At 65.6% G+C, this 114,799-nt stretch carries 99 protein-coding genes and 1 tRNA gene (1 of these 100 cut by a window edge); 51 read left to right on the top strand and 49 right to left on the bottom strand.

Annotated features, from left to right (window positions below; genetic code table 11):
• Positions 1 to 581, bottom strand: the 5' portion of a protein-coding gene (locus ACQR2C_RS15405; protein WP_434872817.1) for a DNA-3-methyladenine glycosylase. It extends 58 nt beyond the left edge of the window; 581 of the gene's 639 nt are visible here — the first part of the coding sequence; it begins with the start codon at positions 579 to 581; its stop codon lies off the left edge, out of view.
• Positions 582 to 716: 135 nt separating this feature from the next.
• On the opposite strand from ACQR2C_RS15405, the gene lipA reads away from it, so the two are divergent.
• On the top strand, positions 717 to 1,676 hold the full coding sequence (gene lipA / locus ACQR2C_RS15400; RefSeq protein ID WP_434872816.1) for a lipoyl synthase: 960 nt from the start codon (positions 717 to 719) through the stop codon (positions 1,674 to 1,676).
• A 10-nt stretch (positions 1,677 to 1,686) separates the two neighbouring features.
• The gene (locus ACQR2C_RS15395; RefSeq protein ID WP_316215834.1) at positions 1,687 to 2,160 is read left to right on the top strand and encodes a type II toxin-antitoxin system RatA family toxin; all 474 of its coding nucleotides are present in this window, start codon (positions 1,687 to 1,689) and stop codon (positions 2,158 to 2,160) included.
• A gap of 351 nt (positions 2,161 to 2,511) precedes the next feature.
• Here the strand turns inward: ACQR2C_RS15395 and ACQR2C_RS15390 are convergent, their stop codons facing one another.
• Positions 2,512 to 3,774, bottom strand: coding sequence for a methyl-accepting chemotaxis protein (locus ACQR2C_RS15390; RefSeq protein WP_315799938.1), 1,263 nt, complete (start codon positions 3,772 to 3,774; stop codon positions 2,512 to 2,514).
• An 800-nt stretch (positions 3,775 to 4,574) separates the two neighbouring features.
• Between ACQR2C_RS15390 and ACQR2C_RS15385 the strand changes: the two genes are divergently transcribed.
• Entirely contained in the window at positions 4,575 to 5,132 is a 558-nt protein-coding gene (locus tag ACQR2C_RS15385; RefSeq protein ID WP_434881546.1) for an HD domain-containing protein, read from the top strand.
• Between the two features lie 247 nt (positions 5,133 to 5,379).
• Positions 5,380 to 5,727 (top strand): DUF1127 domain-containing protein, encoded by a 348-nt coding sequence (locus tag ACQR2C_RS15380; RefSeq protein WP_316178700.1) that lies wholly within the window; start codon positions 5,380 to 5,382, stop codon positions 5,725 to 5,727.
• A gap of 765 nt (positions 5,728 to 6,492) precedes the next feature.
• Here the strand turns inward: ACQR2C_RS15380 and ACQR2C_RS15375 are convergent.
• Together ACQR2C_RS15375 and ACQR2C_RS15370 are read right to left on the bottom strand one after the other, a co-directional pair.
• Positions 6,493 to 7,107: a CinA family protein gene (locus tag ACQR2C_RS15375; RefSeq protein WP_434881545.1), complete on the bottom strand. Its 615-nt coding sequence runs from the start codon at positions 7,105 to 7,107 to the stop codon at positions 6,493 to 6,495.
• Between the two features lie 66 nt (positions 7,108 to 7,173).
• Entirely contained in the window at positions 7,174 to 8,355 is a 1,182-nt protein-coding gene (locus ACQR2C_RS15370; protein WP_434881544.1) for a bifunctional 2-C-methyl-D-erythritol 4-phosphate cytidylyltransferase/2-C-methyl-D-erythritol 2,4-cyclodiphosphate synthase, read from the bottom strand.
• Between the two features lie 449 nt (positions 8,356 to 8,804).
• Between ACQR2C_RS15370 and dusB the strand changes: the two genes are divergently transcribed.
• The 8 genes from dusB (at position 8,805) to ACQR2C_RS15330 (ending at position 20,358) form a co-directional block, all read left to right on the top strand.
• Positions 8,805 to 9,758, top strand: coding sequence for a tRNA dihydrouridine synthase DusB (gene dusB, locus ACQR2C_RS15365; protein WP_434881594.1), 954 nt, complete (start codon positions 8,805 to 8,807; stop codon positions 9,756 to 9,758).
• Positions 9,755 to 10,930 (top strand): two-component system sensor histidine kinase NtrB, encoded by a 1,176-nt coding sequence (locus ACQR2C_RS15360; RefSeq protein ID WP_434846850.1) that lies wholly within the window; start codon positions 9,755 to 9,757, stop codon positions 10,928 to 10,930. The genes dusB and ACQR2C_RS15360 overlap by 4 nt, the downstream gene beginning before the upstream one ends.
• Positions 10,931 to 10,938: 8 nt before the next feature.
• Positions 10,939 to 12,381 carry a nitrogen regulation protein NR(I) gene (ntrC, locus tag ACQR2C_RS15355; RefSeq protein ID WP_315799944.1) on the top strand — a complete coding sequence of 481 codons (1,443 nt, stop codon included), beginning with the start codon at positions 10,939 to 10,941 and terminating at the stop codon, positions 12,379 to 12,381.
• 175 nt (positions 12,382 to 12,556) lie between these two features.
• Positions 12,557 to 14,902: a sensor histidine kinase NtrY-like gene (locus tag ACQR2C_RS15350; RefSeq protein ID WP_316236467.1), complete on the top strand. Its 2,346-nt coding sequence runs from the start codon at positions 12,557 to 12,559 to the stop codon at positions 14,900 to 14,902.
• Positions 14,903 to 14,919: 17 nt separating this feature from the next.
• Positions 14,920 to 16,290, top strand: coding sequence for a sigma-54-dependent transcriptional regulator (locus tag ACQR2C_RS15345; RefSeq protein WP_315799946.1), 1,371 nt, complete (start codon positions 14,920 to 14,922; stop codon positions 16,288 to 16,290).
• A gap of 270 nt (positions 16,291 to 16,560) precedes the next feature.
• Complete coding sequence (hfq, locus tag ACQR2C_RS15340; RefSeq protein ID WP_006613906.1) at positions 16,561 to 16,809, top strand: RNA chaperone Hfq; 249 nt, start codon at positions 16,561 to 16,563, stop codon at positions 16,807 to 16,809.
• A 27-nt stretch (positions 16,810 to 16,836) separates the two neighbouring features.
• Positions 16,837 to 18,216: a GTPase HflX gene (hflX, locus tag ACQR2C_RS15335; RefSeq protein WP_315799947.1), complete on the top strand. Its 1,380-nt coding sequence runs from the start codon at positions 16,837 to 16,839 to the stop codon at positions 18,214 to 18,216.
• Positions 18,217 to 18,690: 474 nt separating this feature from the next.
• Complete coding sequence (locus tag ACQR2C_RS15330) at positions 18,691 to 20,358, top strand: HNH endonuclease signature motif containing protein (protein WP_316178708.1); 1,668 nt, start codon at positions 18,691 to 18,693, stop codon at positions 20,356 to 20,358.
• 176 nt (positions 20,359 to 20,534) lie between these two features.
• On the opposite strand, the gene ACQR2C_RS15325 is transcribed toward ACQR2C_RS15330, so the two are convergent.
• Genes ACQR2C_RS15325 through ACQR2C_RS15315 form a run of 3 tightly spaced genes read right to left on the bottom strand, consistent with a single transcriptional unit; the run spans position 20,535 to position 25,368 of the window.
• Positions 20,535 to 22,268 (bottom strand): thiamine pyrophosphate-requiring protein, encoded by a 1,734-nt coding sequence (locus ACQR2C_RS15325; RefSeq protein WP_434881543.1) that lies wholly within the window; start codon positions 22,266 to 22,268, stop codon positions 20,535 to 20,537.
• A 16-nt stretch (positions 22,269 to 22,284) separates the two neighbouring features.
• Complete coding sequence (locus ACQR2C_RS15320) at positions 22,285 to 23,970, bottom strand: FAD-dependent oxidoreductase (RefSeq protein WP_434848636.1); 1,686 nt, start codon at positions 23,968 to 23,970, stop codon at positions 22,285 to 22,287.
• A gap of 24 nt (positions 23,971 to 23,994) precedes the next feature.
• A complete protein-coding gene (locus ACQR2C_RS15315) occupies positions 23,995 to 25,368 on the bottom strand; it encodes an MFS transporter (protein WP_434881542.1) in 1,374 nt (457 codons plus the stop codon).
• A gap of 124 nt (positions 25,369 to 25,492) precedes the next feature.
• Here ACQR2C_RS15315 and ACQR2C_RS15310 point away from each other — a divergent pair, with 124 nt between their 5' ends.
• Entirely contained in the window at positions 25,493 to 26,395 is a 903-nt protein-coding gene (locus tag ACQR2C_RS15310; protein ID WP_315799952.1) for a LysR family transcriptional regulator, read from the top strand.
• On the opposite strand, the gene mazG is transcribed toward ACQR2C_RS15310, so the two are convergent.
• The gene (mazG, locus tag ACQR2C_RS15305) at positions 26,396 to 27,238 is read right to left on the bottom strand and encodes a nucleoside triphosphate pyrophosphohydrolase (protein WP_434881541.1); all 843 of its coding nucleotides are present in this window, start codon (positions 27,236 to 27,238) and stop codon (positions 26,396 to 26,398) included.
• A 132-nt stretch (positions 27,239 to 27,370) separates the two neighbouring features.
• Here mazG and queC point away from each other — a divergent pair, with 132 nt between their 5' ends.
• The gene (gene queC / locus ACQR2C_RS15300; RefSeq protein ID WP_434846856.1) at positions 27,371 to 28,087 is read left to right on the top strand and encodes a 7-cyano-7-deazaguanine synthase QueC; all 717 of its coding nucleotides are present in this window, start codon (positions 27,371 to 27,373) and stop codon (positions 28,085 to 28,087) included.
• A gap of 52 nt (positions 28,088 to 28,139) precedes the next feature.
• Here the strand turns inward: queC and ACQR2C_RS15295 are convergent, their stop codons facing one another.
• The 4 genes from ACQR2C_RS15295 to nthA all read right to left on the bottom strand — a co-directional run bounded on the left by ACQR2C_RS15295 (position 28,140) and on the right by nthA (position 30,780).
• Positions 28,140 to 28,916 carry a hypothetical protein gene (locus tag ACQR2C_RS15295; RefSeq protein ID WP_434881540.1) on the bottom strand — a complete coding sequence of 259 codons (777 nt, stop codon included), beginning with the start codon at positions 28,914 to 28,916 and terminating at the stop codon, positions 28,140 to 28,142.
• A gap of 183 nt (positions 28,917 to 29,099) precedes the next feature.
• Complete coding sequence (locus tag ACQR2C_RS15290) at positions 29,100 to 29,486, bottom strand: nitrile hydratase accessory protein (RefSeq protein WP_434881539.1); 387 nt, start codon at positions 29,484 to 29,486, stop codon at positions 29,100 to 29,102.
• Positions 29,483 to 30,145: a nitrile hydratase subunit beta gene (nthB, locus tag ACQR2C_RS15285; protein WP_434881538.1), complete on the bottom strand. Its 663-nt coding sequence runs from the start codon at positions 30,143 to 30,145 to the stop codon at positions 29,483 to 29,485. The genes ACQR2C_RS15290 and nthB overlap by 4 nt, the downstream gene beginning before the upstream one ends.
• The gene (gene nthA, locus ACQR2C_RS15280; protein ID WP_315799958.1) at positions 30,145 to 30,780 is read right to left on the bottom strand and encodes a nitrile hydratase subunit alpha; all 636 of its coding nucleotides are present in this window, start codon (positions 30,778 to 30,780) and stop codon (positions 30,145 to 30,147) included. The genes nthB and nthA overlap by 1 nt, the downstream gene beginning before the upstream one ends.
• Before the next feature lie 273 nt (positions 30,781 to 31,053).
• Between nthA and ACQR2C_RS15275 the strand changes: the two genes are divergently transcribed.
• Positions 31,054 to 32,514: a GH1 family beta-glucosidase gene (locus ACQR2C_RS15275; protein ID WP_315799959.1), complete on the top strand. Its 1,461-nt coding sequence runs from the start codon at positions 31,054 to 31,056 to the stop codon at positions 32,512 to 32,514.
• Positions 32,515 to 32,757: 243 nt separating this feature from the next.
• Positions 32,758 to 33,660, top strand: a complete 903-nt coding sequence (locus tag ACQR2C_RS15270) for a hypothetical protein (RefSeq protein ID WP_434881537.1) — start codon at positions 32,758 to 32,760, stop codon at positions 33,658 to 33,660.
• A gap of 69 nt (positions 33,661 to 33,729) precedes the next feature.
• Here ACQR2C_RS15270 and ACQR2C_RS15265 read toward each other — a convergent pair whose 3' ends face one another.
• Positions 33,730 to 34,551 carry a hypothetical protein gene (locus ACQR2C_RS15265; RefSeq protein WP_434881536.1) on the bottom strand — a complete coding sequence of 274 codons (822 nt, stop codon included), beginning with the start codon at positions 34,549 to 34,551 and terminating at the stop codon, positions 33,730 to 33,732.
• A 357-nt stretch (positions 34,552 to 34,908) separates the two neighbouring features.
• Here ACQR2C_RS15265 and ACQR2C_RS15260 point away from each other — a divergent pair, with 357 nt between their 5' ends.
• From ACQR2C_RS15260 to ACQR2C_RS15235, 6 genes are all read left to right on the top strand, one after another.
• On the top strand, positions 34,909 to 35,727 hold the full coding sequence (locus ACQR2C_RS15260) for a DUF2167 domain-containing protein (RefSeq protein ID WP_434881535.1): 819 nt from the start codon (positions 34,909 to 34,911) through the stop codon (positions 35,725 to 35,727).
• A complete protein-coding gene (locus ACQR2C_RS15255) occupies positions 35,724 to 36,449 on the top strand; it encodes a site-2 protease family protein (protein ID WP_315799962.1) in 726 nt (241 codons plus the stop codon). Before ACQR2C_RS15260 ends, ACQR2C_RS15255 begins: the two co-directional genes overlap by 4 nt.
• Before the next feature lie 298 nt (positions 36,450 to 36,747).
• Positions 36,748 to 37,980: an ABC transporter substrate-binding protein gene (locus ACQR2C_RS15250; RefSeq protein ID WP_434881534.1), complete on the top strand. Its 1,233-nt coding sequence runs from the start codon at positions 36,748 to 36,750 to the stop codon at positions 37,978 to 37,980.
• Positions 37,981 to 38,056: 76 nt separating this feature from the next.
• Positions 38,057 to 38,932: a branched-chain amino acid ABC transporter permease gene (locus ACQR2C_RS15245; RefSeq protein ID WP_434881533.1), complete on the top strand. Its 876-nt coding sequence runs from the start codon at positions 38,057 to 38,059 to the stop codon at positions 38,930 to 38,932.
• Between the two features lie 2 nt (positions 38,933 to 38,934).
• The gene (locus ACQR2C_RS15240) at positions 38,935 to 39,864 is read left to right on the top strand and encodes a branched-chain amino acid ABC transporter permease (RefSeq protein ID WP_434881532.1); all 930 of its coding nucleotides are present in this window, start codon (positions 38,935 to 38,937) and stop codon (positions 39,862 to 39,864) included.
• Positions 39,861 to 41,330 carry an ATP-binding cassette domain-containing protein gene (locus ACQR2C_RS15235; RefSeq protein WP_434881531.1) on the top strand — a complete coding sequence of 490 codons (1,470 nt, stop codon included), beginning with the start codon at positions 39,861 to 39,863 and terminating at the stop codon, positions 41,328 to 41,330. Before ACQR2C_RS15240 ends, ACQR2C_RS15235 begins: the two co-directional genes overlap by 4 nt.
• Positions 41,331 to 41,390: 60 nt before the next feature.
• Here the strand turns inward: ACQR2C_RS15235 and ACQR2C_RS15230 are convergent, their stop codons facing one another.
• Entirely contained in the window at positions 41,391 to 42,233 is an 843-nt protein-coding gene (locus tag ACQR2C_RS15230; RefSeq protein ID WP_434881530.1) for a hypothetical protein, read from the bottom strand.
• Between the two features lie 465 nt (positions 42,234 to 42,698).
• Between ACQR2C_RS15230 and ACQR2C_RS15225 the strand changes: the two genes are divergently transcribed.
• The 3 genes from ACQR2C_RS15225 to ACQR2C_RS15215 all read left to right on the top strand — a co-directional run bounded on the left by ACQR2C_RS15225 (position 42,699) and on the right by ACQR2C_RS15215 (position 47,376).
• Complete coding sequence (locus ACQR2C_RS15225; protein ID WP_316236482.1) at positions 42,699 to 43,727, top strand: TRAP transporter substrate-binding protein; 1,029 nt, start codon at positions 42,699 to 42,701, stop codon at positions 43,725 to 43,727.
• 90 nt (positions 43,728 to 43,817) lie between these two features.
• Positions 43,818 to 45,704, top strand: coding sequence for a TRAP transporter large permease (locus tag ACQR2C_RS15220; protein ID WP_434881529.1), 1,887 nt, complete (start codon positions 43,818 to 43,820; stop codon positions 45,702 to 45,704).
• 28 nt (positions 45,705 to 45,732) lie between these two features.
• Positions 45,733 to 47,376: an acyl-CoA synthetase gene (locus ACQR2C_RS15215; protein WP_434881528.1), complete on the top strand. Its 1,644-nt coding sequence runs from the start codon at positions 45,733 to 45,735 to the stop codon at positions 47,374 to 47,376.
• A gap of 345 nt (positions 47,377 to 47,721) precedes the next feature.
• On the opposite strand, the gene ACQR2C_RS15210 is transcribed toward ACQR2C_RS15215, so the two are convergent.
• From ACQR2C_RS15210 to ACQR2C_RS15180, 7 genes are all read right to left on the bottom strand, one after another.
• Positions 47,722 to 48,363 (bottom strand): antibiotic biosynthesis monooxygenase family protein, encoded by a 642-nt coding sequence (locus tag ACQR2C_RS15210; RefSeq protein WP_434881527.1) that lies wholly within the window; start codon positions 48,361 to 48,363, stop codon positions 47,722 to 47,724.
• A gap of 163 nt (positions 48,364 to 48,526) precedes the next feature.
• The gene (locus ACQR2C_RS15205) at positions 48,527 to 49,324 is read right to left on the bottom strand and encodes an MBL fold metallo-hydrolase (protein WP_434881526.1); all 798 of its coding nucleotides are present in this window, start codon (positions 49,322 to 49,324) and stop codon (positions 48,527 to 48,529) included.
• Positions 49,321 to 50,112: a TatD family hydrolase gene (locus tag ACQR2C_RS15200; RefSeq protein ID WP_434881525.1), complete on the bottom strand. Its 792-nt coding sequence runs from the start codon at positions 50,110 to 50,112 to the stop codon at positions 49,321 to 49,323. The genes ACQR2C_RS15205 and ACQR2C_RS15200 overlap by 4 nt, the downstream gene beginning before the upstream one ends.
• Entirely contained in the window at positions 50,112 to 52,190 is a 2,079-nt protein-coding gene (metG, locus tag ACQR2C_RS15195; RefSeq protein WP_434881524.1) for a methionine--tRNA ligase, read from the bottom strand. Before metG ends, ACQR2C_RS15200 begins: the two co-directional genes overlap by 1 nt.
• A 69-nt stretch (positions 52,191 to 52,259) precedes the next feature.
• Entirely contained in the window at positions 52,260 to 53,300 is a 1,041-nt protein-coding gene (locus ACQR2C_RS15190) for a DNA polymerase III subunit delta' (protein WP_434881523.1), read from the bottom strand.
• Positions 53,297 to 53,977, bottom strand: coding sequence for a dTMP kinase (gene tmk, locus ACQR2C_RS15185; protein WP_315799977.1), 681 nt, complete (start codon positions 53,975 to 53,977; stop codon positions 53,297 to 53,299). Before tmk ends, ACQR2C_RS15190 begins: the two co-directional genes overlap by 4 nt.
• A 4-nt stretch (positions 53,978 to 53,981) precedes the next feature.
• Positions 53,982 to 55,241 carry a D-alanyl-D-alanine carboxypeptidase family protein gene (locus ACQR2C_RS15180; protein ID WP_316178747.1) on the bottom strand — a complete coding sequence of 420 codons (1,260 nt, stop codon included), beginning with the start codon at positions 55,239 to 55,241 and terminating at the stop codon, positions 53,982 to 53,984.
• A 164-nt stretch (positions 55,242 to 55,405) separates the two neighbouring features.
• Between ACQR2C_RS15180 and ACQR2C_RS15175 the strand changes: the two genes are divergently transcribed.
• Positions 55,406 to 56,359: an alpha/beta fold hydrolase gene (locus tag ACQR2C_RS15175; protein ID WP_434881522.1), complete on the top strand. Its 954-nt coding sequence runs from the start codon at positions 55,406 to 55,408 to the stop codon at positions 56,357 to 56,359.
• Here the strand turns inward: ACQR2C_RS15175 and ACQR2C_RS15170 are convergent.
• The 4 genes from ACQR2C_RS15170 to ACQR2C_RS15155 all read right to left on the bottom strand — a co-directional run bounded on the left by ACQR2C_RS15170 (position 56,356) and on the right by ACQR2C_RS15155 (position 58,647).
• Entirely contained in the window at positions 56,356 to 56,871 is a 516-nt protein-coding gene (locus tag ACQR2C_RS15170) for a GNAT family N-acetyltransferase (RefSeq protein ID WP_316215807.1), read from the bottom strand. The two genes, ACQR2C_RS15175 and ACQR2C_RS15170, sit on opposite strands and share 4 nt — an antisense overlap.
• Before the next feature lie 16 nt (positions 56,872 to 56,887).
• Positions 56,888 to 57,436 (bottom strand): phage tail protein, encoded by a 549-nt coding sequence (locus ACQR2C_RS15165; RefSeq protein WP_434881521.1) that lies wholly within the window; start codon positions 57,434 to 57,436, stop codon positions 56,888 to 56,890.
• A gap of 49 nt (positions 57,437 to 57,485) precedes the next feature.
• Positions 57,486 to 58,013, bottom strand: coding sequence for a phage tail protein (locus ACQR2C_RS15160; RefSeq protein ID WP_316178755.1), 528 nt, complete (start codon positions 58,011 to 58,013; stop codon positions 57,486 to 57,488).
• Positions 58,014 to 58,104: 91 nt separating this feature from the next.
• Complete coding sequence (locus ACQR2C_RS15155) at positions 58,105 to 58,647, bottom strand: phage tail protein (protein ID WP_316236490.1); 543 nt, start codon at positions 58,645 to 58,647, stop codon at positions 58,105 to 58,107.
• A gap of 491 nt (positions 58,648 to 59,138) precedes the next feature.
• On the opposite strand from ACQR2C_RS15155, the gene ACQR2C_RS15150 reads away from it, so the two are divergent.
• Complete coding sequence (locus ACQR2C_RS15150; protein WP_434881520.1) at positions 59,139 to 63,800, top strand: putative Ig domain-containing protein; 4,662 nt, start codon at positions 59,139 to 59,141, stop codon at positions 63,798 to 63,800.
• A gap of 148 nt (positions 63,801 to 63,948) precedes the next feature.
• Here the strand turns inward: ACQR2C_RS15150 and ACQR2C_RS15145 are convergent, their stop codons facing one another.
• A complete protein-coding gene (locus tag ACQR2C_RS15145; RefSeq protein WP_315799985.1) occupies positions 63,949 to 64,863 on the bottom strand; it encodes a septal ring lytic transglycosylase RlpA family protein in 915 nt (304 codons plus the stop codon).
• A 926-nt stretch (positions 64,864 to 65,789) separates the two neighbouring features.
• Here ACQR2C_RS15145 and ACQR2C_RS15140 point away from each other — a divergent pair.
• A tRNA-Ser gene (locus ACQR2C_RS15140) sits at positions 65,790 to 65,879 on the top strand.
• A gap of 147 nt (positions 65,880 to 66,026) precedes the next feature.
• On the opposite strand, the gene ACQR2C_RS15135 is transcribed toward ACQR2C_RS15140, so the two are convergent.
• On the bottom strand, positions 66,027 to 67,301 hold the full coding sequence (locus ACQR2C_RS15135) for a hypothetical protein (protein ID WP_434881519.1): 1,275 nt from the start codon (positions 67,299 to 67,301) through the stop codon (positions 66,027 to 66,029).
• A gap of 432 nt (positions 67,302 to 67,733) precedes the next feature.
• Positions 67,734 to 68,465: a Spy/CpxP family protein refolding chaperone gene (locus tag ACQR2C_RS15130; RefSeq protein ID WP_410051398.1), complete on the bottom strand. Its 732-nt coding sequence runs from the start codon at positions 68,463 to 68,465 to the stop codon at positions 67,734 to 67,736.
• A 390-nt stretch (positions 68,466 to 68,855) separates the two neighbouring features.
• Between ACQR2C_RS15130 and ACQR2C_RS15125 the strand changes: the two genes are divergently transcribed.
• The 9 genes from ACQR2C_RS15125 (at position 68,856) to ACQR2C_RS15085 (ending at position 77,136) form a co-directional block, all read left to right on the top strand.
• Positions 68,856 to 70,196 (top strand): ABC transporter substrate-binding protein, encoded by a 1,341-nt coding sequence (locus ACQR2C_RS15125; RefSeq protein WP_315799987.1) that lies wholly within the window; start codon positions 68,856 to 68,858, stop codon positions 70,194 to 70,196.
• A gap of 124 nt (positions 70,197 to 70,320) precedes the next feature.
• Positions 70,321 to 71,256, top strand: coding sequence for a carbohydrate ABC transporter permease (locus ACQR2C_RS15120; protein ID WP_315799988.1), 936 nt, complete (start codon positions 70,321 to 70,323; stop codon positions 71,254 to 71,256).
• On the top strand, positions 71,256 to 72,167 hold the full coding sequence (locus ACQR2C_RS15115; protein ID WP_315799989.1) for a carbohydrate ABC transporter permease: 912 nt from the start codon (positions 71,256 to 71,258) through the stop codon (positions 72,165 to 72,167). Before ACQR2C_RS15120 ends, ACQR2C_RS15115 begins: the two co-directional genes overlap by 1 nt.
• A gap of 19 nt (positions 72,168 to 72,186) precedes the next feature.
• Positions 72,187 to 73,287, top strand: a complete 1,101-nt coding sequence (locus ACQR2C_RS15110) for an ABC transporter ATP-binding protein (RefSeq protein ID WP_315799990.1) — start codon at positions 72,187 to 72,189, stop codon at positions 73,285 to 73,287.
• 29 nt (positions 73,288 to 73,316) lie between these two features.
• Positions 73,317 to 74,315, top strand: coding sequence for a hydroxyacid dehydrogenase (locus ACQR2C_RS15105; RefSeq protein WP_316236493.1), 999 nt, complete (start codon positions 73,317 to 73,319; stop codon positions 74,313 to 74,315).
• A gap of 244 nt (positions 74,316 to 74,559) precedes the next feature.
• Positions 74,560 to 74,970 (top strand): hypothetical protein, encoded by a 411-nt coding sequence (locus tag ACQR2C_RS15100; protein WP_316178771.1) that lies wholly within the window; start codon positions 74,560 to 74,562, stop codon positions 74,968 to 74,970.
• Positions 74,971 to 75,148: 178 nt separating this feature from the next.
• Positions 75,149 to 75,940, top strand: coding sequence for a transporter substrate-binding domain-containing protein (locus ACQR2C_RS15095; protein WP_434872789.1), 792 nt, complete (start codon positions 75,149 to 75,151; stop codon positions 75,938 to 75,940).
• A gap of 223 nt (positions 75,941 to 76,163) precedes the next feature.
• On the top strand, positions 76,164 to 76,604 hold the full coding sequence (locus ACQR2C_RS15090) for a hypothetical protein (protein WP_434881518.1): 441 nt from the start codon (positions 76,164 to 76,166) through the stop codon (positions 76,602 to 76,604).
• On the top strand, positions 76,567 to 77,136 hold the full coding sequence (locus tag ACQR2C_RS15085) for a hypothetical protein (RefSeq protein WP_434881517.1): 570 nt from the start codon (positions 76,567 to 76,569) through the stop codon (positions 77,134 to 77,136). The genes ACQR2C_RS15090 and ACQR2C_RS15085 overlap by 38 nt, the downstream gene beginning before the upstream one ends.
• A 793-nt stretch (positions 77,137 to 77,929) precedes the next feature.
• Here the strand turns inward: ACQR2C_RS15085 and ACQR2C_RS15080 are convergent.
• A complete protein-coding gene (locus ACQR2C_RS15080; protein WP_172108925.1) occupies positions 77,930 to 78,949 on the bottom strand; it encodes a 1-aminocyclopropane-1-carboxylate deaminase in 1,020 nt (339 codons plus the stop codon).
• A gap of 147 nt (positions 78,950 to 79,096) precedes the next feature.
• Between ACQR2C_RS15080 and ACQR2C_RS15075 the strand changes: the two genes are divergently transcribed.
• Positions 79,097 to 79,573 (top strand): Lrp/AsnC family transcriptional regulator, encoded by a 477-nt coding sequence (locus tag ACQR2C_RS15075; RefSeq protein ID WP_315799995.1) that lies wholly within the window; start codon positions 79,097 to 79,099, stop codon positions 79,571 to 79,573.
• Between the two features lie 91 nt (positions 79,574 to 79,664).
• On the top strand, positions 79,665 to 80,543 hold the full coding sequence (locus tag ACQR2C_RS15070; RefSeq protein ID WP_434881516.1) for a DUF2147 domain-containing protein: 879 nt from the start codon (positions 79,665 to 79,667) through the stop codon (positions 80,541 to 80,543).
• Between the two features lie 83 nt (positions 80,544 to 80,626).
• Here the strand turns inward: ACQR2C_RS15070 and ACQR2C_RS15065 are convergent, their stop codons facing one another.
• Positions 80,627 to 81,034 (bottom strand): (R)-mandelonitrile lyase, encoded by a 408-nt coding sequence (locus ACQR2C_RS15065; RefSeq protein WP_008965351.1) that lies wholly within the window; start codon positions 81,032 to 81,034, stop codon positions 80,627 to 80,629.
• A gap of 54 nt (positions 81,035 to 81,088) precedes the next feature.
• Positions 81,089 to 81,787 (bottom strand): ribonuclease activity regulator RraA, encoded by a 699-nt coding sequence (locus tag ACQR2C_RS15060; protein ID WP_006613956.1) that lies wholly within the window; start codon positions 81,785 to 81,787, stop codon positions 81,089 to 81,091.
• Positions 81,788 to 82,034: 247 nt separating this feature from the next.
• Here ACQR2C_RS15060 and pxpB point away from each other — a divergent pair, with 247 nt between their 5' ends.
• The 3 genes from pxpB to ACQR2C_RS15045 are packed head-to-tail and all read left to right on the top strand — an operon-like array spanning position 82,035 to position 84,615.
• Positions 82,035 to 82,766 carry a 5-oxoprolinase subunit PxpB gene (gene pxpB / locus ACQR2C_RS15055; protein WP_316178775.1) on the top strand — a complete coding sequence of 244 codons (732 nt, stop codon included), beginning with the start codon at positions 82,035 to 82,037 and terminating at the stop codon, positions 82,764 to 82,766.
• Positions 82,763 to 83,797: a biotin-dependent carboxyltransferase family protein gene (locus ACQR2C_RS15050; protein WP_434881515.1), complete on the top strand. Its 1,035-nt coding sequence runs from the start codon at positions 82,763 to 82,765 to the stop codon at positions 83,795 to 83,797. The genes pxpB and ACQR2C_RS15050 overlap by 4 nt, the downstream gene beginning before the upstream one ends.
• A 50-nt stretch (positions 83,798 to 83,847) precedes the next feature.
• Positions 83,848 to 84,615, top strand: a complete 768-nt coding sequence (locus tag ACQR2C_RS15045; RefSeq protein ID WP_434881514.1) for a LamB/YcsF family protein — start codon at positions 83,848 to 83,850, stop codon at positions 84,613 to 84,615.
• Positions 84,616 to 84,621: 6 nt separating this feature from the next.
• On the opposite strand, the gene ACQR2C_RS15040 is transcribed toward ACQR2C_RS15045, so the two are convergent.
• From ACQR2C_RS15040 to ACQR2C_RS15020, 5 genes are all read right to left on the bottom strand, one after another.
• Entirely contained in the window at positions 84,622 to 84,771 is a 150-nt protein-coding gene (locus ACQR2C_RS15040) for a hypothetical protein (RefSeq protein WP_315711980.1), read from the bottom strand.
• 159 nt (positions 84,772 to 84,930) lie between these two features.
• Positions 84,931 to 86,532, bottom strand: a complete 1,602-nt coding sequence (locus ACQR2C_RS15035; protein WP_434881513.1) for a sulfite reductase subunit alpha — start codon at positions 86,530 to 86,532, stop codon at positions 84,931 to 84,933.
• Positions 86,529 to 88,319, bottom strand: a complete 1,791-nt coding sequence (locus ACQR2C_RS15030) for a NirA family protein (protein WP_434881512.1) — start codon at positions 88,317 to 88,319, stop codon at positions 86,529 to 86,531. The genes ACQR2C_RS15035 and ACQR2C_RS15030 overlap by 4 nt, the downstream gene beginning before the upstream one ends.
• 343 nt (positions 88,320 to 88,662) lie before the next feature.
• Positions 88,663 to 89,817 carry a CmpA/NrtA family ABC transporter substrate-binding protein gene (locus tag ACQR2C_RS15025; RefSeq protein ID WP_315800003.1) on the bottom strand — a complete coding sequence of 385 codons (1,155 nt, stop codon included), beginning with the start codon at positions 89,815 to 89,817 and terminating at the stop codon, positions 88,663 to 88,665.
• Positions 89,814 to 90,404: an ANTAR domain-containing response regulator gene (locus ACQR2C_RS15020; protein WP_315800004.1), complete on the bottom strand. Its 591-nt coding sequence runs from the start codon at positions 90,402 to 90,404 to the stop codon at positions 89,814 to 89,816. The genes ACQR2C_RS15025 and ACQR2C_RS15020 overlap by 4 nt, the downstream gene beginning before the upstream one ends.
• A gap of 113 nt (positions 90,405 to 90,517) precedes the next feature.
• Between ACQR2C_RS15020 and rimO the strand changes: the two genes are divergently transcribed.
• Entirely contained in the window at positions 90,518 to 91,843 is a 1,326-nt protein-coding gene (gene rimO, locus ACQR2C_RS15015; RefSeq protein WP_315800005.1) for a 30S ribosomal protein S12 methylthiotransferase RimO, read from the top strand.
• Between the two features lie 17 nt (positions 91,844 to 91,860).
• On the opposite strand, the gene ACQR2C_RS15010 is transcribed toward rimO, so the two are convergent.
• The 8 genes from ACQR2C_RS15010 to ACQR2C_RS14975 form a co-directional block, all read right to left on the bottom strand.
• The gene (locus tag ACQR2C_RS15010; protein WP_434881511.1) at positions 91,861 to 92,442 is read right to left on the bottom strand and encodes a hypothetical protein; all 582 of its coding nucleotides are present in this window, start codon (positions 92,440 to 92,442) and stop codon (positions 91,861 to 91,863) included.
• Positions 92,443 to 92,452: 10 nt separating this feature from the next.
• Complete coding sequence (locus ACQR2C_RS15005) at positions 92,453 to 93,298, bottom strand: aKG-HExxH-type peptide beta-hydroxylase (RefSeq protein WP_434839544.1); 846 nt, start codon at positions 93,296 to 93,298, stop codon at positions 92,453 to 92,455.
• Positions 93,299 to 93,324: 26 nt separating this feature from the next.
• The gene (locus ACQR2C_RS15000; protein ID WP_316236501.1) at positions 93,325 to 95,244 is read right to left on the bottom strand and encodes a RiPP maturation radical SAM C-methyltransferase; all 1,920 of its coding nucleotides are present in this window, start codon (positions 95,242 to 95,244) and stop codon (positions 93,325 to 93,327) included.
• A gap of 26 nt (positions 95,245 to 95,270) precedes the next feature.
• Complete coding sequence (locus ACQR2C_RS14995; RefSeq protein WP_434872781.1) at positions 95,271 to 96,335, bottom strand: radical SAM/SPASM domain-containing protein; 1,065 nt, start codon at positions 96,333 to 96,335, stop codon at positions 95,271 to 95,273.
• 105 nt (positions 96,336 to 96,440) lie between these two features.
• Entirely contained in the window at positions 96,441 to 96,677 is a 237-nt protein-coding gene (locus ACQR2C_RS14990) for a hypothetical protein (RefSeq protein ID WP_315800010.1), read from the bottom strand.
• Between the two features lie 140 nt (positions 96,678 to 96,817).
• A complete protein-coding gene (locus ACQR2C_RS14985) occupies positions 96,818 to 97,738 on the bottom strand; it encodes a hypothetical protein (RefSeq protein ID WP_316215788.1) in 921 nt (306 codons plus the stop codon).
• Positions 97,739 to 97,776: 38 nt separating this feature from the next.
• Entirely contained in the window at positions 97,777 to 98,979 is a 1,203-nt protein-coding gene (locus ACQR2C_RS14980; RefSeq protein ID WP_434881510.1) for a radical SAM protein, read from the bottom strand.
• A 168-nt stretch (positions 98,980 to 99,147) separates the two neighbouring features.
• Entirely contained in the window at positions 99,148 to 100,269 is a 1,122-nt protein-coding gene (locus ACQR2C_RS14975; RefSeq protein WP_434881509.1) for a DUF2336 domain-containing protein, read from the bottom strand.
• A 416-nt stretch (positions 100,270 to 100,685) separates the two neighbouring features.
• Between ACQR2C_RS14975 and ACQR2C_RS14970 the strand changes: the two genes are divergently transcribed.
• From ACQR2C_RS14970 to ACQR2C_RS14960, 3 genes are all read left to right on the top strand, one after another.
• On the top strand, positions 100,686 to 101,882 hold the full coding sequence (locus tag ACQR2C_RS14970) for an acetylornithine transaminase (RefSeq protein WP_434881508.1): 1,197 nt from the start codon (positions 100,686 to 100,688) through the stop codon (positions 101,880 to 101,882).
• A gap of 301 nt (positions 101,883 to 102,183) precedes the next feature.
• Positions 102,184 to 102,459: a hypothetical protein gene (locus ACQR2C_RS14965; protein WP_315800015.1), complete on the top strand. Its 276-nt coding sequence runs from the start codon at positions 102,184 to 102,186 to the stop codon at positions 102,457 to 102,459.
• Positions 102,460 to 102,597: 138 nt separating this feature from the next.
• A complete protein-coding gene (locus ACQR2C_RS14960) occupies positions 102,598 to 103,350 on the top strand; it encodes a YkgJ family cysteine cluster protein (RefSeq protein WP_434881507.1) in 753 nt (250 codons plus the stop codon).
• 37 nt (positions 103,351 to 103,387) lie between these two features.
• On the opposite strand, the gene ACQR2C_RS14955 is transcribed toward ACQR2C_RS14960, so the two are convergent.
• The 3 genes from ACQR2C_RS14955 to pcsA form a co-directional block, all read right to left on the bottom strand.
• Positions 103,388 to 104,362, bottom strand: coding sequence for a quinone oxidoreductase family protein (locus ACQR2C_RS14955; RefSeq protein ID WP_315800017.1), 975 nt, complete (start codon positions 104,360 to 104,362; stop codon positions 103,388 to 103,390).
• A 185-nt stretch (positions 104,363 to 104,547) separates the two neighbouring features.
• Positions 104,548 to 105,276 carry a TerC family protein gene (locus tag ACQR2C_RS14950; protein WP_315800018.1) on the bottom strand — a complete coding sequence of 243 codons (729 nt, stop codon included), beginning with the start codon at positions 105,274 to 105,276 and terminating at the stop codon, positions 104,548 to 104,550.
• On the bottom strand, positions 105,273 to 106,007 hold the full coding sequence (pcsA, locus tag ACQR2C_RS14945; RefSeq protein ID WP_434881506.1) for a phosphatidylcholine synthase: 735 nt from the start codon (positions 106,005 to 106,007) through the stop codon (positions 105,273 to 105,275). Before pcsA ends, ACQR2C_RS14950 begins: the two co-directional genes overlap by 4 nt.
• A gap of 118 nt (positions 106,008 to 106,125) precedes the next feature.
• On the opposite strand from pcsA, the gene ACQR2C_RS14940 reads away from it, so the two are divergent.
• Positions 106,126 to 107,325, top strand: coding sequence for a UbiH/UbiF family hydroxylase (locus ACQR2C_RS14940; RefSeq protein WP_434881505.1), 1,200 nt, complete (start codon positions 106,126 to 106,128; stop codon positions 107,323 to 107,325).
• A gap of 6 nt (positions 107,326 to 107,331) precedes the next feature.
• Here the strand turns inward: ACQR2C_RS14940 and ACQR2C_RS14935 are convergent, their stop codons facing one another.
• Positions 107,332 to 108,285 (bottom strand): AEC family transporter, encoded by a 954-nt coding sequence (locus ACQR2C_RS14935; RefSeq protein WP_434881504.1) that lies wholly within the window; start codon positions 108,283 to 108,285, stop codon positions 107,332 to 107,334.
• A gap of 142 nt (positions 108,286 to 108,427) precedes the next feature.
• Here ACQR2C_RS14935 and hspQ point away from each other — a divergent pair, with 142 nt between their 5' ends.
• Positions 108,428 to 108,760 carry a heat shock protein HspQ gene (gene hspQ / locus ACQR2C_RS14930; RefSeq protein WP_315711998.1) on the top strand — a complete coding sequence of 111 codons (333 nt, stop codon included), beginning with the start codon at positions 108,428 to 108,430 and terminating at the stop codon, positions 108,758 to 108,760.
• A gap of 154 nt (positions 108,761 to 108,914) precedes the next feature.
• Here hspQ and ACQR2C_RS14925 read toward each other — a convergent pair whose 3' ends face one another.
• Positions 108,915 to 109,691 carry an invasion associated locus B family protein gene (locus tag ACQR2C_RS14925; RefSeq protein WP_315800022.1) on the bottom strand — a complete coding sequence of 259 codons (777 nt, stop codon included), beginning with the start codon at positions 109,689 to 109,691 and terminating at the stop codon, positions 108,915 to 108,917.
• Positions 109,692 to 109,952: 261 nt separating this feature from the next.
• Between ACQR2C_RS14925 and ACQR2C_RS14920 the strand changes: the two genes are divergently transcribed.
• From ACQR2C_RS14920 to ACQR2C_RS14910, 3 genes are all read left to right on the top strand, one after another.
• A complete protein-coding gene (locus ACQR2C_RS14920; protein WP_434881503.1) occupies positions 109,953 to 111,779 on the top strand; it encodes an extracellular solute-binding protein in 1,827 nt (608 codons plus the stop codon).
• A 51-nt stretch (positions 111,780 to 111,830) separates the two neighbouring features.
• On the top strand, positions 111,831 to 113,339 hold the full coding sequence (locus tag ACQR2C_RS14915; protein WP_434839535.1) for an AMP-binding protein: 1,509 nt from the start codon (positions 111,831 to 111,833) through the stop codon (positions 113,337 to 113,339).
• 113 nt (positions 113,340 to 113,452) lie between these two features.
• Positions 113,453 to 114,685 carry a GGDEF domain-containing protein gene (locus tag ACQR2C_RS14910; RefSeq protein ID WP_434881502.1) on the top strand — a complete coding sequence of 411 codons (1,233 nt, stop codon included), beginning with the start codon at positions 113,453 to 113,455 and terminating at the stop codon, positions 114,683 to 114,685.
• Positions 114,686 to 114,799: the final 114 nt, after the last annotated feature.

Below are 114,799 nucleotides of genomic sequence, written 5' to 3'. Positions count from 1 at the left end.
CCGAAACGCCACGGCAGCTCGACGGCCTTGGTGATGCCGATGCGGATGCCTGTGACGACCTCGACATCGCCTGTCCGCTCGAACAGCTCGATCGGCGGAGCATCGAGCGGCAGTGCGTTATGCGCGATCGTGATGCCCATCGCCTGGGTCAGCTTGCCCGGTCCGGAGCACAGCATCCGGACATCCTCCAGCCCGCGCCGCCGCTGCATCTCGCCAATCCCCAGCGTCGGCTCCATCGCCCGGATCAGCACAGCGCTCGCCGAGCCCTCGGCCTCGCAGACGAAGTTCACGCACCAGTGAATGCCGTAGGAGCGGTAGACATAGGCGAAGCCGGGCGGGCCGAACATCACCTGGTTGCGCGGTGTCGGTCCCCGGAAGGAATGTGCCGCCGGATCGGTGTGGTGATACGCCTCGACCTCGACGATGATCCCGCCGACGCCGTCGACCAGAAACGTCGCCCCGATCAGCTCCGGCGCCACGGCAAGCACCTCGCGGGCGAAGAACGCCCGCGTCAGCCGCTTGGCCGCCGCATTGCGCCGGAGCCGTGAAACCCCGGGGATTTTTGCCGGTTTTTGCGCCATTCTCAAGGAAATCCGCCGTGGTGCGCGCTGTTCCGCGCTGCCCATATCTGCCATGCCCTGGTATCCTCGGCCAGCCGGTTGCGGTGCGCCGCGCCACGGAATAGCTAGGGCGCAACAGAGGTTTGTGCGAATCCCATGGTCACCATCGTCGACATCAACGCGAACACGCCGCTGCGCCCCCGCCACCCCGAGAAGGTGAACCGTCCGGACTCTGTCTCGCCGGCCAAGCCGGCCTGGATCCGGGTCAAGGCGCCGACCACCCGCGGCTATGCCGACACCCGCAACATCGTGCGCGAGAACGGCCTCGTCACCGTATGCGAGGAGGCCGGCTGCCCGAACATCGGCGAGTGCTGGGACAAGAAGCACGCCACCTTCATGATCATGGGCGACACCTGCACGCGGGCCTGCGCCTTCTGCAACGTCAAGACCGGCCTTCCCGCCGCCCTCGACGCCGGCGAGCCCGAGCACGTGGCGGAGGCGACCTTCAAGCTCGGCCTGACCCATGTCGTGGTCACCTCGGTCGATCGCGACGATCTCGCCGACGGCGGCGCCGCCCATATCGCCGCGACCATCCGCGCCATCCGCGCGAAATGCCCGACCACCACGATCGAGGTGCTGACGCCCGACTTCCTGCGCAAGGACGGCGCGCTGGAGCAGGTCGTCGCGGCCAAGCCCGACGTCTTCAACCACAATCTCGAGACCGTGCCGTCGCGCTACCTCTCGGTCCGCCCCGGCGCGCGCTACTTCCACTCGATCCGGCTGCTGCAGCGGGTCAAGGAGATCGATCCCACCATCTTCACCAAGTCCGGCATCATGGTCGGCCTCGGCGAGGAGCGCCACGAGGTGCTGCAGGTGATGGACGACCTGCGTTCGGCCGAGGTCGATTTCCTCACCATCGGCCAGTATCTGCAGCCGACCAGGAAGCATCACGCCGTGATGCGCTTCGTCACGCCGGAGGAATTCTCCGGCTATGAGACCGTCGCCTACACCAAGGGCTTCCTGATGGTGTCGGCGAGCCCGCTCACGCGCTCCTCGCACCATGCCGGCGAGGATTTCGCCAGACTGAAGGCCGCGCGCGACGCGCTCGCGCGCTGATCGAGACCAGATGCCGAGATTTTCCAACAAGCGCCGCGTCGCGCACACGGCCGACCAGATGTTCGACCTCGTCGCCGATGTCGAGCGCTATCCGGAGTTCGTGCCGCTGTGCGAGAAGCTGGTGGTGCGCCAGCGCAATCCGAAGCCTGACGGCACCGAGGTCGTCGTCGCCGACATGACGGTCTCGTTCAAGCTGGTCAAGGAGACCTTCACCAGCCGCGTCACGCTCGATCGCGCCAACCGCAAGATCCTGGTCGAATATGTGAGCGGGCCGTTCTCAAGCCTGGAGAACCGCTGGAGCTTCGAGCCAACAGAGCAGGGCGCCTGCGAGGTGACGTTCTTCATCGCCTACGAGTTCAAGAGCCGCATGCTGGCGATGCTGATGGGCTCGATGTTCGACACGATCTTCGCGCGCATGTCGGCGGCGTTCGAGAAGCGCGCCGACGCGATCTACGGCCGCAAGCCAGCGGTGTCGTCGACATAGCGCTTTTTTGATCACGCCAATGATCAACCACTGACGGCGCTCCACTCTCCGCTGTCGTCCCCGCGAACGCGGGGACCCATAGCCACAGAGGGCCGTGTGGCCGCACGCGCGCCACTCCGATCTCGTTTCACCACATCTGCTGCGGGGTATGGGTCCCGGGTCGGCGCCTCCACGGCGCTCCGCGCCGCTCCGGCTTGCCCGGGACGACAGCGGAGGGCGCGGTTGGCCGCGTGCCTCTCACCGCAGAGACGGCAGCGTGCAAGTTCCTTCCTATCCACGTCTTCAAACAGCTGCTCCGCGACATGGTCGCGGAGCCGTCCTGATCGCCGGCGTCAACTGCTGCGATCGAACCTACGCCGCCTGCACGGCGGTCAAAAAGTCCTTCACCTTGCCGCGCAGCTCGTCGGCATGCTTGGCGAGCTGGCCGGCTGCACCCAGCATCTGCCGCGCGGCGCCGCCGGCCGATTCCACCGTCTGGCTGACGGAGCCGATGTTGGTGGCGACCTCGCGGGTGCCGCTGGCGGCCTGGCTGACCGAGCGCGCGATTTCCTGCGTGGCGTGGCCCTGCTGGTCGACCGCGGTCGCGATGGTCTTGGCGATCTCGCTGATCTGGCCGATGGTGCCGCCGATGCCCTGGATCGCCGCCACCGTATCGCTGGTGGCGCGCTGCATCGCGCTGATGTGGGCGCTGATCTCGTCGGTCGCTTTCGCGGTCTGGCTCGACAGGCTCTTCACCTCCGAGGCGACCACGGCGAAGCCGCGGCCGGCATCGCCGGCGCGGGCGGCCTCGATGGTGGCGTTCAGCGCCAGCAGGTTGGTCTGGCTCGCGATCGCGTTGATCATGTCGGTGACGGCGCCGATCTTGGCCGCAGCGTCCGCGAGGCTGTTGACGAGGTCGTTGGTGCGCGAGGACGCCTCGACGGCCTCGGCGGCGATGGTCGAGGAGGTCGCAACCTGGCGGTTGATCTCGCTGACCGAGGTCGAGAGCTCCTCGGTGGCGCCGGCCACCGACTGCACGTTGGAGGAGGCGGAGTTGGACGCCGACGCCACCAGCGCCACGCGCTGCGCGGCCTGATCCGCGGTCGTGGTCAGCGAGGCGGCCGTGGTCTCGACCTCGCGCGAGGCGCCGGAGATCGCATTGGCGATGGCGCCGACCGAGGTCTCGAAATCCTTGGCGATCCGGTCGAGCGCGCGCTTCTTCTCCTCGCGCGCGGCAATGAGGTCGGAGAGATCGCGGCGGAAGCTGATGACATAGGTCTGGCCCTCGACCTGGGTCGGCACCAGCGTGATCTGCACCAGCGCCGGGCTGCCGTCGGCGCGCTTGGTGGTCCACTCGAACGTCGCGTGGCCCTCGCGTCTGGCTTTGGCATCCATCTCCTTCACGACGTCGGCGGAGCGCTTGCCACTGGGCTGGAACTCCGGCGCCATGGTCGCCGGCGAGCGCGACAGCAGGTCCTGCTTGCTGCGGAAGCCGCCGAAGCGGACCGCGGTCTCGTTGCAGGCGATGATCTTGCCGTCGGACATCACCAGGATGGCGTCGCGATGGCGTTCGAACAGCTCCGTCATCAACAGGTTATGCGTGCGATCAGCCGACTTGCCGGAGAAGAAAGCCATGGGGTCCCGAATCCACTGTCAGAGAAGAATGCGCGAGACGTAGCAGGACAAAATTAACCAAAACCTTTAGGCCGTGGCGGCGCGTGCGATAATCGTCGGCGATCGCGATCCGGACGGTGAGGGACGGCATCGAGCGGACGAGCAGCCGCATCCTCAGCGGCGCAATCGCGCCCGGGCTGTGCCTGTCGATGGCCCCTCTGAAATCACGAGGGCGCAGGGAATGCCGGGAGCTCGCCGCCCCCATGGCCCGCCTGCGGAAAAAAATGCAGGCGGCAGGTACCACAGGTGCAGCCGAGACATCCCGGCATTCCCCGCGCGACGGTCTTCACGCTTATACGCAGTCTCCCCGGGGACCGGCTGTCTTGCCCCCGTGACCGGCGGATCATCATCTCCACCGGCGTGACACCAGCTTCGGGGTGTCAGGACGCTGCGACTTCACGTCCGCCAGGAGCCGTTCGTCCGCACGTCCAAGACGCGCTGCGGCAATCAGCGGCCATCGCCTCCCCACCTCGCGTGTCGTGACGATCGCGAAACGCCCCTCGTGTCGAGGCGGGATGAGCGGAGGGAAACACGGATTCCGGAAAAGCGAAAGAAGATTATTTTCACGGTGAGGACTGGACAGTGAGTCGGACGTTGAAAGCCCTCAAGAAATTCGTCGCGTGGCGCATGGCTTGGATGCGCCTTCGGCGGTTGGAAGGGACTAGGCAACCCGCCGGGCGCAAACCCGCAAGAGGGCTGATTTGCCCGACGGGTCAGCTATCATGATGCTCAAGGGACAATCTGAAGAAGAAAGCAGGCTGATGTCACTCTCTCATCTCTACGACGACGCGCTGGTCTATGCGGCGGAGTTGCACCGGACCCAATTGCGCAAGGGCAGCATGGTGCCCTACATCGCGCATCTGCTGAGTGTCTCCAGTCGCGTGCTGTCGGCGGGCGGCAGCGAGGTCCAGGCCATTGCCGGCCTGCTGCATGACGCCGCCGAGGACCAGGGCGGTCAGGCCACGCTGGACGAGATCCAGCGGCGGTTCGGCGATGGCGTCGCCGAGATCGTCGCGGACTGCACGGACTCCTGGAGCGATCCGAAGCCTGCATGGCGCCCGCGGAAGGAAGCCTATCTCGCCAAGCTGCCGCTCAAGCCGGCGTCATCGCTGCTGGTGTCGCTCGCCGACAAGGTCGACAATGCCGAGGCGATCGCGCGCGATCTTGATGAGGTCGGCGACGCGGTGTGGCAGCGCTTCACCGGCGGAAAGGATGGGACGATCTGGTACTACCGCACGCTGAGCAGCATCTTCGATCAGGCGTTGCCGGGATCGTTGGCGCGGCAGCTAGCGCAGACGGTGGGCGCTTTTCCGTCCTGACACTTTGGACAGCGCGGGCGCTGATCTTTCACCGGATTGGCAGATGACAACTTCAGATCTATCAGCTATAGACCAGCCATGATCACCGTCGCCACCCATCGTTTTGGTCGTTGGACGCACCGTAGCTTGCGGGCGGCGGGAGGATCACGCGCAATCTGATGATGTGCAGTCTTTGATCCGAACAGCCGCCAGGAACCTGGCGGCTTTTTTATTGCCGGCAGGTTCTTTCTTTTCAAGGGAGCCCGCCATGCCGAGCACGACCGACGAGCAGAGTGTCAGCGCCATCGGGGCGCGTGGATTGCGTGGTGTCGCGCATGCGCCGCGGATCTTCGAGCGCGGTCGCGATCACTCGGCGCGACGTCCTGCTCCGCCGAAGCCTGGGGCAAACGTCTACTACTTGCCGCAGTCAATTACCGAGCGCGGCGGCGTTGCGCCCGAATCAAAATCGCTGCTTCGGCTCTGGTGGGCGCGCTGGCGCGAGCGGCGCAGCTTCGCCAGGGAGCTGCCCTGGCTCGCCGACGAAGTGCTGGAGGACTACGGCCTCACGCGCGACGAAGCGCGACGGTCGTGCCGTCGGCCGTTCTGGCGGGCATGAAGACTATTGGGACCGAGGCGTCGGCCCACCCACAACTGTCATCCCGGGCAAGCCGGAACGGCGCAAGGCGCCGTGGAGGCGCCGACCCGGGATCCATACTCCGCAGCAGGTGTGGTGGAATGAGATCTGAGCCACCGACGTGCCGCTACACGACGTGCTGTGGTTATGGATCCCCGCTTTCGCGGGGATGACGACTGAGGGTGAGGCGGCGAGGGAGCTTGAAAATGCTCTCGACTATATCCGCCGCTCAGTCTCAAAGTGGCGCTCGGAGGGGTGACGTTCGGATCAGATCCGTTCTTGGATTTGCCGCGTAGTATTGTCTGGCGTTGAGCAGTGCCCGCCGCTCGTCAGCCGTCAACCGACCCGCCTCAGAATCCGCGGACGTGCGGCAGCGTCGATCGTAGCTGAGCAACGTGTCGCAAATGCTCTCCGGAAGCGGTGCGACCGAGTCGATCGTGCAGACGGCGCCATCGGCTTCAGGAGGGATGCTCACACCGCTGCTCCGGTCGAAGCGGAATACTTCCTGGGTCGTCAGCGCTCGTGCCGTCAGGCTGCTGTCATCCAGCGATGTCACGATGCAAATGCGGACAGCGTCGTTCGGAAACGCTGCGTGGAATAAATCGTTGACCACCAGGTCGGAGACAGATGTCCTGCGCTCTTTCATTATGATTAGGCCGGGACGTTCATTTGAATGAGATCTATCACTTTATCTCAGACTGCATCCATTCGCTCGCGGTGTGGTGAGAGCAGAAGCATCGAGATCAATTACGTCGGCGGCCGGCGTGGCGGCCTTTTCACCGGATGCAGCCTTGGCGCCCGTACCGCGCGCGGGCGCAATCGCGTCGCCGCCGCGCGCTTCGGCTTGGCCGGCACTTGCGGCCTTGCCAGCTCCATCAGCATTCGCAACGCCTCCAGCACCGACCGTGTCCGCACCGTGCTGCGGCCGATGGCGCCGAAGCGGTGTTCGCGATGGGTGATGCGGCCGTCGCGGGCGGCGACGGCGAAATGGACCAGGCCGACCGGCTTGCCGGGGGTGGCGCCGCCGGGGCCGGCGATGCCGGTGATGGCCACCGCGAGATCGACGTCGGCGCGTTCGAGTGCGCCGACCGCCATCTGGATCGCGGTCTCCTTGGAGACGGCGCCGAAGGTCTGAAGCGTCGAAGCCTCGACGCCGAGCATCGCGCGCTTGGCCTCGTTGGAGTAGGTGACGAAGCCGCGGTCGATGACATCAGAGGAGCCGGGGATGTCGGTCAGGGCCGCGGCGACCAGGCCGCCGGTGCAGGACTCGGCGGTCGCGATCATCAGCTTGCGCGACCGGCAGAGATCGAGCAGCGAGCGGGCCAGCGCACTGGTAGAGCCGATTTGACGTTCGCTCGCCATGGCTGCGTTGTCCTCATCCGATCGTCAGATCGAAAGCTCCATGAGCGGTGACAGGGTGGTGCGCCTCTAGGCGTTCCACGGCAGGCGGATCGTCGCGCTCGCCGTCGCGGCGATGCCTTCCTCGCGGCCGGTGAAGCCGAGCCGCTCGCTGGTGGTGGCCTTCACGGCGATGCGCGAGATGTCGACGCCGGTGATCTCGGCGATGCGGGCGCGCATCTGGTCACGCAGCGGGCCGATCTTCGGCCGCTCGCAGATCATCGTGACCTCGAGATTGGCGACGCGGCCGCCTCGCGCCGTGACGCGCTCGATGGCGTATTTGAGAAACTGGTCGGAGGAGGCGCCCTTCCACTTCATGTCGGAGGGCGGGAAGTGCGAGCCGATGTCGCCATCGGCCAGGGCGCCCAAAATTGCATCAACCAGAGCGTGCAAACCGACGTCGCCGTCGGAGTGGGCCAGGAAGCCCTTGCTATGCGGCACACGCAGGCCGCACAGCCAGACATGGTCGCCTTCGCCGAAGGCGTGCACGTCGTAGCCGGTGCCGGTCCGGATGTCGCCGAGCTGCGCGGCAAGGCGCGCTTCCTCGCGCACGAAATCTTCCGGTGTGGTGAGCTTCATGTTGGCAACATCGCCCTCAAAGGTCGCGACGGTCAATCCCGCCCATTCCGCAATCGCCGCATCATCTGTGAACTCGGTGAGGCCCTCGCGCGCGGCGCGGCGATGCGCCTCGAGGATCGTCTCGAACTTGAAGGTCTGTGGCGTCTGCGCGATGCGCAGCTTCGCGCGCTCCGGCGTCGCGGTGATGTCGCCGCCCGTTCCGACCTCCTTGATGGTGTCGGTCACCGGCACGACGGGAATCGCCGCACCGGTCTTGCCGGCCGCGACAATCGCGCGCGAGATCACGGCCGGCGTGACGAACGGACGCGCGGCATCGTGGATCAGCACGATGTCGGGCTCGTGCGGCGCCAGCGCTTCCAGGCCTGCCAGCACCGAGGCCTGGCGCGTTGCGCCACCATGTGCGGGGACCTCGTGGCGCAGGCCTGATACGGCAGCATTGAAGATGTCGATGTCATCGGGATTCACCACCGGCTGGACCACCGCCACCTCGGGATGATCGGCGAAGGCGGCGAGCGCGCGATGGATGACGGTACGGCCGCCAATCGTGCGGTATTGCTTCGGACCACCGGCGCCGGCGCGCAGGCCGCGTCCAGCCGCGACGAGGATGGCTGCAGTCCGCTGAGAAGTCGTCATGGGAACAGGATATCGATGCTGATGAAAGACCAGGGTGAGGAGATTTGCCGGCTTCTTACATCTGCAGAGGATGTTAAGCGAGCAGGATCACACATGACTTGAGCGGCGACTGCGACTGCGACGCGTTCGTAAGGCGCCGTGAGGCACTTGAAGGCCGATCCGCTGCTGCGAACCGCCGTGGAGCCATGCAAAAATCCGGCGGCTCAAGGGTTTACCATGACTGCCGAACAAGCATATTTTGCTGCACTGCACTTGAAATACTGATCGTTTTGGCTAAAGTGTAGGCATGACGCTTGACTGCCCAAGATTTGTGCTTGAGAGTGCAGCGCAGACGCGATGATGCGTCCAAAGAGCTTTAAGAGTCGTTCGTGACCGGTCCGGCCAAACCACCAGCCAAAGCCTTGAAGATAGGCGACGTTTCGCTCGCCAACCGGGCCATTCTGGCGCCGATGTCGGGCATCACCGACGCGCCGTTCCGCCGACTCGCGGCCGAGCTCGGCGCAGGTCTGGTGGTGTCCGAGATGACCGCGAGCGACGATCTCGTGCGCGGGCGGTGGATATCCCGGTTGCGCTGCGAGGCCAGCGGCATCGGGCCACATGTCGTGCAGCTCGCCGGCTGCCAGGCGCATTGGATGGCGGAGGGCGCCAGGGTCGCCGAGGACGGCGGCGCCGATATCATCGACATCAACATGGGCTGCCCGGCGCGGCATGTCACCGGCGGCCAGTCCGGCTCGGCCCTGATGCGCGATCTCGATCATGCGCTGACCTTGATCGAGGCGACGGTCGAGGCCGTCGATGTGCCCGTGACCCTGAAGATGCGGCTCGGCTGGGACGAGCGCAGCCTGAACGCGCCGGAGCTGGCGCGCCGCGCGCAGGCCGCGGGCGTGCAGCTGATCACGGTCCATGGCCGCACCCGGCAGCAGTTCTACAAGGGCGAGGCCGACTGGAGCGCGGTGCGCGCGGTGAAGGACGCCGTCGATCTGCCGGTCGTCGTCAACGGCGACATCACCACCTACGAAGACGCGCGCGAGGCGCTCGACGCCTCCGGCGCGGATGCCGTGATGATCGGGCGCGGCGCGCAAGGCGCCCCCTGGCTGCCCGGTCAGATCGGCCGCCAGCTCAATGGCGGGGCGGAGGAGGGCGCGCCGGAGCTGGCGCAGCAGCTCGCACTGCTCACGGCGCTCTATGACGAGATCTGCCGCCATTACGGCGAGCGTGTCGGCCTGCGCCACGCCCGCAAGCATCTCAGCTGGGGGCTCGACGTCGCCGCCGAGCACGCCCGCGCGCCGGCCGAAAAACTGAAGGCCTGGCGCGACCGTGTCCTCACGTCCGAGCAGCCGTCTTTGGTGCATCGGGCGCTGCGTGACGCTTTCGACGATTTTGCCTGGAGTGCAGCCGCATGAGCTCAGCCGCAGAACAGCGCAAGCGACTTCCGTCGGATGGCGATGCCATCCTCAACGCGTTGCCCAATCCGGTTCTCGTCATCGGCCCGGACGGCATGATCATGGACGCCAACATGGCGGCGGAATCGTTCTTCGATTCCTCGACGCAGTTTTTGCAGCGGCAATCGCTGAAGAAGCTGGTGCCGTTCGGCAGCCCCTTGCTGGCGCTGATCGACCAGGTCCGAACCACGAGCGCGCCGGTCAACGAGTACAAGGTCGATCTGGGCACGCCGCGCACCGGCGCCGATCGCCTCGTCGACCTCCACGTCGCGCCGCTGCCGGAGCGGCCCGGTCACATCGTGGTGATGCTGCAGGAGCGCACCATCGCCGACAAGATGGACCGCCAGCTTACCCATCGCAGCGCCGCGCGCTCGGTGATCGCGCTGGCCGCGATGCTGGCGCACGAGATCAAGAATCCGCTGTCGGGCATCCGCGGCGCCGCGCAGCTCCTGGAGCAGCAGGCCTCCTCGGAGGACCGCATGCTGACCCGGCTGATCTGCGACGAGGCCGACCGCATCGTGACTTTGGTCGACCGCATGGAGGTGTTCGGCGACGACCGCCCGGTGGCGCGCGGGCCGGTGAACATCCACTCCGTGCTCGACCACGTGAAGCGGCTGGCGCAATCCGGCTTTGCCCGCAACATCCGCTTCGTCGAGGATTACGATCCGTCGCTGCCGCCGGTGCTCGCCAACCAGGACCAGTTGATCCAGGTCTTTCTCAACCTGGTCAAGAATGCCGCCGAGGCGGTCGTCGACCTCGGTGCTGACGCCGAGATCCAGCTCACCACCGCGTTCCGCCCGGGCGTGCGGCTGTCGGTGCCCGGCAAGAAATCGCGGGTCTCGCTGCCGCTCGAGTTCTGCGTCAGGGACAACGGCCCCGGTGTGCCGGAAGACCTGATGCCCAATCTGTTCGATCCGTTCGTGACCACCAAGCCGACCGGAAGCGGCCTCGGACTTGCATTGGTCGCGAAGATCGTCGGCGACCATGGCGGGATCATCGAGTGCGAGTCGCAGCCGCGCAAGACGACCTTCCGGGTGCTGATGCCGATGTACAGCGCAACCAAACAACCAGACCAAAGCAATCGCGATGACGTTTCGGGGACGCCGTTGCATGCCTCACAGGGATCAAATTGAGGACCACCATGCCTGCAGGTAGCATTCTCGTTGCCGATGACGATACGGCCATCCGCACGGTCCTGAACCAGGCGCTGTCACGCGCCGGCTATGAGGTGCGGCTGACCGGCAACGCCGCCACCTTGTGGCGCTGGGTGAGCCAGGGCGAGGGCGATCTCGTCATCACCGACGTGGTGATGCCGGACGAGAACGCGTTCGACCTCTTGCCGCGCATCAAGAAGATGCGGCCGAACCTGCCGGTCATCGTGATGAGCGCGCAGAACACCTTCATGACCGCGATCAAGGCCTCGGAGCGCGGCGCCTATGAGTATCTGCCGAAGCCGTTCGACCTGAAGGAGCTGATCGCGATCGTCGGCCGCGCCCTGGCCGAGCCGAAGGAGCGGGCGGCGAGCCAGCCCGACGACGGCGAGTTCGAATCGATCCCGCTGGTCGGCCGCTCGCCGGCAATGCAGGACATCTACCGCGTGCTGGCGCGGCTGATGCAGACCGATCTGACCGTGATGATCTCTGGCGAGAGCGGCACCGGCAAGGAGCTGGTGGCGCGCGCGCTGCACGACTACGGCAAGCGCCGCAACGGCCCGTTCGTCGCGGTCAACATGGCGGCGATCCCGCGCGACCTCATCGAGTCCGAGTTGTTCGGCCATGAGCGCGGCGCCTTCACCGGCGCCAACACCCGCGCCTCGGGCCGCTTCGAGCAGGCCGAGGGCGGCACCTTGTTCCTCGACGAAATCGGCGACATGCCGATGGAGGCCCAGACGCGGCTTTTGCGCGTGCTGCAGCAGGGCGAGTACACCACCGTCGGCGGCCGCACCCCGATCAAGACCGACGTGCGCATCGTCGCAGCCTCCAACAAGGACCTGCGCATCCTGATCCAGCAGGGGCTGTTCCGGGAAGACCTGTTCTTCCGCCTCAACGTCGTGCCGCTGCGGCTGCCGCCATTGCGCGAGCGCATTGAGGACCTGCCGGATCTGGTCCGGCACTTCTTCGCGCTGGCCGAGAAGGACGGGCTGCCGCCGAAGAAGCTCGATGCCGCCGCGTTGGAGCGGCTCAAGCAGCACCGCTGGCCGGGCAACGTCCGCGAGCTGGAGAACCTCGCGCGGCGCCTGGCGGCGCTGTATCCGCAGGACGTCATCACCGCCTCGGTCATCGACGGCGAGCTGGCCCCGCCCGCGGTGACCACCGGCTCCAACGCGCCCACCTCGATCGACAATCTGGGTGGTGCCGTGGAGGCCTATCTGTCCTCGCACTTCCAGGGATTTCCGAACGGCGTGCCGCCGCCGGGGCTGTACCACCGCATTCTCAAGGAGATCGAGATTCCGCTGCTGACGGCAGCGCTCGCAGCGACGCGCGGCAACCAGATCCGCGCCGCCGATCTGCTCGGTCTCAACCGCAACACGCTGCGGAAGAAGATTCGCGACCTCGACATCCAAGTGTACCGCAGCGGCGGGTGACGGTGATTTGATACCTTCGCGGCTGGCTCAAGCCCGCCTCAGGTGAGAATTATTGTAGACAAATCCGCGTCGCGCTTCCGCGCCGCGGATTTGTCGCAATTTGGCAACAGCGTGGTAGGAATGCATCAGTCCGATTCCCGGACGTGCCGCGTTCAGCATCACCCACCTTGCCGGAATGACCAGCGCAGAGACCTCGGCCACCCCCTTCGATTCCTCGTCCGCCGACCGCCGACGCTGGACTTGGCGCACCTGGCTCGCGCCGGTCGCGGTCGCGCTCGCGCTGCTGTCGGCCTTCCTCACCTTCATCGTGCTGGTCGGGCTGACCCCGGTCGAGCCGACGACGGACGTGGTCAAGACCTTCTATCTGATCGACGCCGGAACGATCCTGGTCCTGGTCGGGATCATCATCCGCGAGGTCTGGCAGGTGGTGCAGGCCCGCCGGCGCGGCCGGGCGGCGGCGCGGCTGCACGTCCAGATCGTCAGCCTGTTCTCGGTGATCGCGGTGCTGCCGGCGGTGCTGGTCGCGGTGGCCGCCAACGTCACCATCGATCGCGGCCTCGACCGGCTGTTCTCCGGACCGGCCAAGGTCGCGATCCAGAACTCGCTGACCATCGCGCGCGCCTACATGCAGGAGCACGCGCAGTTCATCCGCGGCGACATCATCGGCATGGCCAATGACATCGCCCGTGCGCGGCCGCTGTTCGATCAGGATCGCGCCAGCTTCCGCGATCTGCTGACCACCAGCGCCGCCTCGCGCAATCTGCCGGGCGCGATGATCATCGACAAGAACACCAATCCGATCGTCTGGGCCGAGTCCGGCGGGGTGCAACTGGCCTATTCGCCGCCGGCACCCGACTTCCTGAACAATGTCCGGGAGGAGGAACCCGAGATCGCGGTGCTGCCGGAGTCGAACTACGTCGCTGCGGTGATCCGGCTGCGCGCGTTCAACGACACCTTCCTCTACGTCGCGCGTCCGCTCGATCCGCAGGTCGTCGAGCAGCTCAAGCAGACCGAGCTGTCGGTCGCCGAATATGCCCAGGTCGAGGCGCGGCGCTTCGGCATCCAGATCGCCTTCGCGCTGATGTTCGCGGTGATCGCGCTGACCATCCTGATGGCCTCGGTGCTGATCGGGCTGAACTTCGCCAACTGGCTGGTGGCGCCGATCCGGCAACTGATGAATGCCGCCAACACCGTGTCGACCGGTGATCTCAACGTCCAGGTCCCGGTGCATCGCTCGGAGGGCGATCTCGCGCAGCTCGGCCAGACCTTCAACAAGATGACGCAGGAGCTGCGCACGCAGCGCGACGAGCTGGTCAGCGCCAGCGATTTGATCGACAGCCGGCGCCGCTTCATCGAGGCGGTGCTGTCGTCGGCCTCCGCCGGCATCATCGGCGTCGATGCCTCCGGCAGCGTCGGCATCCTCAACCGCTCGGCCGAGAAGCTGATCGGACATGCCGAACAGGAGGTGCTCGATCATCCGCTCTCCGACGTGCTGCCCGAGCTCGACGACATGATGAAGACCGCGCGCGAGGGCAAGCAGCGGCTGGTGCAGGGCCAGATCACGATCCAGCGCGACGGCCATGAGCGCAATCTGTCGGTGCGCGTCACCGCCGAGCAGACCAACCAGGCGCGCGACAGCTACATCATCACGCTCGACGACATCACCGAGCTGGTGTCGGCGCAGCGCACCTCGGCGTGGGGCGACGTCGCGCGCCGCATCGCACACGAGATCAAGAATCCGCTGACGCCGATTCAACTCTCGGCTGAACGCATCCGCCGCAAATTCGGCAAGGTCATCACCGAGGACAAGGCGGTATTTGAGCAATGTACCGAGACGATCGTGCGGCAGGTCGACGACATCAGGCGAATGGTCGACGAGTTCTCGCGGTTCGCGCGGATGCCGAAGCCGGTGATGGAAGGCGAGGACGTCGCCGACACCGTGCGGCAGGCCGTGTTCCTGATGAAGGTCGCGCATCCCGAGATCGACATCGAGACCGAGATCAAGCAGGACCCCTTGCGCGCGCAGTTCGATCGCCGCCTGATCTCGCAGGCGCTGACCAACATCATCAAGAACGCCACCGAGGCGATCGAGGTGGTGCCGGAGGCGGAGCTCGGCAAGGGCCGAATCGATGTCGTCGCCTCGCGCGAGGGTGAGGACGTGCTGATCGACGTCATCGACAACGGCATCGGCCTGCCGAAGGTGGCGCGGCAGCGGCTGCTCGAGCCCTACGTCACGACGCGCGCCAAGGGCACCGGCCTCGGGCTCGCGATCGTCGGCCGCGTGCTGGAAGACCATGGCGGCAAGCTCGAGCTGAAGGACGCATCCGATTTTCGTCCCGGCCAGCGTGGCGCCTGGATGCGGCTGCGCTTTGCCGTCTCCGGCCAGGCCGCCAAGACGGGCGCGAAGGAGCAGGCGGCGGCGTCTGACAATGCGCAGAAGACCGAGGCCGGCGGCGAAACCGCCGACACGGTTCAAACGACCAATGATGAACCAAAAATCCAAGCCGCAACCGGCAGCTGACGAGACAGGCGTGACCCATGGCGAGTGATATTCTGATTGTCGACGATGAAGCCGATATCCGGGAGCTGGTCGCCGGCATCCTGGACGACGAAGGCTTCACGACGCGAACCGCGCGCGACAGCGATTCGGCGCTCGCGGAGATCACGAGCCGCCGTCCCAACCTGGTGTTCCTGGACATCTGGCTGCAAGGCTCCAAGCTGGACGGTCTGCAGCTGCTCGAGCAGATCAAGAAGGACCATCCCGACCTGCCGGTGGTGATGATCTCCGGCCACGGCAACATCGAAACGGCGGTCGCCGCGATCAAGCGCGGCGCCTATGACTTCATCGAGAAGCCGTTCAAGTCCGACCGCCTGATTCTGGTCGCGACGCGTGCGTTGGAGAATTCGCGGCTCAAGCGCGAGGTGCGCGAGCTGAAGCAGCTGGCGCCGACCGCGAGCACCATGACCGGTCGCTCGCCATCGATGAACCAGCTGCGCCAGACCATCGAGCGCGCCGCCAAGGCCAACAGCCGGATCCTGATCGTCGGCCCTCCCGGCTCGGGCAAGGAGCTCGCCGCGCGGTCGCTGCACGCGCAGTCGCCGCGCTCCGAAGGCCCGTTCGTCGTCATCAACGCCGCCGCGATCACGCCGGAGCGGATGGAGGAGGAGCTGTTCGGCATCGAGCAGTCCAATGGCGAGCAGGCGCGCAAGACCGGCGCGCTCGAGGAGGCCCACGGTGGCACGCTGTTCGTCGACGAGATCGCCGACATGCCACGCGAAACGCAGAACAAGATCCTGCGCGTGCTGGTCGACCAGACGTTTCAGCGCGCCGGCGGCACCACCAAGGTGCACGTCGACGTGCGCATCATCTCCTCGACCGCTCGGAATCTCGAGGAGGAGATTGCCGCCGGCCGTTTCCGCGAGGATCTGTATCACCGTCTGTCGGTGGTGCCGATCCGGGTTCCGCCGCTGTCGGAGCGCCGCGAGGACATTCCCGAGCTGATCGACTATTTCATGGACCAGATCTCGGTCACGACCGGCCTGCCGAAGCGGCAGATCGGGCAGGACGCCATGGCCGTGCTGCAGTCGCATGTGTGGCCCGGCAACGTCCGTCAGCTCCGCAACAATGTCGAGCGCGTGATGATTCTGGCCGCCGGTGGACCGGAGGTGATCATCACCGCGGACATGCTGCCGCCGGATGTGGGATCGATGGTGCCGGCGATGCCGACCAGCAACAATGGCGAGCACATCATGGGACTGCCGCTGCGCGAGGCGCGCGAGGTGTTCGAGCGCGACTATCTGATCGCCCAGATCAGCCGCTTCTCCGGCAACATCTCGCGCACCGCCGAGTTCGTGGGCATGGAGCGGTCCGCCCTGCATCGCAAGCTGAAGGCGCTCGGCGTCGGCTGAGGCCTTCGGCTCGGCCAAACTTGCCGACTGGACGAATTTACATTGGAAAATTCGGTCAGTTCCGGAATTTTACGGATGAATCCGGGTCTTTTGGAACCGGCTTCCCTGCAAGCGGCTTGCCTAATATGCTCGCCTGTCTTCTAATCCGGCATCCCGTGGTCCCTCGAGGGGGATCTCAATGGACCATGGGTCACCTCGATGAATCCGGGGCCTGCGATCGGGTCATCGAAGGTTCAATAAGAAAAAGCACAAGACTGCGAGATAACAACAATGGCGGCCGACCGCGCACAAAACCTACAAGACACCTTTCTCAACCATGTCCGCAAAACCAAGACGCCGCTCACGATCTTCCTGGTCAATGGCGTGAAACTGCAGGGGATTGTCACATGGTTCGACAATTTCTGCCTGCTGCTCCGGCGCGACGGTCACTCGCAGCTCGTCTACAAGCATGCGATCTCCACCATCATGCCGGGAGCGCCGATCCAGCTGTTCGAGGGTGGCGAGGACGCGTCTGCGTAAGTCTGACCTGACGTGAGAGTGACCTGATTGGAACCCCGCGATCGCGAAGGGACCATCGGCCTGTCGAGGCCGGATGACAACAAGGGGACCGGGCTCGTCATCGTGGTCGGCCCCTACTTGCGAGCGCGCCGCGGCGACGATGGCGCGCAAGCAGGCCAATCCGACATGCGTGATTTCGAGGCGCGGATCGACGAGGCCGCCGGCCTCGCGCGGGCCATCGAGCTGACCGTGGCCGAGGCCATTCTCGCGCCGATCGGGCAGATTCGCCCCGCGACCTATCTCGGCAAGGGCAAGGTCGAAGAGATTGCCGGCGTGATCGCCGGCCATGGCGTCGAGCTGGTGGTGATGGATTGCGCGCTCTCGCCGATCCAGCAGCGCAACCTGGAGAAGGCCTGGAACACCAAGGTGCTCGATCGCACCGGCTTGATCCTCGAGATCTTCGGCCGCCGCGCCAAGACCAAGGAGGGCGCGCTGCAGGTCGAGCTCGCGCATCTCAACTATCAGCGCAGCCGTCTGGTGCGGTCCTGGACTCATCTCGAACGCCAGCGCGGCGGCTTCGGCTTCATGGGCGGTCCCGGCGAGACCCAGATCGAGGCCGACCGCCGGTTGATCGGCGACCGCATCACGCGGCTCGAGAACGAGCTGAAGAAGGTCCAGGCGACGCGGCGGCTGCATCGCGCCGGACGCCAGCGTGTGCCGTATCGCGTCGTGGCTCTGGTCGGCTACACCAATGCCGGCAAGTCGACGCTGTTCAATCGCCTGACGCGCGCCGACGTCCAGGCCGCCGACATGCTGTTCGCGACGCTCGATCCGACCTTGCGCGCGATCACGCTGCCGCATGGCGGCAAGGCGATGCTGTCGGACACCGTGGGCTTCATCTCCAACCTGCCGACGCAGCTCGTCGCCGCCTTCCGCGCCACGCTCGAGGAGGTGCTGGAGGCCGACGTGATCCTGCACGTCCGCGACATGTCGCACGAGGATGCCGAGGCGCAGCAGCACGATGTCGAACTGGTGCTGAGCCAGCTCGGCATCGATCCCGAAGCCACCGACACCATCATCGAGGTCTGGAACAAGATCGACCGGCTCGACGCGGCTGCGCGCGAGAACCTCGCCAACATCGCCGCGCGGCGTCCGCCGGAGCGGCCCTGCCTGCTGGTCTCGGCCGAAACCGGGGAGGGCGTCGACGCGCTGCTGCAGACTATCGAGGACCGGCTCGCGGCGGCGCGCACCACGTTGGACCTCACCATCGACGCCGCCGACGGCGCCGGCATCTCCTGGCTGCACCGCAATGCCGAGGTGCTGGCCAAGGAGCTGCACGAGGGCCATTACGACATGACCGTGCGCGTCGACGCTACCAAGCGCGACATCGTGGTGGAGCGCTATCACGGCGTGCCCCGGGTCGCGTAGAATAGTAAAGGTATCCAACCACTATCGATTGCCACTCGATCGAGTGCGCAACCATCCAAATCAACTGATTTGAGCGCTTGTTCGCTATATTCTTTGAGCGTCTCCGGCGGCCACTTAGTGGGCCACCATCAGCTTCATCGCGCAGCAAAATCAAACAGATGCAGCCGATTCAACGGCTCTAACAGCCATCTCGGCTCACCGACGCGGATGACTTTACAGACAAAAAACTTACAACTAAAACGTGTCAATCATAATATTGATTTGTATCAATAGCGGCCGACGGCCACGCCGTTCAGAAGTGCCTTTCGTTCAAATGAGATTATTTTGTCGAGCGACATGCGGGTTGCGCGTATGGCCTCAAGAGAAAAAATCCGACAGAGTGTCCGAACCTCGATCTTTATGAGATCGATTGGTCACTGTGAATACGGTGCTTGTGGGGAAATCGCTGCAAGATGGTCCAATGGGCACATCGAGATGATCGGCGAACTCTGCCACATCCTGCCGGTGAATGATGGCAGTCGATCCGAATTCAAAGCATCGTTTCCGCACGTCGATCTCGATTCTGAAAACAACTTGATGCTGCTTTGCCGAAAGCACCATCACCTGATCGATCAGGAAAAACCGAGCGAATACCCGCCGGCGATCCTCTTCCAGATGGTCATGAACAAAGCTCGTCACGTCGCTAGATTCGTAGATGACTTGTTTCAGAGCAGTCCATTCAGGTTCGACCACCACGAGTTGGCGCAAGATGTCAGGGTCGGTCGAATCTATGACCTGATGAATGAGGCGACCCTGAGCGGACCAAAAGAGGGGCGCAGTCTTCTCCGGGAGGCAGAGCGTGTTCTAGGCGATATTGCGCTCAACCCGTTGGTCGAAACTGCCGTGCAATGGGTGGAGTTGGCGCGACTTGAACTCAAGACGACGTCGTTGGAGAACGACTATTCTTCGTCTCGATGGGAGAAGGGTCTGCAGGCGAGCACCGCTCTACTGAGAAAGATAGCAGACGCGCGAAAGGTGCCCGTCGCGGTTTCGCTTATGCTGCTTTTCTTAAGGGATGAGTACAGCGTATTCGATACGCAGAAGAAGCTCACATTGGCAAAGGCTCTGAACGACAAGCTCGATTCAGTTAGTGCTTCAGCTGAGGATCAGGACGCCTTGGCCTATATCTTAATAGTGAAGTCTGCCGTCGTCAGGTGGCGAGGCCGCTTGCAGCGACTTCAATCACACCAAGAGAGTTCGTTCAGCGAAGCTGAGCGCTGCGCGAAACGTAGCCTGTCTCTCGTCAGATCCTCGTCGGCGTTGCTGCAGTCTTTGCTCGTGGAATACTCGAAGGCAAGATTGCTCCCGCTGAGGTCCGTTGCGGAGTATGATGAACGGATAGCCGCTATAGGCCAGAGTTTGGAAGGCCCCGAACTTCTAGAATACGGCGCGTCCGCAAAATATCGTCCAATCTTCTATCGGCAGACATTTCAATATACCAAGTCGATAGACGCATTTTGGAAGGGCATCGATTTCGGATTTCGTCCTGCGTTGAGCCGAGTGGCGTACATCATAGGCGAGGCGTCGACTGCTGCATATTCGCAAGATCGAAGCAGAGGATTGACCATTGTGAATGACGCGCTCTCGTTTCTTTCGGAGTCATTGCGTCAGGGCTTCGACCATGCCCACAATTTCAAGGCTTGGATTGCTTGCAGATCCATCGTGGATGAAGAGTGGTTCGATGTTAACCTGTTATCTAAGTTTGAGACTGACCTCGAAGCTCCAAACCAACTCGCAAACATCTTGACTGATGCGCGACGGCGTTTTTTCGGGCAAGACGCATTCGGCCACGACGTGCTCTTCGGTGTTGATGAAGCGGAGTTCTGGACGATGCTAGGTACCTTAACTGCTCGTTGTAGATCTGATCTGGATCTCGCAATGCGGTTTTTCGAACGCGCCAATCGCTATGGAGGGCATAAGTTTCCGATACATGCTGCACGTGTGCGGGCCTGCTTGCATGTAAAGCGTCTGGAGGAAGCACGGGCGCACCTAGTTAGGGCACGGAGCGTGGCAGGCGCGCGATATGGGAGCGCGATCGCTGATCTGGAAGCGTCCCTCGCCAGATTGGAAGATTTACCGGGTCTGTCCCGAAGCTCGGCATGATTCATTTCATACCTCATGTTCGACTGGCCTTCTCCGTGTCGTTCCATAGTTGTCGACATCTTCAGGCAAGGACCACTTGCAGAGTGGCCCCGTCAGCAGGGACGAGCTCGATGTAGGCAAAGAGAACTGACCGCCGCGCCGGGTCAGACCGCGCCGTTTGGTCGCGCCCGATCGAACTAAAGCGGCGTGATGTCCACATGCAGCACCGCGGCGCGACCGCCATCGACGGCTGCGACGCAGCGCTCGATCGCCGCATCGAGGGCATCGGGATCGTCGACCCGCTCGCCATGGGCCCCAAATGCGCTGGAGATGTCGGCGAGACGGCGCTGCTCGTCCTGACGGCCGGTGCAGAGCCGGGACAGAAACGAGTCCGTCCGCTGGGCCGTGCCATCGGGATAGACGCGCTGAACCGACGCCTTCACCGCCTGCCATCCGTTGTTGTCGAGGATCACGGTCAGGATCGGGAGCTGGTATTGCTGCGCTACGGCGTAGACGGAATCCGGTGCGGCGAAATGGTAGGCGCCGTCGCCGACGATCTGCACCACGCGCGTCGAGGGATTGGCGAGCTTGAGCCCGAGCGCCATGCCGCCGCTGAAGCCGAGGCCGCCGCCAGCGAGGCCCACATAGGTCATCGGCCTGGTGCGGCGAAGCTGCTGCTGCAGGAGCGGCGCATTGCGGACCGCCTCGTTGACGACGATGTCGTCCTCCGACAGATGCGCCTGCAGCCGCGCGAACAGATAGGCCGGGTTGATCGCGCCGGTCCGGCCCTTCTGGCCCGCCGCGGCGGTGCGTTTCGCCTGTGCCGCCTCGCGGGCCGGCTGCCAGCTCGCGATCCGATCGCGCACTTTTCTCAGATACGCATCGTCGGCACGGGCGACGACGATCTCCAGGACCTGGCGGAGAATGACGGCCGAATCGCCCTGAATGCGAAGGTCGGTGGCAAATCCCCACATCGGGATGTCCGCCTTCAGGGCGTCGATGTCGATCTGGATCCAGCGCAGCCGATCGGCCGCCTTCAGCATCTGTGGAATGAAGGGCACGTCGATGTCGATGAGCAGTCCGAGGTCGGCGCCTGCGATGAGCGCGGCGGGGTCGGCGCCCGCAAAGCAGGGGGAGTCCTGGCAGATGTTCATCGTGACGGGATTGAACTCGGCGACGCGGATGCCGCACACCAGCGCCAGCCGCTCCATGACGGAAACCGCCTCGGCGCTGCGGCCGAGATAGGCGGTCAGCGCGATCGGATTGTCCGCCTTCATCAGCGCGTCCGCGATCGCCTGCGCCCGTTCCGGCTCGATGCCTCCCGCTTTGACGCTGCCATAGCGCGCGGCCGGGTAGGCCGGCATCGCCTGCTCGTCCCAGGTCTCGGCCAGGGTTTCCCGCGGCAGCATCATGTAGACCGGGCCGGGCGGATCACTGTGCATGAATGCGGCGGCGCGGGCCACCGCCTCCTTGACGACGACGCCCGACGGCAGCGTGTATTCCCATTTGACATAGGGCCTGATGACGCTGCCCTGATCGAAACTCTCCTGCACGAAGTGGACGTAGGTGTCACGTCCTCCCGGCAGCTCGCCATGCAGCGCGAACGGAGCCCGCCCCGCGAACAGCAGCACCGGAAGCCGGTAGCGAAAGGCATTCTGAATGGCCATGCACGCGTTCGCCGTGCCGGCATCGACGTGGACGAACACGGCCTGTCCGCGGCCGGTCGCACTCGCATAGCCCATCGCCATGTGCACCGCGACCACCTCGTGGGGGCACAGGATCACCTCTGGGTGCCGTCGGCCTTCGCTGTCCCAGCGCGCAAGTTCCTCGATCAGCGAGACATGATCGGTGCCGAGATTGGCAAAGATGTAGTCGACGCCCATCTCGACGAGCGCCTCGAGGAAGTAGTGCGCGGTGGTGTGGCGGGTCATGGCGCGGTGGCAAGGATCAGGCGACGACGGCATTGTCACGGCGCACGGCCTCAGGCTGGGTTGTGAGGCCGCGCAGGCGGCCCAAGAGGTTGTCGGGCTCTTTCGGTGCGGCCATGCCACGCCAGGCGATGTGGGAATCCGGCCGCACCAGCAGCAGGCTTTCGGCAAAGCCATAGCCGGCCGCGGCCCGGTCGACGTCGACCACAGTCAGGGGAACGCCATGCCGAGCTGCGGCCTCGACGAGCGCCGTGACATCGACGGCCGGATCGAACCGGACCAGCGTGTAGGCCGGGCCGAGCGCATCCAGCAGCGATCGGCCATCGGCGAGCCACACATGAGGGGCGCGTGCGCCCGGCACCGTGGACGCAGTGAAATGGCCCATGCCGTAGGGCGGCGGCGTCTCGCCATCGTACGAAATGGCCGGTGACCGGTCATAGTAGTAGCCGAAGTTCAAGCCGGCGCAGCAATATTGCTGCACGTTGAGATCGTAGGCGGCCTTGCCGACCTTGCTACGCGCCGCGTCGCCGACGGGGCCCTCCATTTCGACCTCGGCAGGCACGGCGCGCCGCTGGCTCATCACGGCGAGCGCATGGTTCATCGCGAAGTGCGACACCTGCTCGGTAATCGGCTGACGCTCCGCCTCATAGGCGTCCAGCAGGGCGGGGGCAGCCCAGCCGTGCAGCACGCCGGCGAGCATCCAACACAGGTCGACCGCATCGGCGATCCCCGCATTCATGCCGTAGCCGGCATAGGGAATCCACAGATGCGCGGCATCGCCACAGATGAAGGTGCGGCGATCGCGGAAGCGGTCCGCCACCAGGCGGCGTCCGATCCAGTCCTCCTTGCTGATGATCTCATACTGGAAACGGTCGTCGACGCCGAGAATGGTGCGCAGCGCCCAGTCGCGATCGACACTGTCGAATTCGACTTCCTCGGCCGCGAGGTGGTTGTGGATCAGCCAGTTGTCGCGGCCGTCGATGGAGACGGTGGTGCCGCAGCGCCGCGGGTTGAGCGACATCGTCATCCAGGCCGGCTTCTGGGTGATCAGGTCCTTCAGCGCGGGGGCACGGATGTAGGTCGACTGCACCCGCTGTACGACATCGGTGCCGCCGAGCCGTGCGCCGATCAGCTTGCGCACCGCGGAGCGGCCGCCATCGCAGCCGATCAGATAATCGGCCGAAATGGTGATGTCCTGGCCGGTGTCGAGATCGCGCGCCCGCGCGATCACGCCGTCTTCATCCTGGTCGAAGCGATCGACCTCGACGCGGTTGAGAATCGTGATGCCGCGTTGCGCCTCGGCGCAAGCGAACAGGATGGGCTCGAGATAGATCTGGTTGATGCGATGGGGCGGCTCGGGCGTCGGCCAATCGGTGTCGGGTCCACCGGTCGCCGTATAGCGATCCTGGCGGGACGGAATCGGAATGCGGGTCAGCTCGCGGCCGACGACCGCGGTGCGATAGGCGCAGTCGTTGGGAAAGTCGGCCGGCAGGCCGCCTTCGCGCACGTGTTGGACGATACCAAGGCGGCGGAACACCTCCATGGACCGCGCGGAAACGTGGTTGCACTTCACGTTGGGCGGCTCTCCGGCGCGCCTGATCTCGGCGACGACGACGTCGATGCCGCGCGAGGCAAGGTCCATGGCGGCGGTCAGCCCGACCGGGCCGGCACCCACGATGAGCACCTGGGTTTGAATCGTCTTCATGTCAGTTCTCTTTTTAATTTGAACCTAGGCACGCTCGGCTGTCGAAAGCGTGTCCCGCTGCGCGTCGCCGGCGCTCGGAAGACTGCCGCGCATGCCAAGGACGGCAAGGCCGAGGATCACCAGTGCCGAGAACAGCTGCGGCACCGCGCTCGCCTGAAACAGCGAGGACACGTCCCATTTCGCCGCGAGCATCAGCCCGCCGAGCGTGACGCCGAGGATCGAGCCGAAGCGGCCGATGCCGAGCGCCCAGCCGATGCCGGTGCCACGGATGTAGGTCGGATAGATCCGCGCCGCGTAGGCGTTGCAGCCGATCTGTCCGCCGATCACGGCGACGCCGGCGATGAAGACCGCAGGCACCAGGATCGGCAACGAGGCGCCGGCGATGCCGATGGTGACGATCGAGAGGAAGCCGGCGACGTAGGTCACGAACAGGACGCGATCGAAGCCGAACTTTTCGATCAGCAGGCCGAGCCCGACGGTGCCAAGCATGCCGCCGAGCTGGAAGGCGATGCCGACCGCGATCGCCGCCTGGACGTCGAGGCCGACACCATGCGTCAGCGTCGGCAGCCAGCTGTTGAGGAAATAGATGTCCATCATGTTCATGAAGAACATCACCCACAGCAGCAGGGTCGGGAGCAGGCGCCGCTTGGTGAACAACTGCGGCAGCAGGAAGCCCTTGCCGCTCTCCTCGACGATCGTGAACCGCGCATCGGCCGGAAGCTGGGCCGTGGGATCGATGCGCGCCAGCAACGTGCGCACGCGTTCGCTCCTGCGCGGATCGAGCGCCATCAGCGAGAGCGATTCCGGCAGCCAGACGATCAGGACCGGACAGAGGATGAGCGGCAGAGCGCCGCCAATGAGAAAGATGATCTGCCAGCCATAGGCGGTGATGAGCTTGGCCGCGACCGCTCCGCCGATCGCCGACCCCAGCGACACGGTCATGAACATCAGCATGATCAGCAAGGTTCGGCGACGCTGCGGGGAATATTCGCCGGTCAGCGCGATGGTGTTGGGCAGGACGCCGCCGAGCCCGATTCCGGTCGCGAAGCGGAGGACGACGAGGTCGGATATGCTGGTGGCCTGCGTCGTCGCCAGCGAGCCGAGCGCGAATACGAGAACGCCGGCCACCACCAGCCATTTGCGTCCGAGATAGTCGGCCAGCGCGCCGAACACCAGCGAGCCGATCATCACGCCGAACAGGGACGCACCGAACACGGGCCCCAACGCGCCCGGCGCCAGATGCAAATCCTTGCTGAGGGCAGGGGCGACGAAGCCGAGCGCCTGGGCATCGAAGCCGTCGAGCCCGACGACCAGCGCGCACAGGCAGATCACCCGGATCTGGAATCCCGACAGCGGCCGCTCGTCGACGTAGCGCGTGAGATTGATCGCCTGCGTCAAATGTCCCTCCCCATGTGCTTGTTGTTGCCGGGCCGCTTCGCCGCTCCGGCTGTTTGCAAATATGTTGCATGATCAAACTCTTTCGATTAGCCACAAAATTCTCATTCATTCATAAGGAAAGCTAATGCCCCCGACCCTGCGGCAACTGGAGGCCCTGGTCCTGGTGTATCGGCTCGGCAGCATCACCAGGGCGGCCGCCGAGCTGCGCGTCACGCAGTCGGCGATCAGCCTCTTGATCCGGCAGATCGAGGAGAACTTTCAGCTCAAGCTGTTCGAGCGCACGACGCGGGCGCTGCATCCGACGGCGGCCTGCCGCGAGGCGATCACCGCCGCCGAGCGCATCCTGGCGGGAGCGCAGGGGCTGTCGCAGCGGATGCGCGACCTTGCCGAGATCAAGGCCGGCCGGATTTCCATCGCGGTCTCAGCGGGCGTGGCGTCGGCGCTGCTGCCACGCGTGTTCGCGACCTTCCGGTCGCGCCATCCCGAGGTGAGGATCGACCTGCGTGATGTCGCGCCTGACGAGCTGCTCGCGATCGTGATGGCCGGGCAGGCGGAGTTCGGCCTCGGCAGCGTCGAGGACGAGGGCGTGCCGGAGGTCCGGATCGACACACTGATGCAGAGTCCGCTGTCGGCCATCGGCATCAAGGACGGCCGGTTCGAGAAGCACCGCCGCCTGACGTGGGACGGCATCATGAGCTCCGAGCTGATCACGATGCGTCACGGCACGCGGATCCGCAGTCAGATCGACGAGGCGCTGGCGCAGACGGGGCGGGCGCTGAAGCCGGCCTGGGAGGTGTCGCTGATCACCACCGCGCTGGCGCTCACGGCGGAGGGCGCAGGCCTGAGCATCCTGCCCGCGCACATGCTGCCGAAGGCACAATTTCCGACGCTCGTTGCCATCCCCCTGTCGCAGCCGACGATCCATCGGCACGTCTCGCTCTTGAGCCGCGCCGATTTCGGATTGTCGCCCGCCGCGCAGCGCTTCGTCGAGATCGCGAAGGCCGTGCTGTCGCGCAAGGGCGGCTGATCACGGCTTCGGAGCCGGGGGACGCTCCTTCTCCAATCGCTTCGCCTCGTTCCACAATTCGTCCATCTCGTCGAGCGAGGCTTCTTCGAGGCTGCGGCCCTTGGCCGTCAGCGCCTGTTCGATGTGCGCGAAGCGGCGCTCGAACTTGGCGTTGGTGCCGCGCAACGCGGTCTCCGGATCGACATCGGCATGGCGGGCGAGATTGACCAGCGCGAACAGGAGATCGCCGGTCTCTTCGGTCAGCTCGGTCGCATCTCTGTTGTCGAGGGCGGCCTCGATCTCGTCGGCCTCCTCGCGGATCTTCTGCAACACGGCACGCGGATCGTTCCAGTCGAAGCCGACGGTCGCGGCCTTGCGCTGCAGCTCCATCGCGCGCACCAGCGCCGGCTGTCCGGCCTTGATCCCTGCCAGCAGCGAGGACTTGCTCGTCCGCTCCTCGGGCGGGCGGCGCGCGGCGCGCTCGGCCTTCTCCTCGGCCTTGATGCGGTCCCAGGTGCCCTTGGTGGGCTGGGTGACGTTGCCGTCCTTGTCCGGGAACACATGCGGATGGCGGCGGATCATCTTCTTCGTGATGCCCTCGACGACGTCGCCGAACGCGAACGCGCCTTGCTCCTCGGCGATGCGGGCGTGATAGACCACCTGCAGCAGGAGATCGCCGAGCTCCTCGCGCAGATCGTCGATGTCGTCGCGCGTGATCGCGTCGGCCACCTCATAGGCTTCCTCGATGGTGTAGGGCGCGATCGTCTGGAAGGTCTGCTCGACGTCCCACGGACAGCCGGTGACCGGCGTGCGCAGCGCCGCCATGATCTCGATCAGGCGGGAGATGTCGCGGGAAGGGATCATGGGCAGGTCCTGACAGCATCGTTCGATCCTGTCCTGTATGCCCCAAGCGGCGCGCGGCTCCCAGCAAAAAGGCCATGACGCGGGATCGCTCCGCAGGTTGGCCCGACCCGTCGATGATGCTAAGCGGGAGCCATGAATGAGCAGGACACGACGGCCCTGGTGCTGTTCTCGGGCGGGCAGGATTCCACGACGTGCCTGGCCTGGGCGCTCGACCGCTTCGCGCGCGTTGAGACGATCGGATTCGCCTACGGCCAGCGCCATGCGATCGAGCTCGCCTGTCGCGACCGGCTGGTCGAGGGCATCGCGCGCCTGCGTCCCGACTGGGCGGTCAAGCTCGGTGACAGCCACACGCTGGACATTCCGACGCTGGCTGCGATCTCGGAGACGGCGCTGACGCGCGACGTCGCGATCGAGATGGGCGCCGACGGCCTGCCCAACACCTTCGTGCCGGGCCGCAACCTGGTGTTCCTGACCTTCGCGGCGGCGCTCGCCTATCGCCGCGGCATCCGCCACATCGTCGGCGGCATGTGCGAGACGGACTATTCGGGCTATCCGGACTGCCGCGACGAAACCATCAAGGCGCTGCAGAACGCGCTGAGCCTGGGCATGGCGCGCGCGTTCGAGCTGCACACGCCGCTGATGTGGCTGTCGAAGGCCGCGACCTGGCAATTGGCGCACGATCTCGGCGGCACCGGCCTCGTCGACCTGATCCGCGACCAGTCGCACACCTGCTATCTCGGCGAGCGCGGCGCGCGGCACGATTGGGGCCATGGCTGCGGGCAGTGTCCCGCCTGCGAGCTCCGCGCCAAGGGATGGCGCGAATACATCGCGGCGAGCGGGCCATCCTGAATCGGAAGCGGGGCCCTCGGGCCCCGCGGAGAGTTGCGCGACAGACGAGCGCTCAGGCGGCTTCGGTGTCCGACGGCTCGCGCTGGCTGACGATGACGAGATCGGCATCGGCGACGTCGTGGCCGTCATCGGCCTGGTTGGCGGCAGCGGAGGCCGCCTGCGCAACGAGACGCGCAGTGATCTCGTCCTTGGCGTCCTTGGCGTCCTTGCCGCTCTTCTCCCAGGCGGGTGCGTTCAGCACCACGATGTCGTCGTCCTCCGCGGCATCATCCTGATCGGCGGGCACGATCGATGGCGACTTCGCCGGAGTATCGACGACACGCAGGGTCGGGGCCCCGGCTTCGACCGGCTCGTCCTCGGCTGAAGCCGTTTCGTCTTCGGCCATTTCGGGCTGGGCCGGCTCGACGGGCGCGGCCTCTTCGGCGGAGGCGTCGGCTTCGGTGCTCGCCATTGCCTCAGCAGCTTCGGCGGGCTGCTCGGCGGCCGCGGCGGGGCTCTCTGCGGCAGGCGCCTCATCAGCCGGCGTGAGGCCGAGATGCTGCGAGATCTCCTTGATCACGCGGTCGATCGCCACCAGCACGCGATATTCCGGGATCGAGGCCATGTGCTGCTCGAACCGGTTGCGCGCATATTGCAGCGAGTCGATCACGTCGGTGGCGATGGAGGAGCCCGACGCCTCGGTGCCGTGCAGGGCGCCCGCGGCCTTCTCGGTCGAGCTTTCGATCAGCAGGAAGGCCTCGTATTGCGGAATCGATTTGAGCTTCTCGTGATAGTCCTGGCGCACGCCGGCGAGCGTGTCGACGATGGTGGCGAACTCTGGCGCGAGCATTTCGACGTCCCCCTCAACTTCAGCAAAGAAGATGCGGGACGCTACGGACGCACTGATGAATGTTCAATTTCGAACGAATACGGCTGTTCGCGGCATGAATAGCCGGCCGTTAAGACCGGCCCACCAAAAGCAGGATCGCCCGCTCACCGGGCATTAAGCATTCTTACGACGCGCACGAAGGGCTCAACCGACGAAATCCTCGGGCTTGAGCTCGATCGGCCTGCCATGCGGGGTGCGATCGGCAGCGTGATCCCAGGCATTGCGGTAACGCGTCAGCGCGTCCGCGGAGGTGACGCCCTTCTCGGCGACGAGCCGCTCGAGCGTCGCCAGCCAGTGCCGGTAATAGGTATCGCCGCAATCGGGATCACCAGACGCTTGCGCGCGCGAAATCTCCTCGGCGAGCGCAGCCGCCCATTCGGGCCAGGTGAAGAGGCCGCGGGCGTGCAGCGTGACGGCCATCGCGAAGGCGTGCGCTTCCCACGGCTCGCGAAACACGGGCCCACTGTCATCGACGGGAATGCCGGGCAGGGCGCGCGTCGCCGCGACCGCCGCCTCACGGTCCGGCGTCATCGGGCTGGCTCCAGATAGGGCTCGAAGGCGTCGACCGTCACCTCCAGCAGCGGATCGGGCGCGTCGGCCCACAGCTCGGCGCCGCTGAACGACACCGTGTAGAGCCATTGCGGGTCTTCGCCGCCGCCATGGGCGTTGCTGTCGGGAAACACGTGCACGCCCTGGATCGCCTCGATACGGCCGAGATGGCCGCGCACATAGCGCGGCAGCCGCGTATGCGTCGCCGGATGGATGTCCTTGGCGCGCACGCGGTCGCCGACGGCGAACCGCGCCGGCTTGGTTTCCGCGCGTTCGGTCGGACCGCCGCGACGCAGGGTCGCCGCGACGGCATCTGCAGTGAGGATCCTGGCGACGGGCCTGGCCGGATGCAGCGCCTCGCCGGCGGCGATCTCATCGGCGTCGACCAGATGCCGCTCCTGCATCAGCCGTTCGATGCCCGCGAGCCAGATCTGGTAGTAGCTCATGCCGAGGTAATCGTCCGGCGGACGGTTCTCGCGCGCGAAGCGCGACATGTCGATGTTCCAGCCGCCGGGCGTCGCCATGGCCAGCGTCATGGCGAACGCACGACGCTCCCATTCGGCGTGAAACACCGGCTCGTTCGGCTCGGGGCGGACCGGACCGAAGCCGGCGACGCCGCCCATGTCATGCGCGCCATCCATCAGCTACCGACCTCATGCGGTTGCTTCGGCAGCCCGGTGCCGATCATGCTGTCGCGCGTGACGAGTTCGGCGAGCTGCTCCGCGCTCCAGCCGTCGGTCCCCGCGGGACGCATCGGCAGCACGAAATAGCGGACCTCGGCGGTCGAATCCCACACCCGGATCTTCGTCGTCGGCGGCAGCTCGAAGCCGAAATCCTTCAGGACGCCGCGCGGATCCTTCACCGCCTTGGCGCGATAGGGCGCCGATTTGTACCAGACCGGCGGCAGGCCGAGCACGGGCCACGGGTAGCAGGAGCACAGCGTGCACACGACCATGTTGTGCAGATCCGGCGTGTTCTCGACCGCCACGATGTGCTCGCCCTGGCGGCCGGCATAGCCGAGCTCACCGATCGCCGGCGTGGCCTCGGCAAGAAGGCGCGCCCGATAGGCGGGATCGGTCCAGGCCCGCGCCACGACCTGGGCGCCGTTGCGGGGACCGACCTTGCTCTCATAGGTCTCGATGAGCACGTCGAGCGCAGCAGGATCGATATACCCCTTCTCGGTCAGGATGCTTTCGAGCGCGCGAACGCGCAGATCGGTCTCGGACAGGTCCGAGTGATCGTGCGGATGGTCGTGATGGTGATCGTGATCCGTCATGACTCAACCATAGGCGTAATCGGGCACCGCTGTCGAGCCGAGGTGGCTCCCTCGGTGCGTGCCGCCGTGTTCAACGGCCGCCGCAGCCGTGCGGCGGTCAAAATGCCGAGCGTTGCGTCCTCGGCCGTTGACGCGACGGCGCGGGACGCAGATGTGATCGGGGTCGCTCCATTGCCGCCATCCCGGGCTGTTCAAATCAGGGCCCAGATATGGTTCGTAGGGCCTTCGTTGTCCCGATCGGGCGCGAAAGCGACAGAGGTTTGAGGTTCATCAATGCCGAACGACGTCTCCCGCCGTGATCTTGCAAAGCTGGCCGGGCTGGCGGCCCTTGGGGCGGCCAATGGCCCGGCGCAGGCGGAGGAGAGCGCAGTGAAGGAGGATGCCGGGCGGCGGTTTCCCGCCGATTTCGTGTGGGGGACGGCGACGTCGTCGTATCAGATCGAGGGCGGGGCCACGGCCGATGGCCGCGGACCGTCGATCTGGGATGTGTTCACGCATCTGCAGGGCAACATCGAGGACGGCAGCACCGGCGACGTCGCCTGTGATCACTACAACCGCTACAAGGGCGACGTGCGGCTGATCAAGGAGCTCGGCTGCCGGGCCTATCGGTTCTCGATCGCCTGGCCCCGGCTGTTTCCCGACGGCGGGCTGACGCCCAATCTGAAGGGCCTCGACTTCTACAACCGCCTCGTCGACGAGCTCCTGGCCAACGGCATCACGCCGTACGCAACGCTGTATCATTGGGATCTGCCGCAGGCGCTGCAGGATCGGGTCGGCGGCTGGCTCTCGGCCGACACGGCCAGGGCCTTTGCGCATTATGCGGGCTACGTCGCGCAGCATCTCGGCGACCGTGTGAAGACCATCTTCACGATCAACGAATGCGGCCGCTTCATCCCGTTCGGCTATGGCCTCGGCGTCGACGCGCCCGGGCTGAAGCTGCCGCAGCAGCAGGTCAACCAGGCGCGCCATCACGTGGCGCTGGCGCACGGTCTCGCCGTCCAGGCCATCCGCGCCAGCGGGCAAACCGGCATGCGCGTCGGCATGGCCGAGAACATCACGGCCTGCCTGCCGGCGATCGACACGCCGGAGAACATCCGCGCCGCCGAGATCGCGACGCGCGAATTGAATGCGGGCTTCCTCAACGTCATCCTCGAGGGGCGCTACACGGACGGTTTCCTGGCGTGGTCCGGCAAGGATGCGCCGAAATTCACCGCCGACGAACTGAAGATCATTTCGGCGCCGGTCGATTTCGTCGGCCTCAACATCTACGCGCCGCAAGCCTATGTCGTCGCGTCGGACCGCGCGGCCGGCTTCGACGTGCTGCCGATGCCGTCCTCGTTCCCGCATATGAGCTCCCCCTGGCTGCAGGTCGGTCCGGAGACGGCCTATTGGGTGCCGAAGCTCGCCGCCAAGATCTGGAATCTCCAGACCATCTACATCACCGAGAACGGCACCTCATCGGACGACAAGCTGACCGCCGACGGCAAGGTCCACGACCTCGACCGCGTGATGTATCTGCGCAATTATCTCGCCCAGCTCCAGCGCGCAACGTCCGAGGGCGTGCCCGTGAAGGGCTACTTCCTGTGGAGCCTGCTGGACAATTTCGAGTGGGTGTTCGGCTACAAGCAGCGTTTCGGCATCTATTACGTCGACTTCGACACCCAGGTGCGCACGCCCAAGCTCAGCGCGTCGTACTACCATCACGTGATCAGCCGCAACGCCGTGAGCGCGTGAAGCGCCGCGACGTCACCCGGGGGTCCAGCCGGACCCAGTCCACGCCATTCAGGCGGCCAATGTGCCCTCGGCACCCGACGCATTGAGTGTCGGCGCGCCGGACTTCACGCCGCGATTGCAAATCCATGATGCGGAAAGCACACCTTGTGCGACTCTTTTGCGCGCACGCAGTTTTCGTGGCGAAAGCTGGCTGCAGATGACTTAAACCGGCAATCTGCCGGCCCCTCAAGCGAGTTTTCCAGCATGCAAGTTTCCGTTGTCTGTCCGCCAGCCGTCCGCGCGGGCGTTCTGTTGTGCGTCCTCGGAGTGATCGCTGGCTCCAGCGCCTGGGCCCAGGGAGCCGCGAACGATGCGGCCAAGCCCGCCACGGAGCAGTCTGCCGCGCCGACGGCCGACAAGCCCGCAGAGCAGCCCTCGGACGCCGCCGGCAAGCCGGCGGCTGCGGCCGAGCCTGAGAAGACGGCCGAGAAGCCCGCCGAGCCGGCCGCTGTGGACACCAAGCCCGTTCAGTCCACTGACAGCGCCAGCCCGCAGCCGGCGGACAAAGTATCGACCGAAAAAACCGCGACGGATGTTGCGGCCGAGAGCAAGCCGGCCGAGGCCAAATCCGAGACCAAGGTCGAACCGAACTCCGCCACCGACGTCGGCCAGAAGCCGGCCGTGACCGAGTCGAAACCGGCAGAGCCCGCTCCGGCCGTTCAGCCCGCCGCCGTCGCCAAGGACGCGCCCGTACCGGAGAAGCTCGAAGGGAAGGCCGAGGAGAAGGCGGCGGAGAGCAAGCCGGCGGCCGCTGCGCCGGCGGAACAGCCGGCCACCGCTGCCGAGGCGAAGCCTGCGGTAGCGCCGGCCGAGCCCAAGACATCCGAGCCGCCGGCCACGGCGCCTTCAGCGGCGGTACCGCAGAAGGCGGCTGTGAAGCAGGATACCGCAGCCCCGTCAGCCAAGCCCGAACGGCACGGCAAAGCGAACGCGCATGCTCATCACGCCGAGGACGACGCCAAGCCGGCCAAGCGGAAGCTCCGCGCCCGCAGCAAGCCCGAGAGCGAAGCGAAGAGGGGTGGTGTCAATTGCAAGAGCTTCCGTACCTACGATGCGGAGAAGGGCACCTATCGCGGCTACGACGGGCGCGTTCACACCTGCTCGTAAGGACCGGTCGGCAAATGGGCGCATCGGCAGCGCAAAGGCCGCTACCGATGGCCGCTGCCGATCACACCATCAACGCGGCATCGGCGGCTGAATGCCCGAGGTGTTGCGGGTAAAGAGTGTCCCGAACGTCGAACCCTGCGGCTGCGCCGGCTGCGGCCGGGCCATTCCCGTCGTGGTCCGCTGCTGCGGCGTGACGATGATCTGCTGGGGCGGGCCTGGGGGGACCGTGCCGCGTGCCTGCACCGCCTGGTTGGACATTCGTGACACCAGTCGCATCAGCTGATCCTGGCCGGCCTGTAGCTGCTCGATGGCGCGGGTGTGATCGCGGCTGGCCTGATCCTGTGTGGACTTGATCTGTTCGATGCCCTGCTGCAGATCGGCGATGTCGCGCGCCATCCTCTGCATCAACGTCGCGGGCTCGCGGGAGCCGGTGGTGTCTTCCGCTCCCCTCAGCGAGGCATTCGACATCATGGCATCCTCGCTGCCCTGCTGAGCCGTCGCCTCGTCCTGCGTCGCTTCGCTGGCGCCCGGCATCCAGCGGTCCATCAGTGACGTGCCGACGTCGCGCTGCGACCAGGCGACCGAGCCGCCGACCAGCACGACCAGCAGCGCGAGACCCACGGCGTTGCGCCCGCGCAGCCTGCCGAGGGGGGCCTTCACCCGCGCCCAGCGGCTGGCCCCGGCGTTTGCCGCCCCGCTCGTGCTCGCTGCCGCCGCGGCATCCGCCGCCATGCCGGGTTTCTCGATCGCCGCAAGCCGCGTATCGATCCGGGTCAGCACCTCGCGCAGGACCCGCCGGTACAGTTGATCGTAGCCTGCCTTCTCGGGCTTCTCAGGGGCGAGGCCGATCTCGCTCTGATCAATCTGTTGCACGTTCTGTGTGGACTGCATTGCTGATCCCCAAACCCTTGGCCCGCCGCCGACGCCGATGTTCTCTTTGAATTTTCAAACGTGACTCGACCCGCCGCTTTGGCCGAAAGCAAGACAGCGTCGTGACGAGGAGGGGGCCTTTTCGGACCATCTCTCCCTCGCTGCAGCGCCAGTCGATCGCTTCGAGAGGCCTCAATCGGCCTTTGGTTGCGCGCTGCCGAGCCTTCGAGGTACTATCCGACCGATGTTTTTGGGGGATTGGGGCCGGTGCAAAGCTTGATTGTCATTGCGCGCGCAGTGTTGTGCGCAGCGTTCGTCGTCCTGTCTGCTCACGCGCAGGCCGTGCCCTTGGATGAGGCCACGCGCAAGGCTGAACTGATGGCCGCCTGGCAGGCAGCGAGCCAAGCGGGCACCGACGGACCAAGCGACATCGTGCTGATCGACCAGGGCAAGCTGAAGCTTCCGGCCGACTACTTCTACGTCCCGAAGAACGAAGGCCTGCGGGTCCTTCGCGCGCTCGGCAACGTCGTCAACGACGCGACCTTCGTCGGGCTGGTCGTCGGCAGGCGCCAGAACGACGACTGGATGGTGGTCATCAAGCACATCAAGGAAGGCTACATCAAAGACGACGACGCCAAGAGCTGGAACGCGGACGATCTCCTGAGCAACCTCCGCGCCGGCGCCGAAGAGGCGAACAAGGACCGTGCGGCGCGCGGATTTCCGGAAATGGCCGTGGTCGGCTGGGTCGAGCCGCCGGCCTACGATGCCACGACGCATCGTCTCGTCTGGTCGCTGCTCGCCAAGGAGAAGGGTCAGCCCGACGACGCGCCGAAGAACGTCAACTACAACACCTACGCGCTCGGGCGTGACGGCTATTTCAGCCTGAACCTGCTGTCCGGCTCGGAGCGGATCGCGGGCGACAAGGCTGTCGCGCACGAGCTGCTGTCCGATCTCTCCTACAATGCCGGCAAGCGCTATGAGGATTTCAGCGCCGGCACGGATCGGATCGCCGAATATGGCTTGCTGGCGCTGGTCGGCGGCGTTGCCGCGAAGAAGCTCGGGCTGCTGGCGCTGGCCGGTGCGTTCGTCCTGAAGTTCGCCAAGATCATCATCTTCGCCGTCGTCGGCGCCGGGGCCGCGGTCATGAACTTCCTGCGCCGCAAGCCGCGCGGCGACAACGCGGGCGGGCCCGCGTGAAGGCACTCCTGCTGATCCTGTTCTCCGGCTTGAAATGGGGGAAGCTCGCCATGAGCGGCGGCACGATGCTGCTGTCGCTGGTCGTGTATGCGGGCATCTGGGGCTGGCGCTACGCGGCGGGTTTCATCGCGCTGCTGTTTGCTCATGAGATGGGGCACTACGTCGCCGCGCGCCAGCGCGGTCTCGACGTCGGCGCTCCCGCCTTCATCCCGTTCGTCGGCGCCTGGATCGCGCTCAAGGAGCAGCCGGTCGACGTCGAGACGGAGGCCTATGTGGCACTCGCCGGTCCGCTGGTCGGGACCGCCGCGGCGCTCGCGGTCTATTTGTTGGCAAGATCGGAAGACAGCAATCTGCTGCTCGCGATCGCCTATTCCGGCCTGTTCCTGAACCTGTTCAACCTGCTGCCGATCTCGCCGCTGGACGGCGGCCGCATCACCAGCGTGCTGAGCCCGCGCATCTGGCTGCTCGGCGTTCCCTTGCTGCTGGCCTTGATGCTCTATCGGCCGAGCCCGATGCTGTTCATTATCGCCATCCTCGCAGCCCCGCAACTGATGAAGGCCTGGCGCTACGATCCCGGCGCGCCCGAGAACGTTGCTTATTATGGCACGACACTGCAGACGAAGCTCGAATATGCCGGGACGTATCTCGCGCTCGCGGCGCTGCTCGCCGTCATGACCTACGACGTGCACGAGATGCTTGGACACTTGCGCCAGTTTGGCTGAGTTGAGGTCGCCGCTTCAGACGAGAAGCTTCATGTAGATCGAGGGCACCGGCACCGGCTGGTCGTAAGGACGTGGGCCTTCTGCGACTCGGAATATCCGTTGCTGCAATGCAGCGGATGTGTCTGGGCGGCGCGCAGGAACGAGGCAGTCTTGTAAGATGTTCCATGAGCCATGAGCGCGGCGCGCTATCACAATGCGCTGAGCGCAGAGCACGTTGCCGGATGTTCCCTTGCCCACTGGCATATCGGAGACCAAAGTTGGGCCTGCCCGTCAGAGGCATAAGGATTCGGGAGGTTTCATGATTTCGCTCAAGTCCATCTTGCTTGCGAGCTGCGCAACTGCGCTCGTCTCCTCGGCCGCCATGGCCGCCGATCCCATCAAGATCGGCGTCATCGCCGAAGCCCAGGCCGTCGCAGGCTCGTCGATCGCTCCCGCGGCGCAATTGGCCGCCGAGGAGATCAATGCTAAGGGCGGCGTCGACGGGCGCAAGATCGAGATCGTCGTCTACGACAATCACTCCTCCTCGGCGGAATCGGTGCGTGCCTTCCAGCGCGCCGTCAGCGAGGACAAGGTCAACGCCGTCATTGCGAGCTACATCTCCGAGGTCGTGCTGGCGCTGGAGCCGTGGGCAGGGCGCCTCAAGACGCTGATGATCACGCCCGGCGCCGCTTCCGACGTCATCACCCAGAACATCGCCAAGAACTACGACCAGCTCAAATACACCTTCCATGGCTATCTGACCTCGACCTCGCTGGCCGGCCTCGTCTGCGACGCCGCCAAGGACCTGCTGGTCGAGCCCTACAAGATGAAGACCGCGGTGATCATGAGCGAGGATGCGGCGTGGACGACGCCGCTCGACGCCGGCTACGAGAAGTGCCTGCCGGAGATCGGGCTGAAGGTCGTCGACCATATCCGCATGTCGCCTGATACCACCGACTTCACTCCGATCTTCAACAAGATCGAGGGCCTGAAGCCGGACGTCATGATCACCGGCATCTCGCATGTCGGCACCCAGCCGACCGTGCAGTGGAAGAGCCAGCAGGTGCCGATCCCGATGTTCGGCATTTCCTCGCAGGCGACCAACTCGACCTTCTGGAAAGACACCAACGGCGCCGTCGAGGGCGTCATGTACAATGCCGTGTCGGGACCGGGCGTCGCGGTGACGCCGAAGACGCTGCCGTTCGTGGAGGCCTATCAGAAGAAGTTCGGAAACTTCCCGTCCTATGCCGGCTACACCTCCTATGACGACGTCTACATGATCGCGGATGCGATCCATCGGGCCGGCGGCACCGATCCCGACAAGATGGTCGAGGCGATGGAAGCGACCGACTATGTCGGGACGATCGGCCGCATCGCCTTCAAGCCGAAGGGCGACCCGAACCCGCACGCGCTGCGGACCGGAAAGGGCTACATCACCGGCCTGATGCTGCAATGGCAGAACGGCAAGCAGGTCAACGTCTGGCCCAAGGAGCTCGCCGCCGGCACCGCCACCTGGCCGTCCTTCATCAAGCTCAAGGCGGCCAGCAACTGACGCATCGCGGGGCCGCTCCTTCAAGGAGCGGCCCATTTTCTTGGTGCCTCAGTCTGACGTTGCGGATCGATTTTCAATGCTTTTCTGGCAGATCTTGATCGATGGCTTTGCCATCAGCGCGCTGTATGCCCTCGGCGCGACCGGCTTCACGCTCATCTTCGGTGTCTCCGGTGTTCTCAACCTGTCTCACGGCGCCATCATGGTCGGCGCCGCGGTCGCCGCCTGGGCCGCCGCCAGCGAGCTCGGCGTCGGGCCCTACACGGGGGCGCTGATCGGCGTCCTCGCCGGCTTCATCCTGGCGTTCGCCACCTACTTCATCGCCGTCAGGCCGATCCAGCGATCGAAGATCATCGCCGAATCCGAGAAGGAGATCTTCATCCTGACCGCGACGCTGCTGTGGGGCATCATCATCCAGGAGGCGATCGCGTATCTGTTCACCAACAACGCCAAGACCGTGCTGCCGATCGTCGAGGGCGTGACCACGGTTTTCGGCGTGCGTACGCCGAAGAACGAGTATTTCACCGCCGTGATCTGCTGGGTCGCGATCGGGCTGCTGTGGTTCCTGGTCAACCGCACCAGGCGCGGCAAGGCCGTGATGGCGGCGTCGATGAACCCGCGCGGCGTCACCTTGCTCGGCATCGAGCTGTCGTCGATCTATCTCACCGTCTGGGCGATCTACGGCTTGCTGGCGGGAGTGGCCGGGATCCTGCTCGGCATGTTCCTGGGCGTCAGCTCCTACAGCGTCGGACCGCTGACGGCGAGCGCGTTCTCGATCGTCGTGCTCGGCGGCCTCGGCAGCGTGTCGGGCTCGCTGATCGCGGCCTATGTCGTCGGCTATCTCGAGACCGGAACGGCCTATCTGATCTCGCCGGCCTACCGGACGATCCCGGCGCTGCTGCTGCTCGTCATCGTCATGTATCTGCGCCCGCAAGGGCTGTTCGGACGGAGGTGAGCATGCCTGCATTCGTTATGTCGCGGCTGTTCTGGATCGCGCTCCTGACGGTGATCGTGGCTCTGGTCCTGCCGACCTACGTCTCAGGCTACGTCCTCGGGCTGCTGACGGTCGCGTACTACACGGCCGTGTTCGCGATGTCCTGGGACCTGCTGTTCGGCTTCGCCGGCGAGGTCAATTTCGGGCCGACCTTCCTGATCGGCGTCGGCGCCTATACGGCCGGCATTCTCGATGCGCACTTCTCGCCGGGCCTGTCGATCTGGCTGTGTATCGCCGCCGGCGCGCTGGCGGCGGTCGTCGGCGGCGTCGTGCTGGCGCTGCCGGCGCTGCGCGTCAGCGGGCCGTATTTCGGCCTGACGACGCTGGTGGCCGTGCTGATGCTGCAGAACTTCATCGTCGTCGCCGCGGGGCTGACCGGCGGCGAGATCGGCCTCGCCGTGCCGGACGTGATCTCGATCGATGCCAGGACCAACTACTGGATCGCGCTCGGCTTCATGCTGGTGAGCGGTGCGATCCTGTTCGGCTTGTCGCGCAGCGCCATCGGGCTGATCCTGCAGGCGAGCGGGCAGGACAAGATCCAGGCCGGCGCGCTCGGCTTCAATGTCACCAAGCACAAGCTCGCCGCCTTCGTCGTCAGCGCGTTCTTCTCCGGGCTCGCCGGCGCGCTGATGGTGTTCTACATGGGCACGGCCTCGGTCTCGACCTTTGTCGATGTCGGCGTCGGCGTGCAGATCATCATCGCCGCGGTGCTCGGCGGCCGGCGCACCGTCATTGGCGCCGCGATCGGCGCGATCTTCCTGATCGGCATGGGCGAGCTGCTGCGGCCGCTCGGCGAGCTCGCGACCCTGATCGTCTCCGTGATTGCGCTCGTGGTCATCCTGTTCTTCCCCGACGGCTTCCTCGGCATGATCAGGGGAGGGGCCAAGGCATGAGTGGCGCTCCGATGCTGGAGGTCAACGGCCTCACCAAACGGTTCGGTGGCCTCGTCGCCGTCAAGAATTTGAGCTTCTCGATCCGGCCCGGTGAGATCCTCGGCCTGATCGGGCCGAACGGCTCGGGCAAGTCGACCGCGATGAAGAGCGTCATGGGCGTCGAGCGGCCGACCGCGGGCTCGGTCAAGCTCGACGGCGTCGAGCTCGCGGGCCTGCCGTCGCACCGCATCGCGCGCATGGGCGTCGGGCTGGTGTTCCAGCATTCGCGGCCGCTGGCGCGCCAGACCGTGCTGGAGAACATCAAGGTCGCGCTGCTGCCGGACAAGCTGACGCGGCTGTTCGCCGACAAGGACGTCGATGCGCGCGCCCGGGCCATTGCGGAGCGCGTCGGCCTCGGCGGCGTCATCGATCGCCGTCCGCCGACGCTGGCGTTTGCCGATCTGCGCCGGCTCGAGCTCGCCAAGGCTGTCGCGCGCAGCCCGAAGCTGGTGCTGGTCGACGAGCCCTTCGCCGGCCTCACGGCGTCCGAAGTCGCCGACTTCTCCGAGCTCATCCGCGAATTCCGCGACGACGGCCATGCGGTGCTGCTGGTCGACCACAACGTCAAGAGCGTGTCGGCGCTGGTCGACCGCGTGCTCGCGATGTATCTCGGCGAGAAGATCGCCGAGGGCAGGGCGACCGAGGTCATGCAGGACGAGACCGTGCGTCGTGTCTATCTCGGCGGCGCGCTGGTTTCGACCGCGCGCCCCGAAGCGAGCTTCAAGGACGTCACGCCGGCGCTGCAGGTCGACAAGGTCGGCGTGCTCTATGGCAAGGCGCAGGCGCTGCAGGACGTGTCGCTGCACGTCCATGAGGGCGAGTTCGTCTCGGTCGTCGGCCTCAACGGCGCCGGCAAGACGACGCTGTTCAACGCCATCTCGGGCCTGGTGCCGTATTCGGGCGAAGTGAAGTGGGCAGGCCACAGCCTCGCCGGCGGCACGGCGGCGCAGATCGCGCGATCCGGCATCGTGCAGTGTCCGGAAACGCGCGAATTGTTCGGCGACATGAGCGTGCGCGAAAATCTCGAGCTCGGCGGCAATGCGCTGTCCGACACCGAGCGTGCCGAGCGGCTCCAATGGCTGTTCGGGCTGTTTCCGATCCTCAAGTCGCGGCAGCCGCAGCTGGCGCGCACGCTGTCCGGCGGCGAGCAGCAGATGCTGGCGATCGCGCGCGCACTGATGATGAAGCCGAAGCTCCTGATCCTCGACGAGCCGACGCTCGGACTTGCGCCGGTGATCCTGGAGACCTTGTCGAAAGCGCTCGATCGACTGCGCGAGACCACCAAGATCACGGTGCTGCTCGGCGAACAGAACGTCACCTTCGCGCTCCCGCACGCCGACCGCGTCTACGTGCTCGATCATGCCAAGATCGTCTGGGAAGGCCCGCCGGATCGGTTCGAGGCCGAAGCCGCGGCGAACTATCTGTGAGGGACGGGGGCAGGGAGCAGGGGTGTCCCTGCTCCCTGCCCGGATCTCATGAGCTCGGAGCTACGGGAAACGAGGTGGGCGCGCCTGTGGCGGCCGGGGCGCGAGGCGCGCCGCTGCGCCGACGGTCGTCGGCTCGGTCTTCGCTGCGCGGAACGCGCGTGCGAGCTGGTCCTGGCTGGCCTGCAGCTGTTCGATCGCCCTGGCGTGATCGCGGTTGGCCTGTTCCTGGCTGGACTTGAACTCCTGAAATCCGCTCTGCAGTTCGGCCAAGTCATGCGCGATCTTGTCGATCACCGGCGCGACGTCCCGGTCGGGAGCAGATGGCACGTCATGCTCCGGCGTAGCCTCCGCCATCGCGGAGGATGGATCGCTGGCGCGCGTTGACGTCGATGCTGATGACGTCTCCGGTGTCGGTGAAACGGATGGTGATGGTGATGGTGAGGCAGGGGCCGTCTCGGCCGCACTCGATCCGTTCGCCGCCGTCTCCAGTGCTACCGGCGGATTCGCCGCCTGAGCGTTCTCACGCCGGATGGATTGAACCGCAGCTTCGATTCGGTCGGTGACGGAGGTGATGGTCTCGGTATGGTCCCGCGCCAGGGTGATGGCAGCGCCGACGAGCCCGGCCGACGCCATCAGCGTGATCATGGCCCGCAATACGGGCCGGCGCCGGGCCGGAGGAGGCGTTTCCACGTGGTCGCTGCCTGCAGCGGCTTCGACAGCCTCGACCGCATCAGCGGCGGCCTGGGCCTCGATGGCGGCGATCCGCTGATCGATACGTGCGCGCACCTCGGCCAGCACCCGCTGATAGATCTCCTCGCAGACAGCGTCGTCAGGCGGCAGCGCGACATCACCCGGATCAACTTCCTTCGACGTCGACTGAACTGGCATGTCTTCGGATCCCATTCACGATACGCCCGTGCCCAATCCTGAAGGATGCGGTTTTGACCTCTGGGCTTTGACCAAACGAAGACTGCGGGGTGACGAGGCGGGGGCGATTTCGCACCGGCGCCGACGTGCGCTGGGCGGGCCGATGTGCGGCTTCCACCGTCAGGCAACCGCCCATAGCCAATTCGCATAAGGTATATTATGGAATATTTATATGCTGAGGGAGTTCAATGGCTTGGCGCCGAATCCTCGAATTTACGGCAGCCGCGGGCCCTTCAGACCCCCCGGCCAGCCCAAGCTGATGGGCGCTCGCCATCGCCGAGACTCGCGCTGCGCATGGGGCCTGCTGCGAACGCCGATATTGCTGCTGCGGCCCATCGCTGCAATAAGCGCAGGCGACGTCGCTGATGTCGCAGGATTCGTCCGGCGATGCTTGCGGCGGCGCGATGCAACGAGAAGAAGCTTCTCCAGGGAGAAACGAGAATGAGCCTGTCACGACGCGCGCTGTTGAAGGCCTCCGCGGCGTCAGCCGTACTGGGTGGAATTGGCACCGTCGCAGCGCCGCATGTGGCGCGCGCTGAGAGCGCCGAGTTCACGTACAAATACGCCAACAACCTCCCCGACTCCCATCCGCTCAACGTCCGCGCCAAGGAGATGGCGGCGGCGATCAAGGCCGAGACCAACGGCAAGTTCGACCTGCAGATATTCCCGAACAACCAGCTCGGTTCCGACACGGACATGCTGAGCCAGATCCGCTCCGGCGGCGTCGAGTTCTTCACGCTCTCGGGCCTGATCCTCGCGACCTTGGTGCCAGCCGCGTCGATCAATGGCATCGGCTTCGCGTTCCCGGACTACGACACGGTCTGGAAGGCCATGGACGGCGATCTCGGCGCCTATGTGCGCGGCCAGATCAACAAGGCCGGCCTGGTGGTCATGGACAAGATCTGGGACAACGGCTTCCGCCAGACGACGTCGTCGACCAAGCCGATCAACGGTCCGGATGACCTCAAGGGCTTCAAGATCCGCGTGCCGGTGTCGCCGCTGTGGACCTCGATGTTCAAGGCATTCGAGGCGGCGCCCGCCTCGATCAATTTCAGCGAGGTCTATTCGGCGCTGCAGACCAAGGTGGTCGAGGGCCAGGAAAACCCGCTGGCGATCATCTCGACCGCCAAGCTCTACGAGGTGCAGAAGTACTGCTCGCTGACCAATCACATGTGGGACGGCTTCTGGTTCCTGGCGAACCGCCGTGCCTGGGAGGCCGTGCCGGCCGACATGCGCACGATCGTCGCCAAGCACATCAACGCGGCCGCCGTGAAGGAGCGCGAGGACGTCGCCAAGCTCAATGCCGGACTGCAGGCAGAGCTCGCGTCGAAGGGCCTGACCTTCAATCAGCCGACCGTCGCGCCGTTCCGCGACAAGCTGCGCACCGCCGGCTTCTATGCCGAGTGGAAGGGCAAATACGGCGACGAGGCCTGGGCGCTGCTCGAAAAGGCCGTCGGCAAGCTGTCGTAGCCCCGAGCATGATCCGGAAAAGTGGAGACCGGTTTTCCGAAAAGATCATGCTCAAAACAAGAATGGCGTAGGGCGCGTTCGGGTGACGTCATGGCGCATGCCGAGTTCACGGAAATTGCGATCAGCGAGGTGATCATCGAGACCCCTCGCCGCCGGTCCTGGCTCGACGGCCTGGAGGCCCTGCTCGGCCTCCTCGTCGAGATCCCCGCCGCGTTGCTCGTCGTGGCCGAGATCGTCATCCTGTTCGCGGGCGTCGTGGCGCGCTACGTCCTGCACCAGCCGCTGATCTGGTCGGACGAGCTGGCCTCGATCCTGTTCCTGTGGCTCGCAATGCTCGGCGCCGCGGTGGCGTTCCGCCGCGGCGAGCACATGCGGATGACGGCAATGGTGGCGCGCGCCAGCCCCGGCTTCCGCGCCTATCTCGATCTGGTCGCGACGAGCGCGGCGCTGGCGTTCCTGGTCATGATCGCCTGGCCGTCCTGGGAGTACGCCTACGAGGAAAGCTTCATCACCACGCCGGCGCTGCAGATCGAAAACATCTGGCGCGCCGCCGCACTGCCGGTCGGCGTCGGACTGATGGCGCTGTTCGCCCTCATCCGTCTCGCCCGCACGGCCAGCGTCAGGACGATGCTGCTGGCCGTCGTCTCCGTCGTAGCCATCATCGCGCTGTTCTGGGTGGCGCAGCCGCTGCTGAAGCCGCTCGGCAACATCAACCTCGTGATCTTCTTCGTCGGCGTGGTCGGCTTGTGCGTCTTCGCCGGCGTGCCGATCGCGTTCGCTTTCGGGCTCGCGATCTTCGGCTATCTGGCGCTGACGACGCGCACGCCGCTGATGGTGCTGGTCGGGCGTATGGACGAGGGCATGAGCCACCTCATCCTGCTGTCGGTGCCGCTGTTCGTCTTTCTCGGATTGCTGATCGAGATGACCGGCATGGCCCGCGCCATGGTCGCGTTCCTGGCAAGCCTCTTGGGGCACGTCCGCGGCGGGCTGCATTACGTGCTGGTCGGCGCGATGTACCTCGTCTCGGGCATTTCCGGCGCCAAGGCCGCCGATATGGCCGCGGTCGCGCCGGTGCTGTTTCCGGAGATGAAGGCGCGCGGCGCCAGGCCCGGCGATCTCGTCGCCCTGCTCGCCGCCACCGGCGCGCAAACCGAGACCATTCCGCCGAGCCTGGTGCTGATCACGATCGGCTCCGTCACCGGCGTGTCGATCGCGGCGCTGTTCACCGGCGGCCTGCTGCCGGGCGTGGTGCTGGCGATCACGCTGTGCACGCTGGTGTGGTGGCGCTACCGCAACGAGGACATGAGCGGCGTCCGCCGCGCCACCGGAGCCGAGATCGGCAAGGCCTTCATCGTCTCGCTCCCTGCCCTGGCCCTGCCCTTCGTGATCCGCGCGGCCGTCGTCGAGGGCGTAGCGACGGCGACGGAGGTCTCGACCATCGGCATCGTCTATGGCGTGCTGGCGGGCCTGCTGGTCTATCGCCGTTTCGACTGGCGCCGGCTGATGCCGATGCTGATCGAGACGGCGGCGTTGTCCGGCGCGATCCTGCTGATCATCGGGACGGCGACCGGCATGGCCTGGGGCCTGACGCAGTCCGGCTTCTCACGCGCGCTGGCGGCCGCCATGACCGGGCTGCCGGGCGGCCCGGCGACGTTCATCGCGGTCTCGATCGTCGCCTTCACGATCCTCGGCAGCGTGCTCGAGGGCATTCCGGCAATCGTGCTGTTCGGGCCGCTGCTGTTTCCGATCGCGCGTGCCGTCGGCGTGCACGAGGTGCATTATGCCATGGTGATCATCCTGGCGATGGGAATTGGCCTGTTCGCGCCGCCGTTCGGGGTGGGATATTATGCCGCCTGCGCGATCGGCCGGGTCGATCCCGCCGAGGGCATCCGTCCGATCTGGGGCTACCTGCTGGCGCTTGTCATCGGCCTCGTCATCGTTGCGATTTTTCCATGGATTTCGATCGGGTTCCTGTAAACTCTTCAGATCGCAAGGGAGGGTGGTGATGAGCACGAACCAGTACAAGCTCGGCCTCGACAAGACCCCGGCCAATTACGTCCCCCTGACCCCGCTCAGCTTCCTGGCGCGCAGCGCGGCCGTCTATCCGGACCACGTCAGCACGGTCTATGAAGGCCGCAGCTTCACCTGGCGCCAGACCTATGAGCGCTGCCGGCGCTTCGCGTCCTATCTCGCGGGACGCGGCATCGGCACCGGCGACACCGTGGCGGCGATGCTGCCGAACATCCCGGCGATGAACGAGGCGCATTTCGCCGTGCCGATGGCCGGCGCCGTGCTCAATACCCTCAACATCCGCCTCGATGCATCCTCGATCGCGTTTCAGCTCGATCACGGCCAGGCCAGGATCATCCTGGTCGATCCCGAATTCTCTGCCGTGATCAGCGAGGCGCTGAAGCTGATGAGCGGCGCCAAGCCGTTCGTGATCGACGTCGATGACGCCTCCTATGCCGGCGGCAGCCGCATCGGCGAGATCGAGTACGAAGCCGCGGTCGCATCCGGTGATCCGAGTTTCGAGCCGCGCCGTCCCACTGATGAGTGGGACGCGATCGCGATGAGCTACACCTCGGGCACCACGGGCAATCCCAAGGGCGTCGTGACGCATCACCGCGGCGCCTATCTCAACGCCGTCAGCAACATTCTCGCCGGCGGCCTCGGCCAGCACCCGGTCTATCTCTGGACCCTGCCGATGTTCCACTGCAACGGCTGGTGCTTCCCCTGGACCATGGCGGCCGCGGCCGGCGTCAATGTCTGCCTGCGCAAGGTCGAGCCGACCAAGATCTTTGAGCTGATCAAGACCCACGGCGTCACCCACATGTGCGGCGCGCCGATCGTCTACAACGTGCTGATCAACGCGCCGGACGCGCCCAAGGGCAAGCGCGACAAGCCGGTCGTCGGCCTGATCGCCGGCGCCGCGCCGCCGGTCGCCGTGCTCGAAGGCGCCGAGAGCATCGGCATCAAGCTGACGCATGTCTATGGCCTCACCGAGGTCTACGGCCCCGCCTCCGTCTGCGCCGAGCAGCCCGGCTGGGATGACCTGCCGGCGCCGGAGCGCGCGCGGCTGAAGCGTCGGCAGGGCGTGCCTTATCCGTTGCAGGAAGCCGTCACGGTGCTCAATCCCGAGACGATGCAGGAGGTGCCGCGCGATGGCGAGACCATCGGCGAGGTCATGTTCCGCGGCAACATCGTGATGAAGGGCTACCTCAAGAACGAGAAGGCGACGCAGGAAGCCTTCGCCGGCGGTTGGTTCCATACCGGCGACCTCGGCGTGCTCGACGAGCACGGCTACGTCATCATCAAGGATCGCTCCAAGGACATCATCATCTCCGGCGGCGAGAACATCTCCTCGGTCGAGGTCGAGGACATCCTCTACAAGCACCCCGCCGTGTTGTTCGCCGCCGTCGTCGCCAAGCCCGATCCGAAATGGGGCGAGGTGCCCTGCGCCTTCATCGAGCTCAAGGACGGTGCTGAAGCCACCGAAGCCGAGATCATCGCCTATTGCCGCAGCCACATGTCCGGCTTCAAGACGCCGAAGGTCGTCGTGTTCGGCCCGATCCCGAAGACGTCTACCGGCAAGATCCAGAAGTTTCTGCTGCGCAACGAGGTCAACTCGGCCAAGGCGATCTCGGCGTAGGTGCCTCTGAGTAGGGCGGGTTAGCCGCAGGCGTAACCCGCCGCGCCAGTGCTGGAGGCTATGGCGGATTACGCTGCGCTAATCCGCCCTACGCGCGGCCAATGAACTGATGAGCTGCATCGACACGCGCGGTGCACCCTCTCCCCTTGTGGGAGAGGGTGGTTTCGATGCAAAGCATCGAAACCGGGTGAGGGGTTGCCACGAACTCAGAGCGGAATGTGCGGCACGAACCCATCACCCGAGTGAGGACGTAGTCAGCACCTTTGAGCCCTCTCCCACAAGGAGCGAGGGCGCATTCATGAGCACCGCGATGACGATGGTCTTTCCTCGCTCGGGCGTCGAAGGTCAGTTTGCCGCCGCGTCGCCCCTGCTCTTCTCCGGATAATACTGCGGCGCTTCGCGGCGATCGTACATGCCGTAGTCTCTGCTGACTTCGACGACGCGGATGTTGTCGGCGCCGGGTTCGGCGAGCAGGCGCACACTCAGCGCCACGCCGGTCGCCTCGTCCGGCAAGTCGATCAGATACGCGAAGCGGCCCTCGCGATAGACGCTGGAGAAGGTCGCGACCGGCAGATCCGTCGCGATGCTCAGCTGCGGCGCAGCCGTCTCCACCGCCAGCACATAGGTCGGCGCACGCCGTTTCGGATCGTTGTACGTCCCCCGCCGCTCCGGCTGCCATGCCGCCTGCCCCGGCCTCACCTCGTGGACCAGCTCGGCGACACGCAGGCGATAATCCGAGAACACCTTGTCGCGGCCGAGCGTCTGGATGTCGTGGTGATGGGCGTGCACCCGCCAGGCGGTCATGGCGCCCTCGTCCTGCCAGATCTGGTAGGACAGAATCAGGTTGTCGCGCGACAGGCTCCTGAAGCGGTCGAGGAACAGGCAGCCGCCGAGGGCGTCGAGCTCGGGCCGCAGCGCGGCAGCGAGCTGCAGATACTGGTCGAGATGGCCGGGCTTGACCTCGACCTCGAAGAACAGCGACAGCATGGTAGCGTCTCCATGTATTCGGCCGTACAGCTTCGTGGCCCTTGCGGTCGCCCGCCCCTGCCCGTCATTGCGAGCGAAGCGATCCAGAGTCATTGCTATAATTCTGGATTGCTTCGTCGCCTTCGGCTCCTCGCAATGACGGCCTTAGCCGGCCAACGAACAATCAGCCGACCTCCAGCCGCATGCCGTCATAGGCCGGCACCACGCCGGCCGGCAGGCTCTGGCGCAGCACCTCGTAGTCGAGATCGGCGGTCATGTTGGTGATGACGGCGCGTCGGGGCTTGAAGCGTTCGACCCAGGCCAGCGCGTCGTTGACCGAGAAATGGCTGGGATGCGAGGCGGGCCGCAGGCCGTCGACAATCCAGAGGTCGAGATCCTCGAGTGCGCCCCAGCTCTCCTCCGGGATGTCGTTGAGGTCAGGCGTGTAGGCGGCATTGCCGATGCGGTAGCCGAGCGCGGGGATGTTGCCGTGCTGGACGAGGAACGCGGTCAGCCTCAGCTCGCCGCCCTTGCCTTCCACCGCCTGGGTCTCGCCGGCCTCGATCGCGTGCTGGGTCAGGATCGGCGGATAGTCGCTTCCCGGTGGCGAGATGAAACAATAGGAGAACCGGTGCATGATGTCCTTGGCGGTCGACTGGTTCAAATAGACCGGAATCCGCCGCCGCTGATGCATGACCACCGAGCGCAGGTCGTCGATGCCGTGGGTCTGGTCGGCGTGCTCATGCGTCAGGAACACCGCGTCGATGTGGTCGACATTGGTATCGATCAGTTGTTCGCGTAGATCCGGCGAGGTGTCGATCACGACGCGCGTCACGCCGTGCGTGGCGCGGCGCTCCACCAGCAGCGAGCAGCGCCGGCGACGGTTTTTCGGGTTGTTCGGATCGCAGGCGCCCCACCCCAGCGCCGGGCGCGGCACGCCGGCCGAGGAGCCGCAGCCGAGAATGGTCAGCGTCAGCGTCATGCAGCCTCCCTTGGCCGCGGCACCTTGGAGAAGAGCTTGAAGAAGGTCTCGGTGGTCTGGCGCGAGAATTCCTCGAGCGAGGCGCCGCGGGTCTCCGCCAGAACCTTCGCGGTCTCGACGACATAGGCCGGCTCGTTGCGCTTGCCGCGGAACTTGCCGGGCGCGAGATATGGCGCGTCGGTCTCGACCATGATGCGGTCGGCCGGCACCTCGGCGGCGAGCGCGCGCAAGGCCTCGGACTTCTTGAACGTCACGATGCCCGTGAACGAGATGTGCAGTCCGAGATCGATCGCCTTCATCGCCAGCTCGCGTCCGCCGGTGTAGCAATGCAGCACGGCGTTGAAAGGTCCGCGCGCCATCTCCTCCTCGAGGATGCGGCTGCACTGCGCGTCGGCCTCGCGGGTGTGGATCACCAGCGGCAGGCCGGTGTCACGGGCGGCGGCGATATGCGCGCGGAACCCGCGCTCCTGGGCGTCTTTCGAGCCGTGATCGTAGAAATTGTCGAGCCCGGCCTCGCCGAGCGCGACCACCTTCGGATGGCGGGTCAGCGCGATCAGCTCCGCGGCCGGAATACCATCCTCCTCGTCGGCATTGTGCGGATGGGTGCCGACCGAGCAGTAGACGTTGTCGAAGCGCTCGGCGATGGCGAGCAGCTCGGGCAAGCGCCGCACTCGCGTCGAGATCGTCACCATGCGACCGACGCCGGCGGCCGCGGCGCGCGTGACGATGCCATCCAGATCCTCGGCGAAATCCGGAAAGTCGAGATGGCAATGGCTGTCGACCAGCATCACGCGGCCGTCGGCTCGATGTAGCGCGGGAACACCGCCTGTGGCGCTGGCAGCTGCGTGCCCGCAGCGATCCGGAGCTCTCCGCCAAGCCGCGCGAACGTTCGCTCGTCCTCGGGAATGCCGAGGCTGTCGAGCAGCTTTGCCGAGGCCGCGGGCATCACCGGCTGGGTCAGGATCGCGACCTGACGGATCACCTCGGCGGTGACGTAGAGCACGGTGTGCTGCCGCTTCGGATCGGTCTTCGCCAGCGCCCAGGGCGCCTCGCCCGCGAAATAGCGGTTGGCCTCGGCCACGACCGACCACACGGCGTTGAGCCATTGGTGTATCTGCTGCGTCGCCATGGCTTTGCGCGCCGCGCCGATCATCGCGTCGGCCTCGGCCAGGATCGCCTTGTCATTGGCCGAGAACTCGCCGGGCTCCGGCAGCACGCCGCCGAGCTGTTTCGAGATCATCGACAGCGAGCGCTGCGCGAGATTGCCGAGGTCGTTGGCGAGATCGGCGTTGATGCGCGCGACGATCGCCTCGTGATTGTAGTTGCCGTCCTGGCCGAATGGCACCTCGCGCAGGAAGAAGTAGCGGAGCTGGTCGACGCCATACTGGTCGGCGAGATTGAACGGATCGACGACGTTGCCGACCGACTTCGACATCTTCTCGCCCCTGTTGAACAGGAAGCCGTGGGCATAGACCCGCTTCGGCACAGGGACGCCGGCCGACAGCAGGAACGCCGGCCAGTACACCGCATGGAAGCGGATGATGTCCTTGCCGATGACGTGGACGTCGGCCGGCCAATACTTCCAGTTCGGATCCCTCTCGTCGGGAAAGCCGACGCCGGTGATGTAGTTGGTGAGCGCGTCGACCCAGACATACATCACGTGCTCGTCGTCGTGGGGCACGCGGACGCCCCAGTCGAACGTGGTGCGCGAGATCGAGAGGTCCTTCAGACCGCCCTTGACGAAGCTGATGATCTCGTTGCGCCGCGCATCCGGCCCGATGAAATCCGGCTGGCTCTCATAGAGCGCGAGCAGCCTGTCCTGATAGGCCGACAGGCGGAAAAAATAGCTCTTCTCCTCGACCCACTCCACCGGCGTGCCCTGCGGCCCGCGGCGGACATTGTCCTCGCCGACGACGGTCTCGTCCTCGGCGTAATAGGCCTCGTCGCGCACCGAGTACCACCCCGCATAGGTGTCGGCGTAGATGTCGCCGTTCTCGCGCATGCGAGTCCAGATCGCCTGCACCGAGTTGTGATGCGCGGGCTCGGTGGTGCGGATGAAGCGGTCGAACGAGACGTTCAGCCGCTCGTCCATCTCGCGGAAGCGGCCGGCATTGCGGGTCGCGAGCTCCGACGGCGTCAGGCCCTCGTTCTGCGCGGTCTGCACCATCTTCAGGCCGTGCTCGTCGGTGCCGGTGAGGAAGAAGACGTCCTTGCCGTCGAGCCGCGCAAAGCGTGCGATGGCGTCGGTCGCGATCGCCTCATAGGCGTGGCCGATATGTGGGTTGCCGTTGGGATAGGCGATCGCCGTCGTGACGTAGAAGGTGTTCTTGTCGACCGGAGGTGCGGCGACCTGCGCTACGATCTCGTCGATTTCGACGACGACAGCGGCCTCGACCTTCGGCTTGCGCGGCGCCTTCGGCTTGGCGGCGCGCGGCGGCTTCGGCGCTTCAACGATGGCCGGCGCGACCTTCTTCGGTGCGGCCGGCTGTTTCGGAGCGGCGGGCTTCCTCGCTGCCGCAGGCTTTTTCGTTGCTGCCGCAGGCTTGGCGGCGGTCTTCTTGGCCGGCGGTGTGGCGGGCTTTGCCACGGCCTTCCTGGCTGGCGCCTTCACAGCTTTCTTGACCGCTTTCTTGGCGGCGCTCTTCGAAGCTTTCTTGGCCGCGGTCGCCGCCGGAGCTTTGCTCTTGGCTTTCGCGGGGGCCGTCTTGGATGTGGCGGTCTTTTTCTTGGCGTCCTTGTCCTTCGCCGCCTTCGCCTTGGCCGCGCTGACCTTGCCCTTCGCGGGCGCGTTGCGGGCAGCCTTCTTCGCGCCGCTCTTGCTCGCGGGCTTGCCCTTTTTCACGGTTGTCTTGCTGGCCTTGGCCACGGCAGATTCCTCTTTGACGACGTCGGTCGACGGATTGATCCTGATGATCCCGGGATGATGGTCGCGCGGTTACCGCGTGGCTTCGGCAAGCATCCCGAACACCGAGAAAACCAGCGGTTTTCGTTCCAGATTATAGGATTCGGTGTCGCGCGCGGCGCGGACGATCTTTTCCCATACCTCCGCCAGCCGTGCAAGGCGCGGCAGTTCCGCGTTGGCATCGCCAGCGCGCAGCCGCTCCGCCACCCAGCGCTCGATGCTGTCGAGGAAGCTCGCCAGCGCGACGCGGTCGCTGGTGCCGAGCGCATCACCCAGGGCATGCAGCTCGCCGGCGTCGATTCGCGGCAGGCTCGCGAGCAGCGCCGCGGTCCGGGTCTGCAGCTGCAGCCCGTCGCCGCCCAGCAGCATCAGGGTGCGCGCGACGCTGCCCTCGGAGGCCCTGGCCGCCTCGCGCAGCGCCGGCTCGGCTCCGTTCATGCCGGTGGCCTCGGCCGCGGCGCTGATGACGTCGTCGGTCGCCAAGGCCCGCAGCGCCAGCCGGCGGCAGCGCGATTTGATGGTGGCCAGCACCCGCGCCGGCGCGTGGCTGACCAGCAGGAACAGCGACTGCTGCGGCGGCTCCTCGAGGATCTTCAGCAGCGCGTTGGCGGCGTTGGGATTGAGCTCGTCGACGGTGTCGACGATGCAGACCCGCCAGCCCTCGACCGCCGCCGTCGAGCCGAAGAACGAGATCGTCTCGCGGGTTTCGTCCACGGTGATGACGGTGCGCAGCACGCCCTTGTCGTTGGCCGAGCGCTCCAAGGTGAGCAGCCCGCCATGGGCCTCGGAGGCGATCAGCCGGGCCACGTGATCATCCGGGTCCACGTGCAGCGAGCCGGCGGTACGTACCGCGTCCGACGCAGGATCACGGTGGGTCAGCACGAAGCGGGCCATGCGGTAGGCCAAGGTGGCCTTGCCGACGCCTTGCGGGCCGCCGATCAGCCAGGCATGCGCCATCCGGCCGCTGCGATAGGCTGACAGCAGCGCGGCCTCGGCCTCGCGATGGCCGAACAAGGCGCTGGTCTCGCGGGGATGGCGGACCGCGATCTCCGGCTCGACCTTGCGTGCGCTCATGAGGCGGCCGCCACTTCCGCGAACAGCCGCTCGCGCACGGCGTCCCAAACGAGTTGCGAGACCGTATCCGCGCTCGCCGTGGCGTCGACCAGCACGCAGCGCCGGGGATCCTCGGCGGCGATCTTGTGAAAGGCGTCGCGCAGCCCCTTGTGGAACTTGATGTCCTCGCCTTCGAACCGGTCCGGCGCGCCGCTGCCGCGCCGCGCCGCGGCGCGCTGCAGGCCGACCTCGACGGGCACGTCGAGGATCAGCGTCAGGTCCGGCTTGAGGTCGCCGATCGTGACCCGCTGCATCGCATTGAGCACATCAGGCGCGACCTTGCCCTGGCTGCCCTGGTAGGCCCGGGTCGAATCGAAGAAGCGATCGCACAACACCCAGCTTCCCTGGTTCAGCGCCGGGAGAATCACGTTGCGCACATGGTCGTCGCGTGCGGCGGCGAACAGCAGCGTCTCGGCCTCCGGCCCCAGCAGCTTGCCCATGCCCGACAGCACGAGGTGGCGCATGATCTCCGCGCCCGGCGATCCCCCGGGCTCGCGAGTCAGGACGACGCGCACACCCTCCTTCTGCAGACGGTCCGCCAACATCTTGATCTGCGTGGATTTTCCGGCGCCCTCGCCACCCTCGAAGGTGACGAATCGGCCGCGGCCCGGACCACGTTTCAAAGCTGAATCCGCCATGTCTCTAGAGCTTCTCGGCCCCGGCGCGGAACATCCCGATCACGAGCTCGCTGACCCCATCGATCGCACGCCGCATCGTGGATCCCCTGCCCACCGCCTCCGCAGCATAGACAGGGGCCTCCATGGCGATATTGGGGCCGCGCCAGACCCTGACAACCCCGACCTTCTGCCCGGGCTCGATGGGAGCCCTGACCGGGCCACTGTAGATGATGCGGGCGATCAGCTTGTCGCCGCCATTCTTCTGCACCATGACCTTGACCGGCACCGGGCTCGACAGCTTGACCGAGCGGCTCTCGCCGCCGAACACCTTGGCGTAGCCGATCGGCTGCTCCGCCGCGAACAGGGTGCGGGTCTCGAAATTGCGGAAGCCCCATTCCAGCATCTTCTTGGCCTCGGTGGCGCGGTCCTCGGAATCCTCCAGGCCATTGACGACCACGATCAGTCGGGTGCCGTTCTGCACGGCCGAGCCGACCATGCCGTAGCCGCCTTCCTTGGTGTAGCCGGTCTTGAGCCCGTCGGCGCCTTCCATCGCGTTCAGCAGCGGGTTGCGGTTCTGCTGCCGGATCTTGTTCCAGGTGAATTCCTTCTCGCCGAAGATCTTATAGAACTCCGGGAAATCCAGGATGATGTGCCGGGCGAGCATGGCGAGCTCGCGCACCGTCATCTTGTTGCCGGGATCCGGCAGCCCGTTGGAATTGGCGAAGGTCGATCTGGTGAGGCCGAGCTCGCGCGCCCGCTTGGTCATGTAGTCGGCGGCGAAGATCTTCTCGTTGCCGGCCATGCCCTCGGCGAGCGCAATGCAGGCGTCGTTGCCGCTCTGGATGATCGCGCCGTGCAGGAGGTCGCTCACCGACACCTTGCTGTTGAGCGCGGCGAACATCGTCGAGGTGCCGGAGGGCGCCCCGCCCCGGCGCCAGGCGTTCTCGCTGATGCGGTATTCGTCGTTGAGCTTGATCGTGCCGTCCTTGACCGCGTTGAAGACCACCTCGGCAGTCATCAGCTTCATCATGCTGGAAGGCGCCCGCAGTTCGTCCGCATTCTTCTCGAACAGCACGCTGCCGCTGTTGGCCTCCACCAGGATCGCGGTCGGCGCATCGCCGTCGAAGCCGCCATCCTCCTTGCGCGCGCCCTGGACGCTCTGGTTGGCGGCGTAGAGCACGCCGCTCCAGCCGACGGCGAACGCCGCGGCCAAGGCGATGAGCGCACGCGTCACCCGTCCGGACGTGAAACCGGAGCGACGCGGCGGTAAGGTCATGACATTCATCGGCTAAGCTCTGGAGCGCACTGAGATTCTAGCAGTTGCGGGGGGTGCAAACAACTCGGCAATCCGCGGATCCGTCCGCCGTCCCGGGATTTGCACGGCTCATCGCGCGGTGCGATACGTCCAGGGCCGGCAATCACAAGTCGAGCACAACCAAGGGGGAAACGGTGTCATCGACGCGGACCATCAAGGCCAACGGAATCGAGCTGTTCGTGCGCGAACAGGGCGAAGGCCCGCTTGTCGTGCTGTGCCACGGCTGGCCCGAACTGTCCTATTCGTGGCGGCACCAGATCGTGGCGCTGGCCGAGGCCGGCTATCGGGTGGTCGCGCCCGACATGCGCGGGTTCGGCCGCTCGCAGGCGCCAGCAGACATCGCCGCCTACTCGATCTTCGACACCGTCGGCGACATGGTGGCACTGGTCGAGGCGCTCGGCGAGGACACCGCCGTCATCATCGGCCACGACTGGGGCGCGCCGGTGGCCTGGCATGCGGCGCTGTTCCGGCCGGACCTGTTCACGGCCGTCGCCGGACTGAGCGTGCCGCCGCCGCTTCGCGGCCGCGGCCGGCCGCTCGACACGCTCCGCGCCGGCGGCATCGAGAACTTCTACTGGCAGTATTTTCAGACGCCGGGCGTCGCCGAGGCCGAACTCGAGCGTGACGTCGCGCTGACGATGCGCACGATGCTGGCGCGTGGCTTCTCCGACCCGCAGTCGCTGTTCGTCGCGCCGGACAAGGGGTTTCTCGGCGACGTAACGCCCGATCTGCCTCTGCCGGCGTGGTTGAGCGAGGCAGATCTCGCCGAGTTCATCGCAGCCTATCGCACCTCCGGCTTTCGCGGCGGCCTGAACTGGTATCGCAACATCGACCGCAACTGGGAGCTGACCGCGCCCTGGCAGGACGCCCAGATCCGCCAGCCGTCGCTGTTCATCGCCGGCAGCGACGACGCGGTGGTGACCGGGCTGATCGGCGCCAAGCGCGTCCAGGACATGGCGCGCGTGCTGCCCGGTCTCCGGCGCAAGCTGATCATCGACGGCGCCGGCCACTGGATTCAGCAGGAACGCGCCGCCGAGGTGAACGCGGCGCTGATCGCGTTCCTGCGCGAGGTGGCTCCGGCTCGTTAGCGCGCGAGCGGCAGCTCCATCATGCGATGCGACGCTGTCGCGTTGTCCGCCACGTCGCGGAAGCCCAGTCGGACGTAGAACCTTATCGCGTCGTCATTCGTGGTTGCGACCGCGAGCGAAAGCACCGCGGCGCCCTGCTCCCGTGCGGCGGTGGCGACCGCCTGCATGATCTCGCGCCCGACACCCGCGTTGCGCGCGCCAGGCAGCAGCGCGAGATCCACCACGTGCCATTGTGACGCCGCGCGGTCGAGCAGCAGCCGCCCGACCGGCGCGGCGTCGCGGAGAATGATCAGCGACTGCGCCGCCGGACACTGCGCCGCATGGCTTGCGAGCTGGGCGCGATACTGCTGCGCCAGCACGAGATCGAGCATCGCCGGCGGCAGACCGGCCGCGGCGAGCTGCGCACCTTTGACGAAACCAAAGAGGTCACGCAGGAACGGCTCGTCGGCGGTCTCGGCCGGCCGCAGCCGCAAGCGAACGTCCGGTGAGACGACGTCGATCCCGAGCGTCACTCCGAGCCTGCTCGGCTCAGGAGTTGTTGAATGACGGGAAGATGCCCGCATAGCAGATGCACCAGATCAGCGCCTGGGTCGGCTGCATGTTGTCGTGCGGAATACTCTGCCCGTTCGGTGTGACCGCATTGACCGCCAGCGTCGTATTGCCCGGCGGCGCAAGGAACCCGTTGAAGCTGGGATCGATCGCCACGATGCCCACGCCCGTGCCTGGCCCTGGCGCGGCATTCGCGGCCGCCTTGCTGCCGAGCTGCAAGATATGGCTGTGCGCGGGCATCTCGGCCGTGGTCAGAAAGGCGGTGCTGGTCCCCATCGCCTCACCGATGACGCGCGGCTGTAGACCGGGGCCGTTGCCCTGCCCGTTGGTGATCGCGCCGCTCAGATTCGGCAGCGCGAAATTGGTGGTGCCGTTGCCGCCGTAATAGGTGCCGATCAGCGCGAACAACGGCGTATACCGCTGGATCGGAAGCAACTGGCCGAAGCACGGCAGCCACGCGCTGTTGAAGCCGTCGGCTGCAAAGGTGAACGGAAAGGCCTGGATTTCGCCGACGAAGGGGTCTGACACGACGTCTCTCCTGAGGAATGCGCAATAGAGCCGATCGAACGCGAAGGCGTCAGCCCGGCGACGGGAAGATGCCGTTGATGCAGATGCAGTAATTGCCGACGACGGTCGGCATGATGTTGTTGTGAGCGACGCCCTGCCCCGACGGCCCGACGCAGGCCGCCATCACTTCGTAGGTCCCGGCGTCAGCACTGGGCGCGTAGAGATTGCCCGCTGTCGCGGTTCCCAGGAGGGTACTGGTCCCCGGCTGTGCCGTGTCGGCGACGGTGGTCGACGCCAACAAAGCGTGGCTGTGCGTGGGCATCTCGGTCGTGATCAAGGTGTGCTCGTCCTCACCGTCCAGTTGCCCCAGCAGATAGGATGCGCCGCCGGGCGGCGTGCCCTGCCCGATCGGAACGCGGCCGCGCAGGTCCGGCAGATTGAAGGTCTGGACCCCGTCGCCACCAAACGTCGTCCCGATGACCGCATAGAGCGCATCATAGTTGGCGATGGACAATGCGCTTCCGTCGCAGGCCAGCCAGCCATCCGGTATGCGCGGAAAGCCGAACAGCCTGATCTCGCCGAGAAACGGGTCTGACATCCCGACATCCTTTCAAGTGCGGTGGGCGCCGCGAAGCGGGCGCGATGCGGCGGATTGCGACGATGGTGAGAAACGTGAGCGCCGAGCCGTCTCAGTTGCGCGAAGGGTAAACCCCATTCAGGGCGATCAGATAATTGATCACCAGATAGGGCTGCATGTTGTTGTGGGGCTGCCCGCCGCCGATATCGACGATGTTGGTGCTGAGCGACAGCGGCACCGCGTTCGTCCCAGCGGTGGTGAAGATCAGCTTGGGATTGTCTGGCGGGAGCTTGTTGGTCGCGAACACGTTGTTGGTCGCCGACGCTCCACGCCCAGTACCATCGTTGCTGGACGCCTGGATCTGGTGATTATGGGTCGGCATCTGCGCCGTCGTGAGCGTCACCGTGGTCTCGCCGCTGACCGTGCCAGCGGGAAACTGGCCGCTGCCGCCGGTCGAGCCGAGGATAGCCCGTCCGCGAAGATCAGGCAGTGCGAACGTCGTGACACCATTGCCGCCGTAATAGGTGCCGAGCAGGGAGAACAATGCCTGATTCGTCTGGATCGCCAACAGCGCACCGTTGCAGAACGCCCACCCCCTCGGTGGCTGGCTTCCAGCAAATGGCATGATTTGCCCGAGCACAGGCGTAAGCGGCATGCGTTGCCTCCAAATGATTTTGTGCAATTCAACGAAAAAAGAAAGCGTGTCACGACGAAACGCGGACAACCGACGCGTCCAGTATTCATCATGTGCAATTCGAAAGTGTCATGCATCCAACGGGAACAGTCAAGCATGAACCCGCAGGGGATGTGGGGCGTTTCGCGAGACCTGCCCCGAATCAGCACGCGGAGAGGTCGCAGTGTTGCGGGCGCGCAACTGGCCTCAAGAAAGGCCACGCGAATGCAGCGGTTCCGTGTATCACTGGCTTGCGGCACAGGGGAAACAAAGCTTAATCAACGGTAAGTTTTCGGTAATCTTTATTGCAGTCGCAAAATATTTGGGACCGCGGCCGGGGTCGACCCGCGGTCTCGGGGAAGCGCAGGGGCAAGGTGCACCTTTTCTCGGTCATGATTGGCGCGTGGAAGACGTCGTTCCAGCGATTTCTGACTCGCTGGTCGTCGGCCGTCAGCAACGTAAGAACGTTGGCGGTGACGACCTTTGTCGTTCTCGCGGCCATGGGCGCGTCGATCTCATCGGCGCAGGCGGTCTGCGATCTGACCGTCAATTCGACCACCGGGGCCACGATCACATTCAATTCCGTGTCACAGGTCTATCACCTGTGTCTCACCGTGGTTGGCACTCCCAACACCGGAGACGATGCCGTTGTCTACGGCTTGTACTCCGTATCCGGCACGAATGCGAACACCCAGCTGCCCATCGCCGGCACGAGCTCGAGTGCTTATTCCGACTACAGCCCGACGACGAGCAAAGCCAATTACACGCTGCATCCAAGCAGTGGAAACGACAATGGGCAGAGTGCGAATACTGGTCAGGCTCAGATCAACATCACTCTGAACAGCCTGACGGGCGGCGGCCAGGATACGATCACGCTGTTTTATGCGTCAGACTGTAGCGACTTTCTCGTAACCTGCTCAGGCTCCGGAACGGCGCTCACCTCTTGGACCATCACCGTCAACCTGCCCGGCCCCACCGCGACCCAGGCCATCGCGTCGAAAGCGCTGACCGTCAACACCGCGACGACCTCGTTCACGCCGGTCACCGGATCCGGCGGCACCGCGCCGCTCGGCTATGGCATCGTGCCGTCGCTGCCGACCGGTCTTTCGTTCAACACGTCCACGGGTGCGATCACCGGCACGCCCACGATCACCAGCACCGCGACCACCTATACGGTCACCGTCACCGATGCCAACAGCGCCACCGCCAGCAACACGTTCAGCCTGACGGTCAACGGCGCGGTCACGGCGACGCAGGCGGTCGCCTCGAAGACGCTGACGCAGAACCACGCGACGACCTCGTTCACACCGGTCACCGGCGGCGGCGGCACGACGCCCTACACCTTTAGCATCTTGCCGTCGCTGCCCTCCGGTCTCTCGCTCAATACGTCGACCGGCGCGATCACGGGCACGCCGACGGCCACGAGCGGATCGACGACGTACACGGTCACCGTCACGGACGCGAACAGCGCGACGGCCTCGAACACGTTCAGTCTCGCCGTCAATGCGGCCGTGACCGCGACCCAGTCGGTCGCATCGAAGATATTGACGCAGAATGCGGCTGCGACCTCCTTCACGCCCGTGACCGGCGGCAACGGCACCCCGCCGCTCACCTACGGCGTGTCGCCGGCGCTGCCCTCGGGCCTCACGCTCGACACCAACACCGGCGCGATCACTGGCACGCCGACCGTGAGCAGCGGTGCAACCACCTATACGGTCACCGTCACCGACGCCAACAGCGCCACGGCCAGCAATACCTTCAGCCTCACGGTGAATACCGCCGTTACCGCGACGCAGTCGGTGAGCTCGGCCACCGTCACCGTGAACACGGCCATCACGACATTCACGCCGGTCACCGGCGGCGGCGGCACGACGCCGCGGACCTATGCGATCGCGCCGACCTTGCCGACCGGTCTCAGCTTCAACACCAGCACCGGCCAGGTCAGCGGCACGCCGACCGTGACCAGCAGCACGACCACCTACACGGTGACCGTGACGGATGCCAACAACGGTACCGCCAGCAACACCTTCCAATTGACCGTCAACGGTCCGGTGAGCGCGACCCAGGCCATTGCGTCCAAGGCGCTGACACAGAATACAGCAGCGACCTCGTTCACGCCGGTCACCGGATCGGGCGGCACGCCGCCGCTCTCCTACTCCGTTGCACCCGCGCTGCCGACGGGCCTGACGCTCAACACCTCCACCGGCGCGATCACGGGCACGCCGACGGCGACCAGCGGCGCCACGACCTACACGGTCACGGTGACGGATGCCAACAGTGCCACGGCCAGCAACACGTTCAGCCTGACGGTGAACAGCGCGGTGACCGCAACGCAGGCCATCGCCTCTCGGACGTTTACCGCCAACCAGGCGATCACCGCCTTCACGCCGGTCACGGGCGGCGGCGGCACGGGCGCATTGTCTTATTCAATCTCGCCGAGTCTGCCCGCCGGGCTGAGCATCAACACTTCCACCGGCGCGATCTCGGGCACGCCCTCGACCAGCGCGGCGACGGCGACCTACACCGTGACCGTCACCGACACCAACAACGGGACCGCGACGAACACCTTCAGCCTGACCGTCAACGGCGCCGTCAGCGCGACGCAGTCGATTCCGGCGAAGTCCCTGACCGTCAATGTCGCCGCGACATCCTTCACCCCGGTGACCGGGGGCGGCGGCACCTCGCCGCTCACCTATGGCATCGCACCGGCGCTGCCCGCCGGCCTCAGCTTCAACACCTCGACGGGTGCCATCACGGGCACACCGACCGCGATCAGCACCGCCGCCACCTATACGGTCACGGTGAGCGACGCCAACAGCGCCAGCGCCAGCAACACGTTCAGCCTCACGATCAATGGCGCGGTGACCGCGACGCAGGCCATCGCGTCCAAAGGCCTGACCGTGAATACACCGGTGGCGTCCTTCACGCCGGTGACCGGCGCCGGGGGCACGTCGCCGCTGAGCTATGGCATCGCGCCGGCGCTGCCCGCGGGTCTCACCTTCAATACGTCCTCGGGCGCGATCACCGGCACGCCGACCGCGACCAGCGGCGCCACCACCTATACGGTCACGGTGACCGACGCCAACAGTGCCACGGCGACCAATACGTTCAGCCTGGCGGTCAACGGCGCCGTCAGCGCGACGCAGGCGATCGCCGCGACGACGCTGACCGCGAACCACGCCGTCACGCCGTTCACGCCGGTCACGGGCGGCGGCGGCACCGCGCCGCTCACCTATTCCGTCGCGCCGACGCTCCCGGCCGGACTGTCTCTCAATACGGCCAACGGCAGCATTTCCGGAACGCCCACGGTGACCATTGCCGCAACGACCTTCACCGTGACCGTGACCGACGCCGCCAACGCGACCGCGACCAACACATTCAGCCTGACCATCAATGGCGCGGTGACGGCGACGACGGTGGTGCCGTCGAGCGCGCTGCCGATCAACCAAGCGGTGACGCCGTTCACGCCGGTAGCCGGCTCGGGTGGCACGGGTGCGCTGGTCTTCGCCGTTTCGCCGGCCCTGCCCGCCGGCCTCAGCTTCAACACCAGCAATGGCCAGATCACCGGCACGCCGACGGCGCCGGCGGCAATGACCACGTATACCGTGACCGTGACCGACACCAACAGTGCCTCGGCCAATGCCACCTTCAATCTGTCGGTAGGCCAGCTGGTCACGACCGTCGCGCTGACCTCGTCGCAGAATCCGAGCCAGTTCGGCCAGCCCGTGACGTTCACGGCCACCGTTTCAGCGTCGGGCGGCACGCCGACCGGCACGGTCACCTTCAACGACAACGGCTCGCCGATCGGCACGGTGACACTGGCTGGAGGCGTCGCGACCTTCGCCACCTCAACGCTCGCCGTCGGCAGCCACACGGTCACCGCAAGCTATGCCGGCAGCGCGCTGTTTACCGCGAGCACATCGCCTGCCCTCGCCCAGACCGTCAACGTGCCCGTCGACAGTGTGCGGCTGCGCTCGCTGCAGCAGACGGTCAGCAAGCTGGTGGCGCAGAACTCGGGACAGGCGATCTCCGGCGCGATCGATGACGCGATTGCCGACGGCTTCAGTGATGGCGGTCCGTTCATGTCGCCGGGCAACATGCGCATGCGCTTCAACTTCTCAGCCGATCCACGCGACCAGGACGAGCCGGCGCCGACCTCGGACCGTGCCGCGGCCGGCGGGAGCGACGCCTATTCCTCCATGCTGCCCGGCCGGGAGCCGCCGCGAGGCCGCAGCCGCGGGCGGATCGATGATGCCTTCGCGTCCATCGATCGGGGCGACAAGAGGCAGGCTGCGCCAAAATGGCACGAGCAGAAGGAGTGGCTGCTGTGGGCTGATGTCCGCGGCACCGGCGTCGATCGCTTCGGCACGACCAACAACGGCGGCATCACCCAGGCCAACCAGGTCTCGCTGTACGGCCAGCAGCTCAACGCGATGATGGGGCTGACCTACCGGGCGACGCCGAGCTTCCTGGTCGGCGTGCTCGGCGGCTACGAGACGTTCAGCTACACCCAGCAGGAGATTAACGGAAAGCTGAAGGGCGACGGCTGGACCACCGGCGCCTATCTCGGCTGGAAGATCGTCCCCACCCTGCGCTTCGATGCCGCCGTCGCCTATTCCGGCATCGGCTATGACGGGACCGCGGGGACGGCCCAAGGCAACTTCAGCGGCCAGCGCTGGATGCTGTCGACCGGTCTGACCGGAACCTACAAATTGGCTGGCGTGGTGCTCGAGCCCTCGACCAAGATCTACGCGCTGTGGGAGCACCAGAACGCCTATACCGACTCGCTGGGCACGCGGCAGGGCACCAACGACTTCGCCAGCGGCCGCGCCTCGGGCGGCCTGCGTGCCGCCTACCCTGTCGCCTGGCTCGACAGCGGCGTTCTGCTGACGCCGTTCCTCGGCATGTATGGCGACTACTACTTCAACAAGGAGGACGCCAACACGCTCGCCGCCGGCGCGCTCGCCTCGACGCCGCTGCTGCAGGGCTGGTCGGCCCGGTTCACCGGCGGGCTCGGCATCCAGACGGAGGGTGGTGCCGGCGTCGGCCTCGGTGCCGAGTATGGCGGGATCGGCGGCAACACCCGGGTCTGGACCTTCTCGGCCAGGGCGCGCGTGCCATTCACCGCCCGATAGGCCCCTCCCGGCAGGACTTTTCCCAACAGGACTTTTCGCAACAGGTCTTTTCGCAAAAGGTCTTGGCGGCTCGGTCGAATCGAAACCGCCCCGGCGAGGGACGGCTGGTTCGACGTGCGAGATCGTATTCCGTGAGCGTATTGCGTGATCAGTACAGGCCGCGGCCGCCGAGGATCTCGCGGGCCTCATCCGCGCCGTCGTATGCGCTGGTCGGCGTCACGTAACGGCCGGCCTGATCGTAGGACACGGCACGCGGATTATCGAGGCTGCGTCCGCGGCTCCGGCTGGAAGCCGACATCTCCGACGTCGCCGCGACCGACGCCAGGTCGGCGGAGGTGTTGCCGAGTGTGTAGGGACGCCCCTCGGGCAGCGGGACTTCGCCGCGAATCGGACGACCTGCGCCAATCTCGGGAACGAACGGCTTGGCGGAGGCGACACGGACCAGGGACGGCGCCGGCGCCGGGATGCCGGTGCGCAGGGTCGCCATCAGCTGGGTATCGTCGGACCCTTCGAGAGGCGCACGGCCGACATATTCGACGCGGACGCGGGCGATGCCGCTGCCCTTGAACTCGAGCAGATCGGCGGCCTTGTTGGAGACGTCGATCAGCCGGTTGCCGTGGTACGGGCCGCGATCGTTGATGCGGACGATGAGCGATTTGCCGTTGGCGAGATTGGTGACGCGGGCGTAGCTCGGCAGCGGCAGGGTCGGATGGGCGGCCGTCAGCGACGTCATGTCGAAGACCTCGCCATTGGCGGTCAACCGGCCGTGAAAATCATCGCCATACCAGGAGGCCAAGCCCTCGGCGCGGTAGTTGGTGTCCTCTTCGGGAACATAGGTCTTCCCGGCCACGGTATAGGGCTTGCCCACGCGGTAGACGCCGCCGCCCTTCGGCACCGGCTCGCCGAATCCGACGACGCGCGGGCTCGACGATACGCCGTATTTCGGATCGACCTTGCTGGCGAACTTGTTGGACGAGGCGCAGTTCGCGACCATCAGGCAGGCGAGGACGGCAACGGCACTGCGCACCGCTCTCTCGACCGGATCTGTTTGACCAATCCCCATCGACCCCAATTACCAATGAGCCGGTCGCAGCCGAGCCATCCCATCAGGCCCCCGCGTCCCGGCTTGTCCCCGAGTCGCATCCCCGCAACTCAATACACAAGGATAACGCAACCCGAACACGGCGGAAATGGGGTGGGCCCCGCCGTGGTTAACCGGAGCTTTCCAGCGGTTGTGACGCGGACCATGGCCGCCCAGGCGTGCACTCCGCTGCGCCACTGTGTTGCGAGTGCACCTTTTTGGACACATATGTTGCGTGAAATCCTCACCTGGGAGTGTTCTCATTTCGCGGGACCTGAATCATTTTGACTGTGCGGGGCTGCACGTCGTTTGCTTCACGTGGGGCGCAACAGGGTGTGTTCGCTATGATCGAAGCAATGACGGCAGTGATGGGCTTGGTTGGCGCCGGGATCTTCCTTGCTCATGCGTTTGAAGGGGTCCGCTCGCGGGCCTGATTCCGGACGGATCGGACAGCCGACGCCATGGTCGGCTCTCGTCCGTTTCAATGTTTGCGTCCGCTTCAATAACGACACTTCAGGAGCATCCCTGAAGCCGGAAGTTTCGACCAGAAGATCATCCAGACCGTTCGTCGCCCGGCCCTTGGTTTTCTCCGGCCGGTGTGAGATCGGACCGGTAGCGCAGCCGCAGCAGGTGGCCCATGCGACACCAAGATCTACGACATCAAGCGTTGCGACATCAGGACTTGCTCTCGGGCAGCTTTCTCGCCCTGGCAGCGCTGAGCACCGCAGTCTTGTGCTCCGGCCTGATGGCCTTTGCGCTCAGGTGAGCGTGGGCTTTGAGCTGAGGCCGTCCTGGCAGGCGTGAATGCGCCGTTGACGAGCCGCAAGCCCGCACCCTAAACAAGGATCGCGTCGATCTCGCGCCCCCGTGGCGTGGACGCGGCCGACGTCCCGGAGACAACGCCGGATGGAAGGGTGGCCGAGTGGTTTAAGGCACCGGTCTTGAAAACCGGCGTGCCCGCAAGGGTACCGTGGGTTCGAATCCCACCCCTTCCGCCATTCCCGTATTTGCTGGCAGCAAACTGCAGGCAGCCGGATTCGCCCGGCGATGCACTGTTCCATACTGGCAGACGCGAGAGGCTGAGAAATCCGGCCGCTGAGGCGTTGAGCCTGCCCGCAGGGTCGCGCGCGCCCCCCCCCCCCCGATCAGTGGCTGACGTGCGCGCCGTTGATCGCTCGCGGCGCACCGTGAACGTCGGCAGCTTCCGGCGGCACGCCGACCCGCTCCATCAGTTCGCGAACGTCGCGGATGCGGCTGTCGAGAAGGCCGTGCACCTCGGTCAGCGTCCAGCGCAGCTCATCCACCGCGCCAGGTGCTGCGTCGGGAAAATGCGAGAGATGATAGATCATCTCGTTGAGCACCTGCCGCAGCCCGTACAGGTCGTCGTGGGCGAGCTTCTGGACGTCGAGCTGGCCGAGCAGCCGCTGCACGAAGCTGCGGCGATCGGGCGGCACATGGCGCAGATCGACGAACCGGTTGACGTGGAAGGCGCGCGGCGCCTCGGCGCTGCCGGCCGCGTGGGCCAGCGCGAGGCGCACGCTGTCCGCGTTGAGGTCCTCGGTATCGACGGAGAGCGTGTTCGGGAACAGGCTCTTGTGCCGTTCGATCAAGGCGTGGGTCTTGTCGTAGTACCAGCCGAACTTGTCGGCCAGCGACAGATCCATCCATTGCTGCTTCGACATCTCTCCGAAGTGGACAGCGGTCGGACGCTTGCGCTGCGCGGCCGGCGAGTCGGCGTAGTAGAGGTGGTTCTGCGGCGACAGCGCCGCATTCTCAACCAGGCTTGCGATGCACGCCGCCCGGTCGCGCCGGCGCAGATGCACCAGCGTGACCTGGTCGCCGAGGAGCTCGGCGATGATCGGCAGCACGGCCGCATAACCGTTGCCGACGACGCAGGCATGGGGGCAATCGAGGATCGTCTGACGAATCTGATCCGCGAAGCTGGGATCGTTGGTTTCCTTGAGCTGGCAGAACAGCTCATTGAGCTCGCTCGACGCCCATTCGTGCACGGCCCTGTCGCCGTTGCCCTGGTTGTCGAACACCTCCTGCATCATCCGCGCCAGCGACGTCGTGCCGTCCCGGCCGGTGCCGACGCACAGCACCCGCAGCGCGGAAGGCGGAGAATTCCTCAAGGCCACGTCACGGCGATTGCCGGAGGGGCGCGTCGCTCCATTGTCCGAGACCACGGCCGGACGCTGGCGCGTCAGCCGGCGAAGCTCCGCGGATGCCGCCTCCCACTCCAGCCTGTAGCCGTCGCGCTCGTCGCGCAGGCGGCCCATGATCACGCCCCTCTCTTCGGTGATGCGCCTGTACCGCTCGGACTCATCCTTCGCGGCGATCAGCTCCGCTTGCAGCGCATCGACGAAGCGTTTCACATCCTCATCGAGGCGGCTTTCGGTGCTGGCGGTGCCAATCCCCAACCGGCCCTCGATCCATCGGCGCAGTCGCACTCTCGACAACAATCATCCTCCAAGATATCGAGCCGAACGGCCTGCTGATCGTCTGCCGTGCGATCGCTGCTGCGAATCAGCACGCCTGCGAAGACCGCCCTGCCGGCTCCGGCTCTCTACGTAATACAATTGCAATGTACATCAAAATGCGTCGCAGTTCGGTTGCAGAAGCAGCGCTGGTGGACCGGGACGTTGCGCGAGCACCCCGCTCGTGCTCGATAAATGTGCACGCCGCTGGAGCCTGCTTTCTCCCGGTCAGGCCGTCAACGCGACCAATCGTCATTTTTAGAGTATTTAAATACCGTAGCGCGGGCGGCCGCGGTGATCATGCGTCACGGCATGCCGCAGGCGCCGCTGCTGCCGCCGGACACAGACAGCCGCGGCGACGCCAACTCCGTCGAGCTAGTCCAGTCCGCGCTCGCGACTGAGCCGCACCATCTCGTCGATGAAGATCTGCTTCTGCCTGTCGTCGAGGCTGGTGAAGAGCGGCTCCGACGCGTCGGCCACGGCGCGCTGGTCGGCGGCGCGGTCGACCAGGAACTGAGCCTCGTTGCGCATCTGCTCGACGATGTCATCCGGCGGGTCGCGCTTCGACCGCGCGATGCGCAGATCGAGCCTGTCAGCGCCGTTGCGGCCGAGCGCGTGCATCGCATTGGCGAACGGACCCCAGTTCTTCGCCTGCTCTTCCGTCAGGTTCAGCCCGGTCTTCAGCCGCTCGACATTGCTGTCGCTGTTGGCGACGATCTGTTCGGCCGTGAGTTGCGGGGCGCCTGGCTGCGTCAGCATCGGCGTCGCCTTGGCGACCTTGCTCGTCTTCGCCGCCTTGGAAGGCTTCGCCTTCCTGGCCTCGGCCGGCGGTGCCGCGGGCTGCGCACTCTGCTGGTCGTTGTTGCCGGTGAACGCCCCGGTCACGCCGGTGACCACGCCGACGACACCGCCGATCGCGCCACCGAGCACACCGCCGACCGGGCCTGCTGCCTTGTTGCCTTCGCGCGCGCCCTGCTCGACGCCCTTGAACAGGCCCTGCGCGGCAGGCTGACGCGGTAGGCCCACGAGGCCGACGAGGCCCACTGACACTCCTATTGCGATGCATCCGAAAGACCGGCGCCAGATGCCGGCGGGGCTCGTCACCATCAGTTCATGCTCCGTGCAACACGTCCGACCGTCTCGCGACTTGCCGGTCGTGACGGCCATGATTCCAACGAATTCTATCGTTGCCGCACCGCGCAAGTCCATCTGTCGCACGCAGTGCGATGCATCCAACGCGTCCAGCTACATCGATTCCTGTTCTGCCGTGACGCGCTTTGCGCTGCAGCGCTCATCGTTGCGATGCAATCAGTTGCGAGACCTGCGACGATTGTGCCCGCCATTAGTTCTAGGATTCGCCCCACCTGCTTTCTCGACAGCCGCTCGCAATTCTGCTCTGATTGCACCCAAGCGAAATCCATGCGTCGCATGACGCGACGCAACAACTAACAAATCGGATTCGCACCCAAACGCTTGGCTCACCAGGGAGGGAACGCCATGTCACGGAGGAAGCTGAACCGCCGACAATTCGTTGCTGCGACCGCTGCCACCTCGGCGGTCATGATTGCCGCGCCCTATGTGCGCGGCGCCTACGCCGCCGGCAAGCTCTCGATGGGATTCTGGGACCATTGGGTTCCCGGCGCCAATCAGGCTTCGACCGATCTCGTCAACGAATGGGCTGCCAAGGAGAAGGTCGAGGTCCAGATCGACTACATCACCAGCCAGGGCAAGAAGCTCGAGCTCACCATCGCTGCCGAGGCGGCGGCCGGTTCGGGCCACGACATTCTCGCCCATCCCACCTGGTGGCCGCAGGCCTATGCCAATCAGCTCGAGCCCGTCAACGACATCATGGAGCCGATCGTCAAGGAGAATGGCTCCGTCAACGGCACCGTCAAATATCTCGGCCAGGCTGGCGGCAAATGGCTCGCGGTGCCGGCCTGCGTCGGCAGCCAGATCAAGGGCCCTTGCACCCGTATCGATCTGATGAAGAAGCACGCAGGGATCGACGTGCAGGAATTGTATCCCGCCGGCAGCCCGCCGAAGGCCGACAGTTGGACCACCGAGACGTTCCTGAAGGCGGCGGAGGCATGTCACAAGGCCGGCGTGCCGTTCGGCATCGGTCTCGGCGAGACGACCGACAGCGTCGATTCCGCCGGCGCTTTCTTCCAGGCGTTCGGCGCCGATCTCGTCAACGCCAAGGGTGACGTGACGGTCAAGACCGATGAAGTCCGTCAGGCGCTGGAGTTCTACAAGCGGCTGATTGCCGTGCTGCCGCCCGACGTCGCGGCGTGGGACGACGCGTCCAACAACAAATGGCTGGTGTCCGGCAAGGGCGCGATGATCATGAATCCGCCGAGCGCCTGGGCGGTCGCCAAGCGCGATGCGCCGCAGGTCGCCGAGCAATGCTGGACGCACGGGTTCCCGGCGGGTCCGAAGGGACGCTTCGCACCCTTCCTGCCGTACTTCTGGGGCATCTGGGCGTTCTCGAAGAACAAGGAAGCGGCCAAGAGCCTGATCGTCCACCTCTCGAAACCGTCTTCGATCGAAAAGATGGTGGTGGCCAGCGGCGGCTACGACCTGCCGGCCTACGAGAAGCTGACGACGCTGAAGGTGTGGGCCGAGGCGGCGCCGCCAAAGGGGACGCTGTTTCACTATCCCAACCCCTATAATCACCAGACGCTGTCGATCGCAGCCTCCCCTGCTCCGCCCAAGATCGCGCAGCAGATCTATGCACAGGCGACGATGACCAAGATGTGCCTGCGCTACGCCCAGGGCGAGAAGATGGAATCGACCCTCGCCTGGGCCGAAGGCGAGTGCGAAGGCTTCATGCGCAGCTGAGGCATGCTCGAAGCAACGCAGGCGGTCCGCCTCGGCAGGCGGGCCGCCCCCTTTCACCTCGTCAGTGTTTCCCATCCAGTGAGGACCCCGCCTTCGCAGGGGACATCACGAGGAGCCCTTTCTCATGGTTGATGCCGCCATCGGTGAAAACGCCGTCGCCCGCCCCCGCGCGGCCCGCCGCAATGGTCTGCACAGGGCGCTGAAGCGGAAATCGACCGCCGCTTTCCTGATGACGCTGCCGCTGATCCTGCTGATCGTGCTCCTGGTCGTCTATCCCGCCCTGTATTCGGTGCATCTGGCGACCCTGAACAAGTCGATGCAGCGCTTCGTCGGCTTCGGCAATTTCGAGTTCCTGTTCAAGCGCGACACATTCTGGCTGGTCGTCAAGCAATCCTGCATCTTCGCGATCACCGCCGTCGTCTTCAAGGCGCTGATCGGCTTCATCGTCGCGCATTTCGTCCACAACATCCCGGCCAAGGGCCAGCGCAAATGGCGCGGCATGCTGCTGGTGCCCTGGGTGATCCCGCCGGCGATGAGCACGCTGGCCTGGCTGTGGCTGTTCGACCCGTCCTACAGCGCCTTCAACTATACGCTGTCGTTCTTCGGCATCGGCCCGATCCCGTGGACCGGTGATGCCGCCTGGGCGCGGTTCTCGGTGATCCTGGTCAACGTCTGGTACGGCGCACCGTTCTTCATGATCATGTACCTGGCCTCGCTGAAATCCGTCCCGGACCAGCTCTATGAAGCCGCGGCGATCGACGGCGCCAATTGGTGGCAGCGGATCTGGTACGTGACCCTGCCGATGATGCGCAACATCATCGCCATCACGACGCTGTTCTCGCTGATCGTGACGTTCGCCAATTTCGATATCGTCCGCATCCTCACCGCCGGCGGCCCGCTCGACAAGACGCACATCTTCGCGACCTGGGCGTTCCGCGTCGGCATCGAGGGCAGCGACATTCCGCTCGGCGCCAGCGTCTCGCTGTTCATGGTGCCGATCCTCGCGGTCGCCGCCATCTTCATCCTGCGCGACGTCAACAAGCGGGGGAACGAGTCCTGATGAGCACCATGACCGTCGACAAGGCCGGCCCGACCCGCAATGTCAAATACGGCTCGATGAGCCGCGACCGCGCCTGGGCGCTGCGCTGGTCGTATTTCTTCCTGACGCTGTTCGCGATCTTCTCGCTGGTGCCGCCGCTCTACATGCTGATCACCTCGCTGAAGGGCAGCGCGGAGATCTCGGCGGCGACCAACCCGTGGTGGGTGTTCCACCCGACGCTGGAGAACTATGTCGGACTGCTCACCTCGAACCAGTTCCTGCGCTTCTTCTTCAACTCCGCCATGGTCTCGATCATCGTCGTGATCATCACCATGCTGATCAGCATTCCGGCCGCGTTCGCACTGTCGCGGATGAAGTTCTGGGGCTCGGCGACGCTGGCGACCGGCGTGTTCCTGACCTACCTGATCCCGGACAGCCTGCTGTTCATTCCGCTGTTCAAGATGTTCGCGCTGGTCGGCGACGTCACCGGCATCCAGTTGATCAATCGCTGGTACGTGCTGCTGTTCATCTATCCGACGCTCACCGTGCCGTTCTGCACCTGGATCATGATCGGCTATTTCGCCTCGATCCCCAAGGAGCTCGACGAGGCCGCCATCATCGACGGCGCCTCCTGGCTGCAGACCTTGACGCGGATCTTCATTCCCGTCGCCCTGCCCGGCCTGATCGCGGCGACGATTTTCGCCTTCACCGTCTCCTGGGCGCAGTTCCTGTATCCGCTGGTGTTCACGACCTCGACCGACCAGCTGGTGCTGCCGGTCGGCATCGTCACCACCCTGATCAAGGGCGACGTCTTCAACTGGGGACAGATCATGACCGGGGCGCTGCTGGGCGCGGCGCCGCCGCTGATCATCTACGCGTTCCTGATGGACTACTACATTGCCGGGCTCACGGCCGGCGCGACCAAGGGCTGAGGACGGGAGTTGATCTGACATGGCTGAAGTGAGCTTGCGCAAGGTCGTGAAACGCTACGATGACGTCGAGGCCGTCCGTGGCATCGATCTCGACATCGCCGATCACGAGTTCGTCGTGCTGGTCGGCCCGTCCGGCTGCGGCAAGTCGACGACATTGCGGATGATCGCAGGGCTCGAGGACATCTCCGACGGCGACATCACGATCGGCGGCGACGTCGTCAACGACGTGCCGCCGAAGGACCGCGACATCGCCATGGTGTTCCAGAACTACGCGCTCTATCCGCACATGACGGTGGCCGAGAACATGTCGTTCGGGCTGCGGCTGAAGCACTATCCGAAGGCCGAGATCAAGAGCCGCGTGGCGGAGGCCGCGCGCATGCTGGATATCGCCGACCTCATCGACCGCAAGCCCAAGCAGCTCTCCGGCGGCCAGCGCCAGCGCGTCGCGATGGGCCGCGCCATCGTGCGCAATCCCAAGGTGTTCCTGTTCGACGAGCCGCTGTCCAACCTCGACGCCAAGCTGCGCGTGCAGATGCGCATCGAGATCAAGAAGGTGCACCAGAAGGTCCGCACCACGACGGTCTACGTCACCCACGACCAGGTCGAGGCGATGACCCTGGCCGATCGTGTCGTGGTCATGAACAAGGGCCGCATCGAGCAGATCGGCACGCCGAACGAGCTGTACCACAATCCGGCGACACGCTTCGTCGCCGGCTTCATCGGCTCGCCCGCGATGAACTTCGTGCCGTGCCGGCTCGAGGAGGCCAATGGCCGGCTCCACATCCGCCTCACCGATCGGATCGCCTTTCCGCTGCCGCCCGCGCGCGCCGCGCGCTATCAGTCCGTGTCACGGAATGAGCCGCTGCTGCTCGGCATCCGGCCGGAGCACATCACCGAGACCAAGCCGCATGCGGAGCCTGGGATCGAGCCGTTCGAGGCGCTGCTCGACGTCACCGAGCCGATGGGCATGGAGACGCTGGTCTACTTCACCCTCAACGAGACGCCGGTCTGCGGGCGAGTCAACCCCAATGCCGGCGCGCGGGATGGCAGCCCTCTGCGCATGGCAATGGACCTCAACAACATGCACCTGCTAAACGAGGCGACCGGGCTCGTGATCTGACGAGCACCAGGACGATTCAAGGGCAGGACATGACCACCAGGACGGCAACCAACAAGAACAAGATCCTCGTCACGGAATCCTTCTCGGCCAAGGGACGCGCGCTGCTCGCAGCGCGCGACGACGTCGAGATGATCGAGTTCCCCAACATGATCTCGGCTGCGGATTTCTCCGTGCTGCTCGCCTCCCATGCCCCGGTGCATGGTGTGGCTCTCGGTGCGACGCGCTTCGGCGAGCCGGAGCTCGTCGCTGCCGGCGACATGAAGGTCGTGACCAGGATCGGCGTCGGCTTCGATGCGGTCGACGTGCCGGCGCTGAGCCGCCACAAGGTGCCCTTGATGGTCGCGGGCACCGCGAATTCGCCGTCGGTCGCCGAGCAGGCGCTGTTCATGATGCTGACCTTGGCCAAGCGCGCCAACGAGATGCATGCCATGGTCAAGGACGGCACCTGGGGCTCGCGGCTCGGCGTGCTGCCGTTCGATCTCTACGGCAAGACCGTGCTGATCATCGGCTTCGGCCGCATCGGCACCCGCACCGCCAAGCGCTGCCTGGCGATGGAGATGCAGGTCCTGGTCTACGATCCCTACAAGCCCGCCGCCGACATCACCGCCGCTGGCTGCGAGCCGGTAACCGACCTCGACGCCGCGCTGCCGCGCGCCGACTTCGTCAGCATCCATTGCCCGAAGACGCCCGAGACCATCGGCCTGTTCAATGCCGCGCGTCTGCGGCTGATGAAGCCGACCGCCTATTTGATCAACACCGCGCGCGGCGGCCTGATCGACGAGGCCGCGCTGTACGACGCGCTGGCGTCCGGCCGCCTCGCCGGCGCCGGCCTCGACGTGTTCGAGCAGGAGCCGCCGCCGGTCGGCCACGCGCTGCATATGCTGCCCAACGTGATCATGGCCCCGCACGTCGCCGGCGTCACCCGCGAGGCGGTCGACCGCATGAGCGAGCAGACCGCGCGCAACATCCTCAGTGTGCTCGACGGCGAGCCGATTCGGCAGAACGTGATCAATCAGGACGTGCTCTGAATCGCGGGCTGGCGCCGTCTCGCGCTGATACTTGTGCTCAGTGCTCGAATGATCATGGCCGGGCTCCATCCCGGCCATTCACGTTTGGAGACGAGCCGGCTGAGTCGAGCGCCGTCCTGCGGGGATCTTCATCCACCGCTTTGTCGCCCAAATTTGAACGCAATGTTGCATCTCGCCCAGACTTCGCTACAACTGCAGCTATTGGCGTCGGCGTTTGCGCGCGTCAGTAGGAACAGAGGCGATCATGAGTGTTGCGACGGAGCACGCGCTCGCAACGATAGCGAGCATCCTCGACAAGCCGGAATCTGCGAAGCGTGACGACCGGGCGAGCGCGCCTGTTCCCAACTCTCCAGCCAGAAAGGCCACGGGTACGGTGGTCTCATTCGATCAGGCCGACGGCTACACCAAGATCGGTCCCGGCCCGATCTCTGCGATCCGCTTCCGCTGGACCGCGCGGCGCGGCGAGGACGGCTACTATGTCGATGAGACCGTCGGGCCGACCTCGATCGCCGTCAGTAGCGGCCCGATGACGGCCGAAGCCGCCATCGACATGGTCGACACCCGTGCGCGCGAGGCGGCCGAGCGCTTCGAGGCACTGAAGAACGAGATGACCGGCAAGGGTGCGTTTGCTCCGGTCGAACCCGGCCGGACCTAGCGCTCGGTGGCCGCGCATCGTTGAATGATGCGCGGCACTGCCTGGTGGACCAGGAGGCTCGACCGCTGGCGGCGGCCGTAAGCCGATCCGAACGATGCGACCGCCGCCAGCCCCTCGTCCCGCGACACCGCTTCCTGTAAGAAGACCCTCGTCCCACTCAAGCCGAGGTGTCGCAATCATGGGGTTTTTCGATCGTCCGCTGTCCGTCCTGACCGGGCTCGTCCTCGTCTGCAGCCTTGCCGTGCCGGCGGCCGCGGACCAGGCCTCGCGGCTCGACGAGATCGTGCAGCGCGGTAGCTTGCGGGTCGGCATGACCGGCGACTACAAGCCCTTCACCTATCTCGACAAGGCGACCGGCAAATTCTCCGGCTTCGACGTCGACATGGCCGAGTCGCTCGGCAAGGCCCTCGGCGTCAATGTCGAGTTCGTGCCGACGAGCTGGCCGCAGCTCATGAAGGATTTCGAGGCCGACAAGTTCGACGTCGCCATGGGCGGCGTGTCGATCACGCTCGACCGCCAGAAGAAGGGCTACTTCTCGACGCCGATCATGCGCGAGGGCAAGACCCCGATCGCCCGTTGCAGCGACACCTCGAAGTACCAGACGCTGTCCGACATCGACAAGCCCGGCACCCGGGTCGTCGTCAATCCAGGCGGCACCAACGAGCGCTTTGCTCGCGCCAACATCAAGGCGGCCGACATCCGCGTCCACACCGACAACGTCACCATCTTCGACGAGATCGCCAAGGGCGACGCCGACCTGATGATGACCGACGCCTCTGAGACGCGCTACCAGCAGAAGCTGCATCCTGGTGTCTTGTGCGCCGTCCATCCAGAGAAGCCGTTCGACTTTTCGGAGAAGGCCTACTGGCTGCAGCGCGACGTGGCGCTGAAGGCGTTCGTCGATCAGTGGCTGCATATCTCCACCGAGAACGGCAGCTATCAGGCGATCTACAAGAATTGGTTCGAGTGAGGCTGGCGGAGGCGACTAGTGGGGATTTCCCGTCGAGATCTTGCGGATGTCACGCTGGTCGAACTGCAAGGAGCAAAACCAGATCCCTAGTGCGATCTCGTTGAATTGGCCCCGGCGTTGCGTTCTGTTCGTTTCGGTCCTTAACAGAAGCATATGGACGATCGGAACATGGTCGCGCTGTACGACGGTGGCCGAAGCTATGAACGGAAGGCTTGGAAGGGCTATGGATATGATTTTTGCAGTAGTTCCAGTTTGCATAGGCTCTTTAATATATTTGCTTTTTCGTACAAAAGATACTTGGATTATTTATGCCATAGGAGGCGCGGGTGGTGGACCTCTACTCGACTTCGCACGAACGCTGGTCCGACCTCTTAATCCTTACGTGAGCGGCTTCGCTCTCTATTCGCTCCCTTCTGCTCTTTGGGCTTTCTCGTTTATGTTCTGCATTGTGAAGATTTGGGCAGACACGCTTGTCTCGATCGCCGCGATTGCCGTCATTGCGTTAACTGCAGCGGTCGTGCTCGGATCCGAAGTGGGTCAGGCGCTTGACTTAGTTCAGGGGAGATTTGACGTCGCTGATGTTGCGGCGAATGCCGTTGGATTGTCTGCAGGGGGATTAACCGCATATGCAACACAGCGCAACAAACTTCGATCGATATGTTAGCAGCGCAATAGTATTTGCGATCTTTTGTGTTTTGGCCGGAGGGTCTGCAGAAGAAAGTAGTGAAGAGAAGAAGGCGCGCATATTGAAGTCGGAGGGAATTTCAGAAGGGACTTATGACAATCGGGTCCGCGATTTCGGAAGCTACGACGAATACAAGGCCGCCATCGAGAAGGGAATGAACGCAGCTCAATTCGCAAAGTATAAGTCGCAGCGAGACGCCTGCAAGCGGGACTGGTCATCGTGCGCTGATAACGAGCAGCTGGTTAACAATTGGTCGGGTTGGAGCGAGGTCCAGGTGGCCTGCAAGATCGCGGCCAACGATCGAGCAAAATACGGCGACCCGGAGTGGCCTTGGCTTCCGTTCGGCACGTATCTGACAGGAAATGAATATGTCAGGACAGGCAAAGTAGTTGCCATAGAGCCCGATGCGAGGTTTAAAAATGGGTTCAATGCCGCAGTTAGGGTGCGAGTTCGCTGCTATTACGACGTAAGGAGCAAGCATGTCGACAATGTCACGCTCGACGAGCGTTAGGCGCGGTCTTGATCAGCTGCACGGTCATCGATAATCAGCGACCAGAGAGGATCTTTCTACGCCGTTTCAGCGGCATGGCGCTGTCCAGTCGCTGCGCCAGAAACAATAGGCTTGCGTTTTTCCGAAAACTATGGTTCACTGCCGCCATCCCACCTCATCGAGAGGGGCGTTGCGCGCGATCGTCACGACACGCGAGGTGGGATGCGATGGCCGCGTTGGTGCCGCAGCGTGCTTGCACGCGGACGAACGGCAGATTGCGGACGTGAAGTCGCAGGGTCCTGATACCCCGACGCTGGTATCAAGTCGCGACGGTGCTCAAGGCGCCGCGTGGTGATGGTGGCCAACAAGCCCGGCGCACCAGGGAGACTGCGTATAAGCGTTAAGACCGTCGCGCAGGGAATGCCGGTTGATCGGCAGCACCTGTGGTACCTGCCGCCTGCATTTTTTTACGCAGGCGGGCCATGGGTGAGGCCCTCACCCGGCATTCCCTGCGCCCTCTTCTATTCGAGAGGGGCACGACTGATGGAATCACTCGGACGTCATGCGTCGCGAGACAGCAAGGTCATGCTCTAGAGTGTTAGGTGCGGATCGCTCGGGCGACACAAACGGTGTCGTCCCGGCCTCGAGCCGGGACCCATACTCACAGGCCGTCGTTTGTGGCAGGTGCGAAGGTGCAGGCCTGCAGAACAGTCCCGCTGGTGGTTATGGGTCCCGGCTCAAGGCCGGGACGACAGTGGAGCGTGTTGTGAAAGCTCGGCTCATAACCGCGCAGCGAACGGAGTTCAAACAGGCCTCAGCCGTTGCGATACGTGTAGCTGTAGCCGTTGATCGCCGGCGCGCCGCCCAGATGGGCGTAGAGCACCTTCGATCCCTCCGGGAAGTAGCCCTTCTTGACGAGGTCGATCATGCCCTGCATCGACTTGCCCTCGTAGACGGGGTCGGTGATCATCGCCTCGGTGCGGGCGGCGAGGCGAATGGCCTCGTTGGTCTCGGCACTCGGCACGCCATAGGCCGGATAGGCGTAGTCATTCAGGATCACGATCTCGTCGTCGCGCACCTTGCGGCCGAGCTCGACCAGCTCGGCGGTGTTGTCGACGATCTGCCGCACCTGGCTGCGGGTCTGCTCCGGCGTGCCGGAGGCATCGATGCCGATGACGCGGTCGGCGCGTCCATCCGCGGCAAAGCCGACGATCATGCCGGCCTGGGTCGAGCCGGTGACGACGCAGACGATGATGTAGTCGAACTTGATGCCCATCTCGGCTTCCTGCGCCCTCACCTCCTCGGCGAAGCCGACATAGCCGAGGCCGCCGAATTTGTGCACGGAAGCACCGGCCGGAATGCCGTAGGGCTTGCCGCCGGCGTCCTTCACCGACTGGATCGCGTTCTCCCAGCTCTTGCGGATGCCGATGTCGAAGCCGTCCTCGACGATGCGGCTGTCGGCGCCCATCAGGCGCGTCATCAGGATGTTGCCGACGCGGTCATAGACGGCGTCCTCGTGCGGCACCCAGCTCTCCTGGACGACAACGCACTTCATGCCGATCTTGGCCGCGGTCGCCGCCACCATGCGGGTGTGGTTGGACTGCACGCCGCCGATCGAGACCAGGGTGTCGGCATTGGACTCGATCGCGTCGGGCACGATGTATTCGAGCTTGCGCAGCTTGTTGCCGCCCATGGCGAGACCGGAATTGCAGTCGTCGCGCTTGGCGTAGATCTGCACCTTGCCGCCGAGCGCCGCCGTCAGCCGCGGCAGATGCTCGATCGGGGTGGCACCGAAGGTGAGCGGATATTTTTTGAATTTGTCGAGCCGAAGCACGGGGCCTCTCCGTGGGTGAATGAGATCGGTCGTCCCCAACATACGAAAAAGCCTGAGAAAGGTGCTCTCTTTATTGGCGCAGAATTTCATGCTTACGTCGGCGCTTGGCTCGTTGAGCGATGGGTTTTCCCAAAACTTGTGTGTCGTATGAAAGAAACTTCCGAAACCGATCTCGACCGCGTAGACCGGCGCATCCTGCAACTGCTGCAGAAGGACGGCCGGATGAGCAATGCCGAGCTTGCCGCCACCGTTCACGTCAGTCCGGCCACCTGCCATCGCCGCACCCAGCGCCTGTTCGAGGAGGGCTACATCCGGAGCGTGCGCGCGCAGATCGCGCCGGAGAAGGTCGAGCGCAGCGCACTGGTGCTGGTCGGCGTCGTGCTCGACCGCTCGACGCCGGAGAGCTTTCGCACCTTCGAGGCCGCGATCCGCAAGCTCAAATTCGTGCTCGACTGCCATCTCGTCGCCGGCGATTTCGACTTCTTCCTCAAGATCCGCGTCCGCGACATGCAGGACTTCAACCGCATGCATGGCGACCAGCTGATCTCGCTGCCCGGCGTGCGGCAGACCCGCACCTTCTTCGTGATGAAGGAGGTGGTCGACAATGCGCCGCTGGATTTCTGAGCGGAGGGCGCGTTGAACCAGGGCTGCTGCATCGGCGACTTAATTGCGCGTGAGCTCGCTCACATCAGCAACCGACATCGTGGAGATCCTGATGAAGAGGCTGTTGGCCGTTGCTGCCGTGGTTCTGGCCAGCAGTGCCGCCGAGGCGCAGTACGTCATCGAGTACGGCGGCAAGACGATCCGCATCGATCCCGACCGCGGCACCGTGCAGATCCCCGGCGTCTACGACAATACCGAGCAGAAGAAGTCCAAGCGCACCAAGCGCGATCCGGATCAGGCGGCCAGGCCGCCGGCCGCGGCGGACAAGCCGGCTCCGGCGCCCACCGAGGCGGCGGTCACCCCGGCCCCGCAACCGCCTGCTCCGGCGGTCGCGGCCCCTGCTCCAGTTCCCGCCCAGCCTGCTCCGACGGCAGCCGCACCGGTGAGCCCGCCGGCCGCTCCTGCTCCCGTCCAGGCGGCCGCGCCACCGGCGCCGCTGCCGCCACCTCCGGCGGCCCCAGCCGCCAACGCTACGGCACCGGTTGCGCCTCCGGCCGCTGCAACGGCCGCTGCGGCCCCCACGACGGCCGCCGCGCCGCCGCCACCGCGTCCAGCCCAGGCGCCTGCCGTGACCACCGCAGCCGCTCCGCCCGCTGCGGCGCAGACCGCCGGTCGCGATCCCAACTCGCCGGTCGGCATCTGGCTGACGGAGGAGAAGGAGGGCCAGATCCGCATCGAGCCCTGCGGCGCCAATCTCTGCGGCTACGCCGTGGATGCGAAGACCAAGCAGAACGGCGAGCAGATCCTGATCAACATGCGGCCGAGCGACAAGGCCCAGGAGAAGAAGTGGACCGGCCGCATCTTCGATCCGAACAGCGGCAGCACCTACGATTCGACCATCGCGCTGAAGGGAGCGGACAATCTGCGCGTGCAGGGCTGCGCCTTCGGCGGCATGTTCTGCGGCGGCCAGACCTGGACGCGAGTGAACTGAGCGCGGCGACGACCGTCGAAGTTCATTCAAATGAAACGCGCGCGGCCTTGCGACCGCGCGCTCGAGCGGTCGTCAGTCTGGCGTCAGCCGACCGGCGTCGCATATTCCTCGTCGGTGACGTGCTCCATCCACGTCACGTGCTCACCGTTGAGCGATTCATGCATCGCGACGTGGACCATGCCGGTGGTCGGCGCGGCGCCATGCCAATGCTTCTCGCCTGGTGGAATCCACACGACGTCGCCGGCCTTGATCTCGCGCACCGGCCCGCCCTTGGCCTGCACCCGACCGACGCCCTGAATCACGTAGAGCGTCTGTCCGAGCGGATGGGTGTGCCAGGCGGTGCGCGCGCCGGGCTCGAACGCCACGCGCGCCGAGGCGACGCGGGCCGGCGCCTGCGGCGTGATGATCGGGTCCTGCCACACCGTACCGGTGAAACTTTCGGCCGCCGCGCGGCGCGTGGGGCGCGAGCCCGCGAGATAAACATCCACCATGGTTCTGCCTTTCCTAAGTCCTTGCAGTCGATCGATCGCTGCGTCGGCCGCGACCTACTTCTTCGACGCCGCGTAGCGCGCCTTGGTCTCGGCATTCATCGGATAGAGACCCGGCAGCACCGCGCCCTTGTTCACCTCGTCGACGATCCAGGCTTCCATGCGCTCCTGCTCCGGGCCTTCGGCGAGCACGTGATCGAGCATCGCCTGCGGGATCAGCACCGCGCCGTCCTGGTCGGCGACGATGACGTCGTTCGGAAACACCGCAACGCCGCCGCAGCCGATCGCCTCGCCCCAGCCGACGAAGGTGAGGCCGGCAACCGACGGCGGCGCGGCGTAGCCATCGCACCACACCGGCAGGCCGGTGCCCATCACGCCTTCGAGGTCGCGCACCACGCCGTCGGTGATCAGCGCGGTGACGCCGCGCTTGACCATGCGGGCGCACAGAATGTCGCCGAAGATGCCGGCGTCCTTGACGCCCATCGCATCGACCACGGCGATGCAGCCCTCGGGCATGGCCTCGATCGCGGTGCGGGTCGAGATCGGCGACGACCAGGATTCCGGCGTCGCGAGATCCTCGCGCGCCGGCACGAAGCGCAGCGTGAAGGCGGGACCGACCAGCCGCTTCTGTCCCGGGCGCAGCGGCTTGGCGCCGCGCAGCCAGACATTGCGCAACCCCTTCTTCAGCAGGACCGTCGTGATGGTCGCCGTAGTGACCTGGGAGAGGGTAGCGATGGCTTCGGGAGTGAGGGACATTGTGAGACTGGCGCTCCAAACAGGCTGGCGGAAAAAGCAGGCGCATCTTGCGAGCGACGAAGGCCGCGTCAAGGGCATGCTCAGTGCGCCCAGCGCATGCGGGGCCTGCAGCGGCCCGATAAGGTCTTCTTATCGCGGGGCATCCGATTAATTTATTGAATTTTCGAGACTTTTTGTCTCCAGCGCAATTCCACTGGCGATCGAAAGCGGCTAGATGAGGAACAGCAACACGGATCTTCTCGGACAGATGGCCGACTCTTTTCCACCTCCTCGCCTGCTGCCCAGCGGCGACAGCGCGGTCACCGTCGAGTTCAGCCGGACCATCGACGAGACCGCCAATCGCCGCGTGCTTGCGCTCGACCATGCGCTGACTGCCGCCGCCATCGCGGGCATCACCGAGACGGTGCCGACCTATCGCTCGCTGCTGGTGCACTATGATGCAGGTGTGATCGACCACGACACGCTTGGGGCAAAGCTGTTGGCGCTGTCGGCCGGGTCGCTTGCGCCGGACAGCGAGATCCGGCGCTGGCGGGTTCCAGTCTGCTACGGCGGCGAGAATGGCATCGACCTGGAGGACGTCGCCAAGGCGCTGAACCTGACGCCGGACGAGGTCGTCGCCCGCCATGTCGCCGGCATCTACCGCGTCGCGATGATCGGCTTCACGCCGGGCTGGTCCTATCTGTCCGGTCTCGATCCGACGTTGCAGATGTCGCGCCGGCAGAACCCGCGCTTGGCGACACCGGCAGGCATCATCGCGATCGGCGGCATCCAGACCGGCATCCAGTGCCTTGCCGGCCCCTGCGGCTGGCACCTGCTCGGGCGCACCGCGATGCGGACATTTCAACTGCACCGCGACCCGACCTTCCTGCTCGAGCCCGGCGACGAGGTCAGCTTCTACGCCGTCGACGTGAAGACCTTCGCGGAGCAGGAGCGCGCCGCGGAGGGCGGCGAGCTCATCGCAGAGCGGATCGCCGCATGAGCACGCTCGTCGTCTCACAGATCGGTCCGGCAAGCTCGGTCCAGGATGGCGGGCGTTTCGGCGCGCAGCGCTACGGACTGACGCCATCCGGCGCGATGGACAAGCTGGCGCTGGCCGCAGCCAACAGCCTCGTCGGCAATGTGCCGATGGCGGCTGCGATCGAGATCGGCCCGTTCGGCGCGACGTTCGCGGCGAAGGGCGGCGCGGTGCGCGTGGCGCTCGCCGGCGCGCAGCGGCCGGCGGACGTCGCCAAGCGGCCGATCGAGATCAACACGTCGGTGACACTGAACGACGAAGAGCAGCTCACGCTCGGCTTTGCGCGCGGCGGCTCGTTCACTTATCTGGCCATCGAAGGCGGCATCGCCGGCGAGCCGATGTTCAACAGTCTCTCGGTGAACGCGCGCGCCGGGCTCGGCAGCCCCTACCCGCGGCCGCTCCAGGCCGGCGACAGGTTCGAGGTCACCCCCGCCAGCGACGCGCCGGAACTGCGGATTGATGTGCCGAGAATGAGCGGCGTGATCCGCGTCGTGATGGGGCCGCAGGACGATGAGTTCAGCGACGAGATGAAAGCGCTGTTCCTCGGCAGCGACTGGATGGTGTCAGCAACCAGCGACCGCATGGGCTATCGCCTCGAAGGACCGCCGATCCGCCATCTCCATGGCCACAACATCGTCTCCGACGGCACCGTGGACGGCAGCATCCAGGTGCCTGGCAACGGTTCGCCGATCGTGCTGATGTCCGATCGCGGCACCAGCGGCGGCTATCCGAAGATCGCGACCGTCATCACGGCGGATTTCGGCCGCCTGGCGCAGACGCCCGCCGGCACGCCATTCCGCTTCAAGGCCGTGAGCATCGCCGAGGCGCAGGCCGAACTGCGCCGCTACAAGGAGCTGCTGCGCAGCCTGCCCGGCCGCGTCACCGAGCTCGCCAACAGCGATTTCAATGTCGATGCGCTGTTCACGGCCAATGTCGCCGGTCATGCGGTCAGCGCAACCGACGCCACCACCTGGCCCGGAGCGACTCCCGATTGATTTGAGCACATCTCACGCTGTTTCGGACCCATCAACGAGCGGACCCTGACATGACCAGCACCGTCGACCTGAACTGCGACCTCGGAGAGAGCTTTGGCCCGTGGGAAATGGGCAACGATGCCGCCATGATCGAGCTGGCGACGTCGGTGAACGTCGCCTGCGGTTTTCATGCCGGCGATGCCGACATCATGCGCCGCACGGTCGAGATGGCGAAGGCCAAAGGCGTCAGCGTCGGTGCGCATCCCGGCTATCGCGATCTGCATGGTTTCGGCCGGCGTCCGGTACCAGGGCTGACATCATCCGAGATCGAGAACCTCGTCGCCTATCAGATCGGCGCGCTACAAGCGATCGCCGCCGCGGCCGGCCACAAGGTCACGCATGTGAAGGCCCACGGCGCGCTGTCCAACGTCGCCTGCGAGGACGACATGACGGCAAACGCGATCGCCAAGGCGATCAAGGCCGTCGATCCCAGTCTGATCTTTGTCGTGCTCGCCAACTCCAAGCTGGTGACCGCGGGCGAGAAGGCCAACCTGTCGATGGCGCACGAGGTGTTCGCCGATCGCGCCTATGGCGACGATGGACTCCTGGTGTCGCGCAGCAAGCCCGGCGCCGTGCTGCACGATCCCAAGATCATCGCCGATCGCGTCGTGCGCATGGTTCAGGACGGCGCGGTGATCTCGGTGACCGGCAAGGTGATGAAGATGCGCACCGACACCGTCTGCATTCACGGCGATACCGCTGGCGCGGTCGAGATTGCGCGGGAGGTCCGCAAGGCGCTGGACGCGGCCGGCATCACGGTCGCGCCGTTCAAGAGGTGAGGAGGATCAGAACGGGTGCGTGAAGGATGTGCCCAGGGTGATCGCGGCAATCAGCGCCATCGCGCTGTAGAAGGCAACCAGCGCGACAGTTGCGCCGCGCTCGCGAATGGCGCGGGCCTGGGGCATCTGTCGCAGGGGCGTCGATATCGTCCGCATGGCCGGTCTCCTGAAGTTCCGGCCATGAGAAAAGCGTTCTCGCGGGCCGGTGCAAGGCAACCGGCGAAATAACGACAAGCCCCCTGCTTCGGGTCCCGCTGGAACCAAAAAATTCTCGGCCGGGCTCGCGGCCGAGAACATTCTCCGCAGGGTTCCCCTTCAGTAGACGTCGAGCTGGAACCGGCCCTTCTTCTTGAGGTCGGCCACGAAGCTGACGGCCTCGTCGGTCGAGCGGGCCCCGAACTGGGCGACGATGTCGACGAGGGCGCGCTCGACGTCCTTGGCCATGCGCTTGGCGTCGCCGCAGATGTAGAGATGGGCGCCGTCGGCGAGCCAGGTCCAGACCTCGCGCCCGACCTCGCGCATGCGGTCCTGGACGTAGAACTTCTTGTCGCCGTCGCGCGACCACGCCAGCGACAGCCGCGTCAGGAGGCCGGCCGTCTTCATGGCGTTCAGCTCGTCGGCGTAGAAGAAGTCGCAGTCGCTGCGCTGATGTCCGAAGAACAGCCAGTTCTTGCCGGGCGCGCCGGTCGCCCTGCGGTCGTGCAGGAACGCGCGGAACGGCGCGACGCCGGTGCCGGGACCGACCATGATGATCGGCGTCTTCGGATCAGCGGGCAGCGCGAATCCGTGCGCCTTCTGCACATAGACGCGCAGCTTGTCGCCGGGATTGATCCGCTCGGCCAGGAACGTCGAGGCAAGTCCCAGCCGCTTGCGCTTGCCGATGACGTAGCGGACGCAGTCGACCGTCAGCGACAACCTGCCGGGCGTGGCATTGTGCGACGACGAGATGGAGTAGAGCCGCGGCTGCAGCGGCTCCAGCGCCTCGACGAAGGCCTCCGGATGCGGCCGGACGCCGGAGAACTTCTGCAGCACCGCCATCACGTCGAGCGTCGCCGCGTCGCCGTCGGGATCCTCGCCCTGCGCCAGCTGCCGCGCCTTCTCGCGGGTTGCGCCGCCGGTGATGAAGGAGATCAGCTCGAACAGCGAATCCGGCGCCGGCGCCAGCGAGACGTCCTCCAACAGGCACTGCCGCAGCGGCTTGCCGTTCACCTCGGTCATGTGCGAGGCGCCGAGCAGCGCGATGATCTGATCGACGAGGCCGAGATCGTTCTTGGCGAAGATGCCGAAGGAATCGCCGACGACGTAGTCGAGCCCGCTCTCGCCGAGATCGAACTCGATGTGCCAGGTCTCCTTCTCCGAGCCCGGCTTGTTGAGCAGGCGCCGCGACAGGAACGTCGCATCGACCGGATTGTCGCGCGAGCGACCGGGCTCGCTGACGACGACGGAGACGGAGGCCGGCGCAGCCGCAGCGGGCTTGGCCGCGGCCGGAGCCCTGTCGATCTCCTCGTAGAGCGCCTTGAGCATCCGCGCGGTTTCCTTGCCGCCGGGGACGCACAGATTCAGCCGCGCCTCGCTGCGATCGGCAATCGCATCCGAATAGTCGCTGCAATTGTAACCGCATTGGCCGCAGTCCTGCTGCGCCATGGCCGCCATCATGCGCCGGCGCAGCGGACGGCCCTCGGCGAGCTTCATGCGCTCGGCGATCGGCATGGTCTGGTCGTGCCATGGCGCCTCGCCGTCGTCACCGTCGCCCGCGGGCGCAAGCACGGCGCCGTTCTGCGCCGGCGACAATGCTGTCGCGCCGTCGAAGCCGAGCGCTCCGGCCAGAAAGCCGTTGAGCCATGAGCGTTGCGCCTCGGAGAATGGCGCCGTCGAAGGAATGATCTCGATCTTGGGCATGGGCGTGATCTGGTTCATGCTGACACCTCCGACGAGGTCTGGGCTTCGGCGAGATTGCGCAGCGCCTCGCCGTCGTGACGGCGTGCGAACGACAGGAAGGTCTCCTCGGGAGAGGCGCGATGGGCGAGATAGGCCTTGAGCAGCTTCTCAACGGTTACAGGCGCATCCGCCGCCTTGAGGTCGCGATAGACCTCGCGGCCGATGTCGGCCTGCGGGCCGAACCCGCCGCCGGCGAACAGGTGATAGCCCTCGACCGTGTCGTCGCCGTCACCAACCGGCGCCTTTGCCGCGATCATGCCGATGTCGCTGATGTAGTGCTGGGCACAGGAATGATGGCAGCCGGTGAGATGGATGTTCAGCGGTGTGTCGACGTCCACCCTGCTCTCGCACCAGTCGCCGATCTCGGCCGCATGTTTCTTGGTGTTGGATGCCGCGAACTTGCAGCCGGCGTTGCCGGTGCAGGCGATCAGTCCGGCGCGGATGTGCGAGGACTTTGTCGACAGCCCGATCTGCTCGATCGCCGCACAGGCCAGAGCGACCTTGTCGTCGGGAACGCCCGAGAGCAGCAGGTTCTGCCACACCGTGAGCCGGATCTCGCCGTCGCCGAGATCGGCTGCGATCTTGGCGAGCGCGCGCATCTGGTCCGTCCTCAGCTTGCCCAACGGCAGCACCACGCCGATCCAGTTCACCCCCTGCTGCTTCTGCTGGTGGACGCCGATATGGGCCATGCGATCGGCGTCGGGCCGCGGCGCGAGCGCCTCGTCGGGGACGCGCGCCAGCTTGCGGCCGAGCCTTGTTTCAACGGCTTCCATGAACTTGTCGTGACCCATGCTATCGAGCACATATTTGAGCCGCGCCTTGAGGCGATTGGTGCGGTCGCCGGTCTCGATGAACAGCCGCACGATGGCGTCGGCCACCTCGGTCGCCCGCTCCGGCTCGACGATGATCCCTGTCGGCTTGGCGAAATCCTTGTGTCCGGTGATGCCGCCGAGGCCGAGCTTGAACCACACGCCCGGCGCAACGCCAAAGCCGTCCTTCACCTCGACCGCTGAGAACGCGATGTCGTTGGTGTCCTCCAGTGCCGCGATCCGTCCGGCGCCGTCGAAGGCGACGTTGAACTTGCGCGGCAGGCCGTACAGCGAGCGGTCGTTGAGGATGTGGAAATGCCATTCGCGCGCATAGGGCCGCGTATCGAGCAATTCCTGCGGATCGATGCCGGCGGTCGGCGTTCCCGTCACGTTGCGGATGTTGTCGGCGCCGGAGCCGCGCGCCGTCAGGCCGAGATCCGAAAGTCCCTCCAGCAGCGTGACCGCGTGCCTCGGGGGAATTTCGCGCAGTTGCAGGTTGGCCCGCGTGGTGACGTGGCTGTAGGGACCGCAAAGCTGGTCGGCGAGATCGGCGACGCCCGCCAGTTGCCAATGCTTCAGGATGCCGTTGGGGATGCGCAGGCGGCACATATAGGAATCCTGCGCCGGCGCGACGTGAAACAGGCCGTAATAGCGCCAGCGGAAATTGTCGGCCGTGGACGGCGCGGCATCATTGCGCGCCTGCTCCTTCAGCCGCTCGTAGGCATCGAAGGGATGGAGCTCGCGCTTGACCTTCTCCTGGTCGGCGAGCTTCCGTCCCGACGCAATCACCTTGTCCTGGGCCTTGATGTGGATGGCGTCCGGGCCGGTCGGCTCGCTTGCCGTCTGCGTGCCACCCTGGCCGCGCCCTGCCAGCGTGACCTTGAGGCCCGCAGCCAAGCCTTCGAGGTAGCGCTTCTGCTCGTCGTTAAAGTCGACTGACAACGATTCGATTTTCATGATGGCGGACGAAGCTCCAGCGGCCACGGCGGTTGGCGTTCGGGAATGGGATGAGGATCGCATCGTCCGACAGGCCGACATGGCCTGCTTCCGACGAAAGATCCGACCAGCTTCGTTGCTGCGGAAATCCGACACGGATTGCAGTCAGCGGCATCTGCGGCGGCTGACTGCACTGCAATATTCAAGTTGCGTGCCAGCCGGAAAAAACAGAAAAAGCGCGTAAAATCAGAATGCTGATCGAATCAATGAAGGCAAGTTAACCGACTCAAGCCTCGAAATACGGGCACGTCGCCCAAAAATTGGTCGACGGCACACGGTGCCCAGACCCTGATCGGTGCGTGAATCAGGCCGTCCAGCGGCCGATCTTGAAGGCCTTGAGATGGCCGATCACGTCGTCCGCCGCGAAAGGCGGACCGGCGAATGCGCCGATGGCGGCATCCGTGCCGACCGCGGCCGTGCCCATGGCCGCGTCGTAGATGTCCGGCCGGAACACGCCCATGGCAGTGCCCAGGGCTTCAGTACTGAGGGGAGTCTGGCCCCACCGCACCATCTGGGCATAGAGCCATGCCGCCTGGATCCTCTCGGGCCGTCCCGCGTCTTCGCGGCCCACCAGCAGATAGCGCGAGCTTTCGCGGAAGGTGCCGTCCGGCGAGATCTTGAGGCGGCCGTCCAGCGTACGCTGGAGCACCTCCGCATCGACGCCGATGCGCTCCGGCTGAGCCAGGATGCGCGCGGATTCTGCGTGGTTCTGTTCGATGAAATTGGCGGCCTTGGCGCAGGCGCGAACCAGGCCGGCGAGAGCGCCGGGATTCTTGTCAGCCCAGCTCTGCCTGACCGCCAGCACCTTTTCGGCCGCGCGCACCAGCACGTCAGACACGAAGTGGAGAATATGGCCGATGCCGAGATCGACTGCGATCGAGTTCCACGGTGCTCCGACGCAGAACGCGTCGACGTGACCGTTGGCGATGCTCTCCACCATGTAGGGCGGCGGCAGCACCACGAGGCGGACGTCCTCATCGGGGTCGACGCCACCTGCGGCCATCCAGAACCGCAACTGATAGTTGTGGGTCGAGAACGGAAACGTCATGCCGAACGTCAGCGGCTCGCGCCCGGCCTTGCGCCGTTCCGCGACGACGCGCGCCAGCGCCAGCGCCGTCGCCATCGGGTCGAAACGATCCCCATCGAGATTGGCCATGATCGCCGCATGCAGCGCCGGCGTCACGGTGATCGCGTTGCCGTTCACCCCGAGATTGAAAGGAGCCACGATCGGCACCTTGACGTGACCGATGCCCAGGCTCGACGCGATGGCGACGGGAGCCAGCAGATGCGCCGCGTCGAACAGGCCGATGTTGAGCTTGTCGCGCACGTTCGACCACGACACCTCTCGGACCAGCGTGACGTCGAGACCTTCGGCCGCGGTGAAGCCGTTGTCGACGGCGACGATCAGCGCGGCGGCATCGACCAGCGGGATGAAGCCAATGCGAAGCGGGCCGGTCATTTCAACAACTCCGAGGCGGTCAGGATCGACTGCGCGATCTCGCCGATCTTCTTCTTTTCGCGCATGGCCGTGGAGCGCAACAGCACATAGGCTTCCTCTTCGGTGAAGCCCTTCATCTTCATCAGAATGCCCTTGGCGCGGTCGATCACCTTGCGGTCCTCCAGCGCGGACTTGGTGCGCTCGAGCTCGTCCTGAAGCTTGGAGAACGCATTGAAGCGCGAGATGCAGAGGTCGAGGATCGGCTTGATCCGCTCCTTCTTCAGCCCATCGACGATGTAGGCTGAGACGCCCGCCTCGACCGAGGCCTGGATCGAGGCCGCGTCGCTCTGGTCCACGAACATCGCGATCGGCCGGCGGACGGCGCGGCTGACCTGGAACATCTGCTCCAGCACGTCGCGGCTGGGGTTCTCCAGGTCGATGACGATGACATCCGGGTCCAGGGCATAGATGCGCGCCAGGAGACCCTGCATCTCGCTGACATGCACCACGCCGGTAAAACCCGCCTCCCGCAAGCCCTCCTCCAGGATGGCCGCGCGGATCGGGCTTTCGTCGACGATCACGATTTTAGGCGATTGCTCGGCGCTCATCGATCACCAGGTTGTCCGGGCCCTCACCCATAGCATGGACGTGGCCGCCTCAAAGCCTTGTCTTTCTGGACAATTCGGACTAGCTGACGCCTATCTCATCAGGCAGTTCCAAGATGCAGCAGGGTTCGGCGCCCAAGATCAGCTTTGTTTCGCTCGGTTGTCCCAAGGCCTTGGTCGATTCCGAGCGCATCATCACGCGCCTGCGCGCCGAGGGCTACGAGCTCGCCCGGAAGCATGACGGCGCCGACGTCGTCATCGTCAACACCTGCGGGTTCCTGGACAGCGCCAAGCAGGAATCGCTGTCGGCGATCGGCGCGGCCATGGCCGAGAACGGCAAGGTCATCGTCACCGGCTGCATGGGCGCCGAGCCGGAGCAGATCGAGCAGGCCTATCCCGGCGTGCTGTCGATCACCGGCCCGCAGCAGTATGAGAGCGTGCTGGACGCCGTCCATCGCGCGTCGCCGCCGGCGCACAACCCGCATCTCGACCTGGTTCCTCCGCAGGGCATCAAGCTCACGCCCCGGCACTACGCCTATCTGAAGATCTCCGAAGGCTGCAACAACCGCTGCACCTTCTGCATCATCCCGAAGCTTCGCGGCGATCTGGTGTCGCGGTCCGCGGCCGACGTGCTGCGCGAGGCCGAGCGGCTGGTCGCAGCCGGGGTCAAGGAGCTCCTGGTCATTTCTCAGGACACCTCGGCCTATGGGCTGGACCTGAAATATGCCGAAAGCGCCTGGAAGGACCGCAACGTCCGGGCTCGCTTCCTCGATCTGGCGCGCGAGCTCGGCGAGCTCGGCGCCTGGGTGCGCATGCACTACGTGTACCCCTACCCGCATGTCGACGAGGTGATCGGCCTCATGGCGGACGGTAAGATATTGCCCTATCTCGACATCCCGTTCCAGCATGCCAGCCCCAACGTCCTGAAGGCGATGCGCCGCCCGGCGGCGCAGGACAAGACGCTGGACCGGATCAAGGCCTGGCGGACGACCTGCCCGGATCTTGCGCTGCGCTCGACCTTCATCGTCGGCTTCCCCGGCGAGACGGACGCCGACTTCGCCTACCTGCTGGATTGGCTGGATGAGGCCGAGATCGATCGGCTCGGCTGCTTCAAATACGAGCCGGTGGCCGGCGCGACCTCCAACGCCCTGCCCGACCAGGTCCCGGACGAGGTCAAGCAGGAGCGCTGGGACGCGCTCATGGCCCGCCAGCAGAAGATCTCGGCGCGCAGGCTCAAGCGCAAGGTCGGAACGCGTCAGCAGGTGATCATCGACGAGGTCGGGCCGAGCGTCGCCAAGGGCCGCACCAAGGCCGATGCCCCGGACATCGATGGCGCCGTTTATCTGTCCAGCCGGCGGCCGCTGCGTGTCGGCGAGATCGTCACGGTCAAGATCGAGCGTGCCGACGAATACGACCTGCACGGCACGGTCGCTGGGTTCTAGCGCGGGTCAACGGCAACTCAGGGAAGCCGGCCGATCGCAATCGTCCGGTCGAGTCCCACGCTTTCCAATGATGCAAAGCCGGCGCGTCTGCCGAGTTCATCAAGATTGCCGTAGCGCGCGATCCAATCGGGATAGGCGTAGCAGAGGATGATGTCGGCGTGGCTGCGAAGCCACCGACACAGTGTGGCAGCCCTGTCAGCGCCCGCTTCGAGCAACCGTCCGGGCATGATCAAAACGACGCTCCGATCAGCGGCCGTCTCAAGCGGTGCGGGGCAAGCGAACATGTCGCAACTCGGCCAGTGCGAAACCGCTCGTCCGAACATCGCTCGCGCATGGACGAGCTTTCGTGAATCTCGCTCGATGCCGAGCGGCTGCAGATCAGGCGTCCCTTCGCAACTCGCGGCCAACAGCGCCCCATTGCCGCATCCGAGATCGATGATGTTGTAGCGCGCCCCGGCCGTGACCGTTCTTACGGCCGCGGCGATGGGAGCGTGAGCCTCTCGCATTCCGCAGACGGACGCGAAGCCGTTGTCGGCCGCAAGCCAATCCGGCGCGGGCCGTTCGCCGGACATCAGCGCTCGCCACGTTGACAGGTCCAACGACGCCTCCTCAGTGCACCGCCGCCGCCTCGCGGGTCTCGAGCAACTGCCGGCCTCGCGCGATCAACGCGTCGATCCAGGCATAGAGGCCGGCAACGAACGCCTCTCCGTCCCGGTCGACGCGGATGTACCGCCGGATCTCGTCGACCCCCTCCTCAATGCGGGCGAGATTGCGCCGCAGCAGGCGAAACAGCAATTGGCGCCGCTCTTCATCCGGCTCGGTCTCGATCAGCACGATGTCGAGCGCCGTGATGTAGGCAAACGAATATTCCGCATGCAGCACCGCGGTCATCGGGCGCAAACGATCCTTGATGACGGGGCTGACATACAACTCGTCCGCCGGATTCAACACCAGCCGATCCGCGGATTCCAGATTGATGCCGAGCGCGCGAAGCTTGTTGTGTCCCATCTCGTGCACGAACGCCTGGGCCAGGCCGATCGGATCGAAGATGGTGGCGAACAGCGTGCCCAGCCGGTCGTCGGTCGAGCCGCTGTAGGATCCATAGCCCTCGCGATAGTCGCTCTCCGCAACATCGGGACGCGCCAACGGATGGAAGGAATCGATGAGCATGCGCATCTGTTCGAAGGCGACCGGCCAGCGCCGCACGTAGTCGACGGCAGCATCGATGTTGGGGTGCTCCAGCGGACCGTTGCTGAATACGGGCGCCCCCGGCGCGGTCGGCTGCACGTAGCGAACCGACACGGCGCCATCGAAGATGCGCGGCGAATGGCCGACGACCCGGTGCACGAACGGCTCCGGCCGGTGAGCGTTCGTGGTCGTGCTGGCGAGATGACAGGCCAGCAAGGCGTCATACAGATCATCCTGTGGTGCCGCGGCCCGCGACCAGTCGATCATTGTCTCCTCCCGCGACGGATGTTGATTCAGAATTGAAGCTGAGCGGACGACGCGCCGGAGCCGTCCCTGGCGATCGGGCGCAGCCAGCCGCCGGGGAAATCGCGCCGGCATTCGTCGTCGATGACGAGGGCTTCGGTGCTGGTGACCAGCGTCAGCGCGCAGTCCTCGTCTTCCAGGATGCACCCGCTGGCGACCAGGCCGGCGTAGCTCTGCTCCACCTCTGGCCAGGAGGTCTCCTGGTCGACCAGCCGCCCGAGGGTCGCGTCGATGCGAACTGGTTCTCGGAAGGCGTCCAGCACGGCGATCTCGATCGGATCGAGGATGCGCCATGTCTCGGTTGCGATCCGGCGCGTGTCCTTGAGGATCGACAACGGACCCAATCCGACCACCGCCAGTATCGGCATTGCGGTGCCGTCCACATGTGCAGACCGCCAAAGCTTGATCGCCGCGCCGAGCGGCGCGAGATCATCATCCGACGCGGTGTTGGCCGCCGTGCCATCGAAGAAATAAGCGAGCCGCGTCAGCACATCTTCCGGCTGGCCATAGACCGCCTGATAGGCCAGCGCGGGAGCGACATTTTCAAACCCGAACTCGGCCGCGTGGTTGAAGTACGGGCTGAAGCGGTCGAGCCTGATCCGGCAATGTCCGGTCGGCGGCTGCAGATGCTCCAGCAACGCAAACCATCGCGCTATCTTGGCGTAGGCCGCAGGCCGCTCGCCGGGGAAGCCGCACAGCACGTTCCAGATCGGCCGGAGTCCGATCTCGGCACAGCTTCGGAGCACGCGGACGTTCTGCAGCCCGGTCACGCCCTTTTCCATCAGGCGCAGGACATCGTTGTCGAGATGCTCGATGCCCGGCTGAACCCAGGTCACCCCGCCGCGCGCGAGCGTACGCAGCTGCTCGGGGCGCATGTTCGACTTGATCTCGTAGAGGATCCGGTAAGGCGACGGCGCGGTGTTGGCGAGGTGGCCGAACACGGCGTCGACATGCTTCAAGTTCAGAATGTTGTCGGTCGCCTCGAAGCGCTTGACGCTCCAGCGCGCGGATAGTGTTGCGAGCTCGGCCAGCACGCGCTCGGCCGACTTGGTGCGAAACGCCATCGTCGCGCCGTTCAGGCCGCAGAATGTGCAGTGGTGCTTCATGCCCCACCAGCAGCCGCGCGAGCTCTCGAACGGCAGCGCGGGGAGCAGATCATCGCAGAACGACGCCTGCCTCAGCTCCGCGAAATAGTCGGTGAAGTCGGGGACGGGAAGCTCGTCAAGATTCTGCAGCGGAGTCTCCGCGATCCTCCCATTCGTGCCCACGCGGCCCAGCACGTCGGTGCTTTCACTGTAAGGCAAGGTGCCTGCAAGGAAGCGCTCGACGAAATCCGGAAAGGTCCGGTCGGACTCGCCGCGAAACACATAGTCGATTTGCGGGAAGCGTTCGAGCAGCGCCTCGCCCATCGGCCCCTCGCAGTTGGCGCCGCCGAAGCATATGATCGTGTCCGGCGCGAGCTGCCTGATGCGATGCGCGATGCCGAGAGACGCGCAATTCTGCTGGAACGTCGACGAGAAGCCGACGATGCGGGCGCCGTCTGCGATCAGCAGACGAGCCGACCGGTCGACGAACCTCTCCGCCGCATCGCGCGCCGCGACGACCGCGGGCCAATGCTTGCCGCAATAGGCTTCCATTCGCTCCCGGTGCCGGGCTTCCGCGACAGGATCAGGAGCGTTTTCGAAGGTCGCGGCGAACACCCATTCACCGATCAGCAGGCTGGTCTGAACCTGCTCCGCGATGAACTGGAAGGTGTCGGCGCCGATCAACTCGGCAAACGCAAAACCGAGATAGTACTGCCGTGCGTCGATCCCGCGGTCCTCGAGGGCCGCCTGGAGCGTGCTGATCCCCAGCGCGGGCCGCGTCAAGGCCAGGAACGGCGCTGCAACCAGCGCAACGGATATGGTCATGGCAATGGCTCTCAGAACTTGGGCTGTCAGAACTTGGCGGACAGGTCGGACGACGGCGGAGGCACCGAATGAAATACACCCACTGCCTCGAACATGTGCTCGAGCAGCGTCAACGTTGGCAGCTTCCGCGGCAAATGGCTGTCGAGCAATTGCAGCAGCTCGGGATTTGAGAACAGACGGTCGCACGCCGTGCAGATGCCGTCGAAATCGCTGGCCGCGAGCGGTCGTTCGGTCTCCGCCGTGATTTCGCAGAGCAGAGCGATCGGACCTTCGAAGGCGATCCACTTCCACACCGGGTCCATGTAGGCGCGGGACATCGCCTCGGACATCGGCGTCTCGTTCAGATCACCGACGCTCATCGCGGCATGAAACGGCAGCACGCCGCAGCAGGGCAGAACGTTCCCGCTCGGGGCCACGGAGAAATGCCTCAGCACCGAGGGACATGGTCCGCGATAGACCTGTGGCGAATGCCGCCTTGCGTCGAGGTCGGACGCGCTGACATCGTCGACGGCGCGTCCCGTGGAGTTGATCGCCGTCTCGTACACCGACAGCTGCGGATCCGAGTCAGGGTCGACACCGAGAAGATCGAAGATCCGGGACTGGTCGATCACGCTGCCCGGCGATGTCACGACGGCAATCAGCACGTCCAATCCGAGCGAACGGGCAGCCCGGTAGGCATGCGCGATATTGCGCCCGTCCAAGAATTCGGCATGCATGTCGTCGAAAGAGATGATGATCCGTTCGAGACCTGCTTCAACCAGTGGAGTCAGGATCCGCTCGGCCTTCGCTTCGGATGTCGCCCAATAGGCGCTGGTGGTCGCGGACGTGGAGAGGCCGAACGACCTGGCGCGGGATGCCGCAGCGCGCATCAATTCGGGCTGGAGGAATGGATCGCCGCCGACCAGATTGATCCGCGTCATGTCGTGAGCGACGGCTGCATCATCGATCGCTGCGATCATCAGGTCCTGCGGCAGCACGTCGAGCTGAGTCATATCCGACGAAAAGCAGCAATGGCTGCACTTCAGCGGACAGCGGTAACTGATATTGAAGACAAGCTCAGTCGGTTTCGTCACCCGGTCACGCGAATGCATGTCCAGCTGCTCCCAGGGGCAGGAACTGACTTTGACGGAGGTCGGAGCTGCAGCACGTTTCCGGCCGGGCAATGCAGACATTGTCCGGCCGGCTTGAGATCGCGGTCAGACGTCGACGTGAATGACCGAAGCAGGCGCGGCGGTCGCCTTCTGGCCCGACAGGCGATCCTTGATCAGATCGGCCGTGTTCGAATCGATCTCGATGCCGACTTGGGCGAGATATCCCTGCGGATCCTTCTGGAGCTCGTCCGCGGCATTGGCCTGGCTCTTCAGCTGGGCCGCCGCAGCCTTCACTTTCGCAAGGTCCGCAGTGATTTGAATCTTCTTGTCCATGTAAGACATCTTGGAGTCTCCCGATAATCGCTCTTGGCAATGAAGGTGGTCAATCAACGCAAAGCGGAGCATATAACACTTTTGCGGCAGTAGATACATCACAACTCGCGGAGATTGTATTTTCACTCGGGCCAGGGAAGTAGGACCGCCTACCCTGTCGTCAGCGTTCCCCCACGAAAGCTCTTCGACCCCGTCCAGCGTTCGCGCGATGGTGCCCGATACGGGAAGCGCAAGCCGCTCGCGCCTTCAACGGGCCAGGTCGCGCCATGATAGATAATTTCGCGGCGTGCGCTGCTGTAGGAGGTCGATGCCGTGATCCGGCAGACCGGCGCGTGCAGCTCGGCGATGCCGTGCATCATTGACCACTCGGCCGGCCACGTCAGGACATCGAGCAGCCACTCCGTCGTCTGCCCGCAATGCGCTCGGCCGAATGCGAGCATGTTCGCCGCGAGCGCGGCGCTTGCCGGGCAATCGAGCCGGCAAGGCCAGTGCGGGATGATGCAGAGATCAATTGACCGCCAGAGCATGTTCGTCGCCGGCCGCGACGGCAGCTCGATCCGCCGATGTCCCGACGCTTCGGTTCTCTCGAACAGCGCGCTCGCCCAGACCGGATCCAGCGGCCGGCGCTCGCGGCGGCGCAGCGCCTCGGCGCAACAATGGGGACACCCTGCCCAGTCCCGCAATGTTCGTGCCGGATCGCGCTGCCAGTCGGCTTCGAACTCATCCGTGTCGCGAGCACGGACGACAGCGATGGTGACTTCGAGCGGCAGTCTTGCCCGCGTCTGCGACGACGGCAATTTCGGGACCGCCTCGACCGCCAGTCGGACTGGTATGAGCGCGAGCCCTGCGCGTTCGACCTGCAGCGCCATCTCATCGAGAGCTTCGGGGTTGACGGTGCTGATCGATGCCCGGCTCAAACCGGCCGCGACCGCCCGCCAACGCAACACTTTCCATTCCGTCCTGATCAGCTCGAAGCGCGGCTCCCACACCTTTCTCGCAGCCTCCGAGACCCAGCCGATGCGAACGAATGGCGGGCGGATCGGAGGGAGGATCGCGGCATGCTCGGACATTTGATCGGCCAAATTCTCTTTCGCAAACGTCCTGGATCTCAAACCGCCACAGGCGGCGATCCACTCAGATCTTCCATGATCTCCGTCAGCAACGGGACCCGGCCGTCCATCATCGACTTGATGAGCCTGTGCTCGATCTCGGCGCGACGAGGATCGCAGGACAACGGCGTTTCGCCTACAGCGAGCAGGTCTTCCTCGATCTGGACAAACAGCGCGGTCCAGAGCGCGCATTGCGCACTGCGGTTGCGCCAATCGCCGTCGATCGAGGTTCCCGGGCATTGGCCCTTGCACATCGCGAAGAAGCGGCAGTCGCGGCAGCCGCCGGCCGGCTGCGGGGTGAACCACAGGGCAATGCTACGCTCATAGCCGGCAGCCTCGGTCTTGATGAAGTCGATCCCGCGCTTGTTGGTGCGGCCGCAATTGCTGCGCTCGCCAAATCCCTCGATGCCGTGCACCGCGCCGGTCGTATACGGATCACAACCGTGCCAGACACAGCCGGTCTGGTCATCCAGCCCACGAAGAAGCGCCCGCATCTCGTCGAAGATGTCGAAGCGCATCGAGGTGAGGTGCTCGCGCTCGAATCGGTAGAAGTGTAGAAACGCCGCGATGGTTTCAGGATCGGTCATCGCCCAATGCGCCTGCACGGCGGGCGAGTCGACCTCGAGTGCATGCAGCCTGACATTTCGCACCCCCCTCGCCTGCATCTCCAGCAGCCAGCTGTCCATTGAGGGCCAGTGCTGCGGCAGCCCATTGCCCCGATGCATCGTGATGATCAGGCTCGGATGCAGGCCCCGCTCGCACAGTCCGGCGATCGCACGATCGACGCTCTTGGTGAGGTCCCGCGTCCTGTCGAGGGACCCGGCCCAGCGGACATCATTCAAAGCGTCAGGGCCGTCGATGGAAATGCCGACATGAACCGCATAGGTCGCGAACAGCTCCGTGTGGCGGTCTGTGATGAGCGTGCCATTGGTCTGGATCCGGTTGCGGCCAAAGCGCGCCAGTCCGAATGCCCACAGCCTCTCGAGATCCGGCAGCGGCAGCAGCAGCGGCTCGCCGCCGAACAACGTGAACGGCTCATCGTCCTCTGCGAGGGCGGCCAGCATCGCATCGATGTCATAGCGCGGGCGCAGGCTGCCGCTGTCCCGGAGCGGGTTCTGGTAGCAATACTGGCACATGATGTTGCAGGTCACGCCCAGCGGACGAAGCTCGACACCCATCACGATCTCCTCGACGGGAGTCATTCCTGACCGGTCTGACCGGGGCATCTCCCGCAGGCAGCGAAGAGGATACGACACAACCCCTGATTTTAAAAGATCAAAGGTGCGTGGATATGGCCGAACGCCCCTCGGTTGTCTTGCTGCACCGCAGCAGGTCGCCCAAGCGCCTTTGCGGCCCCGGGCGAGCCGTCCTCAGTGCGAGGAGCCCGTGGTACGAACCGACCAGAGCTTCAGCAGGCGAAGCGCCTCGTCCTGCTTCAGTTCGAGATATTTGTTCTTGAGCTTGGTCAGCTCGTCGGGGGGCGTTGCGCCTGAAACGAACCGGCTATCGAGGATCGCGGCAACCGTGACCCAGCTCAGTCCAGCGGCCTTGCACGGCACGAGAATGCCGTCGCTGCGCAGGCTCTGCATCAGCGGCCGCACCAGCTCGATGCTGCATTTCGCGAGCTCCGCGATGGCCGCGATCGTCTCGCCGTAACGCCGCTGGCGGGCAAATTCCAGCAGCGCGGCTTCGGTCAGTTTGCCGCCCTGCTTCAGCTGGCCGACTGCCACCTTGGACCTGCCCGCGTCGCGATTGCGCGACATCTCGCGCTCGGCGTCGAGCGTGGCCGATGAAATGGCGCTGCGAATTTCCTCGTAGAGATGCGGCGGCGCCGACGCGAGCAGGCGCACCCTCACCGCCTCCGTCGCGCGCTGCAACAGGGTCCTGCGCAAGGCTGCCGGCAGATCGGCGCGGATGCCGGCCGCGACCGTGAGCTCCGCGTCTCCCGCCGCTTGCGCCACGATGGCGGCAAATCCGGCGGGTGACACCCGCGCCCCGGGGTTCTTCATGAGTTGCCGGCTCACGCTCGGATAGCGTCGAGCGAGCAGCGCGTCGGTCACGATCTCCTGCAGCCACCAGCGCCCGGCGATCGCCATCAGGTGCTTCTCGCTGCGCGTCTGCGCGATCTCGATCAGATCCTCGCTGCTCAGCCGCGGCGATTCCGAAAGCACCGGCCCCGCGACGGCGATGTCGTCATGATGGGCCAGCCGCCGGATCACGCCGGCCGGCGCCTGCGGGATCGGGGCAAGCTGGGCGCTGAGTTCGGCGAGTGCGATCCGGGCCCCGACGTCGGCCAGCGCACGCAGCTCGATGGTATTGACGAGACGCTCGAAGACGTCGGCAAACAGCGCGTGCTGCTCGATATCCAGGCTGCCGGCAGAGGCGACGAACAGGGAGGCGACCCGCTCGGCCACGCCGGAGCAGCGGTCGGCTGAGCCGGTGGCTATGGCCGCCTGCACTTCTTCGGCGATCGTGAGATGGGGGTTCGACATCGCTCGTCCTGAGCGCTTGCATTTTCAAGCTGCCCAGGGAGGGTAAACACAGCCGCTAAATGTTTGGTAAAGTTGTCACTAAAGTGCGAGACCCGAGACCGGATCGAGCGGGCTTCGCACCGCGGCGCTTCCCTCGCCGCTTCCTGGAGCGGCGGCCCTTGTTGCAGTCTGCAGGCCGGCATCTTGACACCGGTTGCGATTTGCCTGTATGGCCGCCGCATGATCTTCAACCGGACCAACCGCCGCGCCGCCGTTTGCCGTCGTCACCGCCGTGACGATGCCGGGGCGCGCCATGTCCGAAGACGTTGCTGATCAGCTAGCTCATCAGCTCCAGGTTTTCGAGAAGGCCGCTCCCGCAAAGGAGCGGCCTTCTCACTTTTTGGCCCCCGCTTCCCCCTGAGCATAGGAGATTGCACATGCTGACCGCCTCCCATCCCTACGACGCTCTGATGGAGATCACGGCGCGCCCGCGCACCGTCTTCGTTCAGGGCAAGGGTTCCTGGTTATGGGACGACGGCGGCAAGCGCTACCTCGACTTCGTCCAGGGCTGGGCCGTGAACTCGCTCGGCCACGCGCCGCCGGAGCTGGCCAGCGCGCTCGCCCACCAGGCGGCACGCCTGATCACGCCGAGCCCGGCCTATTTCAACGACACCAGCCTCCAATTCGCTAAGGCGCTGGTCGACCGCTCGTGCTTCGACCAGGTGTTCTTCACCAATTCGGGCGCCGAAGCCAATGAAGGCGCCATCAAGCTCGCCCGCAAATACGGCGCTCTGTGCAAGAACGGCGCATACGAGATCATCACCTTCGAGGGCGGCTTCCACGGCCGCACGCTGGCGACGATGTCGGCTTCGGGCAAGAAGGCGTTCGAGCCGCTGTTCGAGCCCAAGGTCCCGGGCTTTCCAAAGGCACGGCTGAACGACATCGCCTCGGTCGAGGCCCTGATCTCCGACAAGACGGTGGCGATCATGCTGGAGCCGATCCAGGGCGAGGCCGGCGTGTGGCCCGCGACCGACGAGTTCCTGCAGCAGTTGCGGGCGCTGACCACCAGGCACGGGCTGCTGCTGATCGTCGACGAGATCCAGACCGGCATGGGCCGCACCGGAAAACTGTTCGGCTATGAGCATGCCGACGTCCTCCCGGACATCATGACCCTGGGCAAGGGCATCGGCGGCGGCGTTCCGCTCGCCGCCCTGCTGGCGACCGACGAGGCGTCTTGCTTCGAGCATGGCGATCAGGGCGGCACCTTCAACGGCAATCCGCTGATGTGTGCGGCGGGACTCGCCGTGCTCGATGTGATCGAGAAGCCGGAGTTTCTGAAGGCTGTCGCGGACAACGGGATCTATCTGGAGAGCGAGTTGCAGCGCATCTCGGCAAGGCACGGCCTGGGCGAAGTGCGCGGCTGTGGTCTGCTGCTTGCGCTCGACGTGATCAGGCCGATCGCGCCGGCGATCGTTGCGCACGCCTTCGAGCTCGGCCTGCTGCTGAACGCGCCGCGTCCGGATGCGCTACGCTTCATGCCGGCCCTCAATGTGACTCGCGATGAGATTGCGGCGATGATCGACGCGCTGGACGGAATCCTGACCAAAGTCGGCGCCGCGCGCTGCGTCGCCTGATCGAATGCCGTTCAAGACGCAGGCTCCGTGCCACATGCGAAGCCTGCGTGCCGGCTGCCTACAGATGAGGCACAAACACCGAGGTTGGGCTCGCAGCCATTTGACCTGGATCAAGGACAGCCGTCCCCCCGAACAACGATCCTGATCGCGCCAAACACCTGCGATCCGATGACTTACGTTATATCTGTCCTGATATAGCGTTGTACGGGATGTGATCAGCTCGGAGGAGAGAGGCTTGCCGGGACCAAGCTGATGATCATCCGCCGACAACGAGGTCGGCACGATAGAAGGAGATGCAAGAATGGCGAGAGACAATCTGGCTCGGGCGTTGCCGGTCGACGACAGCGGCAGCCACATCGCCCTGGCCGCGACCGAAGAGGTGCTGATCCACGTTCGCTTCTTCCCGAACTCGGACATCAACTCGATCGGCGAGAAGCCCGCCAGCCTGACCGCCAATGAATGGTATGAGCGCCTGCTCGACATGGCGCGTCCGCATTATCAGACCTTCGCCGGCGGCCGCGGCTTCTTCCGCATCCCCCGCCCCTGTTTCGAGGCGATCCTCAAGGGCATTGCCTGACATCGGCTTTCGGGCTGGGTGTGGCAGTGAGCGTCCTCTCTGCCCTGCCCCTGTCGACCGCGGTGCGCCGGGTGCGCCGCGGTCGCTGGCGTTTTTGACCGTCCGGCGTTTTGATCGTCGGGTCTTTGGAGGACAGCATTGAGCGATGCGGCTTTCACCGAACTGAAGCGGGCGTTCAGCTCGCTGCTGGCAGCGTGCAGGACATCGCAGAACTGCGCTGAGACGCTCGCCGACCGCGCTTTCGATCTGTTCGAAGCCAATATCGACGCCCAGACGGCGCATCTGCCCGCCCTCGCCTGCGCCAAGGGCTGCCCCTCCTGTTGCGCATTGCGCGTGACCGCGACGGCACCGGAGATCTTCCTGCTCGCGCGCTATGTCCGGCAGATCGACCAGCGCATGCCGGCTAAGGCGCTCGGCTCGCTGTCGCGCCGGATCAAGCTCGCCAACCGCGCGACGCACGGATTGAGCGACACCGCGCGGATGAAGTTGCGTCAGCCCTGCCCATTCCTCGTACGCGGCGGCTGCATCGTCCATCCCGCGCGTCCGCTCGCCTGCCGCGGGCATGCCTCGTTCGACCGGCGCGCCTGCGCACAGGCCATGGCCGGCCGCGAGGTCGACGTGCCGGTCTCGGCACCACACCTCGCGCTGCGCGCGCTGGTGCAGGATTCGCTCAGGGCGGCGCTCGACGCTGCGGGGCTCGCCTCTGGCCTGTATGAGCTCAACCAGGGTCTCGTTCTGGCACTCGACGACCCCGAGCGCGAGCGCGCCTGGCGGGACGGGCAAGACAGCCTCGCGCCGGCGCGGATCGAGGCGTCGACGGCAGCGCAGACCGATGCGGTGCTCTGGAGTCGCGCGGCAGCCGGTGACGCTTCGATCCGGGGCGAGGTGTAGCGACAGGGCTCGGTCGCGCGGCTGTTAAGGCCGGCTGTTAAGGCTTGAGGATCGAGGCCCCGGTCGTGGCGCGGCTTTCGAGGTCGGCATGCGCCCGACCCGCATCCTTCAGCGCATAGGCGTGATTGATCGGCACGTGCAGCTTGCCGCTGATCACCGCCGAGAACAGCGTATCGGCGCCCTCCAGCAGTTCGGACCGCTTGCCGATATAGTCGTTGAGCTTCGGCCGGGTCGCGAACAGAGAGCCATGACTGTTGAGTTCGGCGATCGAGAACGGCGGCACCGGACCCGAGGCGTTGCCGAAGCTGACGAACAGGCCGCGCTGCTTCAGGCAGGACAACGAGCCGGGGAAGGTCGACTTGCCGACGCCGTCATAGACCACGTCGCACAATTCGCCGCGGCTGATCTGCTTGACCCGCGCGACGAAGTCCTCCTCGTTGTAGAGGATGACGTGATCGCAGCCATTGGCCAGCGCGAGATCCGCCTTCGCCTTGGAGCCGACGGTGCCGATGACGTGCGCGCCGAGCGCGCGCGCCCACTGGCAGGCCAGCAGGCCGATGCCGCCGGCGGCGGCGTGGATCAGCACGCGATGGTGCGGCTCGACCTTGAAGGTCTTGTGCAGCAGATACCAGACCGTCAGCCCCTTGAGCATCAGCACCGCGCCCTGCTCATAGGTGATATGGTCGGGCAGCTTGACCAGGCGCTGCCAGGCGATGTTGCGCTCGGTGGCATAGCCGCCGAGGTTCTCATAATACGCGACGCGGTCGCCGGGATGGAAATGCGTGACGCCGGGCCCCACGGCGATCACCTCGCCTGCCGCCTCGTTACCGGCGATGAACGGCAGGCCGGGCGCCTTGTACAGTCCGGTGCGATAATACACGTCGATGAAATTCAGGCCGATCGCGTGCTGGCGGATGCGGACCTCGCCGGGGCCGGGCGCGGCGAGATCGACCGGCTCATAGACCAGCGCCTCGGGGCCTCCCACCTTGTGCACGCGCACCGCCTTGACCATCCCGCCATCTCCCCTTCGGACTCTCCATCGCCGCGTCCGGGAATCCGGCGAAAGAACCTTCGACACTTACCTGATTCTCATCGGACATCCGGCTCCGTTGAAGGAGCCGACCTCCGGCCGCGCACCCGGCGCTGCCGGCGGCAAAAGCGAAGGCGATCACGGCGGCCTTGTCAACTCGGCACCGGTCAGGCGTTGCGCTTCCTGCGGTTGCGCGACGCCATCACGTTGAAGGCCTCGACCGCCAGCGCAAAGACGATCGCGAAGTAGATGTAGCCGCGCGGGATGTGGAACTTGAAGCCGTCGGCGACCAGCGCGACGCCGATCAGCACCAGGAAGGCGAGCGCCAGCATCTTGGTGGTCGGATGGTTCGCCACGAAACGCGCCACCGGTCCCGAGGACACGTACATGATGACCATGGCGATGATGACGGCGGCGATCATGATCTCGAGATCCTGGGCCATGCCGATCGCGGTAATGATCGAGTCCAGCGAGAACACGAGATCGATGACGATGATCTGCAGGATCACCCAGAAGAACTTGTTGGCGCCGCCGCCCTGCGACCCCTCCTCCTCCTCGCGCGCCTCGACCTCGGCATGGATCTCGTGCGTGGCCTTGGCGATCAGGAACAGGCCGCCGGCGATCAGGATGATGTCGCGCCAGGAGAAGCCCACGCCGCCGATCGTGAACACCGGCTGCGTCAGCCCGATCAGCCAGACCAGCACGCTGAGCAGCAGGATGCGGAAGATCAGGGCCAACGCCAGCCCGATCTGGCGGGCGCGTGTCGCCTGCGGCTGCGGGATGCGCGAGGTGATCACCGACAGGAATATGACGTTGTCGATGCCGAGAACGATCTCGAGGGCGGTCAGAGTGAGCAGCGCGGCCCACGCTTCGGGACTGGTCAGAAGGTCGATCATGCTTTCAAGGATCTCAGCAGGCGGATCGCGGAGTCGCTCGCGACGATGTAGAGGGCGATCGCGCACAACAAGGCCGTCACGATCGAGCCCACGGCGAAGTTGTTTCCCAGCACGTCGATGACCAGGACGCCCCAGAGCGCGACCAGCGGCAGCGTCAGCCAGCGCAGCCGCTCGACGCGCACCGGGTGGATGACGTGGAATGGGACGAAGGTCAGCGCGATCAGGACCGCGAGACCGAGGGTCGCCAACGATGGCGAGGGATGCAGCAGGAACAGATAGAATGCCGCAATGTTCCAGAGTCCCGGAAATCCGCGAAAATGATTGTCGTTACTCTTCATGCGGCGATCGGCGAAATACAGCGCGCCGGTGACGGCGATGCCGACGCCGATGACCGGCGCGGCGAGCGGCAGCAGCATGCCGCTGGCGGTGATGGCGTAGGCCGGCACGAACACATAGGTCGTGAAATCCACCACCAGATCGAGCACGTCGCCCGACCAGTCCGGCTGCACATGGACGACGTCGAGCCGGCGCGCCATCGGCCCGTCGATGCCGTCGATGACGAGCGCGACGCCGAGCCACCAGAACATCGCAGTCCAATGCTCGCGCACGGCCTCGAGCATCGCCAGCAGCGCGACGCCCGCACCGAGCGCGGTGAAGACGTGCACCGAGAACGCCGCGGCGCGATGCGCCGGCGTTGCGGCGACCCTGCTCTCTGGTCTCAACTGATCCATGCGGCGCCAGTGCTATCAGGAATCGGAGCCGATTGCATATCCGCCGTTGCGGCGATGCGCCGCGCAGGCTCACGCAATACCCTTGAAAAAGCCCTGCCGGAACGTCAAATGTTCCCGCATGAGCAACACAGACGCCAGCTTTGATGTCATCGTCGTCGGCGGCGGACCCGCCGGGCTCGCCGCCGCCATTGCCCTGTCGCAGACCGGGGCGCGGACGGCGCTCGTGGCCCGCCAGGCGCCGTATGCCGACAACCGCACCACCGCCCTGCTCGGCGGCTCGGTCGACTTTCTCGACGAGATCGGTGTCTGGTCGGCGTGCCGTGACCGCGCCGCCGGTCTCAAGGCGATGCGGCTTGTCGACGATACCGGCCGGCTGATCCGAGCCCCGGAGGTCCGCTTCGTCGCCGACGAGATCGGTCTCGAAATGTTCGGCTACAACATCGCCAATGCCGTCCTGGTCGACGCGCTGGAACAACGCGCCGGCGAGATCGACGGCCTGGTGCGGATCGCCGAGGATGCGGACAGCGTGCGCAGCGATGCCGATGCGGTGACCGTCACCAGCGCATCGGGCCGCGTGCTGACGGCGCGGCTCGTGGTCGGCGCCGATGGCCGGCATTCGCTGTGCCGCGAGGCCGCCGGCATCGGCGTGAGCCGGCGCACGCTGCAGCAGTCGGCGCTGACCTTCAACATCACCCATGCACGGCCGCATCACAACGTGTCGACGGAATTCCACACGCCGCAGGGACCCTGCGTGTTCGTGCCGCTGCCGGGCGACCGCTGCAGCGTTGTCTGGGTCGCGGCCCCGAAGGAGGCCGACCGGCTGTTCGCGCTCGACGACGACGCCCTGTCCGCCGCCGCCGAGCGGCAGTCGCACTCGATCTTCGGCCGGGTGCGCGTCAAGCCGGGCCGCCATGTGTTTCCGCTCGCGATCGAGCGGCCCTTGAGCTACGCGCAAAACCGGATCGCCCTGGTCGGCGAGGCCGCGCATGTGGTGCCGCCGATCGGTGCGCAGGGACTGAACCTCGGCCTGCGCGACGGCATCGACATCGCAGATGTCGTGCGCAAGGCCAATGCGGCCGGCGAGGATATCGGTGCGCCGCAGGTGCTCGCGCGCTATGGTGCGGCGCGCCGCGCCGATATCCTGAGCCGCACCTTCGCCATCGACGTCGCCAACCGCTCGCTGCTCAGCGATCTTCTGCCGATGCAGTCGCTGCGCGCCGTCGGCATGCATCTCATGAGCGGCATCGGTCCGCTGCGACGGCTCGCGATGCGCGAGGGCCTGGCGCCGTCATGGAGAGTCACGCGCAGGGCCGGTTGAGCACCGTCAGGGAAACGCCAGCCGGCCAGTCTGGATCAGCCACATCACGCTGGTCAGGGTGATCACCGAGGCGAAGGTGCCGATCAGCACCGCCGATGAGGCCGGCTCGATCCAGCTGTCGTGCTGGCGCGCGATCACGAACACATTGAGCGCCGGCGGCAGCGCCGCCATCAGCACCGCGGTCGCCGCCCAGGGCTGCGCGAACGGCCCGAACAGCAGCATCAGCCCGAACGACAGCAGCGGGTGAACGACGAGCTTCACCACGGTCAGGACCGGCACCTCCCAGGGCAGCCGCTCGAACGGGCGCAGCGCCACGGTCACGCCGAGCGCGAACAGCGCCGTCGGCGCAGCGGCGTTCTGCAGGAACTGCAGGGTACGGTCGAGCACGGTCGGCGGATGCAACTGGAACGCGGCCGCCAGGATGCCAGCGGCGGTAGCCATGATCAGCGGGTTCTGCAGGATCTGGCGCAGCACGGTGCGCAGCGCGTGCACCACCGAGGCATGATCGCGCTCGGTCAGCTCGACGAGCAGCGGCACGATCGAGAACAGGAAGATGCTGTCGCAGCAGAAGATCAGCGCGGTCGGCGCCGCCGCCCTGCTCCCGAGCACGGCCAGCGCCAGCCCGGGCCCCATATAGCCGATATTGCCGTAGCCACCCGCGAGCCCGGCCATGGTCGCCTCGCGCAGCGACAGCCGCCCGATCGCCTTGCCGAGCACGAGCGCCAGGGCGAAGGTGAGCATGGTGGCGAGTGTCGTTGCAACCAGGAAGGGAGGGTTGCTCAGCTCCGTGAACGGCGTGCGCGCGATGAGGTTGAACATCAAGGCGGGCAGCGAGACGTAGAGCAGGAAGAAGTTCATCCAGGCGAGCCCGGTTTCGGGCAGCCTCCTCCACTTACCGCAGGCGAAGCCTATGAAAACGACGCCGAAATAAGGCAGGGCCAGATTGAGAATGTCGATCATGGGCTCGGAAGATGGCCCCGGAGGGAGCCTGGGAAGGGCCTGGAATGCGGGGCGTCGCGGCTTGACGCGAATCGGATTGGTCTAGATTAAATCCGCCCGCGGGGCACTAGCATCGCTCCCCGTCCTGGTCTATTCGACTGGGATGATCAAAGCACGAACTGCCAAGTTTCAGATCGGCCAGATCGTCCGGCATCGGGTGTTCTCGTTCCGGGGCGTGATTTTCGACATCGATCCGGAGTTCAACAACACCGAGGAATGGTGGCTGTCGATTCCCGAGGAGGTCCGTCCGCATAAGGACCAGCCATTCTATCACCTGCTGGCCGAGAACGCGGAATCCGAATACGTCGCCTATGTTTCCGAGCAGAACCTGGTTCCCGACGAGTCCGGCGAGCCGATCCGCCATTCCCAGGTTGCGGAGATCTTCATCAAGGACAAATCGGGCGGCTATCGTCCGCGCAATCCGCTGATGAACTGACCTGCTCGACCAGAGAGCTTCGCCTGAGCGCCGTCGGCGCAAGCCCCTCATCGTTCGGTCCAGGCTCGCAAGTTCCCCCTCGCATCAGCTCGCAGAATGAAAAAGGCGCTCCGAATGGAGCGCCTTTGATCATGCGGGACGGGCCCGGCCAGCGTTACTGCTTCGCCTGCGGCTGGCCTGGCTGGGTCTGCTCGAGCTTCTTGCGCTGCTCCTCGGCGCGCTTCTGCAGCTCTTCCTGCAGCTTCTTCTGGGTCTCTTCGAACTGCTTCGGGTCGGTCGGCGGACCATCATAGGCCTTGGCGAAGCTGCTGTTGCCTTCCTGCAGCGGCAGCGGCAGCGTCAGCGCGGTGCCGTTCGAGTTGATCGCCTGGACGTAGAGGGTCTGGCCCTTCTTGAGGCTGTTCACGAATTCGGGCGTCGCTTCGTAGTCCGACATGCAGCCGTTCTGGAAGCAGATGACGTACTTTCCTTCCATGAACTGGTTGTTGTCGATGACGATGCGGGTTCCGGGCTGGAGCTGCATGCCGAGCGGCAAGGTCACACGCAGGATCTTCTTCGGCTCGCCTTCGGGCTCGATGATGACGGCTGCAACCACAGGCTGACCGGATTCGATGCGGCCGTCCTTGCCGATGAAGCAGACCTGCTTGGCGTTGGCATCCTGCCCCTTCAGGCAGAACTTGGTCCACGGCGCGTAGATCAGCTGCGGCATCTCCTGCTGAGCCTGGGCCTGAGGCTGGCCGCCGGCGGGAGGAATGGCAGGGGCCTGGGCGGCCGGCGCGGGAGCCTTGGGAGCGGCAGCCGGAGCCTTCGCCTTCGGCGCTTGAGCCTGCGCAACCGAAGGAGCGAAGGAAACGGCCAGCGCGGTGACCGCGAGCAGCGCGACAAGCCGCCCACGCGGCCCAACCGACGAGGCCAAGTCACGGAAATTCATTGCGGAAAACCCTTTCTGAACGGCAGCGCCCGAGACCGCCAAAGGCGCCACACCAAGCCGTTGAAGCGGCTGTCTCCTCAGGAAATGAGGCGGTTAAGTGACAGGCGTTGCCGCCCTAACTCAATCGCCCGCCTTCTTAACGCGGTGCGCGGAAGAATCAATGCCGCGAGACCATGTCGAAGCCGCGGTCTAGCGCTGGCGAGCCTGTGGTAAAAGCCCCTTGTGACCTGTTCCGAATCAAATGCTTGCGCCCCGATCCTGATGCTGCAGCGCATGTTCAGCGCGGCCGCGGGATGGGTCGCCGTGGTCCTGGCATTGTTGCCCGCGGTCTACACCCCCACGGCGAACGCGGCAGAGACTGCGGCGATCGCCATGCACGGTCTCCCGGCCTTGCCGGCCGACTTCGACCACATGCCCTATGCGAATCCCGACGCGCCCAAGGGCGGCCGTCTGGTCTGGGGACTGCTCGGCACCTTCGATAGCCTGAATCCGTTCATCGTCCGCGGCCTCGCGGTGCAGCAAATCCGCAGCTATGTGGTCGAGAGCCTGCTCACCCGCGGCAACGACGAGCCGTTCACGCTGTATGGCCTGCTCGCGAAATCCGTCGAGACCGACGAGAACAGGACCTATGTCACCTTCCGGCTCGACCCGCGTGCCCGCTTCTCCGACGGCAGCCCCGTGCTCGCCGAGGACGTGGCGTTCTCCTTTGAGCTGCTGCGCGATCACGGCCGCCCCAACCACCGGCAGTTCTACGGCAAGGTGGCCAGGGCCGACGTGCTCGACCCGCTGACCATCCGGTTCGATTTCGGTGGAACGGAAGACCGCGAGCTGCCGCTGATCCTCGGCCTGATGCCGATTCTGGCGAAGCACGCGACGGACGTGCCGAGCTTCGAGGACACGACGATGACCGCGCCGCTCGGGTCAGGCCCATATCGGGTCACCGCGGTGCAGCCGGGATCCAGTGTCACCCTCACCCGCAATCCGGACTATTGGGGACGCGACCTGCCGGTCAACCGCGGATTGTGGAACTTCGACGAGGTCAGGCTCGACTACTACCGCGAGTCCAACGGACAGTTCGAAGCCTTCAAGCGCGGGCTGTACGACTTCCGCGTCGAGACCGAGCCGCTGCGCTGGCACGACGGCTATGACTTCCCGGCCGCACGCAATGGCGAGGTCATCCGCGACAGCTTCACCTCGGGGATGCCGCAGCCCTCGCAGTTCCTGGTGTTCAACACGCGGCGGCCGGTGTTCGCCGACGTGAAGGTGCGCCGTGCGCTGACGTTGCTGTTCGATTTCGAATGGATCAACCGCAACTACTTCTTCGGGCTGTACCGCCGCAGCGGCGGCTATTTCGCCGGCTCGGAGCTGTCCGCCTATGGACGTCCGGCCGACGCGACCGAGCTTGAGCTGTTGAAGCCCTACGCCACGCAGATCCCCGCCGACATCATGGACGGCAGCTACCGGTTGCCGATCACCGACGGATCCGGCCGCGACCGCGCAACGCTGAAGGCGGCGCTCGATCTGCTTAACGAGGCCGGATATGGCCTCGACGGGACGGTATTGCGGCATCGGACCACGCGGGCCCCCCTCGCCTTCGAGATCCTGGTCACGACGCGCGATCAGGAGCGCATCGCACTGGCTTACGCCGGCAGTCTCAAGCGGGCCGGCATCAATGCCTCGATCAGGGTGGTCGATCCCGTGCAGTTCGACCAGCGCCGCCTGAGCTTCGAGTTCGACATGATCCAGAATCGCTGGGACCAGTCGCTATCCCCCGGCAACGAGCAGGCGTTCTATTGGGGCAGCGAGGCCGCCGACCGCACCGGAACCCGCAACTACATGGGGGCCAGGGACCCGGCGATCGACGCCATGATCGCGGCGCTGTTGCGCGCCCGCGACAGGCCGGAATTTATCTCGACGGTTCGCGCATTGGACCGTACTCTTATGGTGGGGTTCTACGCTATTCCAGTGCTCAATGCCGCCGAGGAATGGATCGCGCGGTGGAATCGTATAGAACGGCCAAAGAGGACGGCTTTGACGGGAGCGCTCCCGGAGAGCTGGTGGCAGCGGCCGGAGCCGGCACGGAAGTGACCAATCGGGGCAATTGGTCTTGGCCGGGTCCGTGAAAGTACGGGGCAACAGGTGAATCAGGCCAATACGTCGCCGACGCTCGACGCGTTGTTTCAACGCATCCTGGCGCGCAAGCCGGATGCGGTCGCGCTGGTCGATCCCATCAACAAGCAGCGCGTCACCGGGCGGCCGCCGATGCGCCTGACCTATGCCGAAGCCGATCGCGTGATCTCGGCGCTGGCGGCGCATTTCATCGACGCCGGCCTGCCCGCCCATTCGGTGATCGCGGTCCAGCTGCCCAACACGATCGAGTTCGTGCTGACGGTGTTGGCCGCGCATCGCGCCGGCCTCGTCGTCGCCGTGTTCCCACTGCTGTGGCGTCAGTCGGAGCTCGTGGCGGCGCTGAACCGCACCAGCGCGCGCGCCATCGTCACGATGTCGAAGATCGACGGCGTGATTCACTCCGATCTCGCGATGAATGCGGCGGCGGAGGCGTTCTCGATCCGCCACGTCTGCGGCTTCGGCTCCGACCTGCCCGAGGGGATGTATTCGCTCGACCAGTCGATCGCGAAACCTTCGCGCTCGACGCGCGGGCTGATGCCGGACGGCCGCAAGGCCGCGATCGTCTCGTTCGACGTGACCGCCGACGGCTTCCGCGCCGTCCCGCGCACCCATTTGAGCCTGATCGCCGGGGGGCTCGCCGTCTCGCTCGAGAGCGATCTGCCGCAGGGCGTGAACATGATGTCGGCCTTCCTGCCGTCGTCATTCGCCGGCCTTGCCGCTTCGGTCGTGACATGGCTGTTGTCCGGCGGCACCCTTGCGCTGCATCACCCGTTCGACGCCGACGTGCTGGAACAGCAGCTCGCGGAGCTCGCCTGCGATACGCTGATCGCGCCGGCCCAACTCGCCTTGCGTCTCGACGAGGGCGACCTCGCCTCGCGGCTGCCGAACCTGCGTTACGTGCTCGGCATGTGGCGCGCGCCCGAGCAGGTGGCGTCGAGCGCATCTTGGAAGACGCGCGACATCGAGATGACCGACGTCTATCTGTTCGGCGAAGCCGGATTGTTCGCCGTGCGCCGCACCGCGGCCGATGGCAGTCCCGGCCCGGTCAAACCGGGCCGCCAGGGCGCGCCGCGCGAACAGCCGGGCTCGTCGATCGCCGGCGAGATCCTGGTGACGCCGAAGGGCACGCTCGGGCTGCGGGGGCCGATGGTCGTGCTCGCCGCCTACGCCCCTCCGCCGCCGCCGAGCGACTCGCTGATGCCGGCAGCGCCGCGCGACTACGTCGACACCGAGTATGCGGTGCGCCTCGACCGTGCCCAGGACACGATCTCGATCACGGCGCCGCCGGCCGGCGTGATGGCCGTTGGCGGCTACCGCTTCCTTGCGCAGGACCTGCACGAATGGTCGCGGCGGCTCGGCCAGGGCGCGCTGCTGACCGCTCTGCCCGACCGTCTCAGCGGTCACCGCCTCGCGGGCCGCGCGATGGACAATGCGCGCGCGCGGGAAGCGCTCGCCGAGCTCGGACTCAATCCGCTGATGGTCGAGGCCTTCCGCGACCGCGCCGGCCCGGGCGGCTGATCCTGCCGTCCGGACCACTACGGAACCGTCATGTTTGGAACAGTGTTGACGCTGCGTTAACGGGAGGGACCTAGGATCGCGACGTATCGCCCAGCGTATCCTGAGTTTCCTGGATGTCCCCACAAGGCCCGCTTCTCATCGTCTCCTCGTCCACGCGGCCTTCGCTGAGTGCGGCCCTCGCGGTGGCGCAAATTCTCCCCTCCGTCGAGACGCGCTGGGCTGATGCGATCAGCACGATGTCCCGGGTTCAGCCGGCCGCGGTCGTCGCCGTCGTCGAGGATGCTGATGCAACCGAGCTGGCGGCGGTCTCGCGTCATGTCGGTGCGCGCAAGCCCTACGTGCCGCTGATCGCCATCGCGCCCGGTGGCGCTGTCCTGCCCGACCACGCCATTCCCTTGCATGGCAGCGACAATCACGAGCGGCTGCTGGCGCGGCTGCGCGCGGCGCTGCGTGTCCGCACGCTGCACACCACCGTGCTGCGCCGTCTCGATGAGAAGAAGGCACCCGACGCCACCCTGCCGGAAACAGATCCGCTGGATGACGCGACCGTGCTGCTGCTCGGCCGCGGCAGCTCCCTGCCCGGCCTGTCGGTCGCGCTTGGCGAACGCATTGCGGTCGTCGGCGCGCTGAGCATCGAAGCCGCCGCCAAGCATCTGTCGAGCCGCGACATCGACGGCATCGTGCTCGGCGAAGGGTTTTCGCCGCGCGTGGTCGACGCGTTCCTCGCGGTGCTCGCCGAGGACACCCGCTTCCGCAACCTTGCCGTTGTCGTCACTGCCAACCAGCCGGCGCCGCTGCAGGAACTCGCCAATCTCGAGATCATCGCCGGCGCTCCCGCGCACATCGCGGCCAGCGCGCTGCCGTTGATCCGCCAGCACGCCTTCGAAGCCCGCCTCAACCGCACGCTGCGCGCCATCGAAGCCGGCGGCATGCTCGATCCGCAGACCGGCCTGCTCACCCGCAACGCCTTCGCCCGCGACTTCGCCACCGCCGTCAGCCAGACCCAGAAGAGCGGCGGCAGCCTGGCGGTCGCCCGCTTCGCCTTCGATCCGGTCAATCCGCGCGCGCAATATGACGGCGCCCGCATCATCAGCCGCCTGATGCGGCGGATGGATTTCGGCACCCACGAGGACAACGGCTCCGTCGTCGTCGTGTTCGCCGAGACCGACCTGCGCTCGGCCCACGCCATCGCCCGCCGCCTCTCCAGCGTCATGCGCCACACCTCCCACGGCAAGCGCGATACGCGCACGGAGCCGTCGGTCACCGTCGCCGCGCTGCAGCCGACTGACACCGCGCGCACCCTGCTGGCCCGGGTCTATGGCGAGGCGCAGCGCGCGGCGTCGTGAATTTAAGCCACAGCTAGCTCCACGTCATTGCGAGCGCAGTGTTTAGCCCGGAGACATAGCTTACACCTGTTCGGGGACATGGTTGACACTTTTGGGGTCACGCAAATCGATCGC

Source organism: Bradyrhizobium sp. HKCCYLRH3061 (assembly GCF_051168015.1).
Classification (GTDB): domain Bacteria; phylum Pseudomonadota; class Alphaproteobacteria; order Rhizobiales; family Xanthobacteraceae; genus Bradyrhizobium.
The sequence above is the reverse complement of the archived record's forward strand: the minus strand, read 5'-3'. Positions and strand labels throughout refer to the sequence as shown.

Coding starts and splice junctions, on each gene's coding strand:
- lipA (WP_434872816.1), top strand. CDS start 717: ATGGTCACCATCGTCGACATCAACGCGAACACGCCGCTGCGCCCCCGC.
- ACQR2C_RS15395 (WP_316215834.1), top strand. CDS start 1,687: ATGCCGAGATTTTCCAACAAGCGCCGCGTCGCGCACACGGCCGACCAG.
- ACQR2C_RS15390 (WP_315799938.1), bottom strand. CDS start 3,774: ATGGCTTTCTTCTCCGGCAAGTCGGCTGATCGCACGCATAACCTGTTG.
- ACQR2C_RS15385 (WP_434881546.1), top strand. CDS start 4,575: ATGTCACTCTCTCATCTCTACGACGACGCGCTGGTCTATGCGGCGGAG.
- ACQR2C_RS15380 (WP_316178700.1), top strand. CDS start 5,380: ATGCCGAGCACGACCGACGAGCAGAGTGTCAGCGCCATCGGGGCGCGT.
- ACQR2C_RS15375 (WP_434881545.1), bottom strand. CDS start 7,107: ATGGCGAGCGAACGTCAAATCGGCTCTACCAGTGCGCTGGCCCGCTCG.
- ACQR2C_RS15370 (WP_434881544.1), bottom strand. CDS start 8,355: ATGACGACTTCTCAGCGGACTGCAGCCATCCTCGTCGCGGCTGGACGC.
- dusB (WP_434881594.1), top strand. CDS start 8,805: ATGTCGGGCATCACCGACGCGCCGTTCCGCCGACTCGCGGCCGAGCTC.
- ACQR2C_RS15360 (WP_434846850.1), top strand. CDS start 9,755: ATGAGCTCAGCCGCAGAACAGCGCAAGCGACTTCCGTCGGATGGCGAT.
- ntrC (WP_315799944.1), top strand. CDS start 10,939: ATGCCTGCAGGTAGCATTCTCGTTGCCGATGACGATACGGCCATCCGC.
- ACQR2C_RS15350 (WP_316236467.1), top strand. CDS start 12,557: ATGACCAGCGCAGAGACCTCGGCCACCCCCTTCGATTCCTCGTCCGCC.
- ACQR2C_RS15345 (WP_315799946.1), top strand. CDS start 14,920: ATGGCGAGTGATATTCTGATTGTCGACGATGAAGCCGATATCCGGGAG.
- hfq (WP_006613906.1), top strand. CDS start 16,561: ATGGCGGCCGACCGCGCACAAAACCTACAAGACACCTTTCTCAACCAT.
- ACQR2C_RS15330 (WP_316178708.1), top strand. CDS start 18,691: ATGATCGGCGAACTCTGCCACATCCTGCCGGTGAATGATGGCAGTCGA.
- ACQR2C_RS15325 (WP_434881543.1), bottom strand. CDS start 22,268: ATGACCCGCCACACCACCGCGCACTACTTCCTCGAGGCGCTCGTCGAG.
- ACQR2C_RS15320 (WP_434848636.1), bottom strand. CDS start 23,970: ATGAAGACGATTCAAACCCAGGTGCTCATCGTGGGTGCCGGCCCGGTC.
- ACQR2C_RS15310 (WP_315799952.1), top strand. CDS start 25,493: ATGCCCCCGACCCTGCGGCAACTGGAGGCCCTGGTCCTGGTGTATCGG.
- mazG (WP_434881541.1), bottom strand. CDS start 27,238: ATGATCCCTTCCCGCGACATCTCCCGCCTGATCGAGATCATGGCGGCG.
- queC (WP_434846856.1), top strand. CDS start 27,371: ATGAATGAGCAGGACACGACGGCCCTGGTGCTGTTCTCGGGCGGGCAG.
- ACQR2C_RS15295 (WP_434881540.1), bottom strand. CDS start 28,916: ATGCTCGCGCCAGAGTTCGCCACCATCGTCGACACGCTCGCCGGCGTG.
- ACQR2C_RS15290 (WP_434881539.1), bottom strand. CDS start 29,486: ATGACGCCGGACCGTGAGGCGGCGGTCGCGGCGACGCGCGCCCTGCCC.
- nthB (WP_434881538.1), bottom strand. CDS start 30,145: ATGGATGGCGCGCATGACATGGGCGGCGTCGCCGGCTTCGGTCCGGTC.
- nthA (WP_315799958.1), bottom strand. CDS start 30,780: ATGACGGATCACGATCACCATCACGACCATCCGCACGATCACTCGGAC.
- ACQR2C_RS15275 (WP_315799959.1), top strand. CDS start 31,054: ATGCCGAACGACGTCTCCCGCCGTGATCTTGCAAAGCTGGCCGGGCTG.
- ACQR2C_RS15270 (WP_434881537.1), top strand. CDS start 32,758: ATGCAAGTTTCCGTTGTCTGTCCGCCAGCCGTCCGCGCGGGCGTTCTG.
- ACQR2C_RS15265 (WP_434881536.1), bottom strand. CDS start 34,551: ATGCAGTCCACACAGAACGTGCAACAGATTGATCAGAGCGAGATCGGC.
- ACQR2C_RS15260 (WP_434881535.1), top strand. CDS start 34,909: ATGGCCGCCTGGCAGGCAGCGAGCCAAGCGGGCACCGACGGACCAAGC.
- ACQR2C_RS15250 (WP_434881534.1), top strand. CDS start 36,748: ATGATTTCGCTCAAGTCCATCTTGCTTGCGAGCTGCGCAACTGCGCTC.
- ACQR2C_RS15245 (WP_434881533.1), top strand. CDS start 38,057: ATGCTTTTCTGGCAGATCTTGATCGATGGCTTTGCCATCAGCGCGCTG.
- ACQR2C_RS15240 (WP_434881532.1), top strand. CDS start 38,935: ATGCCTGCATTCGTTATGTCGCGGCTGTTCTGGATCGCGCTCCTGACG.
- ACQR2C_RS15235 (WP_434881531.1), top strand. CDS start 39,861: ATGAGTGGCGCTCCGATGCTGGAGGTCAACGGCCTCACCAAACGGTTC.
- ACQR2C_RS15230 (WP_434881530.1), bottom strand. CDS start 42,233: ATGGGATCCGAAGACATGCCAGTTCAGTCGACGTCGAAGGAAGTTGAT.
- ACQR2C_RS15225 (WP_316236482.1), top strand. CDS start 42,699: ATGAGCCTGTCACGACGCGCGCTGTTGAAGGCCTCCGCGGCGTCAGCC.
- ACQR2C_RS15220 (WP_434881529.1), top strand. CDS start 43,818: ATGGCGCATGCCGAGTTCACGGAAATTGCGATCAGCGAGGTGATCATC.
- ACQR2C_RS15215 (WP_434881528.1), top strand. CDS start 45,733: ATGAGCACGAACCAGTACAAGCTCGGCCTCGACAAGACCCCGGCCAAT.
- ACQR2C_RS15210 (WP_434881527.1), bottom strand. CDS start 48,363: ATGCTGTCGCTGTTCTTCGAGGTCGAGGTCAAGCCCGGCCATCTCGAC.
- ACQR2C_RS15205 (WP_434881526.1), bottom strand. CDS start 49,324: ATGACGCTGACGCTGACCATTCTCGGCTGCGGCTCCTCGGCCGGCGTG.
- ACQR2C_RS15200 (WP_434881525.1), bottom strand. CDS start 50,112: ATGCTGGTCGACAGCCATTGCCATCTCGACTTTCCGGATTTCGCCGAG.
- ACQR2C_RS15190 (WP_434881523.1), bottom strand. CDS start 53,300: ATGAGCGCACGCAAGGTCGAGCCGGAGATCGCGGTCCGCCATCCCCGC.
- tmk (WP_315799977.1), bottom strand. CDS start 53,977: ATGGCGGATTCAGCTTTGAAACGTGGTCCGGGCCGCGGCCGATTCGTC.
- ACQR2C_RS15180 (WP_316178747.1), bottom strand. CDS start 55,241: ATGAATGTCATGACCTTACCGCCGCGTCGCTCCGGTTTCACGTCCGGA.
- ACQR2C_RS15160 (WP_316178755.1), bottom strand. CDS start 58,013: ATGTCAGACCCGTTTCTCGGCGAGATCAGGCTGTTCGGCTTTCCGCGC.
- ACQR2C_RS15155 (WP_316236490.1), bottom strand. CDS start 58,647: ATGCCGCTTACGCCTGTGCTCGGGCAAATCATGCCATTTGCTGGAAGC.
- ACQR2C_RS15145 (WP_315799985.1), bottom strand. CDS start 64,863: ATGGGGATTGGTCAAACAGATCCGGTCGAGAGAGCGGTGCGCAGTGCC.
- ACQR2C_RS15130 (WP_410051398.1), bottom strand. CDS start 68,465: ATGGTGACGAGCCCCGCCGGCATCTGGCGCCGGTCTTTCGGATGCATC.
- ACQR2C_RS15125 (WP_315799987.1), top strand. CDS start 68,856: ATGTCACGGAGGAAGCTGAACCGCCGACAATTCGTTGCTGCGACCGCT.
- ACQR2C_RS15120 (WP_315799988.1), top strand. CDS start 70,321: ATGGTTGATGCCGCCATCGGTGAAAACGCCGTCGCCCGCCCCCGCGCG.
- ACQR2C_RS15115 (WP_315799989.1), top strand. CDS start 71,256: ATGAGCACCATGACCGTCGACAAGGCCGGCCCGACCCGCAATGTCAAA.
- ACQR2C_RS15110 (WP_315799990.1), top strand. CDS start 72,187: ATGGCTGAAGTGAGCTTGCGCAAGGTCGTGAAACGCTACGATGACGTC.
- ACQR2C_RS15105 (WP_316236493.1), top strand. CDS start 73,317: ATGACCACCAGGACGGCAACCAACAAGAACAAGATCCTCGTCACGGAA.
- ACQR2C_RS15100 (WP_316178771.1), top strand. CDS start 74,560: ATGAGTGTTGCGACGGAGCACGCGCTCGCAACGATAGCGAGCATCCTC.
- ACQR2C_RS15095 (WP_434872789.1), top strand. CDS start 75,149: ATGGGGTTTTTCGATCGTCCGCTGTCCGTCCTGACCGGGCTCGTCCTC.
- ACQR2C_RS15090 (WP_434881518.1), top strand. CDS start 76,164: ATGGATATGATTTTTGCAGTAGTTCCAGTTTGCATAGGCTCTTTAATA.
- ACQR2C_RS15085 (WP_434881517.1), top strand. CDS start 76,567: ATGCAACACAGCGCAACAAACTTCGATCGATATGTTAGCAGCGCAATA.
- ACQR2C_RS15075 (WP_315799995.1), top strand. CDS start 79,097: ATGAAAGAAACTTCCGAAACCGATCTCGACCGCGTAGACCGGCGCATC.
- ACQR2C_RS15070 (WP_434881516.1), top strand. CDS start 79,665: ATGAAGAGGCTGTTGGCCGTTGCTGCCGTGGTTCTGGCCAGCAGTGCC.
- ACQR2C_RS15065 (WP_008965351.1), bottom strand. CDS start 81,034: ATGGTGGATGTTTATCTCGCGGGCTCGCGCCCCACGCGCCGCGCGGCG.
- ACQR2C_RS15060 (WP_006613956.1), bottom strand. CDS start 81,787: ATGTCCCTCACTCCCGAAGCCATCGCTACCCTCTCCCAGGTCACTACG.
- pxpB (WP_316178775.1), top strand. CDS start 82,035: ATGGCCGACTCTTTTCCACCTCCTCGCCTGCTGCCCAGCGGCGACAGC.
- ACQR2C_RS15050 (WP_434881515.1), top strand. CDS start 82,763: ATGAGCACGCTCGTCGTCTCACAGATCGGTCCGGCAAGCTCGGTCCAG.
- ACQR2C_RS15045 (WP_434881514.1), top strand. CDS start 83,848: ATGACCAGCACCGTCGACCTGAACTGCGACCTCGGAGAGAGCTTTGGC.
- ACQR2C_RS15040 (WP_315711980.1), bottom strand. CDS start 84,771: ATGCGGACGATATCGACGCCCCTGCGACAGATGCCCCAGGCCCGCGCC.
- ACQR2C_RS15035 (WP_434881513.1), bottom strand. CDS start 86,532: ATGAACCAGATCACGCCCATGCCCAAGATCGAGATCATTCCTTCGACG.
- ACQR2C_RS15030 (WP_434881512.1), bottom strand. CDS start 88,319: ATGAAAATCGAATCGTTGTCAGTCGACTTTAACGACGAGCAGAAGCGC.
- ACQR2C_RS15025 (WP_315800003.1), bottom strand. CDS start 89,817: ATGACCGGCCCGCTTCGCATTGGCTTCATCCCGCTGGTCGATGCCGCC.
- ACQR2C_RS15020 (WP_315800004.1), bottom strand. CDS start 90,404: ATGAGCGCCGAGCAATCGCCTAAAATCGTGATCGTCGACGAAAGCCCG.
- rimO (WP_315800005.1), top strand. CDS start 90,518: ATGCAGCAGGGTTCGGCGCCCAAGATCAGCTTTGTTTCGCTCGGTTGT.
- ACQR2C_RS15005 (WP_434839544.1), bottom strand. CDS start 93,298: ATGATCGACTGGTCGCGGGCCGCGGCACCACAGGATGATCTGTATGAC.
- ACQR2C_RS15000 (WP_316236501.1), bottom strand. CDS start 95,244: ATGACCATATCCGTTGCGCTGGTTGCAGCGCCGTTCCTGGCCTTGACG.
- ACQR2C_RS14995 (WP_434872781.1), bottom strand. CDS start 96,335: ATGCATTCGCGTGACCGGGTGACGAAACCGACTGAGCTTGTCTTCAAT.
- ACQR2C_RS14990 (WP_315800010.1), bottom strand. CDS start 96,677: ATGTCTTACATGGACAAGAAGATTCAAATCACTGCGGACCTTGCGAAA.
- ACQR2C_RS14985 (WP_316215788.1), bottom strand. CDS start 97,738: ATGTCCGAGCATGCCGCGATCCTCCCTCCGATCCGCCCGCCATTCGTT.
- ACQR2C_RS14980 (WP_434881510.1), bottom strand. CDS start 98,979: ATGACTCCCGTCGAGGAGATCGTGATGGGTGTCGAGCTTCGTCCGCTG.
- ACQR2C_RS14975 (WP_434881509.1), bottom strand. CDS start 100,269: ATGTCGAACCCCCATCTCACGATCGCCGAAGAAGTGCAGGCGGCCATA.
- ACQR2C_RS14970 (WP_434881508.1), top strand. CDS start 100,686: ATGCTGACCGCCTCCCATCCCTACGACGCTCTGATGGAGATCACGGCG.
- ACQR2C_RS14965 (WP_315800015.1), top strand. CDS start 102,184: ATGGCGAGAGACAATCTGGCTCGGGCGTTGCCGGTCGACGACAGCGGC.
- ACQR2C_RS14955 (WP_315800017.1), bottom strand. CDS start 104,362: ATGGTCAAGGCGGTGCGCGTGCACAAGGTGGGAGGCCCCGAGGCGCTG.
- ACQR2C_RS14950 (WP_315800018.1), bottom strand. CDS start 105,276: ATGATCGACCTTCTGACCAGTCCCGAAGCGTGGGCCGCGCTGCTCACT.
- pcsA (WP_434881506.1), bottom strand. CDS start 106,007: ATGGATCAGTTGAGACCAGAGAGCAGGGTCGCCGCAACGCCGGCGCAT.
- ACQR2C_RS14940 (WP_434881505.1), top strand. CDS start 106,126: ATGAGCAACACAGACGCCAGCTTTGATGTCATCGTCGTCGGCGGCGGA.
- ACQR2C_RS14935 (WP_434881504.1), bottom strand. CDS start 108,285: ATGATCGACATTCTCAATCTGGCCCTGCCTTATTTCGGCGTCGTTTTC.
- hspQ (WP_315711998.1), top strand. CDS start 108,428: ATGATCAAAGCACGAACTGCCAAGTTTCAGATCGGCCAGATCGTCCGG.
- ACQR2C_RS14925 (WP_315800022.1), bottom strand. CDS start 109,691: ATGAATTTCCGTGACTTGGCCTCGTCGGTTGGGCCGCGTGGGCGGCTT.
- ACQR2C_RS14920 (WP_434881503.1), top strand. CDS start 109,953: ATGCTGCAGCGCATGTTCAGCGCGGCCGCGGGATGGGTCGCCGTGGTC.
- ACQR2C_RS14910 (WP_434881502.1), top strand. CDS start 113,453: ATGTCCCCACAAGGCCCGCTTCTCATCGTCTCCTCGTCCACGCGGCCT.